A 115,343-nucleotide genomic window follows, 5' to 3' on the forward strand; every position below is an offset into this window, starting at 1 on the left:
CCGTCAAAGTTAGTAGTAGTCAAATTGCCAAATTCGCTGGCTGCAAACTGGAATTTGTCAACCCCAAAGGTAAAGTCGGTAATTTTATCGCGGCCTTCTTTAGTTGTCGCGTAAACAAACAGATCCGCACCGCTGCCGCCGCTTAAGACATCCAAACCGAGGCCGCCGGTGATGGTATCGTTGCCGTCGCCGCCCTTGATGGTATCGTTAAAATTGCTGCCGACAATGTTGTCGTCGCCTCCTAAACCATCGAAATTAACGGCGGCAGGATAAGTGCCGAAATTAACATTGTCAGCGCCGGCAGTACCGACAGGAACATTTAGCGACGGGCCGCTGAAGACAAAGTTACTGACTTGCAAACTAAATGTCAGCGAGAAACTGGTGACAATTTCAAAGCGCGCCCCAACAGAAAATACCAGCACGGAACGGCCGGTAGTGGCATCTGTAAACTGACAGAAAACAGGTGCGTCGGTGTTGCCGCCCAAAGCTGCAAACCGCGCTTGCAAAGTGGCGATGCTGGTAACGCTGATATCCGCACTAAAGTCGAGCAAGTTAGCGCTGCCGATCGAGCCAACAGCAGAATTAGCAGTAATCGCCAGTCTCGTCAAGCTAGAAACGCTGAGATTACCAAAAGCTGCCGTAGAAAGCTCTAAAACATCGTCATTGACATTAAAGTCAGTAATTAAGTCAGCTTCTACAACTGTTTGAATCTCTTGGCGGGAAACCAGATAAATAAAGCGATCCTTTCCAGCACCCCCAGTTAGAGTATTGGTTCCTACGCCGCCGTCAATCTCGTCATCATCATCGCCGCCTTTAATTTTGTCGTTGCCCAAGCCTCCTTTTATTTTGTTTTTGCCTTTACCGACTTCGATATCGTCATCGTCATCGCCACCGTCGATATCGTTATCGCCATCGCCGCCTTTAATTTTGTCCTTGCCCAAGCCTCCTTTTATTTTGTTTTTGCCTTTACCGACTTCGATATCGTCATCGTCATCGCCGCCGTCGATATCGTTATCGCCATCGCCGCCTTTAATTTTGTCCTTGCCTTGGCCGCCGATGATTTTGTCATTGCCGCTACCGCTTGTAATGTCATCGCTGCCGTCGCTGCCTTGGATGTTGTTATTTAGCGTCGCCGAACCGACAATAACTTGAGGCGCTGTATTGCCCGCAAAATTAAAGACATTTTGCTCGACTTTCAAGCTAAAAGTCTGGTTGGCGAGTACATTTTTCCCGTCGCTAACTTCAAAACCAAAACTAGCGGCACCGACAAAACCTATGGCGGCTTGGAAAGTTAACAAACCGAGACTAATGTCTGCTTGAGTGAAGCTTAAACCAACTTGGGTTACGGCTACTCCCTTAAAGAATAGTTGCCCGGTTGTAGCATCAGGCAACTGCGTTACCTTAAAGACTGTGCCGCTAGCATTTGTTTCGCTATCGACAAACTTCAAGAAGTCAGAAGTAATAGTTATTTGGTTGCCGTCGGAACCGACAGTCAAACTCTTATTAGCTTCCGATCGCGGAGGGGCATTAACTACCGGGAGAGTTGGAATTCGAGTTGGAGTTGGAGTTGGAGTTGGAGCTACAGGAGTACCGTTAGCTCCCAAAAAGTCGCTAGCATCGAGAATTGTAGCGCTGACATTTAATAACAGCGCTAGCACAAAGCTATTGCTGCCCCGAATTTCGGTATTGATGCCGACTTGCACAAACGACAAGCTGCTAAAAATCAAGTCGCCAAATAGCAAAAACCTGTCGCTGCCGTCTGTGTAGTCAGTGATGACTGAACTGCCGGGACTGGTGGTGTTACTCATGACAAAAACGTCATTTCCAGCACCGCCGATACAGGTATGGTTGCCAGTACCGCCAACGATCGTATCGTTGCCGTTATTGCCCATCAAGGTGTCGTTGCCATTGCCGCCGCCGACAACGCTGTCGTCGCCGTCGCCACCGTCTGCCATGTCATTGCCGTCGCCAGTCATGAGGGTATCGTTGCCGGCACCGCCCATCAAGGTGTCGTCGCCGGTGCCAGCGACAACGCTGTCGTCGCCGTCGCCGCCATCGCAAGCGTCGTTGCCCGCGCCACCCATTAAGGTGTCGCCGCCGTCGCCGCCCATCACGCTGTCGTCGCCGTCGCCGCCATCGCAAGCGTCATTGCCCGCGCCACCCATCAAGGTGTCGCCGCCGTCGCCGCCCATCACGCTGTCGTCGCCGTCGCCGCCATCGCAAACGTCATTGCCCGCGCCACCCATCAAGGTGTCGCCGCCGTCGCCGCCCATCACGCTGTCGTCGCCGTCGCCACCATCGCAAGCGTCATTGCCCGCGCCACCCATCACGGTGTCGCCGCCGTCGCCGCCCATCACGCTGTCGTCGCCGTCGTCGCCGTCGCAAACGTCGCTGCCGGCACCGCCCATCACGGTGTCGTTATCTTTGCCACCGTTAACGATGTCGTTGCCTTCGCCACCGTTAACGATGTCGTTGCCCCGATCGCCCCTGACGGTATCGTTGCCTTCGCCGCCGTCGCACTTGTCGTCGCCTTTGCCGCCGTACACGCTATCGCTACCTGCGCCGCCGTCAACCTCATCATTTCCGTCGTTGCCGTTTACCCAGTCATCGCCGTCATCGCCAAAACAAGTATCTTGGTCGCTGCCGCCCAAAATAGTATCGTTGTCTTTGCCGCCATATACCTTGTCGTCACCTTGGCCGCCGTCGCAAATGTCGTTACCGCGATCGCCTCTTATTTCATCGTCACCATCGCCGCCGTCGCAATCATCGTCATCTTTACCTCCGTAAAGCCGATCTTTGCCACCGTTTCCTCTCATTCTGTCTCGGCCTTTTTTGCCGAATATCACCTCATCAGCGCTGGTGCCGACAATTAAGTCATCGTCATCGGTACCTTCGAGAGTCTGGCGAACGCTGCCGCTGCCATCTTCTGCGTCATCTGTGCGACCGGCACTTTCTTCGGGCATAGCGTTAAATTCAGCCATTGTGCTGTCATCCTCAGCAGTTGTTTCGGATCTGCCGTTAGACTGATTCGGAACTTGGCTGTTACTGTTGCTAGGGGTGTTTTCGGCGATTGCATCGTCAATTAACTTGGCTAAGTCGCTATCAGAATCGATCGCGCTGGCGCTGCGGAAAGCCGCGAGTCGATCGAGTTCGCTGGCGGAAAGCCCGAACTCTGGTTCTTCGTCATCTAGGGCGATCGGTGCAAACAAATTGGTTTCTGTCAAGTCAGAGATTTGTGTTCGATCGCGATCGGGAAAAAGTGTTCCCGATACATTTCCCAACAACATTTCTTCTTCCATCGTTAATATTCTCTCCAAAAGATTGAGATTCTTAGAATCAGTTTATCAGCAAGGAGGAGACAGCAGAACAACAAATTATAATTTTACATTTTTGTCTGCTCTAGTGGCTGCTTTTCCACCTTTTTGTTATAGATGCTATTTAAACTGCCAGGGGTTATTTTGCTGCTTCTGCGAGTTTTCTCTCCGGCAATCGCGCACAAAAATAACTGAGCCACCACATACACAGCAAGTTTTGTACCGAAGTTCAGCTTGCTTTTGATGTTCTCCGTAATTTCTACAGTAAGCTGCGTATACTTGCGCTTAAGGGTAGATTTTCTACGTATTTTTACCGTGATTTAGCCTAATTTAAACTCGCAGATCGCAACTCCTAGACAACTACCTAAAATTTTTGTACCCCAAATTTTCCCCTGGCTTTTCTGGCGATCGAGCCTGGTGCGCTGAAGTTTTGTAACACTCCCAGCTCTGACAAATCCTTCCCTGACTTAAGGATTTGAATTCTTGATGTAAGTGACTGTACGCTTCTAATTTTAGTTCCTGATGATTAATTACAATTTTAAATAATTCGCCGTCGCAAATATTTGTTTTAATTTTCAGTCCGGCAATTCGATCTCGATCGCCCCGCTGCGATCGAACTAAAAAAAATATTTTTCCTGCAATATAAACAACTTAGCAAAAATCTATCTATCTTAAGACTGATTTGAAAAATCAGCAACCAACAGCAATCAAGGCAGGAGTTGTTTTTAGTGAAATTGACAAGCACAAAGAGGCATTGCGATCGCAAATAATATCGTGTTGGCTCGCTTAAGCACAGTAATATTCGATGTGCTTGCGGACTTAAACTCCGCACTACAAACCATATTGACTAGGCTTCGTTTTATCAACGATCAAAATGATTGTTGTTTGAAATTATGGGAATAATTTTATGAGAGTTGTATTGTTAAAAATTAAGATTTTTTAGCTTGCTCTTTTCTATTTAAATCTAAATACATTAATAGATTTTGATAAAGAAGAATATCATAAAAGTGGTAAAATAGCAACCCTCAATTAGAAATTATCGATAGTCGCTCTATCGATTGCCGATCGCCCCTGAGACATCCCAGAAACAAGTACCGTGTCGCGTACTTCTGTCGGGAAGTCTCCAAATTTTAGAAGAAAGCTCTTACTAGCAGATTCAAAACCACAACTCAATCTCAAATCTTCAAGGGCCCAATCTCAAATCGACGCTGCAGATGAGGGATCGGGGCTTACAGATGAGGTTCCGAGCCGACCAATTCATTAATTGACACAAAATCTAGATTTCAGATGGGGGGATGATGGTAGAGGATAAGCGGTGAGTAGCGATCGGGCGATCGCCTCCCCGAAAAATTTACTCAAATTTATCTTTGATATTTCCCTGAAACCGGTGGGTGAGAGCTGAAGTTATTTTAATAAGAACTAGAGATCCGCTTGGTAAAGTACCTCCAATTTGACTTTACTCAACAATGAGAAACTCAAGTTCCCAAGGAATGTAAAGGGGTCTGCGGTAGAGGTGCAAAATGTTAAAGATAGCAAAATTGGAGAAAATTCCGCTTTCAATTAGCCGCAGGGCAATCAAAACTAATAAACTGTTATTAAAGTACAAGTTTTACACCCTCAAAGTGTTTGAACAAATATATTTGAGTTCTGCGTTCGCCCGATCGGGGGAAGCGCAATCAGAAAGTTTCATTCAAAGAGTAAAAATCAGTTTGTCGGTGGCGATTGCTAGCTGCAAAAACGCAGGCAAAATCAGAATTGAGGCGGGAGGGCGCTAAATCGGTGAACCAGGAATTTAAACTCTCAGTTACCCCAGTTGGGGACGATGAATATCTAGTACGGACAGAAAAGGTTGCACCCGGTGTACCCTTAGCAGAACAACAAGTCCGCTGGCCGATCGACGAATGGCTGGCGCTGTCTGCTCAACTGATGAACGACCCTTTGGTGGGCTTGCTACAGGGAACTGCTACTGGCCGGGGACTGTCACGATCGGAAAAACACTCAGCGCCTTCTTTAGTAACCCTTGGGCAACAATTATATAGCGGGCTGTTTCAAGGAAACTTGCGCGACAGTTGGACTTGCGCTCAAGGCATCGCCCAGCACCGCCGAGATGTGCTGGAACTGCGGCTCGGGCTCAAAGGCAGGGACTTGCCGCGACTACCGTGGGAAGTTCTGCACGCGGGCGATCGCCCTTTGGCAACCGGCACCGATTTGGTGTTTTCTCGCTACCAACCAGGTACAAGTTTATTCAAACAAACCCGGATACTGCCAAGTGGCGGGCCGCTAAAAATTTTAATGGCGATCGCCTCTCCCAGCGATCGAGACAACTTGCAGCTTTCGCGAGAAGTGCTGCAGCTGCAACAAGAACTGCAAAACCGCAGCGCTAACCCCCTCAAAAACGGCTTCCATTCCCCGGAAATTCAACTGACTATTCTCGAACAGCCCGATCGAGAACAGCTTACCCAAGCCCTAGAACAAGGACATTACCAAGTCCTGCACTACGCAGGCCACAGCAACCCCGGTTCCAGAGGTGGCGAACTCTACCTAGTCAGCAGCCGCACCGGCTTAACCGAAACCTTGAGCGGCGACGACTTAGCGGGATTGCTGGTCAACAACGGCATTCAGATGGCTGTGTTCAACTCCTGCCGCGGTGCCTACGGCGGCCCATCAGGCATCACAGACGACAGCCCGGAACGCAACTTAACCGAAGCTTTAGTCAAGCGAGGCATTCCTGCGGTGCTAGCAATGGCAGAAAGCATCCCCGACGAAGTAGCCCTAACTCTGACGCGGCTGTTTTACCGGAATCTCAATCAAGGCTATCCAGTCGATCTCAGCTTGAGTCGGGCCAGGGCGGGACTAATTTCTACCTACGGTTCTCACCAGTTATATTGGGCTTTGCCCATTCTCTACCAGCACCCGGACTTTGACGGCTATCTGACGGGCGCTCCAACCCAAAGTACCGCATCCAGTCTCGGGCTGCAAATAATCACGTCTGGAATGCCGTCGGCGGCCTCGTCTGGCACAGAATGGAAGAGGCCGTCTTCGGTGGTGGCGATCGCCCAAAACCCTCCACAGCCAGCCTATCAAACGGATGAGTCAGACAGTGAGGACGGCGAAGTCTGGGAATATTGTCCTGAGCAACTAAAAGATCGCAGGGATTGGATGAACCCGAGCGATCGACCATCGGCGACTAATTTACCCAACTCTATTTCCGATCCAAATTCTTCGGTTATTTCACCAAACCCTGTCGCTCAAAAGGCTCAGAAAGCGTTAAAAAAACCGGGATTAAAAAAATGTCTGGCGCTGACGCTTTGCTTGTTGCCGATTGCTTTGAGTGCTGGCTTTGCTGGGTTGCGGTACTTGCAGCACCGCAGCGCGAAACCGGAACAGTTACTCCCGGAGATGCGGACTCCTCTGTCGCAAAATTATATTCAACAGATAAATTAAAATCGATTGCCCGATCGCAGGTGAGAACTTGTATCGCTCGATCGGATTGTGAATCGAAACCATACTATTTACCATTGGCGATTTGAGATTGGCGATCGGGATTTATATCATGTCCGGTCAATTTACCGCAATCAGTAAGGTTCGTAGTGCGGACGGTCGTCCCCACTACGAACCGTTTTTGTGATCAACCGGATTTGATATTACGCACTCGCGATAAAGAAACTGGGTTTTTTACCCTTACTGCGGATTGCAGCGAAGAATTTTGTCAAAAAACCCGGTTTCTGGCCCCCGGTGCGTAAGTCCTATTAATAAAGATTGACTTATTAGATCAGGGTTGGGAGTTGCCCTGCTGCTACATTCTTTGGGTGAAAATGGTATCAAAATCTGGTATAAGTCGCGAAATGCTCGATCGAGCATTCGTGGTGCGGCGTGCCGCCAATCAAACCCAGAGCCTTAACAATTAACAACAGAGTCACCGTCTGGAGCGAAAATGGTATGAACCTGCGGTGGCTTTTAAATTGTATATTTGCCTGACATCGCAAAAAATTCTCTCCCATCAGACCCTCAATCACCACACACAATTTAAATACCCAACAGCTTATTTCCTTCTTGGTGGCTGCGCGATGTTTCTGCCGCGCCGGTGGAGTCTGGTTTTAGGTGACGCTCCTACACCAACCGCAAGCGGTATGTTGTAGGCATCTGAGTTCGGTCAAGGATATCAATATCTTCCTTCATCGTTTCGCTCTACGGCGTTTTATAGTGAGGAACACGTCCCGCCCCACTTGTCACATCAAAGCTGTTTTATCTAGATATAGATTGTTATTCTGCGATCGAAGATATGAGTATTTTACCACAATTATTACAATGAGTGCTCGTCTCGTCGCCATCTTTAAGAATGCTGGTTGGCTGGGCCCAACATCGCGGAGGGAGGATAGCTCCTCACAAAAGCGCGGCTCTCATCCCACTCGCCCAAAGATTATGGGCTGGGGATTCCCGCCTGTCTAGCTAAAACCCGTTCAACGAACAGGTGAAATTTGCTTGAATTTTTACCGGATTGCGATCGTCGGACTGTTTTCTGTGCGAGTTATATGCCGAACACCTTAATAGAAGATTGGGACTCGGTATTTGGGGTTTTGAGGGGATTGGCCGCCCGAAAAACAGGGTTTATAAGTAGCTAGCTGGTAGGGGGATCGAAAATATGTGCGACCTCGCCTTGTTGAGGTAAAAGTTAACCCCGCGCAGGTAAATGCTTTGGGCAGATTTGCAGCGATCGCGCTCTAGGTATTTCCATTCATGTCTGTCTTGTTTTTTACTTTGACTGCAGACAGGAGCTGGATTGGTGAACGCAGGGAACAGACTTTACTTTAAAAAAGTAAAGCATTTAATTTGCGACAATAATTCCTGCTGCGATCGCTCCAAGGGTTCAGACAACCATTTTAGTCGCCAGCAGCAAATAAATCGCCCTTCGAGCATCGACGAGTTGTACCCCCAGTTTTGAGGGTGCAGAAATTTATCCAGAATCCGATCTTTTTAATTCTTAGTATTGACAGTGAAACAAAGTTAATCTAATGTGTTGTAATTGATATAAGTAAACTCCAATAACCGAGGTAAGGTCAATGGCAGAAACAGCGACAGCACCCTTAACAGGAAAAGGTCTGCTTCAAAAAATCAAAGGCAGCGATTTGCCTCGCAGAGAACTTGCAAAGCTTTGCGGCTACTTCACCGTCAGCAAGAGTGGAGAAACACGGATTAACCTGGCTGAGTTTTACGATGCAGTATTAGCTGCTAAGGGCATTGAGCTAGAGAAATCTAAAGCAGACGGACGCGGACGAGAAGCGAGTTATCGCGCTAGCGTTCACAAGAATGGCTCGATCGTGATCGGGGCAAATTACACCCAAGAAATGGGATTAAAGCCAGGAGACGAGTTTGAAATTAAACTCGGATACAAGCACATTCGCTTGATTCAGATCGATGCGGACAGACCAGAGGTGGAATTGGCAGATGATGAGGAGGATACAGAAGAATAAAGGCGATCGCCATGCAGTCAGCCTAGGTTAAGGCTACTGGATTTGCATTCGTTACACGAGTATTTGCGCGCCACCATGCGATTTAACTGATGAGCTGTCTTGACTATTTCTATTTTCTCTTGTCTCGCAAAGACTACAGTGCCTCTGAACTTCGCAAAAAGGGGCAAGAGAAAGGTTTTGGCAATGAGGAAATATTGGAGGCGATCGCGCAAATTCAAGACCGGGGCTATCAGTCTGACACTCGCTTGGTGGCAAACTCGATCGCAAGTGCTGCGGGCAAATACGGGAAATCCGCCATCAAGCGCAAGTGCCTGCAAAAAGGAATTACTAGCGATTTATTCGAGCAAGTCTGGGAAGAAGAATTTGCCGAAAATCAGGATTCAGAAGCTCAAAAAATGGCAGAATTAAAAGCCAAAGTCATGCGGAAATACAAGATCGACGCGATCGATCAAGTAGATCCAAAAACTAAGGGCAAAGTCTTGAACTACCTGCAATACAGGGGCTTTAATGCCTTTGAACTTTTGCGACAGTGGCAAACAGAAGAAGATGATGAGTAAATTGTAGGATTTGGTAAGTCAATTCGCCCCCGAGATAGGCAAGCACAACTGCATTGCTGCCCCGGGGGAGAAATGGTAATTTATAAGTAAGTTTTTTTAAGTTTATGCCATATGGCGCCTGCTCAATTAACCGCAGGCGTTAACGGTTCGCGCCCGAAAGTCTGCAGCCTTCAATCAGACTCGCATTCGGCACTACGAACCTGGTTTTTTATGATAATCGACGGGACAGGATGTCAATCCTCAGACTTGCTGGAAGAAGATTCGTACATCTGCCGGTGTCTGGCTAAAAGCAGGAGATATTTCTCATTGGTTTTGGCCAGCATCCATTTGTCTTTAAAAATGGTGGCGGATTCTGCTTTCACCGGATCTGCATCTAGGGGTAAAATATCTTGGCGAGCAGCGGTTTGCTCTGCAACAGACTCCATTTTTTGAGGGTTCTGCTTGTATTTTCGACCGCTTTTGTGGTTGGCGTAGCGGCGCGATCGAGTATACCCCATTTGCAAGAACTTGCGCGCCATATCCGCTCCCACAAAATCTTCGCCATCGAGATACTCTAAAAATAACGAGTAAATTTTGCTGCTGGACTCCCTGGCAATTTCAGGAGTCTTAAATCTCCAGAAAGGCAGAATTTCTCCTTTGTAGGGTTCCACCAACAGCACTCCTTGTTCTCCTTTCCCCACGCAATAAAGTTCTGGGTGCTGTCGAAAGTCGATGTTCTTAAAATCCGCATGGTAGTCGAACTGCTTCATGGGGCGTTTTTTGTCGTATCTGAAATTATAGAAGCCCGTGGTTTACCTTCGTCTGGTTTGGTATAAACCCAGGCCCAAGCAATCAAAACGGCTTGAAAAGGCAGCCTGAACCAATACACTAATGGGTTGTCGGGAATCCCTTCTATGGGTATGCTGTTGACGGCTTGATTGATATTAGCTGGAAATACGGCAATAAACAAGGCAATTAACCCCCACGCCGCCGCTCTGCTGACTGGCGGAACTAACAGCCCAATCCCGCCCAAAATCTCGAAAAAACCGCTGATATAAACCAATGCTTCCGGGTAAGGAAGCTGGGGCGGCATGATTCTGATAAAGGGTGCGGGTACTGCAAAGTGCAGCACGCCTACGGTACTGATAGCTACTGCGAGGATGACTCGCCAAATTTCTTTTTGAGCTTTCATGGGAAATCGGTAATTAATAATTGTTAAGTTACGGCGAAAATGCTTGCAAAAATTCGCTGTTTGCGATCGATGACAAGAAGGCTCAGGTACAAAAATTCCAGCCCTCCGGGTTTTTCTAGTCTTGCCGGCGGCTGTAACAATCTTTGGTAGAAAAACTTGGTTTCTCGATAAGTCAGAGAAGTTTTCCCAGCCCGAAACTTGAGGAAGCGGGGCCGAATTGAAGGTTCGCAGGTGATGGCCGAAAACAGATAGCGCGGGTTTTGATAACAAGATTTTAGTCTGTAGTTCCCGAATGCTGCCTCTGTCTTGGGGTAGTAATACCCTGTGCGATCGATTACGATAACAAACCAGGTTCGCGCGTGCGTCATATCGTTTCCGGTTGCATCGGAATAATAAAATCGAGTCAGCAGTCAACAGTCAACAGTCAACAGTCAACAGTCAACAGTCATGAGGAGTGCAACCGGAATTGATATCATTCCCAATTCCCCAATCTAAAATCTAAAATCTAAAATCGTCTGATGGGCGATCGCACCTAAATACGAGTCATTTGTCAAGGAGTTTTATAATTATTTAATATTTGAGCTGTGAGAATTATTTGTAGAGGGAATTATGAAACGCACCGCAATGAAAATGAGCGTCTAAATACTGTGTTCTATCAACTTCTGGTGAGATGTTAGGATGGATCTAATTATCGAGTTTGCTAAAAAGTCGATCGCCCTAGCAACCGCGCAAATCCTTCTACTTGAATTAAAGATTGTTACGCTTGTCGGCAGGAACTTTTTCGCCACCACATGATTCACAAATATTGAGCCTCCCAGCGCTGTGTCATTTTTATTTACACGCAAGCAATCACCGACGACCATGAACACCTTAACCAACAACTCTAAATTTCGCCTAAACCCGATGCTACGGCAATCGCTGTTCTCCGTCATCATATCTGCAGGAGCTTTGGCTACCGGATGGGCCCCTGGCTTGTACGGACAATCCCCAAACCTCGTTTTCGGAGCTGCAGCCCAAGCTCAAGCCATTAGCAACACCGAAATTACTAACTACGCTCGCGCTGTCTTGTCAATAGAACCCAGACGGGTGCAAGCTTATCAGGAAATTAAAGGAATGGCTGGAGGCTCGGTACCCAGAGTAGTGTGCAACGAAACTCAGGAAATTAACAGGCTGTCGGGAGGCGTTCGCGGCGTGGCTGTGAATTACTGCGACCAAGCTAAAAAAATTATTGAAAGCAATAACTTGACAGTTAGACGCTTCAACGAGCTCACTTTGCTGCAGCAAAGGAATCCAGAAGTCAAACAGCAAATTCAAGCCGAGCTGCTGCGGCTGCAACAAGCGGGAAATCAATAAACATCGAGTGTTTGAGTCTTTCTTCCTCTCCCGTTCTGTTGTTAGAGTTACTGGGCGTTATGCGAAAATAGTTAAGAAAGGGATCTCGCCTGTAATAAAGTGCTTGACAAAACGAGCAAAACATGGTATGCAAGGACGGGAGCGGTTCAGAGAGATGACAATTTTGTAACTCGCTGTCAGTCGTTATTAAAGATAAAAAAGATATTCCTCAAAAACTAGATGTGAAGCGAGTTAAGTTGAGGAATAAAATAAAAAAATGCTAACTTTTACCAAACATTTGCCTGCAAATCCCGATGCTGCTGTCAGCTTTACTTTAGCAATGACAGCCGACGATCGCACTCGCAGCCGCCACCAATTCGAGACAGAAGGTGGGGAAAAACTGCACCTGAGTTTACCCAGAGGTACGGTATTGCGCGATCGAGATTTATTGCAGTCGGAAGACGGTAGCTGTTTGGTACAGGTAAGTGCAAAACCCGAACCGGTAATCACAGCGCGGGCCTCGACTAAGCTGCTACTGCTGCGGGCGGCTTATCATTTAGGAAACCGTCACGTAGCTTTAGAAGTTACCGATAATTATTTAAGGCTTTCTCCCGACTCTGTTTTGCAGGGAATGCTCGAAAAAATGGGTTTGGAAGTTATAGAAGAAATTGTACCGTTTCAGCCGGAAACGGGCGCTTACGGCCACAGCCATTAGGTATTGGGAATGGGGAATGGGGAATTGGGAATGGGGAATGGGGAATGGGGAATGGGGAATGGGGAATGGGGAATGGGGCATTGCAAACAACAAATAACAAACAACAAATAACAAACAACAAATAATAAATAACAAATAACAAATAACAACAGTCAACCGTCAACAGTCAACAGTCAACAGTCAACATTCAACATTCAGTAGGGGCGGTGCCCCCGTGCCCGCCCTCTTAACAGTCAACAGTCAACAGTCAACAGTCAACAGTCAACAGTCAACAGTCAACAGTGAACAGTCAACTTTTATGTTTGTTGCAGCTAGCTTTTGCGCCTGTGGGAGCTTATAGTTATTCTGAGGGAATCGAAAGTCTGGTAGAAACCGGTGCGATCGACAGCGAGATTAGTTTGAGGAATTGGTTGGAAAATTCGCTGCAATTTGGGGCGGTGCGAGTAGAAGCTGCTGTGGCGATACGGGCTTTGAGGGCGGCAAAAATTGGGGATTTGAGGGCTTTGAGTTACTGGAATGCTTGGGCGACTGCTGCTAAGGAAAGTGAAGAGTTGCGCTTGCAAAGTTGGCAGATGGGACGGACTTTGACGCGGTTGTTGCTGGATTTGCGTGAAGCGAAGCTATCCCGCAGGGAATCGCCCGTTGTTTCTGATTTAACAACTATTGTCAAAGATTTGGTGGAAGTTGGGGGAAATCCGTGCAATTTTGCGATCGGCTTTGGGATAGCGGCGGCTTGTTGGCAGATTGAAGAGGAAGCGGCCGTGTTAGGATATTTGTACAGTTGGGCTGCAAATTTGGCGAGTGCGGGCGTGAAACTGATTCCTTTGGGTCAAACTGCAGGCCAGCAGTTGCTGTTAGATTTGCATTCTCAAATTAACTCTACGGCGCGAGAAGTTTTACAATTAGAAGATGATAATCTTGCTAGTTGCAGTTGGGGATTAGGCCTAGCTAGCATGGCGCACGAAACTCAGTACACTCGGTTGTTTAGAAGTTGAAAATCAGACAATCCAAAATCTAATTAGTAAGGTGCGTCAGAACCCCAAAGCCTCGATAATCGTTCCATAACTCCGTCTGACGCACCCTACAACTACAACTCGGTTATTTCGCAGTTAAAAATCAGACAATCTAAAATCTAAAATTTAAAATCGCTATGAGTGCTTTTCGTGTAGGAATTGCTGGTCCGGTTGGTTCGGGAAAAACTGCTTTGCTTGATGCTTTGTGTAAGGCGCTGCGACAGCAGTACCAGATTGCTGTGGTTACTAATGATATCTATACTCAGGAAGATGCACAGTTTTTGGTTCGGAGTCAAGCTTTGGAGAGCGATCGCATTTTGGGCGTAGAAACCGGCGGCTGTCCCCATACAGCCATCCGCGAAGATGCTTCGATCAACTTGGTAGCTATAGAAGAGTTAGAACACAAATTCATTGATTTAGATTTAGTCTTTGTCGAAAGTGGCGGCGACAATTTGGCGGCAACTTTTAGCCCGGAGTTAGTAGATTTGACAATTTATGTAATCGATGTCGCTGCGGGTGATAAAATTCCGCGCAAGGGCGGGCCGGGAATTACTAAATCGGATTTATTAGTGATTAATAAGATAGACCTGGCGCCTTTTGTGGGTGCAGATTTGGGCGTGATGGAACGAGATGCTAAAAAGATGCGCGGAGAGAAACCTTTTGTTTTTACTAACTTGAAGACGAAGGATGGCTTAGCGTCGGTGGTTGATTTTGTGAAGCTGAATGTCGCCTAGGGCGATCGCATCTAGTATCATGGAAATAAGCCGTTTAATGATAACTACGTAAGTTATGCTGAGTTGTGATGATGCAGCCAAATACTTTTTGGCTCAGGTAAGTGAAGATGCTGGCGATCTGATATCTAATCTCAAACTTCAGAAATTGCTTTACTATGCTCAAGGCTTTCATTTAGCTTTGTACGACGAAGCGCTATTTCCTGAAGCGATAGAAGCATGGACTCACGGGCCGGTTGTTCCTGATTTATACCGTCACTATAAAAAGTATGGTGCTGGTGCAATTCCATGTCCTGAAGATATAGACTTTTCGATTTATGACGAAAAAACTAAGAGCCTGCTTGATGAAGTTTACTCCGTGTTTGGGCAGTTTGCTGCATGGAAGTTACGCAACATGACCCAAGAAGAATATCCCTGGAAACTTGCCGCTCAAAATAGCGGTACAATTACTCATCAATCGCTTCACGAATACTTCAAGACTCAACTCAATTGTGAAGAAGCAGTTTAAGGCAAATCAACGCCAAGAAAAAGGGAAAAGGATTTCACCTAGAGAAATTGTTGATTTACCGCCAGAGCAGGATTCACCTCTATTTTCTTTGCGATACATGAATAAAGATTACTCTCTTTCTTAGTGTACAAAAGATGAAAAGGCAGCTTTTGCAGATACTCTCTACAAGTTAAGTCAGCTTACCTGGAGCCAGATTAATGCTTCTGGCCGTCACGGCTCTGGCTATGAGAAGATTGCTAAAAGTTCCATTAGAGTGGCTATTCCTAACCATCTTAAGGATGATGCAAATTTTATTGCTTTTCGGTTTTGCGGGATGGCTCCGATGGTTGGTTATCGAGATGGGGCTGTGCTTTATATTATTTGGCTGGATAGAGATTTTACGCTTTATCCTCATTAAAATATATCTCGTTAAATTAGTAGCGATGTCAAATTTGCGCTACCGACTCAACAATTCCCTGACCAAATTTGCCAAACGTTCCGTACTGTCTGTCACCGCTAAGTGAGCAGCAGCTTGAGACATTTTGGCCAAATATTCGGAATCTTTTAACAGATACAGCACTTTGCTTTGCAATACTTCTGCTGTGAGTTCGCTTTGACGGAATACTGCGGCGGCTCCTGATGCTGCAAATACTTCGGCATTAAATCTTTGGTGGTCGTCAGCGGCGTAAGGAAAAGGAATTAAAATAGAAGGTACTCCGGTAACAGCTAATTCTGTCAGAGCACTAGCGCCCGATCGACTAATTGCTATATTTGCTCGCTGCAATAAACTCGCCACATTGTCGTAAAATGGCATTGACAAATATTGCTCGTGCTTCAAACTCTCAGCATCCGGGTCATTATTTCCGGTGAGGTGAATTACCCAAGCACCAGCCTCAAACCAAGCCGGAGCACACTCGCGCACTAACTGATTTACTGCGACAGCACCTTGAGAGCCGCCCATGACTAAAATTACAGGTACGCTGTCAGGAATTGGTAACTTGAGAGGTTGAGGGGCGAGGAATTGCGATCGAACCGGCGTACCAGCAACCACGGTTTTCGCGCGGGGTAAATGCTTGGCTGCTGCTGCAAATCCGATCGCCACAGCACTGCAAAAAGGACTAAACCACCGCGTCACCTTTCCAGGAATTGCATTAGATTCGTGGAGAATCACCGGCAAACCCAAAGAGCGAGCTGCCAAAATTGCAGGTGCTGCGATGTAACCGCCGGTAGTAAACAGTCCCTGAAAATTTCCTTCTTTGAGCAACTTTCGCACCTTAAGGATCGAGCCGAGCAGTCCGCCCAAAATACGCGCTGTACCGAGTCCAAATCGCTGCTGAAAGCCTTCGACGGCGATCGTGTGGAGGGGATAAAGCGATGAAACTAACTGCGTTTCCATGCGGTCTGGGACTCCCAGCCATTCGATGTGACAGTCGGCCAACTCGGCGGCGGTGGCGATCGCTGGAAATAAATGTCCTCCGGTACCGCTAGCTGCAACCAACAACCGCAGGGGGGCTTTTGTCAAGGTATTTGTCTCTTTTACAAGTTCCACAGGTCGATCGATTTTAGATTAGAGGTTTTAGATTATTATGCTTATTATTCCGGCAGTTTCAGCCAATTTTCAATCAGCCATCTAAAATTAGATTGTGCCGTGTCCCTCCTTCCGTTGTCAGTTTTCGTTGCAGGCGAACAATTGCCCGCGCCGCGACCCCTGACAAATAACCAAAGTATCATCTAATGCGTAATTTGTTGAATTTAGTGCCAAGTGTATCTCAGTATTTTTGCAGCCGTCGGGACGAAAAAGCCGATCCTCTTCGTTGGCGTAGCCCCCGTAGGGGCGGGCTGCGCCAACGCCCGATCGTTTTTGGCTTTAACTGCGGGCTGTCGATCGCTCAAATGTTGTTATGTTTAACAGCGGTAAGTGCTGGCGTGCTGCATCCGACTGCTGTAGCGGCGATCGCGCCGATGGGGGCTACTCCCAGGGCGATCGTCCAAACCCCAGCCAATGCGCCCGCCCCCCTCACCAAACTGCTAACAGAAATTGACGCAGCAGCCAATCGGCGCGATGTCAAAGCAGTCATGGCATTTTACAGCGCAAATTTCACCGATTCTGACGGCTTAAACAGCCGCATCATGGAAAAAGCCCTCACCCAACTCTGGGATCGATATCCGAGTTTAAATTACCGCACCGATCTCAAATCTTGGAAAACCGAAGGTAACGCCATTATCGCCGAAACCGTAACTACAATTACCGGCACTCAGAAAAAAGATGGAATCGACTTAAATCTCAAAGCTACCATCCGTTCTCAGCAGCGCTTTGAAGGTGAAAAAATAGTTAAGCAAGAGATTTTAGCAGAACAAACTGAGCTGACTTCTGGTAAAAATCCTCCCACAATTCAAGTAAGTTTTCCCGAACAAGTGAAAGTCGGGGAAGAGTACCATTTTGACGCCATTGTTCGAGAACCAATCGGCGACGATATTTTAATAGGAACTGTTTTGGATGAACCGATTAGCGAAAAAACATTGTTTAATCCGTCAGAAATAGACTTAGAGTTGCTGAATTCTGGGGGTATTTTTAAAGTAGGTAAAGCCCCGGCCACGCCAGAGAATCGCTGGATATCAGCAGTTTTGATGCGACAAGGCGGAATTGCAACGGTTAGCGTGCGCTTGCGGGTTGTCAAGTAATAAAAATAGGTGTTATGGGAATTGTTGAGTGTTGAGGGTTGACTGTTGACTGTTGGCTGTTGACAGTTAGCAGTTGACAGTTAGCAGTTGGCTGTGAATATTAATGTTATTAGTTATTAGTAGCCCCAAGCGAGTAACTAAGCTGTCACGCATTTAAATTGTATGTTCAGGGCGGGCGGGACACCCCACAAGATTTAGATGTTTTTTGACATTAAATTTAACTGCCACAACAGCTTAATAACAAATAACCAATAACCAATAAGAAATAACAAATAACAAATAACCAATAACCAATAACCAATAACAACTAACCAACTACCAAAAAATGATTTCTATCCAAAATCAAATTATTTTCATTACGGGTGCGAGTAGCGGTATCGGAGCGGCTTGTGCCCAGATATTTGCCAAAGGTGGAGCGAAACTAATTTTAGCAGCCCGCCGCGTTGAAAAGCTCGATCGACTGGCAAAGGAACTTGTAGAGGCAAAATTGGTCGCATCGGCGAACGAGATTTACCTGCTAGAATTGGATGTGCGCGATCGCCCGCAAGTCGAATCGGCGATCGCTGCGCTTCCCGATGCGTGGAAAAACATCGATATTCTGATTAACAATGCCGGATTGAGCCGCGGTTTAGACAAACTACACGAAGGCAACTTTCAAGATTGGGAAGAAATGATTGATACCAATGTGAAAGGCTTGCTTTACATGACTCGCTACATCGTACCGGGAATGGTCAGCCGAGGCCGCGGCCACGTAGTGAATATCGGCTCAATAGCAGGCCGCCAAGCTTACCCGAAAGGTAGTGTTTATTGCGCTTCCAAAGCAGCGGTGAGAGCGATTTCTGAGGGGTTGAAACAAGACCTTTTGGGAACAGCGGTGCGGGTGACGGAAATAGAACCGGGTTTGGTGGAAACAGAATTTAGCAATGTCCGGTTTCACGGCGATTCAGACAAGGCGAAGAATGTCTATCAAGGACTTACACCTTTGACAGCGGATGATGTAGCCGATGTAGTATATTTTTGCGCCACGCGATCGCCCCACGTCAATATTAGCGAAGTCTTGCTAGTTCCGACAGACCAAGCTACCGCAACTCTGGTTCATCGAAAAGAGTTTTGAGTTTTCAGCGGTAAGTTTCCGGATGGCGATGGAATTCTCAGGAAGCTTAATTGGTAGATGCACCCTGATTAATTAACTCCCGACCAATTTTGGCCGGGTTTTTTTTTGAGCGATCGCACATCCAGCCATAAATTCCCGCAAATTTTCCGAAACTGTCCCGAAAGAGGTGGGGTGCTACCGGAGACTCAATTAGTAGATGCACCCTGATTAATTAACTCCCGACCAATTTTGGCCGGGTTTTTTTTGTCGATCGCACATCCAGCCATAAATTCCCGCAAATTTCCCAAACTATCCTGAATTTGGTGCGGTGGTATCGGAGATTAAATTAGTAGATGCACCCTGATTAATTAACTCCCGACCAATTTTGGCCGGGTTTTTTTTGTTTTAAGGCTGATGCTGAACAAATTTGAGGTGAGTTTCCGGATTGTGGTGGAATTCTCAGGAAGCTTAGTTGGTAGATGCACCCTGATTAATTAACTCCCGACCAATTTTGGCCGGGTTTTTTTTTGTCGATCGCACCGCCAAAAATTATCGCAAATTCTGCCAAACTTTCCTGAATGAGGTGCTGTCTGGCCGGACATTAAATTAGTAGATGCACCCTGATTAATAAACCCCAGCCAATGAAGGCCGGGGTTTTTTTTGATCGAAAGCTGGATTAGTCGATCGACCTACAAGACTTCAAAGGACTGCACCTCAAGCACCGGGCCGATCATCGCAAAAGTCATTATATCCTTGCGGACTGTACCTTTGACACTGACTTTCAAACCATCTTTTTTCAAGTCAGAAGGAGCATCCTTAAGTTCATAAGTTTCTCCATTTTCGCCAACCAAAGCCCAGGTACCAGGGCCTAATCCTTGGCGTTCAATTTTGCCTTTGACTGTAATACTCATGCTGACTGCGCCTCTGTTTTAAGTGCTAAATGTGCCAATCCAAAACACAACAAAGCATTGACAATCAAGAATGTTTGTGCTACTAAACCAGTTCCCAATCCCCAAACTGCAGGAGAGATTACAGCATTCACTGCTAAACAGCTAGCAAAGCCGATCGAAGTGGCGATCGCAATCCACTTCCACTGTTGATGTCCCAACAGCAAAACAATCAAAATCCCCGGAATCAAAACACTAGCAAATAAGGGATTCAGCATATTGCTGCCGTTAATTGCACCGCCGAGTTCGGGAATAGAACTGCCCATGATTCTCATCGGCCACTGCGGTAAGTCAAATACAAACAAGTTGCGGAGGAAAAAGAACCCAGAACTTCCAGCCATCAAGCCGCCGGAAAAGCCCCAAGTCCACTGGAACGGAAAATAATTCCGCATAATGAAAGCCAGCAGGTAAGAACCGAGTACCATTGCAATTTTCGGCAACAGGGCGACTGCACCGCCGTCGATCCAGAAGCGGGGGCTGAGATAGCCGTTGTCGCGCAGCCAGCGGAAGAAGTCGCGGAAGTTGATTTGTCCGCGCTGGGCTAGCTGAACTGCTGCGCCTGCGTCTAGGTGTCCCGAACCAAAATGGTTTAAGGGATCTTCTGTGACATTTCGCGAGGACTGCAAGAGTATGCTGCGAATTTGGTCTGGTTCTGTGACACCGGAGGCTTTGATCAGCGCTGCAACGCCGGCAACGTGGGGCGCAGCCATGCTAGTGCCTTGGTAGCCTTCAAAGATTTCGGCACCGGTTTCTGGGTCGATCGTACTTTGGAGAATTTTGCCTAGTTCAGAACCGCCGGGGGCTGAAATGTCAACACCCGCGCCGAAATTGGAATAATCGGCTTTTTCTTCGTTGGGGCCGAGGGCGGAAACGCCGATGACGTGGGGATAGCGGGCGGGATAGGATGCCGAACTGTCGCCGGAGTTGCCGGCGGCGGCGATGATGACAACCCCTTTAGAGTAGGCGTAGTCGATCGCTTCTTCCATTAATTGACTTTCGCCGCCGCCGCCTAAACTCATGTTGATGACATCTGCGCCGTTGTCAGCAGCAAATTTAATTGCTTCGGCAATGTCGGAAACTGTACCGCCGCCGCTGCCGCTTAATACTTTCAGCGGCATTAAAGCTGCTTCGTAAGCGATGCCTGCAACGCCGTAGTTGTTGTTAGTTGATTGGGCGACAGTACCTGCGACGTGAGTGCCGTGGCCGTTGTCATCGTAGGCTTCGGCGCGATCGTTTACAAAGTCGTAGCCCGGTACAAATTTGGTTTCTTTTAAGTCGGCGACGGGAGTGATGCCGGTATCAATTACCGCTACTGTTGTGCCGCTGCCTTTTGTTTCGTTCCAAGCCGATTCTACGTTGATGCTGCGGAGATTCCACTGCTTGACATACATGGGGTCGTTGGGAATCTCGTAAGCGCTGTAAATGTAGTTCGGTTCAATGTATTCGGTATCTTTAGCCAACTTTGATTTTCTCAGGGCGTTTAGCAAAGTGCGATCGCCCTTGACAACATACACATTATCCTGTTTAGAAAACTCACTGTTGAGTTGCGGTGCGATTTGGTACAACTGGGCGAGTTCTTCTACTCGTTTTGCAACAAGAGGATTACCGATATCTTCGCGGAAATCCAGCACAATCGAGTCGTAGGTGCCTTGAGTAGCAAGTCCTGGGAAATTAGAAATTGCCCAGCCAAGCCCGATTAAAAATAAGCACAGAAAGAAAAATTTTTTCATTGCCGATCGTCCGTTGAGGGAAGGCTTGTTCACCACAATAACCGAATTTTCATCGCGATCGCCAGTTTTCTTAGTTGTGGCTGCGGTCAAACTCGCGGGCGGGCTTTTGGTATGTGGTGGCGGTGGCTACCCGCGCGATCGCAAATGGGTGTAATTTCTAGTTTAAATTGCCAAGCAAGTTTGAGTAGTTCAATAAATTGTATCATTAAAGCAGATGGCAAAGAAAACCGGGAGTATTTTTCACAAGGATATTGCATGGAAAGAGGTTTAATGTGGTTGCCGCTGCTAGCAATTTTTATTGGGCTGGCTTGGGCTGGATGGAACGAGTATCAAAAGTTAGAAGCCTATCGCGTCTGGGCGGAACAATTCGCCAAGGCCAAGTACGATATTTATGCTGTACTCGGTCAGCAAGAAGACTGTTTGACTTGGGGGAAACCTACTCGCAGCGGGCCTGTGAATTTGCAAACTTTTTCTTTAAAAAATGTGCAGTCGCTCAGGTTGTTAGTTAACGGCGCTGTGGTAGATTTAGAGTCGCCACCAAATTCGGGAAGTGCGATCGCCCTAGAATTTTTGTTGAAAGATGCTGCGGCGGTGCAGGTTCCTTTTACAGAAGTTTCTCTAGCGACTAAATGGGCAAAGTATTTGCAGGGAGAATTGCAGCGATTCCTCTAAAAAAATCCTATTAGCACAAATTACGAATCACATAAATTCCGTGGTTATAGCACAATTAAAATGGTTGATCGTGAGGACTTGAGTCCGCAAACAATCAGAGGAATAAATTCTTAATTACTAACTTTAAAATGGTTCGTAGTGAGGAATGTATTCGGGAGCATCTCAGTTGGGCATTTGAGCGTGCGAGCGTCCCCGAAGAGCGAGTATAATAGACGAGTCGCGAGTATAATAAGCGAGCGGGGAGTATAATAAGTGAGGGTGGACGCTCGCACTACCATAAAAAAATGCTTTTTGCAAAACTAAAATACTCCCATATATTCTGCAATAAAATAGAAAACCTAATTCCCAACTGGCAACCTAAAAATGATTTGTAATGAGGAATGTCTGCGGCAATAAATTAGAGGAATAAATTCCTCGCTGCCAACGCGATAACAGTTATTTTACCAGACTAGAGATAGTTTTTTCATTCCTATTCCCCTTCCCCTTCTCCTCCGAATGCAAGTACAAGAATTTTTGCTGCGCTATCAAGAAGGAGAGCGCAACTTTGCTCACATTGACCTCAGCGGTGCTAGTTTAAGCGGTGTCAACCTGCGAGAAATAAACCTCACAGGTGCTAACTTGACCGGTGCTAATTTGAGCTGGTCTTTTTTGAGCAATGCTAAGTTAATTGGAGCTTGTTTGCGCCGCGCAGATATCCGCAATGCAGTGATGTCCGGGGCAAATTTGAGCGGGGCAAATTTGAGCGGGGCAAATGTTGCGAAAGCGGATTTGCGCCTTGCTTGTTTGGAAGGTGCAGAACTCAATTGGACGGTGCTTTCTGAGGCGGATTTGGGCGGTGCTAATCTTCAAAAAGTTAAATCTGACCAAATTAATTTGGAGAAAGCTAAACTCGACGGCGCGCACTTGATGGGGGCGAAGTTGATGGAGGCGAATCTCAACCGCGCCAGTCTTGTTGGTGCTAATTTAACGGATGCTAATTTGCGGGAAGCGCATTTGGTGGAAGCAAATTTGCGATCGGCAATTTTGAGCGGTGTAAATTTGATTGAAGCTGATTTAAATGGTGCTCAAATGCGATCGGCAAATCTGGCGGGCGCTGACTTGCACCGAGCTGTGCTGGCGGGGGCGGATTTGACGGAGGCTGTACTCGATAATGCTGATTTGAGTCGAGCTAATTTGGCTGGTGCTTATTTGTTGAAAGCGAGTTTTAAGAAGGCGCTTTTGCTGCGAGCTAACTTGCAAGGAGTGTATTTGTTGCGGGCGGATTTGAGCGAGGCTAATTTGCGCGGTGCTGATTTGCGGAAAGCTGATTTGAGTGGCGCTTATTTGATGGATGCGATGTTAGGTGAGGCGGATTTAAGAGAAGCTTGTTTGATTGAATGTCGTTTGATTCGGACGAGTTTGGAGGGGGCGCAGCTTACGGGTTGCTGCATTCAAAATTGGCAGGTTCAAGATGTGGATCTGTCAAAAGTTGACTGCGGGTATGTTTTTACTCAGTTTGATTATACTGCGAAAGTTGCGGCAAATCGCTTTCCGGCGGCTCGCGATTTTGAGTCTGGGGAATTGGGGCGGCAGAATCAAGAGGAAAGTTCTATTGTGGAGGTCTATTTTGCTGATTTTCCTAATTGGGAGGCTTTGGTGTTTACGGTGCGTCGGGTGGAGTTGGAGAGTTGGCAACTTCAGTTGAATGTTCAATTTTTTGAGTCTACGGGAGAACAAAATTTACTGCGGCTGAGCGCTAACCGTTTGGTGAATGGCAAGATTTTGGGCGATCGCATTTTGGCGCTTTATCCAGATATGTTGGAAAAGGTTTTAGCCAAGCGGGCAGAAATTTGGGGTTTGCTAGATTTGGCTGTTGCTAGTAACAGTGTGGAGCCGCAGGAGCCAAGTCGAAATGAAGTGTTGGTCAGAAAACAGGAAATCTACCAGCGAATGGTGCGTCAAATTTCGTTTATTTTGATGTCTCAAACACCGGATAAATTCTCTGAAAGTGTGCAGCGGCTGTTGGATTATTTGAAGCAGCAAGGTATTCCAACTATTCAGATTCAGAGGAAAGTTATCAGTCAGGCGATCGTGCAGCGGGCCAAGCAAGACCCTGGTTTTCGGGAACAGTTGATTTTGTGGGAGAAAACGGCGCCCGCGAACGTTCGCGGCTCGATGATGGGGGAAGCGGTGCGGGGTGCGATCGCCCTTTTGATCGATGATTAACAGTTAATCGTTAATACTTGAAGCCGGAGAGCGGCTAAAGCCGGCACTTGCTCTTCTGTGTCGGAAACTGCAAGCCTCGTGCAGCGGGCCAAGCAATACCAAGCTTTTCGGGAACAGTTGCTCAGGTGGGAGAAAACGGCTTCGGAGTGCGATCGTTGTTCGGTAATGGGGGAAGCGGTGCGGTTTGCGATCGGGCTTTTGTGGCAATGAATAGATATAGAAGTGAAAAGCCAGTCCAGGGAGGGCTGGATGCCTGTCCCCCAAAAAACGAACTATATCAAATTTTTTATAATCATCAATTCGACAATCAAAAGCATACAAGAAGAGAACATCATTTCATTACATTTCTGCAAATATTCAGTGTAACTAATGGTATTTAATGCTCCCGTCCCTCCTGAACGATACTGAATAATGTTTGAGTTTATTTGCAGTTTCATCGCACCATGATGCGAGGCATTTCTTAGCGTACTATCTAAACACTGAACGACAGGAGCAAAGCTGTGTCTATCTTTAAAAGGGTTAGCTCTATTAGCCTTATTTATAGTCATATATTTCTTCATATCCATCTCTTCAAAAATATCAAAATTACGACCACTTAATATGTTATTTATACCTGCCAAAATGAAAAGACTTGAAGTTATGTGTTCGTAGATATTTCCATAAAACATCTTTAGGTTTCTAAATTTATTGGATGACAGTGATATATCCTCTGGAATTTTCTGTTTCTGCTTTGCATACAGATAGAGCTGAAGTAGGTCGTCATAATTTTTCAAGTAATCATTAAAACTTTCTAAATGGCGCTCTAGGCAATCTTCTACGTGTTTCTCCAAATAGTATGAGCGAAGATTGTAATATTGTAAGGAATTTTTGCTTTTGGCTTCCTTAATTTCATTCAATATAGTTTTCATTTCTTCGCTCCGCTCTTCACCAATAAACAAAGCACTAAACATTAGAATTGATTCGTGCAAAGGATAAGATTTATCAAATAAATCCTCGGCAAGTTTATCTAAGTATTCAAGTGCAAGATTCTCTTTGCCTCTGTTGTGAAGAGACCAAGCTTTAATCAAAAATTCCAGCTTCTCTCTTAAATTTCTAAAGCCTCCTACCAATGAAAAAATATCTAGTATTTGCTTTTCTGAGAAGTAATGTTTTGTTTTTTCAATTCTTTCAAAAGCACCCAATCGCTCAGCTTGATGAATCGAAGAAAAGTAATATTTATTATGCAAAAATTTTTCGGCAACTAGGAAATTGGGGTCTAAATTTATAACGGTTCCTTCAGTTTGACAAACTTCACAGTTGCTAACTGTAGAAAACTTAGTTTTTGGAGCCTTGAAGCCGGCAAATTATCAAACCTACGCCAGTCATCAAAATCAATGTCCAAGCGAACAGACATATCCTCACCACAATTTACGCAAGGGAAGGTATGCTCTTGATAACGATCAGTTCCCAGTGAGATGCGTAGAGTATGGTTTGTTTTGCAGGTTCCGCAACTAACTGTCCAACGCTGAATAACCATAATTTTCGGAAAGGTCTAAAGGATTATTTCTGTTTACCAGTCTTGGCTGCAGAGTCGGCGGCTCGCTAAAGCCCGCACTTGCTCGTCGGCGTCGGAAACTGCAAGCGATCGCACCAGAGGCAAAGTTTCCGCATTTTCGGGATAATGTTCGATAATTGCTTCGAGTGCTGTAAATCTGGGATTGTAAGCAAAAGAACCTGTTCTATCGTAGGAGTCAGTCAGAGCTCTCTGGCGCAAAAACTCAAACATTCCCGGCTCGTCTTTCCATCCCCGCATTAACTCTACCAGAGCGATCGCCCGCACCTGAGAATCTTCATCCTGCGCTGCCCGAATTTTCAGCCACTCAAAAGTTTGAGGCTCATTTGTCCGCCCGCGAGCTAACTTTTGCAAAGCGAGTTGCCTAACCGCCGGACTCTCATCGCCCTCTGCTTTAGCCTCCAGCATCCTCCAAGTTTCAGCACCCGAAGGCCAGTTGCGAGCGAGTTCCTGCACCGCCACTTCCCGCACCTCCTCCTCCCCAGAATCAAGCTGAATTTTCAACCAAAGCAATGTTTCCGGCTCTTCTGGCCATCCCCGCGCTATTTCTCGCACCAGCACGCTCAGCAGGTGAGCATCCCCCTCCGACTCCGCCAGTTTTTTGAGAAAAGGCAAAGTCTCGTCCCGGTGTCCCCAGCCTCTTGCTATCTGTTCCACCGCAGTTTCTCGGACGTTGAGGTGTCTGTCTGACTCGGCGAGATTTTTCAACCACTCAAAGACTTCGAGACTGGCTGACGGTAAGGTGGCTGCAGCTGCTACTACTACTTGGCGCACAGTCCAATAATCCTCTGAGGCCGCTATTTTTTGCAGCAGGGGCAATGTATCCGGGCTGTCGGGCCAACCTGCGGCAATCTGTTGCAGGGCTATTTCGCGTAGTTCGGCGTCGCGATCGCCCGCAGCTATATTTTGCAAAAAAGGCAGAGTTGCGGGGTTAGACGGCCAGCCAGAGGCAATTCCTTGGACTGCTGCCTGCCGGACGGTGGAACTCTGGTCGGACTCGGCGAGACTTTTGAGCAGCGGATAAATCTCTGGTTGGGCCCGCCAGCGCGAAGCTAATTCTTCGATCGCTGCTGTCCGCACTTGTTCGCTGCTGTCGGATACGGCTAGGGTTTTCAGCAGCAGGCCAACTTCTGCCACGGCCTGCCAGCCCGCTGCCAACTCCCGCACAGCTAATGTTCGCAGGGTAGAAGTTCCTGTCTCGGTCAAGTTTTTGAGCAGGGAGAAAGTACCTAAAACGCTGTGCCAACCTCTGGCTATTTCTTGCCACGCTGCGACTCGCACTCGCAAATTTTCGTCGGATTCGGCGGCGGTTCTCAGCTGCAGTAAGGTATCTGTTCGATCGCGCCAACGACGGGCCAACAGTTCCAGCGCGCAGGTGCGGACGGTCGGACTGCGATCGAACTTAGCCAGGGCGGCCACCAGTTGCAAGGTATCCTTTTTATCGGGCCAACCCGCGACCATTTCTGCGATCGCAGCCGATCGCACTGCCCAACTTGTATCGAATTTAGCGAGTTTTTTGAGCATCAGGTAAATTTCTGGCTCGTCAGACCAACTGCGGGCTATGGCTTTGACTGCTGTGGCCCGGACTTCGCCGCTGTCGCTGGAGTGTGCGAGTATTTTCAGCCAGGGCAGGGTTTCCGGGTCGTTTTTCCAAGTTTGGGCGATCGTGGCGATCGATCGATCGCGAATTTGATAAGTTTCCTGCAATTCTTGAGCGCTTTGATAAAGAATCAGGAAAGCCGTCCCGTATTGTGATAGCTTTTTTAAAGCATTTAACAGTTTTTTTTCGGTGTTTTTATTGATGCCATTTTTGACTTTTAACAGGCAGCCCGCTGCTAAAAACAAATTAATAAATTTTTCCGGTTGACCGTTTTGATCTGTCAAATATTCTATCAGTTCGCTTGCTGTTTCTCTATCTAATTTAGCTGCAATTTCTGTGAAGACTTCCTGCAAAGATTCATCCCGCCAGTGCTGCTCAAAAACTTGTGTTTTGAGTTGAGTCCAAGTCAGTTGACCAGTTTTGAGTTGTGTGTCGATTAACTCTGCAACTGTCTGGGGATTATTTTCGCAAACAAGTTTTTTTAACAACATACCAATATCTTGTCCCCTAGAGTTTGTTTGCATTGAAAAAAGACTCGGCGGTTGACATCAGGTTTATACAGGCTTGCACCCGAAAAGAGCGGCTTGAAGAAAGGGCAATTAAAATTACCTTATTTTCTTTACACCGCAAAGGTGTTCGCCCTCGATGGCCCAAGCAAACGCAAGTTTGACGCTGGCGGGGTTTCAACCTTTTTCTGCTCCGTATTGTAGTATGCAGCCGATCGACTCTATTTTATACCACAATTATTTACCAGCGTCGCGCCTCAATGCAAAAGCCGCCAGCACCCACAGAAATATTGGGTTTTGGCGGAGGGTTATCGAACAATTCAGGCGGTAATTGCTCAAAGCATTAACTTGATAACCGTTTCCGACTCGCAACATCCCCACTTGTTTTGCAGCAACCAAAGCACAAACACCTGTATTAAGGGCGATCGTTGGATGCGATCGCACACCTACCCAAAACCATCGATATCTTACTGGGACGCACTCTACAATTTTTTAAATTTTAATGATTATTTAAGCTCCCATGCTGGAATACTGCTTCAAACCCTGCCGCCACAGCCAGCGATTCCACACAAAAAACACCATACTCCAACCCAACATTACCAGTAAACCGCGGCCTACATCTACGGGCAATCCTATCAATATTGAAGCGGGAAAATGAATCAAATAAGGAAACGGTGTCCACAAAACTACTTCCCGCACGGCTGGGGGAAAAACTTCTAGCGGCGCGACAAGTCCCGATAAAAAAAGGTACATTAAAAACCAGAATTCTTCGATCGCACTTGCCCTCTCGATCCAAAAAGCAAACAGCGCAAAGGTATACTGAATCAAGAACCGCAAACAAAAAGCGAAAACGAGAACCAACAAAAACAACAAAAATCTGCCCAAACTCGGCAGCCAAAAAGACTGCGGGTAAAGTGCAAAAAATAGCAGCACTAATCCTAATACAAACGGTAGCCTCGCAAACCTTTCGGAAACGTGAGATGCGAAGTGATGCCATACGGGATCGAGAGGCTGCAACAATCTATTAGATAACTTACCTTCCACGACTTCTTTTTCAAACTCCCAAATCACCCAAACCACATTAGTTTGTCTGACTATGAAAGCTGCTAAAAAGTAACGGGCAAAGTCGATCTGCTTCAGCCCAAATTCACCAGTTTCGGCCGCTTGCATCCACACGCCCATCAAGATAAACGGCAAAGCTCCCGACAGCGCCCACAAAAACAATTCCTCCCGGTATTCGAGCATATAAGCGTAGTAGGTGACGAGCAAAGTTTTAGCAATTTTAATGTTTTTTTTCATATTCATTGTCACTGAAAGAATACTGAATTTAACTCAAGGAAAGAAGAAATAGGTAGAGATTCTTAATGTGCGCTACCAGGCAGATTCTGGTAACGAGACACGAGCAGCGTAAAAAGGCTGGTAATAATAAATCACGATCCCAATAAATCCCCTTTCTTAAAAGAGAATTTCATGCTTTTTTAGCCCCTTAACAAAGAAAATGTTTGACGGTTGTTGGCTCCCTTTGTCAAGGGAGATAGGAGTAATATCTACACTTTACCCGTGCGAAAAACTCGACCGATTACTTCTTCAATTGGCGGATCGGTAACACTCAAATCGATAACTTCTAATTCTGCTAAAATCTTCGACACGCTTACCGTCAGTTCCTCCCTTTTTACCAAAAACCGCACGGAATTACCTTCAATTGATTCTACCTCGCCGTAACCAAAAGCGCTATCTTTTGCCAAGGGTTCGGCTAATTTTACTTGAACTTCCCGATAAGGTGCAAACCTGTCGAGCAATCCGTCCAAACTACCATCATAAACTAATTGCCCTTCATGGATTAACAAAACGCGCTTGCACAAAGCAGTAATATCAGCCATGTAGTGACTTGTCAAAAGTACCGTTGCTTGATAGCGCTCGTTATATTCCCGGAGAAATTGCCTGACGCTAAACTGTGCGTTGATATCCAAACCTAAAGTCGGTTCATCTAAAAATAATACCTCCGGCTGGTGCAGCAAGGCAGCCATGAATTCTGCTTTCATGCGTTCGCCCAAAGATAGCTTTCGCACTGCTTGATTTAACTTGCCTTCTAGTGACAGCATTTCTGTCAATTCTCCGACTCGTCGCCGATAATCTGCATCGGGAATTCCATAGACAGCGGCGTTGATTCGCAGAGAATCGAGCACTGGTAAATCCCAAATTAACTGTTGTTTCTGCCCCATCACTAAGGTAATTTTTTGCAGAAAATCTGCTTGGCGGCGGAACGGAGTGCGATCGCACACTGTCACTGTACCATCAGAGGGATAAATCAAACCAGTCAGCATTTTCAGCGTCGTAGTTTTGCCCGCACCGTTAGCGCCGAGAAACCCCACCACTTCTCCAGGTTCAATACTGAAAGAAACGCTGTCAACTGCTTTGATGTTGCGGTAAGTGCGGTTAAAAAAGTGCTGGACTGTTCCCTTAAGTCCCGGTTGTTTAATCGCTACTGGATAAACTTTGCTTAAGTCTTCTACAAAAATAATTGGCATCGGCTTTAATTTTAACTTTTATTTTAATCTGCGATTTTGCGATCGACTGTGCCAAGATGGAAATAATTATCAGATATCCATTAATCGCAAAAAATTTACAACTATGGTACTCACTCCCGATCGTTCACGCATCTCTCGTTTGGTAGGAGACAATTCTCCTGAAAATATTACACTTGTACCGGGACAACTTGCTAGTTTTTCTGGGGGAGTTTGGATGCTGGGCGGCAATGATACTGTAACAGGTTCATTAGATGCAGAACGGATTTTCGGCAACGATGGTAAGGACAGTCTGTCAGGCGGGCCCGGCAATGATTCTATTTACGGCGGCAAAGGTGATGACGATATTTTGGGAAAAAGTGGCAACGATGTTTTGACAGGGGATAGAAATAGCGATTTTATTGATGGCGGTGTGGGAAATGATTTGCTGCGCGGCGGTCAAGGTGTTGATTTGTTAGTTGGCGGTGATGGTAACGATACTTTAATCGGCGATAGAGATGTGGATATTTACAAAGGAGGTGCGGGGAGAGATGTTTTTGTTTTTCGAGTCGATCAAGCGGGAATGGGAGTAGGGGGAATAGAAGTTCCTGATGCAGTAATTGTGGACTTTGATAAGTCGAATGATTCCATCGGACTTAGTGTGGATTTTAGCACTACTCTTGTCTTCTTGGAACAGACAAGTTATAGCTTGGACGATCCGAGACTGCTGCTGCTAAATCCTGGAACTATAACGGGGGGAACGAATTTGTTAGCCAAGGGCGGTATCTCGCAGGAAAGTCTCGATCCAGACAGCAACGGGCGCGTGGAAGCTACTAATATTAGATTTGGTTCTAATCAGGCTTTGTTGGGTACTGTGTTGAATGTAACGCCTGCTGATTTAACCGGCCGTTTGATTAATGCTAGTTCTCTGCTGTAATTTGTAGATCTGGGGTGCGAATTACGCACCTTACTAAGGATCTAACTTACTGTCAAAACTGCGCGATAGCGCACTTTATTGTCGCGGACTTTCTGGATTGCTTCATTTGCTTGTGCGATCGCAAAAACTTCGACAATCGGCTCAATCCCAAACTTCTCTGAAACTGACAGCATTTCATAAATCATAGCACGACCGCCGATCGGAGAAGCCGTAATTCGGCGGCGCTTCGCCAGCAGCGCAAATAACGGAATACTCAAAGGTGCGTCGGGAACTCCCACAAAAGCAAGGGCACCGTCAGAATCGAGAAAATCAATGTAGGGAACCCAATCTAAAGCAGCAGGAACAGTGCTCAACAAAATATCTAATTTACTGCTAGGCGGTTGAGGAACTTCGCCTTTTTCTACTACAATAGCTTCGTCCGCCCCCATTTTATGGGCAAATTCTGCCTTATCTTGGGAAGTAGTAAAAACTGTAACGCGGTTGCCTAATTTTTTAGCAAATTGCACGGCTAGGTGTCCCAAACCGCCGATACCGAGAATGCCGATTTCTTGCCCCGAACTCATCCCCGCGTTTCGCAAACCGGCGTAAACAGTAGTTCCGCCACACAGCAACGGCCCGGCTACTTTGGAATCGATGCCTTTGGGAATAGGAAAAGCAAAGCGGGAATCTACCATTAAATAATCGGCTAAACCGCCGGGCCCTGTAACAATTAATCCCTGGTTTTCATCGCAGAGATTTTCGTTACCGCGCAAGCAGTCACGACAATGCAAGCAAGACGACCTTTGCCAGCCGACACCAACGCGATCGCCTACTTTTAAATGAGTCACTTGCGATCCTATTTCTGCCACTTCTCCGATAACTTCGTGACCGGGAACCAGGGGATATTTTGATTGACCCCAATCGTTATCAATCATGTGCAAATCCGAGTGACAGATGCCACAAATTAACACTTTTATGAGACATTCGTGCACCTTGGGCGCTGCGACATCAAATTTGTATTCTTCAAGCAACCCGCCTGCTTTTTTTGCTGCTAATGCTGTGATTTGCATGGTAATATTTTCTGGTTTCTTTGTCATTATAATAGTATTTGGGGCTGGTTGAACCCTCTATTTTTTTAGAAACTTAAATTTAATAACTCAAAGTATCTGCCACACTCCTCTATCCCGAAGCCGAGGGGTAAACAGAGGCTTTTTTTCGCCCCTGAAGCGCGATCGGGATCTGACTGGTGACAAGCACTTAGGATCGAAAACTTAATAACTTAAACACCTCCTACAGTCCTCTATCCTGTAAGTTGCCAGATAAAAGGAGGCATATCCTCACCTATCTGCATTACTAAGCAGAGCCTGGTAAGGAGCAACAGTTAACAGTTAACAGTTAGCAGTCAACAGTCATTTGCTACTAATAACTAATAACTAATAACCAATGACTAATTACCCATGAATAATTGCATCAAACCGGGGAATAATCGATGGGCTTCCGATGCAAAGAAAGCTGGGCCGACAGTAACTTCTGCACGCTGATTCTTCACAGCATCCCAGATTGCTTTAGCAATATCTTCCGGCTGAGAAGCCCAGTTAGATTTCAACATTTCGGTCATTTGTTGGCGGCGCAATTCGACTGCTGGTTCGTCTCGATCGCGAAATTGAGCTCTTTCCAAAAAATCGCTGTTGATCAAACCCGGATGTACGGCGCAAACGTGAATGCCTCGGGGTGCTAATTCCAATCGCAAAGTTTCTGTTAAACCGGTTACTGCATATTTGCTGGTGCAATAAGCGGTCATTTGAGGCAAGGGCATTTTGCCGCCTATGGAGCCAATATTGACGATTGTACCCGTTTTGCGATCGAGAAAATGTGGTAAAAGTTCTTGAATTGTGTTAACGCAGCCCCAAAAATTGGTATTCATTAATTGCTGCCAATCTTCGGAGGTGGTTTGCTCGATCGCCCCCGCGAGACAAATCCCGGCATTATTCACCAAAACATCAATGTTTCCGCAAGTATCTAGGGCTTTTTGGACGATCGCCCGCACTTGTTGAATGTCGCCCACATCCCCCGCAATAGGGAAAGCGGAAGTGCCTTCACGCTGCACCTGAGCTGCTGCCGCTGCCAATCTCTCTGGCTCGCGAGCCACCATCACCACATCGTAACCTTTACTGGCAAATAACAGTGCCGTTGCTTTGCCGCTTCCTTGAGAAGCGCCTGTAATCAAAACTGTAGGAGCCATAGATAGTTATACTTTGTAAGTGGGGGTTTTGTTTGCTGCTGTATGGAAACTATAACAGATTTAAGGTTATTTTAGGCCCGCTCTACATTGATAGTTGTTTTTGAGTGTGGTAATTTTTAAGGATTGGCGATCGGGCTTTTTGAAGGAACCGCGAAGACGCTAAGAACGCGAAGGCTAGAACTCGAAGGCAGAAAGAATAAGAGTGGACAAGATAAGATAAAGTATTCTGATTTTGTACGAAATTTCCATGGCTACAGCCTAGGTCAGGTTTATGATGCACTCACTTCTAACCTGGTTTGTTTACAGTTCAATTTTATAGCTGTAAACTGATGGGTGTTCCAGAAACTATATTTCAGGCGTACTGCACCTACATGGAATATGCTGTAATCCTTTCAAAAACATATTGAATTATATCAGAGTAATTTTGACTTGGTGAGGATTCTTTCCAATTCCCTGCAATTCGATGTTGGGGGTTTTGACTTTCCTCTTCTTTTCTGGCTAACTGGATCAGCATTTGAGCTAAACGCAACTTCTCCCTGTATCCAAGCTGCTGACACAAGCCAGCGATCTCATCATAGTTTATGACCAATTTTGGTTTGTTAGCTTAATCAAGATCGGTAATATTTTACCATATCTAACCAGTTGCTTTTGCTTCGGGTAGATAGATTAAATTCAACTCGCAAATAAAACCTCCTGGGAGCATCTCAGTTGTGCATTTATAGTGTTGTCCCCGATCGCGAGTACAATACGGGATCGGGGACGATCGCAGGCTCAAGAAAAGAACCCAGCGCCGTTTCCCTACGGCAATCGCGTACAATTCAACCAACAATTAAGACAAAGCCGAGCAATTTTTGGGTTTTATTAATTCAATTTCCCACAGCAGCCGGCTGCTGACGATTTCGCACTTCCAGATAAATCAACAAAGCATTAACATCAGCCGGATTAACCCCGCCAATTCTCGCAGCTTGGCCAATAGTCAGCGGCCTAATTTTAGTCAATTTTTCCCGCGACTCCTTCGAGAGAGTTGTAATTGCCATATAATCCAAGTCTCCAGGCAATTGGCGGCGTTCGTGTTTGGCAATGTCATCAATTTGATTTTGCTGTCTTTGCAAATAACCGGAATATTTGAGGTCAATTTCTACACCATTTTTCTCGGCTAATTGTAGACTGGAATCACCTAAATTGTAACGTTCCAAATCGACATAATGAAAACCGGGACGGCGCAGCAAATCAGCGAGAGTAATTGAACCTTTAATCGCTTGTTGAGTATCGACCAAAATTTTCTTCCCAAGCTCTTCGTGTTCTTTGACGCGAGTCGAGTACAAACGGGCTTTTTCCGCGATAATATTAGCTTTTTTGCGCTCAAATAACTCCCAACGGCGATCGCAAATTAAACCAATTTCTCGTCCCAGCGGAGTCAAGCGTTGATCTGCATTGTCCGATCGCAATAATAACCGATATTCCGATCGCGAAGTCAGCATCCGGTAAGGTTCCCGCAAATCCTTCGTACACAAATCATCAATCAAAGTCCCGATATAACTTTGCTCGCGAGGAAACACAATCATCTCCTGATTTTTCGCAAATCTAGCCGCATTAATCCCCGCCACAATCCCCTGTGCCGCCGCCTCCTCATAGCCAGTCGTACCGTTCACCTGACCCGCGCAAAACAGTCCTTCAATCTTCTTCGTCATCAGCGTTGGAAAGCACTGAGTAGCCGGCAAATAATCGTACTCCACAGCATAAGCAGGGCGCATCATCTCGCACTTTTCCAAACCAGGAAGAGTCCGCAGCATTTGCAATTGCAAACTTTCCGGTAAACCCGTCGAAAATCCTTGGATATAAAGTTCAGGAATATCCCTACCTTCCGGTTCAATAAAAATCTGGTGGCTTTCCTTATCTGCAAACCGGACAATCTTATCTTCAATACTCGGACAGTAGCGCGGCCCCTTCGCATCAACCCAGCCGCCGTAAACCGGAGAAAGGTGCAAATTGTCTCTAATTAACTGGTGAGTTTCTGGCGTAGTTCGAGTTAGGTAACAAGGCATTTGTTCCCGTTCCACCCAAACTTCAGGATCGAAACTAAACCAACGAACTTCTGCATCTCCCGGCTGCGGTTCCATGTTGGTGTAATCGAGAGTCCGCTTGTCAACTCTTGCCGGAGTTCCAGTTTTCAATCGTCCAGTTTCAAAGCCCAAACGGTTGAGAGTTTCTGTCAAACCGACGGCGGCAAATTCTCCGGCACGTCCGGCCGGCATCGACTTATTGCCCACCCAAATTGTGCCGCCTAAAAAAGTTCCAGTGGTGAGAATTACGGCTTTGCATTCAAAGGCAACGCCGAAGTATGTTTCAACACCGATAATTTCTTCATTTTTGCCTAAAACTAAGTCTGTAACCATCGCTTCGCGGACGGTCAAGTTCTCTTGATTTTCGACAATATTGTTCATCACGGCGGCGTATTCCCGCTTGTCTGTCTGTGCTCTGAGAGCCCAAACTGCGGGGCCTCTCGAAGCGTTGAGGACGCGCTTTTGTAGATAAGTGCGATCGGCCATTTTACCGATTTCGCCGCCCAAGGCATCCACTTCGTTAGTAAGTTGAGTTTTCGCGGGCCCGCCGACAGCCGGATTGCATGGTTGCCACGCAATTTTATCGAGATTGAGGGTGAGTAAAAGCGTGCGACAGCCGAGGCGAGATGTGGCGAGGGCGGCTTCGCAGCCGGAGTGTCCGCCACCAACTACGATGATGTCGAAACTATCTTGGAATTGTACTGTGGTTTGTGCGGTCATTCGATTTTAGATTTTAGATTTTAGATTTTAAATTGAAGGATTAATTCCGTCTTGAGTCTGGGAAGTAATTAATCCAGGAGCTTGTTTAGTGGATACCATTATATAGTATAATTCAAAATATGTCGTCAAATACAGAGATCGCCAGCAGTTATACCAGCCATTTAAAGGAAATAGCGAAAATGGTAAATCAACTATTTTACGGTGACAATCTTGATGTCTTACGCAGACACATCAAAGACGAATCAGTAGATTTGTGCTACATTGACCCGCCTTTTAACTCAAAACGCAACTACAACCAAATTTACAACAACATTGGCAAGGAAGACCAAGCCCAAGCACAAGCTTTTATTGACACTTGGACTTGGGACGATTATGCAAATCAGGGTTTAGCTGAAATCTTCGAAAATTACCAAGGTAAATTTACATTACAAAGTATTGATTTAATAGCGGGTTTAACAAAAGTCTTAAGCAAAGGCAGTTTATTAGCATATTTGGTTCACATGACTTTGCGAGTAGCTGAAATTCATCGAGTCTTAAAACTTACTGGTAGCTTTTATCTACATTGCTATTCTACAGTTAGTCACTATTTAAAATTAGTATTAGATGCAATTTTTTGTCCCCAGGGCGGAGATTTTATCAATGAAATTGTCTGGAAGCGGACAAATGCTCACAGCGATACTAAACAAGACCGCAAAGCCTACGGAAATATTAGTGATGTGATTTTATACTATAGTAAAAGTAAAAATTATAAATTTAATACTCAATTTCTAGCCTACACTCAAGACTATGTAACAAGCTTTTATAAACATACTGATGCTGATGGGCGACGGTATCAACTTGACAACCTGACTGGTCCTGGCGGTGAAGCAAAAGGCAATCCTTACTATGAAGTTATGGGCGTTAAGCGTTACTGGCGTTACAGTCAGGAAAAGATGAATCAGTTAATTGCTGAAGGGCGAGTAATTCAGACTAAACCGGGAACAGTACCACGATACAAACGCTATCTGGATGAAATGTCAGGTACGCCATTGCAGAATATTTGGGATGATATCAAACCCATTCAGTCACAGTCAGCAGAAAGACTTGGCTATCCCACACAAAAGCCTTTAGCTATTTTAGAGAGAATTATTCAAGTTAGCAGCGATGAAGGTGATGTAGTTTTAGATGCTTATTGCGGTTGCGGTACTACCGTCTGCGCCTCTCAACGCCTCAACCGCCAATGGATCGGAATTGACATTACTTATCAAAGTATTAGTTTGATTCTCAAACGCCTTGAGGATTCTTTTGGGAAAGGTGTACTTGAACAACTTAAGTTAAATGGCATTCCTAAAGACATGGAAGCAGCAGTTGCCCTTGCTAACAAAAAAGACGATCGCACTCGCAAAGAATTTGAAAAATGGGCTGTGCTTACCTATACTAATAATAGGGCAACTATTAACGCCAAGAAAGGTGCAGATAAGGGAATAGATGGCATTGCTTACTTTCAAGGTGACAAAGATGAACCAGAAAAGATTATCGTGCAAGTCAAGTCAGGGAAAATGCAATCAGGAGACATCCGCGATTTGCAAGGAACAATTACCCTCGAACAAGCGGCGCTGGGCATTTTTATTAGTTTGAAAGAGCCAACTAAGGACATGATTAAAACTGCCAAATCAGCCGGAATATATCAAAGCAAATATATGAATCAAAGTTCCGATAAAATACAGATTGTTACTATTAAGGAAATGTTAGAACAGAAAAAAAGGCTCGATGTTCGCCTGAGTTTTGAAGTAGTGAAGTCAGCCGAAAAACAAATGGAAGTTAAATCGAAACAGTTAGAACTAGACATTTAGAAAATAGTGATAGAGGAGTTACGGACTGTGCTGCTGCAAAGGTTTGAGATTATTCGTTTCACTCAAAATGACAGAATTATGTCTAAATGCGTCCTGGACTACTATTCTCTTCTCTGCTCTTCCTTCGCGTCCTTAGCGTCTTCGCGGTTAAATAATTCCGTATTGTGGCAATTTTGCGCTATGTTAGACAAAAAAACTTAACAACCGTACACAGCAAATGAAATATTTTTTCTTATCCGACGGCTGGAAAGTCGGGCGCGTCTGGGGGGTTGGTGGCGAGTGGACAGCCGCCGCCTGGAGACGACAGCCGGATATCCAACAGCTCAACCTCTGTCTTTCGGATCGAAATGAAAAAATGTGGCTCTACCGTGTAGAAGACGCTGTACTCATGGTAGAAGTCCAGCCCGGAACCCCCCTAGATCCGGCAGATCCAGGAAAAAATATTGGCAACGTCACCCTTACCAGACTCATCGATGCCGAGCAAGTTCTCGAACGCCTCGGGGCGATCGCCGCCCGCTGCTCGATCGATAGCCCACAGTTAATGTAATGTCGAACATATTGCAATCGGTTCTAACACTCGATACACTTCTTTAAATAACTTTCATTTTTATACCTCCTCCTGTGAAGGTAGAAAGGATTCGGCAAAAGGCAGAATTTAAACCCCGGACATCACCGCTCGGGATGGAAAATCTGAATTTTCCGTCAAAATGACATCATCACTTACACCTTGGAGAACCGCAGTCAATGGGACTACCCTGGTATCGCGTACACACAGTCGTCTTAAATGACCCAGGCCGATTGATTTCTGTACACTTAATGCACACTGCCCTCGTGGCAGGTTGGGCCGGCTCGATGGCCCTTTACGAACTAGCAATTTTCGATCCCTCAGACCACATTCTGAACCCGATGTGGCGTCAAGGGATGTTCGTGCTGCCCTTCATGACTCGCTTGGGAGTCACCGGTTCTTGGAACGGTTGGAGCGTCACGGGCCAAGGTAACGTCGATCCTGGCTTCTGGTCTTTTGAAGGCGTTGCGATCGCTCACATCATCCTCTCGGGTTTACTGTTCTTAGCAGCAGTCTGGCACTGGGTATTCTGGGACTTGGAGCTCTTCAGAGACTCCCGCACCGGCGAACCCGCCCTCGACTTGCCAAAAATGTTTGGCATTCACCTGTTCCTCTCCGGCTTGCTCTGCTTCGGCTTCGGCGCATTTCACCTTTCGGGACTTTTCGGCCCGGGAATGTGGGTGTCCGACCCCTACGGCCTGACCGGTCACGTCCAGGCAGTGGCGCCTTCTTGGGGCCCTGAAGGCTTCGATCCGTTCAATCCGGGCGGCATCGTGGCTCACCACATTGCAGCGGGCGTAGTCGGCGTAATTGCCGGTTTGTTCCACTTGAGCGTGCGGCCGCCGGAACGTCTTTACAAAGCCCTGCGGATGGGGAATATCGAAACTGTACTTTCTAGCAGTATCGCTGCTGTGTTCTTCGCCGCCTTTGTGGTTGCGGGTACGATGTGGTACGGTTCTGCTGCTACTCCGATCGAACTTTTTGGCCCTACTCGCTATCAGTGGGACAGCAACTATTTCCAACAAGAAATCGATCGCAGAGCCCAAGCTAGCTTAGCCTCCGGCCAAAGCTTCCAACAAGCTTACGAGCAAATTCCCGAAAAATTGGCTTTCTACGACTACGTGGGCAACTCTCCGGCTAAAGGCGGTTTGTTCCGCGCTGGCCCGATGGTCAACGGTGACGGTATCGCCAAAACCTGGCTCGGCCATGCAGTATTTACTGACAGTGAAGGTCGGGTATTGTCGGTGCGCCGCCTACCGAACTTCTTTGAAACTTTCCCAGTCGTTTTGACGGACAAAGATGGAGTCGTTCGCGCTGACATCCCCTTCCGCCGTGCTGAATCAAAATACAGCTTTGAACAAACGGGAGTTACTGTCAGCTTTTACGGTGGCGAATTTGACGGTCAAACCTTTAATAATCCTCTAGATGTGAAAAGGTTTGCTCTCGCCTCCCAAAAGGGTGAACTCTTTGAATTCGATCGCGAAACCTTGAAGTCTGACGGTGTTTACCGCACTTCGACTCGCGGTTGGTTCACTTTCGGACACGCTTGCTTTGCTTTGCTGTTCTTCTTCGGCCATATCTGGCACGGTTCTCGGACAATCTTCCGTGACGTGTTTGCTGGAGTTGAGGCTGACCTCGAAGAACAAGTCGAGTGGGGCTTGTTCCAAAAACTGGGCGACGTGACCACAAGAAGAGAAGAATCTATCTAGTTTTCGCCAGCCCCACGGGCAGGCCGGAAACTTCCCCGGTACAAAAAACCCGGTTTCTTGAAGAAACCGGGTTTTTTTAGTTAAAAATAAAACCAGCAATTAAGATAAAATAAGACTGCAAGGGAAGATAGGGAAAATTTAACATGGAAAGCGTTGCTTACATTTTGATTCTGGCTTTAGCTTTAGGTGTACTATTTTTTGCGATCGCCTTTCGGGAACCACCCCGGATTGGCAAATAATTAGCCCTACGGCGGAGGTCAAGGGGTATCAACAACGGTCTAAAAACCTTTGTATCTCTCGTTTATAGCCCAGGATCGATCCCCTGGCATACTAAGCGGGAATCGGCTCTAGTCATCAAACAGTAGACTGATACTAGGTTTTAGCTCTAGTTGACACATAAACTCACTGCCGGAGTGCCGAGTCATTTTTCTAGTCCAGTCATTCATCTAACCGCGCGGTCAGATGAATGGCAATTTGCTGGCAACGCCTGTTAAAATCAGCAATCATGCGCTGTTCCTCCTGCCAACATACAAATAGTCGCGTTCTCGAATCGCGTTCAGCCGAATCAGGTCAAAGCATCCGTCGGCGGCGCGAGTGTTTGAGATGCCAGCACCGCTTTACAACTTACGAACGCATAGAATTTGTGCCGATTACAGTGATCAAGCGGGACGGCAAGCGCGAATCTTTTGACAGGTCAAAATTAGTCAGGGGACTGGTTCGGGCCTGCGAAAAAACTGGTTTGTCCTCCGGGCAGCTAGAAACTCTGGCAGAAGAAATTGAAGCGCAACTCCAAGGTCGATCGATCCGAGAACTCGCCAGCTCAGAAATTGGGGAACTGGTATTGTTGCACCTGCGACCCCTGAGCGAAGTCGCTTACGTGCGCTTTGCCTCAGTATATCGGCAGTTTCGAGGTATCAGAGATTTTGTAGATACCCTAAATCACCTTCAAAATCCGCTCAACGAAGCTCTAGAGCCAGAAAATCAGCCTGATTGTGACGCAGATTCCCTCGATGGCGATCGAGTCGATCGAGAAAGCCCCGCATCCTGCGCTACTGGCAGCTAAACTCCCTTAAATTAATTTATAAAGCAGTATGCAGGTAAGTTATAATGATTTACTTGACTCTGAATGTTACGATTAAACGTTTTAACGTAGAGTTTGCACCAATAGCAGTGGCAAGCCCGGATGCAAAGTTGCACCAGGCAAAAGTTAGCAAAAACTGACTTTAGTAAAAGATTTTGCAAGAAGTTAACCGCTTTTTCACCAAAATCTCTCATATTTGCCGGCACAAACGAAAAACATGAAGGAGAGAAATCCTAGGAAACTATTCGCATGGTCAATCTCAAAACCACAGTCAAAGACATCGGCTTTACTCACGAAGATTTTGCAGCCCTACTCGATAAATATGACTATCACTTTAGCCCGGGCGATGTAGTAGCCGGTACAGTTTTTAGTATAGAACCCAGGGGCGCTCTGATTGATATCGGTGCTAAAACAGCAGCGTACATTCCCATTCAGGAAATGTCGATCAATCGAGTGGAAAGCCCTGAAGAGGTATTGCAATCAAACGAAACCAGAGAATTTTTCATCCTCACCGATGAAAATGAAGACGGACAATTAACCCTGTCCATCCGGCGCATCGAGTATATGCGGGCCTGGGAAAGAGTACGACAACTGCAAGCAGAAGATGCCACGGTGCGATCGCAAGTATTTGCCACCAACCGCGGCGGCGCACTCGTCAGAATTGAAGGGTTGCGAGGCTTTATTCCCGGTTCTCACATCAGTACCCGCAAACCGAAGGAAGAATTAGTCGCCGAAGAATTACCATTAAAATTCTTAGAGGTAGACGAAGACCGCAACCGCCTAGTGTTGAGCCACCGTCGCGCCTTAGTTGAGCGCAAGATGAACCGCCTCGAAGTTGGGGAAGTGGTCATCGGTACAGTACGCGGTATCAAGCCTTACGGTGCCTTTATCGACATCGGCGGCGTCAGCGGCTTGCTGCACATCTCGGAAATTTCGCACGATCACATCGATACGCCTCATAGCGTCTTCAATGTCAACGACGAAGTGAAAGTGATGATCATTGACTTGGATGCCGAGAGGGGCCGGATTTCTCTCTCCACCAAGCAGTTGGAACCGGAACCGGGCGCGATGGTCAAAAATCGCGAATTGGTTTATGAAAAAGCTGAGGAAATGGCAGCTAAGTTCCGCGAAAAAATGCTCGCTCAAAAGCAAGCTAAAGCAGGCATAGACATTCCAGCAGACTCAACAGATGCCTTGGATCTCTCCGACGAAATACTCGAAGACGTACCCTCAGCAATGGAAGAGGACGTGCCGGAGGTAGCAGCCGAAGCAGCACCCGAAGCAGTAGAGGAAGCAGCACCCGAAGCAGCAGCCGAAGCAGCACCCGAAGCAGCAGCCGAAGCAGCACCCGAAGCAGTAGAGGAAGCAGCAGCCGAAGCCGCACCCGAAGCAGTAGAGGAAGCAGCAGCCGAAGCCACACCCGAAGCAGTAGAGGAAGAAATCCCTGCTGCGACTGTCGAATAACATCGCAGTCACCGTTACAAAAAGAGGGATTATCCCTCTTTTTTTTGCTTCAACCTCGCAATTACCAGATACATCTTGTCCAGTCGATTGACAACAGAATTATGTAGCGCCATCGAGAACCCGCGACCTCGCGGGACACTTCCCCGACAGCACTCTCGACAATTCAAATATATAGGGCTTGCTGAAAAAGTCCACAAATCGAATCTAAGTGTCAAACAGCTTGAAAAATGGGAGATTCGGAGATCGGTTCCCAAATTTACTCCACAATTTTCCACCGAAATCCAAGGATTTTGAGCCGACAAACGTCATAACGAGAGCACTTTTTTGTGTTTAAAAATCTTGCAACCCTTGGCAGTCATAACTTCTAGTTCTATTCAGCAAGCCCTATATAATTCCGATGCAGCCGGAAACGATACGACGCTCTAAACCAACATCGCCATCGATTCGCATTAGAGATTAACCATCTCCTGCAGGTATGCGGACAGTAAAAATTGACCCTTTTCCCTCCTCGCTTTCCACCAAAATCTCGCCGCCCATCATCTGACAGTAATGGCGGCTAATTGTGAGTCCCAATCCAGTGCCGCCGTACTTGCGCGTCGCCGAACAATCAGCTTGCACGAAGGCTTCAAACAATTTGTACTGCTGTTCCTCAGACATTCCAATGCCGGTATCTTGAACTCGGAAACAAATCCAATCCGATGCTTCAGCACTAGCAATTGGACAAGCAATCGAGCCTGTAGCAATTGAATTTTCAACACCCGACAGCTTAGCTGCCTTAGATTTTCCGGTTCCCTCAATGCGGCTGACGCTGATTTTTACCAGACCGTTTTTAGTAAACTTAGCAGCATTGCTCAGCAGATGCAGCAGCACTTTCCGCAGTTTCGCAAAATCTGCGTGCATTGTGCCGACAGTTTGAGGATTGCACTCTATTTCTAAAACATTGCCATTCTTTTTTACAGACAATTTAGTCGCAATCTCCACATTATCAACCAGGGATGCAATGTCAAATTCTTCGATTTCGAGTTTCACCTCCCCCCCTTGAATTTTAGACAAATCGAGGATATCGTTAACCAAACATAGCAAGTGCGTACCAGCATTTTGAATCTTGTGTAAGTCTGGAACAAAATCCTCTCCTTCAAGCTCTGCCGCCTCTTCTAAAAGTAGTTGGCTGTAGCCGATAATCGCGTTTAAAGGCGTCCGCAACTCGTGGCTCATATTTGCTAAAAACTGGCTTTTGGCAGTGCTAGCAACTAAAGCCTCTTCCTTGGCTTGTTCCAATTCTTTTGTATGTTCCGAAACTCGCTCGATTAGGTGATTGAGAGACACAGCTAATGAGCCTATTTCGTCTTGCCCGGTGACTGGTACTCGCAAATCAAAATTTGACTCTGTGGCTACTTGTTCGGCCACCTGAGTGAGGCTGACGACTGGTTTGGCGATCGCCCGACTGGTGCGGTAAGCCACCATTCCCGCCACTGCTACCGACAGCAGCATACTCATCATAATTATGCCCTTTTCGATGCCTTGAGCGTCCTCCATAACTGCACCGCTTTGCCGCTCTTGCCGCTGGGCAATATCGAGGATTTTGCTAACTTCCTGAAAGCGAGCTTCGAGTTTTTTTGCACCTTCTCCACTTTCTGTAGCCAACAATTTTCTGGCTGACTCTATCTCGCGAGGCGACAGTTGCGATTGCTGGATTTGCTGCAAAGTTAAAGAAAGAGTATCGGCATAGGATTCTAAATTTTTCGTGCAATCTTGTAGTAAAGTTTTGATAACTTCCGGCTTTGCCGCCAGCCATGCGGGTTCGCTATCGGCAAATGTTTCTATGTCCAGCCGCAGGTTTTTTGCTTTGACAATACTGTTAAAAAACTGCTGTTTTTGGAGATCGAGTTTGGCGGAATTATCTACAAAAGAATCTAGCTGCGCTCCCTGCAATTGTGCCGCCAAGCCTGCATCTTTAAAATTGCCGAGCAATTGCGCTTGTACGTGAGCGTCATGGAACTGTGTTAATCCTTTTCCTTGGTAGTAGTCGGCAATCACCAATCCGCTCATGGAGCCAAGAAAGCCGATTCCTATTGCTAGTAAATACCCGACACCAATTTTTTGATGGATGGGCAACCCCCCAATTTTAGCTGGCAATATTTTATTGAGTTTCAAGGATAATCTATCGACCAAATCCTGAATGCACGAGTTTTGATTGGCGGTTTTTACAGAAGCCAGTTGTTCGGAAAAAAAGAGTGGCATCGGCTTACCTGCATTGCTATTTTTGGGGTTAAGTTTTTGCGTTGCTACAGGTTTTACCTGCTGATTTAATGCTTCTAACTCTGGATTTGACTCGCCGTTGCCAAACCAAGCCGCCATCGAAAATTTTTCTTTGTTTTCTGTTTTTTTGAGCAAGTTAATTCTTGACATATGCAACCGCTGTATTGTGTTAAAATCTACCACGCTCTTAAGTTTTCCAAACGGAAAAGCTTGTGGGTTTTCCAGCAGACATCTGTGAAAAAGTATCTTTCACTCTTGTCGAGTCAAAAGATCAACTTAAATTCGGTTGATGTCTAATAGATAATTAGGCTGTTGATGGCTGTTCCAAATTACTTGTTCGACTTGTAAAAGTCTGCGACAGGCAAAAAATGAAATATTTATCCCGGCAGTGAATTATCGCCGCAAGAAATATTACAGGCAGAAAATTCTGTCTGATGAGTTTTGCTTGTGAATTGTCCAAAGCTGAAATTGTCTGTTGACAATGCACCCGATTCCTCAGCTTTGGAGCTTTGCTGTCAGCAATGCGACGATTGCTTGACGGTTTTTGTTGAGCACGAACATCCGACGACTTCGTACTACAGACTGTCACAAATGCGGCTGCCGATCGAACTTTTGCACCCTGGGGCGATGGCTTATACCCCGCTAGGCTAGGACTTTTGGCACTGCGGCCCCGCTTTTGAGCAGTCTGAGGCAAAGTCATGCAAGTCAAGTATAGCTTTTTGGGTACCGCTTCCGCTGTCGGGGGAGACACAAAGCCTTAGTATTGCTAAGTTAGAGCAATTTACAGTATTTTCCAAGCCACCAAATCACTCTCCCAGCGATGATGGATTTATTGGCGCGAGATTAGGGAGCATCTGGTGTTTTGTATTTATAGAACCCAAACTCGTGGTGAAAATAAATTGAGCAACAGCGAATCAATTTTGTGGTAGTGCGCTATGATTTTTTTATCTGTATTCGGCAATCTTGATAAATGTATAAAGCCTACAAGTACAGAATTTATCCCACAGGTGGGCAAGAAGTCTTGCTTGCCAAGTCTTTTGGCTGCGCGAGATGGTTCTGGAACTAGGCTTTAAATCTATGTCAAGAAACTTACAAGAATACTGGGAAAGGACTGTAAGCGGGCATACATACAAGGCTTACTCCCTAACCTCAAAAAAGAGTACGAATGGTTAAAAGAGCCTTATTCTCAATGTTTGCAGGTGGTCGCCCTCAATTTATCTACTGCCTATTAAAATTTCTTTGACAAGAGGGCGATGCCGCCCAAATTCAAAGCTAAGCACGGCAGGCAGTCGATTAGTTATCCTCAAAATGTTAAATTTGACGGTGACTATATCCATCTACCTAAGATTGGTTTAGTTTTCTGTCGGCGACATCGTAACTTTGAGGGAAATATTAAGACTGTTACCGTGTCTCGCAACCCGGACGGTAAACATTTTGTTTCTGTTTTGATCTCGGATGGGAAAGCTAAGCCTGAATTAGTGCCAGTTCACAAAGCTATTGGTATTGATGTCGGATTAACTCATTTTGCGATCGCCAGTGATGGTTCTAAGTTTGGCAATCCCAAACATTTTGTCAAGCGTCAACGAAACTTGAAATGCAAGCAGTAAAAGCTTTCTTGCAAAAATAAAGTTAGTCAAAACCGTAAAAAGGCAAAACTGGCAGTGGCAAAAGTCCACTCCAAAATTGCCCGGTGCCGCGAAGATTTTCTGCACAAGCTATCCCGCAAGATAGTTGACGAAAACCAAGTTATTGCAGTGGAAAATCTCAATATTAAGGGCATGGTAAAGAATCATAATTTAGCCAAAGCTATTAGTGATGTTGGTTGGGGTATGTTCTGTACGATGCTCAAGTACAAGTCCGAGAGTGAAGGAAAGCAGTATATCGAAATCGATAAGATGGTTTCCTAGCTCTAAGACTTGCCATATATGCCTAAATCGAGTTGATAATCTCACTCTTGATATTAGAGCATGGAGTTGTCAGCATTGTGGTCATCACCACGATCGCGATGTCAACGCCGCCATCAACATTAGGAATGAAGCCTTGCGGATTTTGGCGTTAGGAACTAGCGCTTCTGCCTGCAGAGGGGAGGTAAGTGGACAAGAGTAAAACTTCGGTTTTGTTGGACGCCCCGCCCCGTTGAATCAGGAAGCTGGCGCTGTACCACTTAAGTGGTCAGCGTCTGGTAGTTCACGTCGTATACTCGGCATTAATCTTCACGTAATCGTAACTCAAGTCGCATCCCCAAGCCTTGGCAAAACCGCCGCCATTCCCGACACCAACCTGAATTAAAACCGTGTCTCCCTTCAAATATTCTCCCGAAGCGGCCGCTTTCATATAATTACTCGCAGCAGATTTATCGAACTCTTTGGGTTGGCCGTTTTCCATCATCAAAAAATCTCCCAATTGAATCCGCAAATTTTCCTGTTCAAAAGGAACACCAGCGCGCCCCGCAGCCGCCGCAATCCTGCCCCAATTGGGATCGCGTCCGAAAATAGCAGCTTTCACTAAAGAAGAACCGACTATTGTTTTAGCAATTTTACTGGCAGAAACTTCGTCGGCGGCACCGCTAACTTGCACTTCTACCAAACAAGTTGCACCTTCGCCGTCGCGGGCGATCGCCTTTGCTAAATACACGCAAACTTCTGTCAGCATCGCCTCTAATTTTTCAGCCTCCGGGCCCATTTCAGTAATCGCCGGGGTGCGAGATTGACCGTTGGCCAAAGCAATTAGCGAATCGTTGGTACTGGTATCGCCGTCAACTGTAATTTGATTGAAACTTCTGTCAGCGGCCCGACTCAGCATTTCTTGCCACAAATGCGAGGATACTGCTGCATCACAGGTTACAAATGCTAGCATTGTTGCCATATTCGGGTGAATCATTCCCGAACCTTTGCAAATGCCGCCGACGCGCACGGTGCGATCGCCAAACACGGTTTCTAGGGCGATCGTTTTCGGCACTAAATCAGTCGTACAAATAGCCTTCGCCGCCGCATCGGAACCAGTTTCCGATGCCTCAGCAACTAATCGCGGAATTCCCGCCCTCAGCGGTTCCATTTTAATCCGCTGTCCTATTACTCCTGTGGAGGCCAAAAGAATCGATTCTGGAGGAATATTTAACGCTTCTCCCAACAATTTGGCACTTTCTAGGGCATCTGCCAAACCTTGTTCGCCAGTAGCCGCATTAGCTTGTCCCGCATTGCACAAAATTGCTTTGGCGCTGGGTTTAGTTTGCAAACGCTGGCGACAGTAGTCCACGCAAGCGGCCCGGACGGTGGATGTAGTGAAGACTCCTGCGGCGATCGCGTCTACTTCTGACAAAATTAAGCTTAAATCCGGCAAGCCTGAAGGCTTCAAACCCGCTGTAATTCCCGATGCTCGATATCCTCTGGGTGCTGTAACTCCGCCGTCAATTACTTTCCACTCCGACATGATGACCTCCCTAGTAGCCTTCAATCTTCTGAAGAGGGATTATATCATTTTAGATTTTAGATTTTAGATTTTAGATTTTAGATTGCCCGCGACTGATGATTTGGTAAGGGTTGCTCGTTTTCCGGTTTTTCGGCGTGGAAATGCCGTTAAGCGAGGCTGTGCTTTACTTTTTGTATTTAACTAGCCAAAAAAAAACTAATCGCGACTTCCTTTCTAGAGATCGAACTCAAGAAGAAGTCGCGACGGTTTTGTAACTGTCATTATTAATTTTTAGCTAAAAACAACAAACTCGATTCAACTGTCTCGCTGTTAAAAAACGAGTTATTTGCGATCGATACTCGCTGGAGAACCAGCATCTAAACCAACTTCAGCAGCCACACGGCTCAGCATGGATTCCTGACGGTTTTTGACGACGTGTTGGTGGCGCATCATCAGGCTGCGGGCTTGTTCTTGAGTTGACATAACTGGTTTCTCCAAAAAATTATCGGTAATAACTTCGTAGACAATTAGGGAATTTGAGCTTGCCTTAGCTCATGGTGGCGTTGCTGCGATCGTAACTGGATCGAAGGCTTGGCTGCGCTTTGCCTTGAATGTGGCCCCAGTAGTTGGTATCTTCCATTCCGACTTCGCTAGCGGTGCGGTTGAGCATGGATTGCTGCCGGTTCTTCACCATGTGGTGGTGGCGCATCATCAGAGAGCGGGCTTGATTTTCGGTAGACATATGCGGTTCCTCCGTATTTTTTTATTTAATGTTGAATTATTTTTTTAGTCTTATTTATAACTATAACAGATAATTCTGTATCTAATGCTACCGAATGAAAAATGTCACAAAATTTTACAATCGCTCGGTAGATCGAGAGTGCAGAAAGTGCGATGGGGCTTTGGGTAATTGATTCAGCCTGCAATTTCAAGCAGCGATCGTTCCTTGAGGTTGTGAATAAAGGCTGGACGGGCGATCGCAAATATTGACCGACAACCAAACTCTAGAATATTGCTAGATCAGTTTGCTTGTAGGTCAGCGACAGGTGAGTGACACTGTAGGAAGTCTGGTAAAAAGTTATTTCGGTAAACTGGCTTGCTAGATAGTTCCTAGAAAACTAGCCAGTGATGGCCGAAAGCATTGATAATTCGTAATCTTACTGAAAATTTGGCACTGAGAACAGAAAATGGCTTTGATTTTGACATTTTTGGGCAAAGGCGGCACTGGCCGCAGCACGATCGCGATCGCAACAGCTAAAAAATACGCAGCTCAAGGCAAGCGAGTTCTGCTGCTCGGCCAAGATCCTGGCCCTGCATTGGGTATTTTGCTAGGAGTTCCCCTGACTCCGAACCCCCAGGAAATCGCCCCCAACCTCAAAGCAGTTCAGGTGCAAAGCGCGCCGCTGCTAGAACGCAGGTGGGACGAAGTTAAAAAACTGGAAGCTCAATATGTCCGCACCCCGTTTTTTAAACAGATTTACGGTCAAGAATTGGGAGTTTTACCGGGAATGGACAGCGCCCTAGCGTTGAACGAACTTCGGGAATACGAGGACAGCAAACAATACGATGTAATTGTATATGACGGCAGCGGCGGCATGGATACGCTGCGGATGCTGGGAATGCCAGAAATTTTGAGCTGGTACATCCGTCGCTTCCGCCAAGCTTTGGTAGATTCGGATTTGGGAAAAGCTTTGTCGCCTTTTATTCAACCGGTTGTCAGTACCGTGTTGACTGTGGATTTGTCGGGAGACAATGCTTTTCAATCTACCAAGCAAGTCGATAATCTGTTGGATAAGGGTAAGGAAGCGCTGGCAGATCCGAACCGCACGGCGGCTTTTTTGGTGACGACTGGGGATGCAAGTGCGATCGCCACGGCCCGCTATCTTTGGGGAAGTTCTCAACAAATTGGTTTGACTGTGGGCGGTGTAATTGTCAATCAATCAGCGGTTACAGAAACAGTTGCGGCAGATTTCGATCCTTTGACAGCGGTTTCGGTTCCGGCACACAGCGACAATAATTGGCAGCCACTAATTGATGCTTTGCCAGATTTTTCTGAGGCGGCAAAAGCTCCTAAACCGATTAACATAAACATTGCACAGCGTCAAGTTAGTTTGTTTTTGCCTGGGTTTGACAAGAAAGAAATTAAATTGATTCAATCGGGGCCGGAAGTTACGATCGAAGCGGGCGATCAGCGGCGCAATATTTTGCTACCTCCGGCGCTGACTGGGAAGTCTGTTACGGGTGCTAAATTCCAAAACGGTTACTTGATGGTTTCTTTTTAAGAGTTAAATTCCATGTTCGCCGTGAGGAATTTAGTCCTTGTTAACTAATGGGAATAGGACTGAATTTCCCAGTATAAATACAGGTTCGTAGTGAAGATTTTAGTTTTTCTCGCTCCATTATAAAGAGATGACTGAAGCCCACACTACTAACCTATTTTTTTTCTGAAAATTTTAGTTTTTCTCGCTCCACAAAGAGAGGACTGAAGTCCCCACTACGAACCGTTTCCATTGCCGCCAGTTGTTAGCAAAACCCGCTTAGCTAAAGGTTCCGGCACTTCTTGCAATCGATCGAACTCCCAATTAAAAAATCCGACTCCCATTGTCTGCGATCGCAATTCTACGATCAAATTCTGCATTTCGGCGATCGGCAAATAAGCCGAAACAGCATCCCATCCCTTCCAGTCTTTTTTACCTTCGTAGCCGAGAATTTGGCCGCGGTGTCCGCTGACCAACTGCAACACCTTTGATGTACACTCGTTCGGAGCGCAAATTTCAACTTTGGCGATCGGCTCCAGCAATGCCGGTTCGCACTTCGCCATTCCTTCCTGCATCGCCAACCGCGCCGCTTGCTTAAAAGCTTGTTCGGAACTGTCAACCGAATGGTAAGAACCGTTCGTCAGCGTCACCGATACATCTACCACCGGGAAACCCAGCGGGCCCCGATCCAAATACTCGCGCACTCCCACTTCCACGCCGGGAATGTACTGTTTGGGTACGACTCCGCCAACTATTTTGTCGCTGAAATTGAAGCCTTCTCCGCGAGGCTGCGGTGCGATGTCGAGATACACGTCGCCGAATTGTCCGTGCCCGCCGCTTTGGTGTTTGTAGCGCCCGTGGATGGAAGATGCCGATTTGCGGATAGTTTCTTTGTACGGCACTTGCGGTAAGTGAGTTACCATCGGCAAGTTATACTTGCGGCGCAACCTGTCTAAGGCTACTTTCAGGTGGATTTCGCCTTGACCCCAAAGTATAATTTCGTGAGTGTCGCCGTGCTGTTCCCAGACTAAAGATGGGTCTTCTTCGAGCAATTTAGCTAAAGCGGAGCTCAGCTTAACTTCATCGTTGCGCTTTTCCGGGACGATCGCCAGCGCGTAGACAGGCGAGACGATTTCGGCTTTTGGCAATAATTCGTCTGAACCCAGCACATCGCCTGTTCTCAAGCCTTCCAGCCTCGCCACAGCGACAATTTCTCCGGCGCTGGCGGACTGCAAACTTTGCGTTTGTTGACCGGTCAATCGGTACAAACCGTTAACTCGAATCCCGTTCAAAACTGCTCCGTCTGCCAGCGTCCCCCGCCACATTCTCACTAACGATAGTTTGCCTCCCTGCGGCGTGTAATAGGTTTTGAGGATTTGAGCCAGAACTTGGTTTTCACTTAGTATAATGCCGCGGCGATCGGCTGTAGTTTCTGGTGTCGGCGCTTCTCTGAGTAACGCTTCCAGCAGAGGGCGCACCCCGAAATCTTGTTCGGCGATGCCGATAAATACGGGCACAATTAAATCAGCGCCTAATTCCATCTTCAAATCGCGGGTAATTTCTTCAGCGTCGGGATTGATTTCTTCGAGCAATTCTTCGAGTAAACGATCGTCAAAATTTGCCAATTCTTCCAGCATTTCCTGTCGCGCTGCGCTTTCTTGTGATTTGAGGTGTTCGGGAAGCGGGACTGGATCTGCGGGTGCGCCGGAGTGATAGTGGTAAGCTTGTTCGGTTACTAAGTCGATGAAACCGATGATTTGTTCGTTTTTGCCGATCGGGTATTGGTGAGGTACAATTGGTCTGCTGGAAACGGATTTGAGCGCGTTGACTACCTCGGTGAAGTTGCTGCCGCAAGTAGTTTCGTCGGTGCAAGCGCGATCGATCTTGTTGATAAAAACTAGGTGGGGAATTTCCCAATCGTCGAGGAATTTGAACAGCGGGGCGAGGGTTAAATTGCGATCGGCAACCGGTTCGCAAACAATCACCGCTGCATCGACACCGATCAGTGCATTGTAAGTTTCTTGGGCAAATTCTATCGAGCCCGGACAGTCAAGAAATGTGAAGCGAACGCCTTCGTATTCGGCGGTAGCGCTGTTGACTTCTACGCTCATTTTGCGATCGCGAGCTTCCGGCGAACTGTCACCTACCGTATTACCATCTTTAGCATTACCTTTGCGAGTAATTGTTCCTGTCACCGACAGCAAACTTTCTAGCAGTGCTGTTTTCCCGCTTAAATAAGGGCCGACAATTGCAACGTTTCGCGCGGCTCCGAGAACTTTTTCGTTCATAATTACCTCCTACACAAAGTGAAGGGGAAGGAGAAGGTGATGATTCAGGAAAAAAACTTTTGTTTGCCTGTTTCTCAGAACTCTTCCCTTGTGAATGTGAAAACTTTTATTTGCGAGCGTTCTTAGTTTAAACTTAAATTGCTACACTAATTCATTAATTGCTGTGAAGTATTAAGTATTTTTGTAAATCACTTTGAGTCGCGGGTAGCCAGAAACCGGGTTTTTTTCAAAATACCTCGGTATCACCAACAGATTCCGAAAAAAAATCGGTTTTTTTGAGTCTTAATGCGTGCTAATTCGTATACACAATGGCGGAAGGTGGGTAGATCAAATATCAAATTGTGTGTCGGTTTCATACAGCACTTCTCACAAAAATGAAGTATTGATCGATAGATTCCTCAATCCCTCAATCCCTCAATTCCCCAATTCCCAATCTCAAACTTGTACACTCGCGAAGCCGAAGTACAAGTTTGAGATTTGAGATTTACTTGCAGGATTTAATCTGCAAGCTGGCAGTTTAATCTAAAATTTTGGAATCGACCATCAGTCGTGTCGGCGGCGGCAGTTTTTTTGCCTGGGTCAAAGATTTATTGAGAATCCGACAAGACTTAAGTTTTTAGGACTTACCCAAACTGATATTAGTTTCCAAAAGTAATTAAACTGTAGATAAAGCTCCCAACCTCGCTCTCACCAGTTCTTCCCCAGCTCAAATTTAAAATCTAAAGTCTAAAATCCTATGACTTTGCTATAGTAGTGTCACTTTACCTAATTTCCAACCCTGCTTCAACACTGCAGAGCAGACCGACACACCTTAGACGGCGACCCAGAGGCGATGATTCTTGGCCTCTACCTGAAAAGTCAGTCGTCTGTCGCCGATGTCGTGCAGGATTCGCCCCCATCAAAGGAGAAATAATCATTGTCACGTCGCTACCTGTTCACCTCTGAATCTGTTACCGAAGGCCATCCCGATAAAATCTGCGATCAAATTTCAGATACAATCCTAGATGCCTTACTGACCGAAGACCCTAAAAGCCGCGTCGCTGCCGAAGTTGTCGTCAACACGGGCTTGATGCTGCTCACGGGCGAAATTACCACCAAAGCTCACGTAAATTACATAGAGTTGGCGCGGAAAAAAATAGCCGATATTGGCTACATCCACGCTGACAACGGATTTTCGGCCAATAGCTGCTCGGTGTTGGTGGCTCTAGACTCTCAGTCTCCCGATATTGCCCAAGGTGTCAATACGGCTCAGGAAAGCCGGGAAGAAGCTAGCGAAGAGGAATTGGATGCTATCGGCGCGGGCGACCAAGGTTTGATGTTTGGTTTTGCTTGCAACGAAACGCCGGAATTGATGCCTCTGCCGATCAGCTTAGCGCACCGGATCTGCCGTCAATTGGCCGCAGTCCGCAAAACAGGTCAGTTATCTTATCTGCGTCCCGATGGCAAAAGCCAAGTTACGGTAATTTACGAAGACGGAAAACCTGTTGGTATCGATACGATCTTAATTTCTACGCAGCACACTGAGGCGATCGGCGATATCACAGAAACAGCCGCGGTTCAAGCCAAGATTAAAGAAGACCTTTGGACTGCTGTCGTCCAACCAGTGTTTGCCGATATTAGCGTCAAGCCGGATTCAGAAACTCGCTTCCTTGTCAACCCTACCGGCAAATTTGTAGTCGGCGGGCCTCAAGGAGATTCGGGTTTGACGGGCCGCAAAATTATTGTGGATACCTACGGCGGCTATTCTCGTCACGGCGGCGGTGCTTTTTCTGGAAAAGACCCCACGAAGGTAGACCGCAGCGCAGCTTATGCTTGTCGCTACGTTGCTAAAAATATCGTGGCGGCTGGTTTGGCCGAAAAGTGTGAAGTGCAGTTGAGTTATGCGATCGGCGTGGCGCGGCCTGTCAGCATGATGATCGAAACTTTTGGGACGGGGAAAGTTGATGACGATCGGCTTTTGGAAGTTGTGAAGCAGCATTTTGAACTGCGTCCTGCAGGCATAATTCACGCATTTAACTTGCAGAATTTGCCGGCAGAAAGAGGCGGCCGTTTCTATCAAGATGTGGCGGCTTACGGTCACTTCGGGCGCACTGATTTAGAGTTGCCTTGGGAGCAAACTGACAAGGCCGAGCTTTTGAAAGAAGCTTTGAGCCAGAAGTTGTCTGGGGTAGCTGCATAGCACAATTTCAGGGCTGGCCAGTAAAATTTCAGGGGCGGGCACGCTAGCCCGCCCCACAATAAATTTTATTGTTTGTGTAACAGGCTTCTAGCCCGTGGCTAACAGCCCACAAGAAATTTTATTAATTGTCGAACAGGCTTCTAGCCCGTTGCTAATATTGACACCTAATGTGAGTTATAAAAAATCGTGCAAAATCTTGTAAATCCCTAGATTAAATGCCATTTTTAGAGCGATTCCAGTCAGCAATTCACAGTTTCAAATCTTTATTTAAACAGCAGTTTGCAGTTCCAGTTGACGCAAAAAATCAAATAACGGTTCCCGGAACATTTACGCCCCATCACACGGGAATTCGCGGCGTTTGGATCCCCAGCACCGACTGCAAAGTTCTCACCTCAAAACAGCGGATTGCTGAAGCAATGGACTTTCTGGCAGATACGGGATTTAATACAGTTTTTCCTGTTGTTTGGAACCGGGGTTTTACTGCTTATCCTTCTCAAATTATGCGCGAACAATTTGGGATAGAAATAGATGCGCGCTATCAAGGGCGCGACCCTCTGGCAGAATTAATTGTTGAGGCTAACAGAGTTGGTTTAAAAGTTATTCCTTGGTTTGAATACGGATTTGTGAGTTCTTACAATCTCAACGGCGGTCATTTGCTGGCGAAAAAACCTGAGTGGGCGGCTCGCGATTACAGCGGCAATTTACTTCAGAAAAATAAGTTTGAATGGATGAATTCTCTTGATGGGGAAGTTCAAGATTTTTTGCTGGGGTTGATGCTGGAAGTTGCTAGGAATTATCCGGTAAAGGGGGTTCAAGGAGACGATCGCATTGCGCTTCCTTCCGAAGGCGGTTATGACGAAAAAACGGTTAAACGCTACCTGCAAGAGTGCGGGAGAGAAGTACCACAGAATCCGAAAGAGCAACATTGGCTGCAATGGCGCGCCGATATTATTACTGAGTTTGTGGCTCGCTTGCACCGAGAATTGAAGGCTATTAGTCCTGATTTGTTGCTGTCGCTTTCGCCTAGTCCCTATGAATGGGGACTGGTGGAATATTTGCAAGATTCTCAAACTTGGGTTGACAAAAAGTTGGTTGATATGCTTCATCCCCAGTTTTACCGCCGGGATTTTAAGGCTTACAAACAATTGGTCGATCGACTCGTTGACCAACAGCTTAGCGGCGAACAACTGCACTGCGTATCCCCCGGTATTTTGTTAGCGAATCGAGGTAGTAAGTATAGCATGAATCCTGAGCTCTTGTTGCAAGTAATTGCTTACAACCGCGCCCGCGGTATTCAAGGAGAAGTGCTGTTTTTTTACGAAGGTTTGCGAGATAACGGTAACGCTTTGGCTGAGGTTTTGAAAAATGGGCCCTACGGGTGAGAGACTGTCCGGGAATTGGGCTGTTTCCGGTTCGCTGCGTTCAACGGAGCCGATCGCTCTTTGAACCTAAGTTGCTCTAAAATTATATAGCGCAGTTCGCCTAGTCAAGAGCGCGGCGATGCCAAGTAGCAAACACTACTAACTTTCTTGCCGATCGCCAAAACAAATTAGATAATTAATTATTGAGGAATTGCCAAAAATAGTCGAATCCGACATATTTTAAAAGTGGTACAAGTTTTATGAGAATTTGAGTTTTGTAGGTGCAGCTAATTTTTTTTATGAGTCAGCCCAAAAACAGGTACAAGTCGCTGATGCGAGAGTGAGTGTCTAACCGAAAAATTTTCACCCGAGTTTAAGCTTCCCGATTAATCTGTGGAGCAATTCTAAAATCTAAAATCTAAAATGGACGCTTCGGTGAGTTTAAAAGAGCAATCTCAAGCGATCGCCAAAATATGAGGATAAATCAGTGAACTCAGCAGCAACCCTCATCCAACAGCTACCAGAGCTCAGCGATGCTCAATTTAAACAAAAATATTTGAAAGAAAGACAAGGGATGCACGCCTTGGCGACAATATTGCCAAAAGTAGAACAGGAAAGTATGGCTTTGCGCACGATCAAATTAGCTTTAAAAGTAAACTTAAAACTAGGCTCGAAACTAGCAGGTACTCTCAAACCAGAATTTCAAAAAACAGCTATAAAATTAATCGAAAAAATCCCAACTTCGCCACTGCTGAAAATTCAACTGCTAGCACTAACTGGTTCTGATTGGGCAATTCCGATCCTAGTCCAAGCATTGAACCACAAACAAAGTGTCGTGCGCCTTCACAGCATTCGGGCGATCGGCAAAATTGGCTCGGAAGCCGCAGTAATTGAATTAGCCCGATCGCTCGAATCCGAAGATTCCCAAGTGCAAGCTTGGGCCGCTTGGGCCCTAGGAGAAATTGACTCGAAACCAGCAGTCGCAGCACTGCTAGAAGCCCTCAACCACAAAACCTCAGCAGTGCGCGCCAAGGCTGCTTGGGCCTTGGGCCAAATGAAGCCGAAAACAGCCGTCAGAGCACTGCTTGCTGCCCTCAAACACCAAGACCCCGAAGTGCGCTGGCGGGCTGCGGTCAACTGCGGGAAAATTGGGGGTTCTGAGGCGCTTCCCGGGCTGCTTGCCGCCCTCCGAGACACAAATCAAATAGTGCGCGCCCGGGCTGCGGCATCTTTGGGGAAAATCGGCGACCCCGACGCAGTACCCCACTTAGTAGAATTGCTGCACGATCCCGACTACTACGCCGTTTCTTTGAGGGCTGCCGAGGCCTTGGGACAAATCGGCACGGAAACGGCTTTGGCGGGGCTGCTTGCCGCCCTCAACCATAAAGACTCAGACGTGCGCGGCAGTGCAGTTTCTGCCTTGGGGGAAATCAGCAGCGAGGTGGCTGCGGTGGCAGTAATGCGATCGCTCTCGGATCGAGATATTTTCGTGCGCGGCAGGGCGGCGGTGGCCCTGGGGAACATCAATACAGGCGGCGATGCTAACTTGCAAAAAATGGTGGCTACGGGACTGGCGATCGCGCGAGGCGACAGCGAATCCTATGTTCGGTGGAGAGTTGCTGCTGCTTTGGGGCAAATTGCGACAGAGGAGTCCGTCGCAGGTTTGGTGCATCTGCTGGGGGACGAAACCCCTGGAGTCCGTCAAAAAGCTGTTAAATCCTTGGGTCAAATTGGATCTGGTGCTGCAATTTTGGCTCTGGAATCAGCTTTAAACCGCGAAGTTGCTGACGTTCGCGCCCTGGCGGCCCAATACTTGCCGGATGTTAGCGCTGAGGTAAACACAGTTGATTCTGAATTTTCAACTTCTGCAGATTTATTGGGTGAAAAACTGCCGAAAATTTTGATAGTTTCGGAAGGAGAAGCCACTGAATACATTATCGATCGCCCTGCGGGACGGCAACTCAAATACTTAATCTCGATCGGCACTCCGGGCCTACCCGAACCCAAAAGTTTTCACAAAATCCCGAACCGACTGCGGCGATCGTTAAACGACCTCGAAACCCCAATTGACGACCCCGATCTGGTTTTAGCTACACTCGATGACGTCCTCCAAATTATTGACTTTGCCCTCAAAATGTCGGCGAACCCCGGCAATTTGCTCGTCTGCTGTCAAAGTGGCATCAGCCTTTCAACAGCAACAGCTTTGACTGTTTGTGCTGCGCTGTTGGGCCGGGGTAAAGAAGCAGAAGCTTGGGCCTTGGTGCTCGCGGCCAGACCCCAAGCGCGGCCGAATCGCTGGATGGTGGAATTGGCCGATGAAGCTTTGGGTAGAGACGGTAAGTTACGGGATTTTCAATGGGAAATTTGAGGTTTTAGATTCGGGGATGATATCAATTTCCGTTGCACTCATAGATGTTATTTGTTATTTGTTATTTGTTATTTGTTATTTGTTAACTGTTAATTTACTATTCCGATGAAGAGAAAATTTGATATGATATCAAGTTTGATCGATTAATAACACAAATGGACGGTTCGTATTGCGGACATGATATGACTGATTTTCTGAGGGTTTCAACCACGAGCAAGCGAACTGCATTCTTGTTTTAAACCTTATTTTAGGTTCAATTTGAATGGCGGAATGTAGGTTGAATTCACAATGTTTTCAACCCGCTCCCGTAGTCGGCTGCAAGCTTGTGTCGCCGCTAATTCCCTTCGCCCGAAATCTCAATCGCCGGGAATTTCAAGAACTATTTTACCTGTTACAGAGCCTGTTTCTAACAGTTTGTGAGCAGCACCAGCTTGTGCTAGCGGGAAAGTTTTGCTGACATGAATTTTGAGCAAATTACGATCGCACAAACCAGCGCACTGCTGCAAAATATGAGCCTGCTGTTCCTGTTCTTCCCCCAAACCTTGCAGCATCGGAGTTAACATTAATTCCAGACTAATTCGCAGATTTCGCATCCTCGCTGTTTTCAAATTCCCCAAAGCCGGATCTGGTTCCAAAATTGTTACCAAATCGCCATAAATCTTCACAGCCGGAACAGTTTGGTAAAAAGTTTCTCCCCCGACTGTATCGAAAGCCAAGTCAACTCCTTGTCCTTGAGTCCAAGTCAAAACATCATCGACAACATCGGTATTTTTGTATAAAATAACTAAATCTGCACCCAAAGATTTACAAAATTCGGCTTTGGCTTCGGAACTCACAGTAGTGCAAACCTCAGCACCTTGCAACGAAGCCAACTGTATCGCGACGTGGCCGACACCGCCGGCACCAGCTTGGATCAATACTTTTTGGCCAGCTTGCAACCGCCCGCGATCGTACAGCGATTCCCATGCTGTAATTAAAACTAACGGTGCCGCCGCCGCCTCAACAAAACTTAAAGCAGCAGGCTTGATGGCGAGGAAACGTTCGTCTACAACGGCAAACTCAGCATAGGTACCCATCAACCCGCCCAAACCGCCGTTGCAGAAAAAAACCTCGTCTCCCACTTGGAAACTTTGCACCGCAGCACCGACAGCTTCTACGATTCCAGCACCGTCACACCCCAAAAGGTGAGGAGTTTTTTCTGGATAAAAAGTGCCGCGCGATCGCAACTTAGTATCTATCGGATTGACTCCCGCCGCCCGCAAACGCACTAAAACTTCACTTTCTGTTTGTATAGTAGGGGCGGGGATATCTTGCAGTCTCAGTACGGACGCACTTCCGGGCGTTTCAAAAACGATCGCTTTCATCAGGGTTATTAACTTGCATTGTCGCCTTCACTGCTATCCTACCTTGTCCGCGCTACCCATTGGTGACAATACTTAGTTATTTTTAATAAATAGATTGGCTTCAGATAACTACTATAATTGTCGAGCGGTATTAATCAATGTTCGATCGAGATTTATTTTTTTACTTTGAGATTCTTGTATACCTTCTAGGATTATCAGCGACTTTAGCTTTTGCTGGAGCGATTTATCTCAAATTGCAGCGAAGGCCTCCCAATCTGCCGCCCGCAAAGCAACCACAGCCGCCCCAATTAAACGGCGATTTATTTGCAAAATTGAAAATTAAGAAAAACTTTTGGCTTTTCCCCAACTCAAATCTGTTCCCCGTCGCTGACAGATTCTTGCGTAAAATTTTAGGTATTGTCCGCGCTCTATTATTCCCCCAGCAACAGCGCCCAACAGTAAACTCTTCACCTGTTGTGGGGTCTTGCACCAGCAAAGCCACAAGTTTGAGCGTGGAGGGAGAGATGACCCAAAATTCCTCTCGCCCCCAGGCCAGCAACCAAGCCGCTGTCAGCGATTCCCCGGAATTAGATCGAGACTTGCTCGGCCACATCCTAGCAGGTACTGATGCGCCGGGAGGAGCCGAATTCTTTGATACTTTAGTTCGCCACTTGGCCCGTGCACTCGGAGTTCGCTGCGCCGTGGCGGCCAAGTCGATTAAGTCGATCGAACGCAGCGATGCAATTCCCGATCGATTGGAAGTGCTCAGTTTTTGGAGCGACGGACAGCTACAGCCAAATTTTGAGTGCGATACCGCCAACACTCCCGAAACCCTAGTGTTCGAGCAGGCAATGTACTCCTGTCCAGACGGTCTAGTGGAAGCCTTCCCACAAGACCGCAGAGCGGTGGTTACAGGTTCGCGCAGTTTTGTCGGAGCCCTGCTCAAAAACTCTTACGGCGAACCTTTAGGGATTATTTGTATTTTCGACGATCAACCTTTGCTAGAAGCAGAACTCACTAAATTTCAACTAATTCTCAGCATATTTGCCGGACGCGCCGCCGCTGAATTAGAGCGGCAGCGCCTAGAAGCAGCACTCTGCACCGTAGAAGCGAAATACTGCGCCCTTGTAGAACAAATGCCGGCTGTCACCTACATTTCTACCCTCAACCGCAGCGCTGCCAAACTTTACATCAGCCCACAAATCGAGACTTTTCTGGGTTATTCTGTAGCTGAATGGAGGGCAGACCCAGATTTGTGGCTGAAACTCGTTCACCCAGAAGACCGTGATCGCGTGTTAGTTGAAAACGCCACACAAAAATTTAGCGAGGGAGAAGATATCTTTGGCGACGCCCCGCTGGTTTCAGAATACCGCGCGATCGCCCGCAACGGTCGAGTCGTCTGGTTCCGCGATCGAGCGATCGCAGTTCGCGATGAAGCAAGCAAATCAGTCATCATTCAAGGCGCGATGTTTGACATCACCGAGACTAAAGTAGCAGCCAGCGCCCTGCTAGAAAGCGAATACCGCTATTACACCTTGGCAAAAATCCTGCCAGTCGGGATTTTCCGCGCTGACGCGGCTGGAGATTGTTTTTACGTCAACGAGCGATTTTTGGAGATGGCGGGACTGACAGTCTCACAAGCACTCGGCGAAGGTTGGACTCAAAGTTTGCACCCCGAAGACCGCCAGAGCGTTTTGAGCCAATGGTATGGCGCTGTTAAAAACAAGTTGCCTTGTAAATTAGAGTACCGCTTTTGCAACGGCGACCGCACAACCTGGATATTTTGGCAAGCAGTCCCGGAAATTGCCAACAGCGGGGAAGTTCTCGGCTATCTCGGGACGCTGACGGATATCAGCGATCGCAAACAAGCGGAAGAAGCGCTGCAACAAGCCGAGGAAAAATACCGCAGCATCTTTGAAAACGCGATCGAGGGAATTTTTCAGACAACGCCCGACGGGCGCTACCTCAGCGCTAACCCTGCTTTGGCGAGAATTTACGGCTACGAGTCAGCCCCGGAACTGATCGCAAACATACACAATATTGATCGCCAACTCTACCTCGATCCCAACCGCCGCGTCGAATTTTTGCGCGCGATCGAAAAACACGGTTGTGTGTCAGAGTTCGAGTCCCAAGTTTACCGCGCTGACGGCACTACCATCTGGGTTTCCGAGAACGGCCGGGCGGTTCGCGACGCTGGTGGCAATTTGCTTTACTACGAAGGCACTGTCGAAGATATCACCCTCCGCAAAATAGCAGAAGAGAAGTTAGTACACGATGCTTTGCACGATACGCTAACGGGTTTGCCCAACCGAGCTTTATTTATGGATCGCTTAAGACACGCGATCGAGCTTTCAAAACGCCGTCCCGAGGTTTTGTTTGCGGTGCTGTTTATCGATCTCGACCGCTTTAAGGTTGTCAACGACAGTTTGGGGCATTTAGTGGGCGATCGCTTGCTAGTCGCGATCGCGCAGCGCCTGGAAACCTGTTTGCGCCTTGGAGATACCGTTGCCCGTCTCGGCGGCGACGAATTCGCTATTTTGTTAGAAAATATCAACAATACAGAATATGCAATCCAAATTGCCGAACGAGTGCAAGCGGAACTAGCAGAGCCTTTTTACCTCAACGAATATCAAGTTTTTAGCAGTGCTAGCATTGGCATTGTTTCTTCTGGTTTACCTCCGCAGCCAAGGCAAAGCAGCGAACTATCGGACTCTGGAAATGTCGAAAATATCGATCGGGCAACTGCTTTGTCTTGCTTGTCTTCCGACTCTCTCGTTGCCAATGTCCCGTTCCAAATGTTGTACGATCGACCCGAAGAATTGCTGCGAGATGCAGATGCAGCTATGTATCACGCTAAGGGATTGGGGAAAGCTCGCCACGAAGTTTTTGACTTAAGTATGCACACTCGCGCCGTCGCTCTTTTGCAACTAGAAAACGATTTGCGGCGAGCTCTCGACTCCCATGAATTTCGGCTTTACTACCAGCCCATCGTCTGTCTAACCAGCGGTAAAATCAGCGGTTTTGAAGCGCTGCTGCGGTGGTATCACCCTTCGCGAGGTTTAGTATCTCCCGGCGAATTTATTTTAGTCGCAGAAGAAACCAGATTGATTGTACCGATTGGTTGGTGGATGATGCGATCGGCTTGCCGTCAGATCCACCAGTGGCATCAAAGATTTCCCATAAATCCGCCCTTGACTGTCAGCGTCAACCTTTCTAACGAACAATTCAAACAGCCGGATTTAATCGATCGCATCAGCGAAATTTTACAAGAAACTCAACTAGACCCCCGCAGCTTAAAATTAGAAATTACTGAAGGCGTAATCATGGACAATGCCGAATCAGCAGCCGCTACCCTCGCACAATTGAAAAATTTAGAAGTTCAATTATATATTGATGATTTCGGCACAGGCTATTCTTCTTTGAGCCGCCTGCACACTTTTCCAACTGACGCTTTAAAGATCGATCGAGCTTTTGTCAGCCGCATGACTGAAGACGAAGGCAATGAAGCTATTGTACAGACTATTTTAATTTTAGCCACTCATTTACGCATGGATGTAATTGCTGAAGGAATTGAAACCATCGAACAGCTTAATTTGCTCAGATCGCTGAAATGCGAATACGGACAGGGATACTTTTTCTCAAAGCCGGTAGACACCATTGCAGCCACGCTTTTAATAGAAAGTCAACCAGTCTGGTAATTGGGAAGAAAAAATCAGGAATAAGGGAGGATCTGTGTTTGGGATTATAGACTTCGGTGTTGCATCTGCCCGATATCTGCGGTTTCTGGATCGATCGCCTGCATCTGGGTTTTGTAAAAAGCATTTTTTGTTTGAGTGGTGGGGCGATCGCCATACAAATGTTCGCGCACAGGTTGTTAATTTGGGCGATCGCTCTCAAAACCCGTGCAAAACGCCCGATCGAGCCAATCTGCAACCCATCGCCTCCCCACCCGTACAGGAAAAATGCTCTAGCCCTGCTGGACAATTTTTGATTTTAGCTCTTAAAGTTGAGTGTTACCTTAACTGAGAAACATCTAAAGTTGAAAATCCTATGAGCAAATTTGTGTTTGTGACCGGCGGCGTGGTTTCCAGTATCGGGAAGGGAATTGTCGCTTCTTCCCTCGGCCGCTTATTGAAGTCCCGAAACTACTCGGTCTCGATTTTGAAGCTAGACCCCTATATTAACGTTGACCCCGGCACTCTCAGCCCGTTCCAGCACGGAGAAGTCTTTGTCACCGAAGACGGTGCGGAAACCGACCTGGATTTGGGGCATTACGAGCGTTTTACCGATACTTCCATGTCTCGCCTCAACAGCGTCACCACGGGTTCGATTTATCAAGCTGTGATTAATAAGGAACGCCGCGGCGAGTATCAGGGGAGCACGGTGCAGGTGATTCCCCACATCACTAACGAGATTAAAGAGCGCATTCACCGAGTCGCAAAAAATACTAACCCCGATGTGGTGATTACGGAAATCGGCGGCACGGTGGGAGATATTGAGTCTTTGCCGTTTTTGGAGGCAATTCGCCAGTTTCGCAAGGATGTCGGGCGGCAAAATGTCTTGTATATGCACGTAACGCTGATACCTTGGATTCCTTCGGCTGGGGAGATGAAAACTAAACCGACTCAGCACTCGGTTAAGGAGTTGCGGTCGATCGGCATTCAACCAGATATTCTAGTCTGTAGGTGCGATCGGCCTTTACCTTTGGGCCTCAAACAAAAATTGTCGGAATTCTGCAACGTACCCGAAGAATGCGTCATCACGGCTCAAGATGCCAAAAGTATCTACGAAGTGCCTCTAATGATGGAAGAAGAAGGTTTGGCAGAACAAACCATCAATTTGCTGCAACTCGAACAGCGGCAACCCGATTTGACTCAGTGGCAAACCTTAGTCAAGCGGCTTTACAGTCCCAGCCACAAGATTGATATTGCTTTGGTTGGCAAATACGTGCGGTTGAACGATGCTTATCTTTCGGTGGTTGAAGCTTTGCGGCACGCGGCAATTGCGATCGGCTGCGACGTAAATTTGCACTGGATTAACTCAGAAGATTTAGAATCGGGAAATCTCGATAATTATCTCAAAGATATCAACGGCATTGTTGTACCCGGAGGTTTTGGGATTCGGGGAGTCGATGGCAAAATAGCGGCGATCGAATATGCTAAACAGCACAAAATACCTTTTTTGGGATTGTGTTTGGGGATGCAGTGTGCTGTGATTGAATGGGCGCGCAACACCGCCCAACTGAAGGATGCCAACAGTGCTGAATTTGACCCAACTACGGCAAATCCGGTAATTAATTTATTGCCAGAACAGCAAGATGTAGTCGATTTGGGCGGTACAATGCGACTGGGTTTGTATCCGTGTCGCGTCAACCCAGACACCCTCGCTTTCAAACTTTATCAAAAAGAAGTGATTTACGAGCGGCACCGCCACCGATACGAATTCAACAACTCCTACCGCAATCTGTTCTTAGAATCAGGTTATGTGCTATCGGGAACCTCTCCCGACGGCCGATTGGTAGAAATGATCGAATTACCCAACCATCCCTTTTTCATCGCCTGTCAATTTCACCCTGAATTCCAATCTAGACCTAGCGCCCCCCACCCCTTGTTTCAGGGGTTTATCCAGGCGGCTAGCACCCAGGGAAATCAGGATGTTTTAGAAACTGAGCCTCGGGACTTGGTAGCGGGGAAAGTTGCCGGAAGTTAATCTCCTATCCTGTGCGATCGATTAGTTTTGATATATTAAATGTCTGTAGGGACGGGTGAGTGCAGACAAATATTCACATAGGACGCATAATCGATCGCACTCTCACCCGTCCAACCCAACAATAGAATTTAAGAGGGGTCTCATCTACCGGACATGATATCGGGCAGCATTCTCAACGACAAAAAACCTCACCTCTGTCCTAACATAGGGTTTGGGGGGCTAGTACCCCAAGGTATAAGGGAAAACGTAAAAGGTAAAAAGCAAAAATACTGATATTTCTACTGAATTTTTTAGCTGTGATTTCAATAGTGATACCAATCTCAAAACACAATACAACTACAGGTAAGATGCCAATCCCCACAATCATCAGTCATTCTCAATCTAAAATCGATCGACTGAGCGTTAGCCGAAGTCTAAAATCTAAAATCTAAAATGGTATGAATTGTCAAACTATCCTAAAATACCAGGAAACGCAGGTTTGAGGAGGGTTGTGTGGCTTACTGGAGCAAGTTTATTTATGAAAAAAATACATACATAATTGATCTTGACACTATTAGTGCTTTTTCGAGCGAACTGGATAACAAGCGCATCACATTTTGGCTGCCTAATAGCAGTCAGCCGATTATCCTGCATCCCCAAGGCAATCATGAGGCTTACAAGCAAGTTCTCGATTACCTCAAAAAAACCATCGATCGCAATTCTAGAGGTTCGTGGATAAAAATTCATTTTGACCGCAAGGAATTTGCGATCGATTTAAGTCGAATTAGCTCTTTTGTTTGCGAACAAAACGGTCGGCTAATCAGCTTTTTTCTGCCTGACAGCGCGACTAATATTATCCTCATGCGCGAAGGCAACTCAGACGATTATCAAAAAATTCAGGAATACATCAAAAATACGACGGGGCAGTCTCTGCCATGAAGAAGTCATTGGTCATTGGTTGTTAGTTGGCAGTTGTTAGTTGTTAGTTGGCAGTTGTTAATTTTTAGTTGTTAGTTGTTAGTTGTTAGTTGTTAGTTTTTAGTTTTTATATCAATACGGTTTACTTAAGACGATCTCCCTGGCACACCCCTTAAAAAGGGGAGTAGGGGTGGGACAAGAATGCTCTCAAAGTCCCCCTTCTTAAGGGGGACTTAGGGGGATCTCCGGGGCATAAATATGTTAAGTGAACCGTATTAGTTTTTATATCGTTTCCGCTTGCATTGGAATGATTTAACCGGCGCTAGAACACAGAGTACAGAGAGTCCGAGAATATATATCTGAATCATTCCGATGCTACCGGATTTGATATTAGTTGGTAGCGGCGGTGGATGGTGCGGGCCCGCCCTCTTAGTTGGCAGTTGTTAGTTGTTATATCAAATCCTGTCTTCAGCGGAATAGTAAATTTACTATTAACTGTTAACAAATAACAAATAACAGTTAACTGTTAACATCATGTATGAGTACAACCAAAATTGATATTAGTCATCAGTTATTAGTCATTAAAGCTAGCTGCCAAGCTAATTTTGCGGCGCCTGCCATACCTGCTTGATTGCCCAATTGGGCAAGCAATAACTGCAAATCTTCGCGAGAACTAGGTAGCACCCGCCGCTCAATTTCGGCTCTAACCGCAGGCAAGAAGAACTCTGCACCCGCACTAATTCCACCGCCGATAATAATAGCTTCCGGTGTTAAAACATAAATCAGACTTGCTAAACCGATACCGAGATAGCGCCCGTAATTTTGCCAATATTCTAAAGCTTTGGCATCTCCCGACTTAGCTAAATTTGCTAATTCTAGGGGTTCCAAACCAGTGTCGCGGCGAATTGCTTGCACGGAAACGTATTGTTCTAAAGAACCGCGATTGCCGCTGTTGCACTCCGGGCCTTCGGGATTGATGGCAATTAATCCTAACTCTCCTGCCGCGCCTAGATGACCTGTAAATAGTTTGCCATCTAAGATAACTGCACCGCCGACTCCTGTTCCTAATGTTAGCAATATGAGGTTTTTAAAGTGCTTTCCTGCACCTAACCAAGCTTCTCCCAATCCGGCACAGTTCGCGTCATTTGCTAATATTGTTGGCAGTCTGGTTTTGGCTTCCAACAAGTCAGCTAGGGGGACGTTATGCCAATTTTTGAGGTTAATTGCGACTCTGGCTATTCTGCCGGCGGCGTCTGCTGGGCCTGGTGTGCCGATACCGATCGCACTTACAGCATTTTCGGCAGGATTCAGTTGTAAAATAGCATCGGTGATGGCAGCTAAGACAGCCTCTGGAGTTGCGGGTTGAGGAGTCGGAACTGTTAAAGATTGGTGACAAACACCATCTTCGCTAAATCTGCCGAGTTTAATTGCGGTGCCGCCTAAGTCGATGCCGATTACTTGTGTCATTACAATTTCAGTTTGTAGTGAGGAATTCAGTTTTGTTTAGTCCTATTTGAGTGCGTGAAAATTACCGACGGAAGCGGCGCTTAATTGCTAAGAATATCATGCCGATCGCCCAACTCGACCAAAATGCTAGATATAGGCAAGTTCGGCCATTCAATTCATCCGGGCACATCTGACGCGCCGCTGCGATTCCCATCCCCAGAAAAACCTAAACCATTCCCAACAAACACCGCCTCAATCACATTCCCATATCCAACATCATCCTCAACCACCGGTAGCGGAAATCGCGTCAAAATCTCCCGCCCAATATCCCCCGCCACCTGCGACAATTCCCCGCTACCCATTCTACCAAACAAACCCAGCCTGCGCGCCAATTCCTGCAGCGAAGCCACCACATCCGCAGGGGCGGTGGATGATGCGTGCGTCTCCTCCTCAAACAATCGAGTTCCAAACCGTCGCAACCAACCAGCCAATTCACTATCTTTAAGCCGTTTTGCGATTAAAAATCCCGCGACATCCCCTCGACTCCAGCCAGCATTTACCCCTTCCAGAATTTCCATAAATTTCGATTCGTATTCCGCGTCTGTGAGGGTGGGGCGGATGGGGGTATTTTGGGGTTTTGGTGGGGGTGCGGAGCCCAATAGGCGCTGAATTAGTTGTTTGAGGAATTGCCAAATTTTGTTTAGCATTTGTGGTATGGGGATGGGTGGGATATTTGCTATTTTAGTCTGGTTTCAATCGAGAGCCTCTGGGGCTGAATTGTTGTTTGAAACTAAGATTGATTATAATTAATTCGCCGGACATTTTATAATATATTCCTGAAGACAGATGCAGCGATCGCTCTTGTGTAACAACTGACCCATCCTTCAGCCTAAAGAAACATCGCCTTTAGCTTGCTAATTTGTTAAGATTTATACACAGATCAGGGACAGCGGGACAGGTGCAAATTTATCAGAATTGTCAGGGAAGAACCAAGCAGACGAAGAAATTATCTGAGACAATGCTTAAAAATTTCTTGCCCTGACGCTCAAAGGCAAGCAGCTCGTGAATATCGAATTATTAACAGAAAAAGTAGAACAACTTAAACAACGTTCCAATTCTAGCAAAGGAACGATCGACCAAATCGAAAACTGGTTAATCGGTTCCCACATTTTGCAGAGATTGCGGATTAATCCTTACTACGTAGCCGGCGATACTGTCAAGAATGTTAAAAGAATTACTTCCGAATTTCTGCACGGAGTAAAAGCCGGCACTTTTGACCTGCACTGGGACATTCACTGCCCGCACTGCAACATGATAGCAGACGAATTCAAGGATTTGGCAGACGCATCGGAAATGTCTTTTTGCCCAATGTGCGATCGCGAGTTTAACATTGATTTGCTCGATCGCATCGAAGTTACTTTTTCCCTCAACAAAGAAATCGAAGACCCGAAACTGCGCCCCATCTGTGCTCCCCCTCCGGTACTTCATAACAAACTGCAACTGGTAACACCTTTATGCTGCACCGCATCCGAGATAATTATCTTAGAAAGCGGTCAATATCGGTACTGCTGTCCCCTCACCTTAGCTAAAGGGATTTTAAAAGTTGAAGGCGAAGCAACCGAAGAAATACAAGAAATTAAAATCAAGCAGTTAACGGGGCCAGATTTTGACAAACAAAAGCTGACTGTGCGTCCGGGAAAAGTTAAAATCGAACTAACTAATACCGAGCACAATTTGTCCGGGCTGATTTTGCATCCCGATGAATTGCCCGAAGAATTGACATTAGAACAACTGCCCCTGCGACTGTCAGGAATGCAACTGCTTCACCACCCAGATTACAAGCGTTTGTTCGGCGAAGCAGCGATATCGGAAAGAGAGCGAGTCAAGATTCGCGCGATTACTATTATGTTTACCGATATTACTGGTTCTACCAGAATGTACGAAACCCTTGGAGATACTAAAGCATACAATATCGTGCGCGATCATTTTGAAATTTTATTTGAGTCGGTAGAGCAATTTGGCGGCAAAGTCATTAAAACCATCGGCGATGCCCTTATGGCTTCTTTTATCAGCAACGAAGAAGCAATTATGGCGGCTGCTGCTGCTGTGGCCAGTTTCAGAAAGTACAACTCTACTCGCCCGCCTGCAGAGTGGATTCGTGTTAGCGTGGGCATTCACCGAGGGACGGCTTTGCTGGTAAATCTCAATAATGCGATCGACTATTTTGGATCTACAGTCAACAAAGCGGCTCGCATTCAAAATCTTTCTAAAAGTGACGAAGTTTCGTTTTCCGAAGAAGTTTATCACGACCAAGCATTTTTGACAGCCTTAAAAGCTATAGGTGTGTCGGAAATTCACAAACGTGTTGAAGATTTAAAGGGAATACAAGGCCCACAAATCGCTTATACGGCGAGGATTAATACGGAATCTGTTATCGCTTTGGCTGCTGAACTAATCGCTGAAAAAAACTAATTCATGAAGGGACGAATATATTGGTTTGCCGGCTCTTTTTGGGAACCACTTAGCAATGAAAATTTAATAACTTAAGCGATTATATCGTTTCCGGTAGCATCGGAATGATTTAACCGGTGCTAGGGCGCAGAGAACACAGAGGAAGACAAGAGAGAGATGAATACAGAACTATGAAGCGCGGATTTGATCTGACTCGATTTTATAATTCCGATGCTACCGGATTTGATATTACTCGTTACCAGGAACAGCCTGGTAACGATTAGTATGCCATGTTTGGCCAATCCCTCCGCTTCGCTCCGCCCAATGCCCTGTTTGGCCAATGCCCTGTTTGGCCAATGCCCGATAGTACCTCATCTTTCTGAGAAAGGCTATAGAACAATACGGTTCACTTAACATATTTATGCCCCGGAGATCCCCCTCGCATCCCCATTAGGTCGGGGGACTTTGAGAGCATTCTTGTCCCACCCCCTACTCCCCTTCTTAAGGGGGGTTAGGCAGGGTGGTTTTATTGTGGGGAGAAGAAATCTGAAACGACAGAAAGCACCGCTCAAAGCTCGCGTCTGGGACGCAAGTGTTATATTAATAAAGGTACGTAGTTGGGCTTTAGCCCTCTTTATATATACGTCTAAAGAGGGCTAAAGCCCAATTACGTACCTATTTCTAGGATGACAATAAAACCACCCTGCTTCTTAAGGGGTGTGCCAGGGAGATCGTCTTAAGTAAACCGTATTGGGCTATACATTAGATCAAAAGTATTTAACATCGTCCTACTAAATTAGCAACAATTAATGCTAGTTCAACGGGTTTCACAGGCTTAGTAATATGCCTTTGAAAACCTGCCTCGATCGCCTTTTTGCGTTCGGGCTTGCTCGCATAGGCAGTCAGCGCAATGGCTGGGATTTGTCCTCCGGCTGCCTCAGCAAGAGCTCGCACTTCTCGAATCAAGAAATACCCATCTTCCTCCGGCATGGCGATATCGGAGATCAGCACGTCGTATCTGCCGGGATTTTCAGTCAAAGCAGCGATCGCACTTCTGGCAGATGCAACCGTCACAACCTCCGCCCCGTAGCTTTCGAGCACAAATTCCAATAACTCGCGCGTATCGATGCGATCGTCTACAGCTAAAATGTGCAAGCCTGCGAGAGAAGGGACGGTATCGCTAGATGCGTCGCCTGAATTTGCAGCCAATACAGTTGGTGGGAAATCGATCGCCCCTGTCAACACTTCAGCCGAGTCTGGCAAAGGCAATCTCACAGTTATTGTAGTTCCTTTTCCCTCCCCCGGACTTTCGGCGAGCACGATTCCCCCGTGCAATTGCACCAGATTGTAGACGATCGACAAACCCAATCCCAGCCCTTGATTCGTCTTAATGCTGCTAGAATCTCCTTGGCGGAAGCGATCGAAAATATGCGGTAACAACTCCGGCGCAATGCCTTTTCCCGTGTCAGTAACTCGAAGTTGAGCGCGAAGCTCGATCGGCTCCAAGGAAACTTCCACTCGTCCCTCCGGTGGAGTAAACTTAATCGCATTAGACAGGATATTCCACACAACTTGCTGCAAGCGATCGGCATCGCCTAAAACAGTTATAGAAGTCAACTCCGAAACAATTTCAATGTTTTTGGTATCCGCTGATAGTTGAACCCCGTCGAGCGCAGCTTGCACCACTAACTGCAGATCCATCGGACTGGTATCGAGAACGAGCTTGTTGCCAGTAATCCGCGAAATATCCAGGATATCTTCGATTAACTGAGCTTGCGCCAGCGCGCTCCGCTCGATCACCTCTAGAGCGCGATCCGCGACGGCTTCCTTCAGCTTCCCGCTACGCAGCAGTTTCGCCCACCCCAGGATCGGAGTCAGGGGATTGCGGAGTTCGTGGGAGAGATTCGCCAGAAATTCGTCTTTAGTGCGGTTAGCAATTTCTGCTTCTTGGCGGGCAAACTGTTCCTGTTCCAATAACTGCGATCGCTCCGTCTCAAACTGCTTGCGAGCAGTGATATCCTCCAAAGACAGCAAAATCATTAAAGCTTGGTCTTCTCGTTCAAGTTTGCAAGCATTCAGCAGCATAGTTTTGGAGCCGATATTCTCAAAGAAATGAGTCAACTCAAAGTTTTGAAGCTGAACATCGCTCACCAGAATATCTTCCAGAATCCATCGCAATTGCGGGATGTTCCACTGCCCGTTTCCTAGCTCAAACAGCGAAGATTGCGCTGTTTCTGAGGATAAAACCTGAAACGTTTCATAGAACGATCGATTTGCTTTGTGCACTCGGAAATCAGCATCTAGCGTGACTAAAGGCGTTTGCACAGTTTCCACAATAGCTTCAGCGTAGTTGCGCGCCTCCTCCAAAGTTCTGGCACTGCGTTTTAGAGCATCAATATCGATCAAAACCATCACCACGCCCTCAATCTGGTTTTCCGTGGTGCGGTAAGGGCGAATGCGGAGGTTGTACCAATATCCCGACAAAGTTTTAACTTCTCGTTCTTGCGTCTGGAGAGTATCAATTACCTCCAAAATCATCTGTTCCAAGTCAGGAACATCAAGAGTCGATCGGATGTCGCTAAAGGGTCGTCCAATATCTGTGATAATCAGATTAAAAAGTTTCTGCGCCGTGGGCGTAAATCGTCGAATTTCTAAATTGTTTGCCAGCATTAAAACTGGGATATTGATACTAGCAAGCAAGTTTGTCAAATCGTTATTGACCAGGCTTTGTTCGAGATTTCGGCTGCGAAGTTCCTCGTTAGTGGTGGTGAGTTCCTCGTTAGTAGCTTGAATCTCTTCTTTAGCAGTTTCTAGTTCCTCGTTGATGCTTTGCAGTTCCTCATTGCTGGAGAGGACTTCTTCGTTGGCAACTTTGAGGTCTTGGTTGAGATTTTCCTGCTCTTGGATTAGCGATTGCAGGTGCGATCGCGCCGCAAGTTTTTCTTGGTTAGCGGCGGCAAGCGCCTGCCTCAGCCGCTCATTTTCCGGATCGGAATCACCTCGATCGCTATTTTGGGCGGTGACGGTGGAAAAGTCGCTCGCCGGGGCTAAAACTTCTTCAAACAGCACCAAAAAATAGCGTGCTGCGGTGGTGCGCGACTGGAACGGCACCACCTGAAGATTCACCGCAGACGATCGCCCGCCCCATTCAACCAATACCCTTTCTTTCCTAACAGTCGCGTTCTGCGTTTGTGCCTGAGAAATTGCGGTGCGAAGATCCACAAGCAAGCCTCCCCTTGCCATTGTCAGCAAGTTTAAGTCCGGCGTTCCGGCTACCACTCTAAAGTAAGGATCGATATCTCCCCGCACTTGCAGGATTTTCATCTGCTCGTTAACAAGCACGCTGGCTGGGGCGTAGCGATTCAAAATCAGTTGGTCAGTTTCGCGTTCTAAGTCAAAATTATCGATCGAATTTTCTTCATTCATTCTCTGTTCTAGAGCAGCTTTAACGACGGGATAGGAACTCGGCGCGAACGAAAATGTGGGACGAGTTGCCGTCAAGTTTTTGGCATAAATTTTAGACTTTTTATCGACAGAAGTAAACAAATATGAAAATTTCCCCGTACTTTCAGAACTGCCTAACAACAGAAAGCCTGCTGCGTTGAGACTGTAATGAAAAATCGGCATCACTTTTTTTTGCAGCGACTCTCCCAAATAGATCAGCACATTGCGGCAGCTAACTAAATCGAGATTGGAAAAAGGCGGGTCGCTGCTTAAGTCTTGTCGCGCAAATACACACAGTTCGCGGACTGCTTTGCAGATTCTATAACTACCTCCTTCTTCGGCGCGAATAAAGAAGCGAGTACGGCGTTCTGGTGAAACGTCTACCATCTGGTTTTCTGAGTAGGTGGCAGACCTCGCTTTGCCGATCGCCGTCTCGCTGATATCTGTAGCAAAAATCTGAATCGGCATAACTCGATCGCCCAAAAACTCTAACAAACAAATGGCGATCGAATAAACTTCTTCACCAGTAGAACATCCCGCCACCCAAATCCGAATCGGAGCTTCTGGAGATTTATTTTGGGTAATGGCGGGGAAAACCAGCTCTTTTAAATTTTCAAAGGCTTCGGGATCGCGGAAGAAACTGGTAACGTGAATCAAGATTTCTTCATACAAAGCTGTGACTTCAGCCGCATTTTGTCGCAGGTATTCGGCATAATCATCGAGGTTTTCGAGCTTGTACAATACCATCCGCCGCTGGATGCGCCTCGCGATCGTTGTGGGTTTGTAGTGGCTAAAATCAACGCCTGCGGTTGATTTTAGCAGGGCAAAAATAGTTGCCAGGGCATCTCCCGGTTCGGGCGATTCTTCAACTTTTGCTAGGGAAATTGTGGAAGTTAGAAGGCCGCTGCCGCTATAGTTTGCCAGTTCCTCGGCAATTTTTTCCGGCGGCAGAACAAAATCGACATTCCCTGTAGCGACAGCGGTATTCGGCATACTATCGAATTTTGCCGTGTCTTGACATTGAGCAAAAGTCATGCCTCCGGCTGCTTTGATTGCCTTGAGCCCTAGGGAACCGTCTCCGTCTCCCCCGGATAATACTACGGCGATCGCCTTGTGGCCGCGATCGGTCGCCAATGAGGTAAAAAACGCATCTCCCGGCATATATTTGCCATAAATCTTCTCGCGCGGGGATAGTTGCAGCACGCCTTTACACAGCACCATCTTGGTGTTGGGCGGAATAATGTAGACTTGATTCGGCTCTACAGCCATGCCGTCTTTTACCTCACTAACAGGCATTTTCGTCTGTCTGGCGAGAATCTCGGTTAGCAGACTTTTGTGATCCGGGGCTAAATGCTGAATCAGCACAAACGCCATACCCGTATCTACCGGCAAATGGCTGAGTAACCCCGTGAATGCTTCGAGCCCTCCTGCTGAGGCGGCAATCCCGACAATGGGAAAGGGGGCTTCAGTTTCGGCTAATTGTTGGCTGTCGAGGGCGGCTGGGGCGATCGATTCTGCTGGTTTAATTTCAGGGGAAGATTCATTAGAAGTCATGATGTGAATTCCGGGACTTCAGCTAATCAGTAGCATACATATTTTGTAAGCCGACCACTGAGTAATTTGTACTATTTTTATTTTAACTTAAATGGTCGGCATTCTCCCGTTTTTTTAAGGTATTAGTAAATAGTTATAACTATTAGACACCTCCAAAACTTCTGATTTGCGATATTATTAGGCTTTGGGCTTTCTTTTTCCTAATTCTTGGAAATGTCTGTGACCGATGAGCGCGAGCCGATCGCTCTATCTGATATTGTGCGAGACGATAGCGCCATAGTTAGTTAAGGGCGATCGTCCTAGTCCCCGGTGATACCGGGAGAAACCCGGTTTCTAGGAGTTTTTAGTTAGGTGACGATAAATATAGATAGAAACCCGGTTTCTGAAATTTACGTAAGGGAAATAAACCCGGTTTCTGAGATTTACGCGGGGGAGAGAAACCCAGTTTCTACGACTTTTTGTTAGGTGACGATAAATATAGATATAAACCCGGTTTCTGAGATTTACGCAAGGGAGAGAAATCCGGTTTCTACGACTTTTTGTTGGGTGATAATAAATATAGATATAAACCCGGTTTCTGAGATTTACACGGGGGAGAGAAAACCGGTTTCTACGACTTTTTTGTTGGGTAATAATAAATATAGATAGATAGATAGAAACCCGGTTTCTGAGATTTATGCAGAATAAATATTTCGCTCTCGATCGCACAATTAATTCCCACAATTTACCGCAACCGACGACAATTTATGTCATAGTTGTAAGGAAAAAGTTATTAAATTAAAATATCCCTACCTTCCCAAGTAAGCGATAAAAGCTTAAAATAGGGTCTTCTGAACAGAAAGTAGGGGGTATGCGAGCCGGTTCTCAGCCCGAACGATGGGACAACCAAATAGGCCCTCGGGAGGATAGTATTTAAGCGATTTCGTGCTTAATTTATGAATATGGCAGCCGCCGACGAGAGTATAAAAAAAAACACGATTTTTCAAGTATTTGACCCCAATTCCTACCATCGCTCTAACACCGTACCTAATCCCTAATACCAATTTTTTATGATGCCCCGTAGAATCTGATCCCCCCTAACCAAGAGGGCGGGCACGCACCATCCACCGCCCCTACTAAGGGGAGTAGGGGGTGGGACAAGATTCTTCTCAAAGTCAACCCCTACTCCCCTTCTTAAGGGGGATTTAGGGGGATCGGGATATATGCAACTTCATATTAAATTGGTATAAGACGGTTTGACAATTTTAGCAACTCAAGCTGCTATAAATTAACCTCGATTACATTTTTTCAAGCTGAGCAGATTAACTAGCTGTTAATCTGCGGTACTTAAGTCAATAGTATGAACTTATTTAACGAAAATACATGGGGATCGATCGCCCCCGGTGCGATCGACTTAGAACTCGAAGCTAAAACCGATGCCCCTTTTCCGATCGTCGGGATTGCGGCCTCTGCGGGAGGGTTGGAAGCATTCATTCAGTTGCTGATCAACTTACCCGCAGATACCGGCATGGCATTTGTGCTGATCCAGCACCTAGCGCCGGATCGCCAAAGTTTGCTGGGCGAAATTCTCGGCAGAACCACGCAAATGCCCGTGGGCGAGGTGGAAGACGGCATCGCCGCAGAACCAAACCATGTCTACATCATTCCGCCGAATACCAAGCTGCTGCTGCACGAAGGAAGGCTGAGACTGATGCCGAGGGAAAAGATTTTTGGCAAATATATGCCGGGAGATGCGTTTTTCGAGTCCTTAGCAGTCGATCGCGGCCACAAGGCGATCGCTGTAGTTTTATCGGGGGCCGATGGAGACGGCGCTCATGGGCTCAACTCCATCAAAGCAGCCGGAGGCGTGACTTTTGCTCAATGCGAAGCAACCGCAAAATTTGACGGTATGCCCAGTACCGCTGTCGCTACAGGAAATGTCGATTTTATTCTGCCGCCTGAAGCAATTGCGCGGGAATTGGCAAATCTCAGTCGCCACGCCTTTCTGGCCCTGTCGCTTCCCGTGGTTAACGCTGAGGAATTGCCCCAACCCGGATCGCCCCTGGCGACGATTTTTGCCCTGCTCCAATCCAGTACAGGCGTTGACTTCACCCACTACAAACCGGCCACCCTGAACCGGCGAATGCAGCGGCGGATGCTGCTGTACAAGCTGGAACGAGTGGAAGATTACGCTCAATATTTGCTGAATCATCCGGCGGAAGTCAGAGCTTTGTATGAAGAAATCCTGATCCACGTCACGAGTTTTTTCCGCGACTTAGAAGTTTTTCAACGCTTAAAAGAACAAGTTTTCCCCACAATTACTAAAAATAAATCCACAGAGACTCCGGTGCGGATTTGGGTGGCTGGATGTTCGACTGGTGAAGAAGTTTATTCGATCGCCATTTGCTTGTTAGAGTATTTGGGCGATCTGGATCTTTCGCTGCCGATCCAAATTTTTGCCACAGATATCAGCGAAGGGGCGATCGGCAAAGCGAGGTCTGGTTTCTACTCAGAAAACCAGATGTTAGGCGTTTCACCAGAGAGACGCACTCGCTTCTTTGTCCCCCTAGAAACAGGCGGATATCGCATCAACAAAGAAGTCCGCGAATTGTGCGTGTTCGCCCGACAAAACTTAGGCATCGACCCGCCTTTTTCTAATCTCGATTTGATTAGCTGCCGCAATGTACTGATTTATTTAGCAGAACCTTTACAAAAACGAGTTTTATCGATTTTTCATTACAGTCTCAACCCAACAGGCTTCTTGATGCTCGGCACTTCCGAAAGTACAGGGAAATCTTCGGACTTATTTAATTTAGCCGACGGCCAGTCGAAAATTTATGCCAAAAAGTTAACGGCGACTCGTCCCCGACTGTCCTTTGCGACAAGTTTCTCTCCCCTCAACCAAATAGAAAATTCCCAGCCAATGAATCCAAATTTTGTCAACAGCTTTGACTTGGGACGCGAAACAGACCAATTGATTTTAAATCGCTGTGCTTTTGTGGGGGCGGTGGTCAACGACCAGATGGACATTGTGCAACTGCGGGGAGATACCAATCGCTATTTGAAATTAACACCCGGAACGCCGAGTTTAAATTTGTTTGCAATGGCGGTTTCTGGATTGTCTCTGGAACTTCGCACGGCTATTTATCAAGCGCAAACTCAGAACGTGACGGTGACAAAAGAACGGGTGAGGCTGCAAGAGGGCGAATTCACGAATTTTGTTAATTTTGAGGTGATTCCGTTCCAACCTGCGATCGCGGAAGTGCGCTATTTTTTGTTAGTGTTTGAAGAAGCTTTACCCCCAGCGCTCGATCTGACTGACGTAACTTTTGACAGCCTAGAACCAAACGATTTGGAGCGGGAAATAGTGCGGCTCAGACAGGAACTGGGCACCGCCAACCAAGACAAAACTGTGGCTCAATTGCACCTGCAAGCGGTGATAGAGGAGCAAGAAAATCTCAATCAAGACTTGAGAGTTGCTAACGAAGAAATTATTTCGAGCAATGAAGAACTGCAAAGCATCAACGAAGAACTAGAAACTGCCAAGGAAGAAATTCAAGCGACTAATGAAGAACTGATTACCACTGTTGAGGAACTTCGCACTCGAAATCTAGATTTGCAGCAGGTTAATAACGATGTAACTAATTTGCTTGCAAGTATCAGTATTCCAATTTTAATGCTGGCAAACGATTTGCGGATTCGCAGCTTTACGCCGATGGCGCAGCGGCTGTTCAATCTAATTTCTACGGATGTCGGACGCCCGTTTAGCGACATCCGAGCCAATCTGGAAATTCCCAATTTAGAAGCGATGATTTGGGAGGTACTGGATACTCTCAATACCAAAGAACAAGAAGTGCAAACTGCATCGGGATATTGGTACGCACTCCGCATTCGTCCTTACCGCACAGCGGAAAACCAGATTGAGGGTGTGGTGATGGTTTTGATCGATATTGACGCTCTCAAACGCAGTGCTGCAACCTTAGAAACAGCCCGCAACTATGCAGAAACAATTGTGGAAAGTGTGCCAACTCCTTTAATCGTGCTGGATGCTGATTTCCGAGTGAATACCGCTAATCGATCGTTCTACGAAACGTTTAAAGTTTCATCTTCAGAAACCGCCCAAACTTGTTTGTTTGAACTTGCTGACGGGCAGTGGAATATCTCGCAACTGCGAGGTATGTTGCAAGATATTCTGCTTAATAATGTGGAAGTTAAAAATTTTGAGGTGGAGCAGGTTTTTGAGCGGCTAGGGCCGAAAACTGTGCTGCTAAATGCTTGTAAAGTTGAGCCAGAAGAGAGGGTTTCGATGATTCTGCTGTCGGTGGAGGATATCACGGAGCGCAAGCAGTTTGAGACAGAGCGATCGCAGTTATTGGAGCAGGAAAAGTGGGCCCGCCAACAAGCAGAAATTGCTAACAGAGCTAAGGATGAATTTCTGGCGAATCTCTCCCACGAGCTCCGCAATCCCCTGACTCCGATTCTAGCGTGGGCGCAAATACTCCGCACCGGAAACTTGAAAGAAGCCGCCGCCGATCGCGCCCTAGATGTGATCGAGCGCAGCGCTATGACGCAAGCTCAGTTAATCGAAGATATTATCGATATTTCGCGGATTACCAACGGTAAGCTTCAACTCAATATTAGTTCGATCGATCTGGCTTCTGTGGTGCAAGCTGCGATCGATGGGCTGCAATTATCAGCGGAGGCCAAAAACCTTGAAATTGTTTCGCAGTTGACTTCTGTAACTGTCTTGGGCGATGCCGATCGCTTGCAACAAGTTGTGTGGAATATCTTGTCTAATGCGATTAAGTTTACTCCACCGGGGGGACGAGTGGAAGTTGCTTTACAGGCGATCGGCGATCGCGCTCAAATTCAAGTCACCGACACGGGAAAAGGGATGGCGCCGGAGTTGTTGCCGCATATTTTCGATCGCTTCCGCCAAGGAGATTCTAGCACGACTAAGAAAAATCAAGGTCTGGGATTGGGTTTGTCGATCGTCTACCATCTCGTCGAATTGCACGGGGGAAGGGTGCAAGCCGACAGTCTGGGGGAGGGAAAAGGAACTACAATAACTGTGAGATTGCCCTTGCGAGGCTCGCCTGAAGATATTGCACGGCTAAACGCTTTAGAGTCGGCTGCACTGTCAGAGCCTTTGAACACTTTAGGCGATTGTGTCCCTTCTTTAGAAAATTTGCAGGTTTTAGTTGTCGATGATGAAGCTGATACCCGCGAGCTCTTAAAATTCGTGCTCGAAAGCTACGGCGCGGAGGTATTGACGGCGGAATCTGTCAAAGTAGCGATGGCTGCTTTGACGGAAAATCCCGGCAGATATGACGTGCTGATTTCGGATTTGGGAATGCCCGAAGAAAACGGATATTCTTTAATTCGGCAAGTGCGAGCTCTGGCTGCAGCAGCCGGAGGACAAATCCCCGCCGCGGCGCTGACTGCGTATGCGAGCGAGCAAGAGCGCGAAAGGGCGATCGCAGCGGGTTTTCAAACACATATTGCTAAGCCGGTGAAGCCTGTTCAAATAGCATTAATAGTGGCAAATTTAGCAGGAAGATTTTAAACAATGTGGAATTTTTACCGATCATATTTTAAATAAAAAAATTAGCGGTTTCAACTCTTGTCCCCCCCTTAAGAAGGGGGGTTAGGGGGGATCTCCGGATCGAGAAAAGGAGAATTACGACCAAATACGGTTTACTTAATATATTTATGCCCCGGAAATCCCCCTCGCATCCCCCTTAAGAAGGGGAGTAGGGGTTGACTTTAAGAGCATTCTTGTTCCCCCTTTCTTAAGGGGGTTAGGGGCGATCTCCGGCTCGACAGGAGGAGAATTATGACCAAATTAAACGCCTCCAATTTCCACCTACCTTACAACCAAAAACTTATCCCAATCGCCTAGTAACTTCGGAAAAATCCAACTCCAGCCGAAAAAAAACTTTGGCAAAATTGTCTAAGAAATTTCTCTTTTCGAGTTTTGAGGCAGCGACCGATAGACAATTTTATTGTGGATTTTTATTGTGCTGCTTTAAGATTGGTAATTGAGGTAGATGGGGAAAGTCATTTTACGGAACAGGGGAAACAACATGATGCAGAAAGAACAGGGATTTTAGAGGGGTATGGACTCAAAGTTGTCAGGTTGACGAATGTTGATGTGTTGCAGTATTGTGAAGGAGTTTGTCAGGAGTTGTTGGCGGAGTGCGATCGTAATAGTTAGGGCCTAGATCCCCCCTAACCCCCCTTAAGAAGGGGGGGACAAGAGTATCATTGCGCTCAAAACAGTTGCCAAAAAGAGCACAAGATGAGACAATACAAAAAAATATAAAAATTTCGGAGTTATGATTCTTGGTAAGTATTAAATGTCGGGACATTACCTTCTCAAATATTCAAGCCATAATCTTTGACAAAGACGGCACTCTAGAGGATTCTCAGGAGTTTTTGAGACTTTTGGGGCTTAAGCGATCGCGCCTCGCAGATGCTCAAATTCCCGGCGTTGGAGAGCCTTTACAAATGGCTTTCGGCATCGAAAGCGGCAGCATTGACCCCACGGGTTTGCTAGCAGTGGGCAGTCGCAGAGAAAATGAGATTGTGGCGGCGGGATACATTGCGGAAACTGGCAGGGGATGGTTGGAATCTTTAACTATTGCGGGCCGCGCTTTTAATGAAGCGGACGAAATGTTTAAAAATGCGTCATCTTCTCCTATGTTTGTCGGCAGTTTGGAAGTGCTGAAATATCTTTCCGAAGCTGGTTTAAAGCTGGGAATTTTGTCTGCTGCTACGACGGCGGCGGTGCAGAAATTTGTGAAAACTCATGAATTAAGCGATTGGATTCAGTTAGAAATGGGTGTGGATTCGACGGAACTTAATAAACCCAATCCGAGATTGTTTTTGCAAGCTTGCGAACAACTGGGAGTAAATCCTGCAGCGACTTTGATGGTGGGAGATTCAACGGGTGATATTCAGATGGGTCAGAATGCGGGGGCGGCTGGCTGTATCGGGATTTGTTGGGGAAATGCCGAGGTTAGTCATTTGGAAAAGGCTGATGTGGCGATCGCATCTTTGGATGAAATCATAATTGTAGCAGAGTAGGGAAACGGCATTGCCGTCTCCTCCAAATCAGGCCGATGGTAGGGAAACGGCATTGCCGTTTCCCTACAAACAACGCAAACCGAGAATTACGATATCCCTTTCAACGCCATCAAGTTCGGTGACTTGCGGCAGATATCCCCACTGCTGAAAGCCAAATTTCTCGAACAATCTTAAACTCGGCTGATTGTGGGCAAAAATCAGGCCTATCAGGTTTTTAAGTTGCAATTCGGGACTCCGCAGGATTGCCGATTGCAATAATTTTTGTCCAATTCCGCAGCGTTGGCGATCGGGCGAGACGTAGAGGCTAACTTCTGCTGTATGCTGATAGGCGGCGCGTCCGTAGAAAAGCTGAAAACTCAGCCACCCCACAATATTTTGTTCTGATTCCATTACCCAAATCGGCCAGGTATTGGGAGAATGTTCTCTGTACCACGCGAGGCGACTTTCTACTGAAACTGGTTCTAAATCTGCTGTGGACATTCTGCCCGGTATTGCTGCGTTATATATTTGAACAATTGCTGCTAAATCGCTTTCTACTGCGGATCTGATTTTCATGGTTTGGTTGACTGTTAGGTGTTAGCTGTTAGTTGTTAGTTGTTAGTTGTTAGTTGTTAGTTGTTAGTTGTTAGTTGTTATAGCAATCCTAAATCATTTGTTAATTTCTTACTCCCTCCCCGAACTCGCGGAGAGGGTTGGGGTGGGGTAAAAATATTTACGACTCCTGCAAGGATTGCTATAGGTGTTAGTTGTTAGTTGTTAGTTGTTAGTTGTTAGTTGTTAGGCGTTAGCTGTTAGCTGTTGGCTGTTAGTTGTTAGGCGTTAATTGTTAGTTGTTAGCTGTTAACCAATAACCAATAACCAATAACCAATAACCAATAACCAATAACCAATAACCAATAACCAATAACTAATAACTAATAACAAACAACTAATAACAGTCAACTGCTGTACAGTTCCATAATATCGCTAACTGCCATCCGCGAATTTGCTCCTAAATTCAGCGGTGATGTGTGTCCTCGCTGCAAGTGTTCTGCTGCGGCACAGCCGATCATTGCTGCGTTGTCTGTACAATATTTTAATGGGGGAAACAATACTCGCAATTTGTGTTTGGTTGCTGCTGTTTGTAAGTGTTTTCGCAGTCCGCTGTTTGCTGCAACTCCGCCGCCTACTACAATAGTGCTGAGCCCGAAATCTAGCGCGCAGCCGATCGCTCTTTTTGTTAAACTCTTAGCTACTGTTTCCTGAAAACTCGCCGCAATATCATTAATTGTAGAGTCAGCTAAAATGCCTTCGCCACCGGTATTAATATCTTGTTTTTTAAGTTTCTGCACTAATTGCAAAACTGCTGTTTTCAACCCGCTAAAGCTACTATCGTAGGGATGGTAGCCGCCTCCCGGCATCGAAATTCTGCCTTCTGGTAGGGGGTATGCTTGGGGATTGCCAAGGGCTGCTAATTTGTCAATTACCGGCCCGCCTGGATATCCTAGCTGCAAGAGTCGGGCGACTTTATCAAAAGCTTCACCGGCTGCATCGTCGCGTGTTTGTCCTACTGTTTCGTAAACGCCGCAATCTTTGACGTAAATCAAGCTGGTGTGTCCCCCGGAAACTAACAAGCACAAAAATGGTGGCTGCAAGTCGGGTTCGGTAAGGTAAGAAGCGTAGATGTGTCCTTCGAGGTGGTGGACACCTAAAAAAGGTTTTTGGTGGACTATTGCTAAGGTTTTGGCTGCTGTGAGCCCGACTAACAATGCACCTACTAAACCGGGTGCACAAGTGGCTGCAATGCCGTCAATTTCTGACCAACTCAGGTTGGCTTCACTCAAACACTGGGCAATTACCTGATTTAGCATTTCTAGGTGACTGCGCGAAGCTACTTCGGGTACTACTCCACCATACTGCTGGTGGATTTTAATTTGTGATGCTACAACATTGCTGCAAACTTGACGATTCTTAACAATTGCTGCTGCTGTTTCGTCACAACTTGTTTCGATCGCGAAAATGGTTGCCATTAACTGGTAATTTTATTTGATAGGTTAGCTATTGCTAGCTTAACTAATTCGGCGCAACTCCCCCGCTATACTTGTACTCAGGTTATAGCTCCTAGGAGCATCTGCCTGTCCTGTGGACAGATGCGGGCGATCGAGAAGTGATGCAAGCTGTGAAATATCCTTGCGGTATTGCTAGCTCTCACGCTGACTGATAAAATGCGAATCCCTGATTGTATTAGGTTTTCCCGCATCAATGATGGAGATTTTACACTCTCAGCAAGTGCGGTAATCTAGATTCGCGATCGGCAAGTTGAAATGCTTGTAAAAAAACTTATTGTTTTGTAACAAAGGGAAACAATTTCATGCGACGATTGTTTGCTGCAATTTTAGTGGTTAGTCTGTGGTTCAGTTTTGCTCCAGTTGCTTCGGCTTACAATTTAGTGCCGTGCAAAGACTCTCCCGCATTCCAAGAACTTGCTAAAAATGCGCGTTCTACAAATGGCGACCCAGCATCTGCGAAAGCGCGATTCGAGCGTTATTCTGCCGAGATGTGCGGCCCGGAAGGATACCCGCACTTAATCGTAGACGGCAATTTGAGTTTCGCTGGCGACTTTTTGATTCCCAGCGTCCTGTTCTTGTATATTGCTGGTTGGATTGGTTGGGTGGGCCGCGCTTACCTGCAAGCAGCCAAAAAATCATCAACTCCCGAGGAAAAAGAGATTATTATCGACGTTCCTTTGGCAATTAGCTGTATGCTGAGCGGTGTTTTGTGGCCTCTGGCGGCTGTCAAAGAAATCACCACCGGTGAAATGTTTGCTAAGGACGATGAAATTACTGTTTCCCCCCGCTAAAATTGGGAAATGGATCGGCGCTAATAGCTAGTAGTTAACCAATTGCACTGCAAATTAGCGCAATTAGCGGTAGACCGACAATTACCACCTGTCTCAAATTTTCAGGAGCAGAATTCATGCAATATTTTGTCAAGTTTCTTTCGACAGCACCAGTATTGGCAATCCTCTGGATCTCAATTCAAGCTGCGGGTTTGATTGAATTTAACCGCTTTTTCCCAGACTTGCTTTTCCATCCGCTACCGTAAGATTTGAGCGAAATTAGATCGCCAAACCTAGGGGAAAATAGTTGAGAGTTTTGAGTGTTGAGTTTTGAATTAAATGTGAATTGAAATTTCAAACATCAAAACTCTCAAAGCCGGTTGGTTAAAGGCCACCCGCGCGGGGAAAATCTCCGGCTTGGTAAAAAGTATTTTTTGTTTGAGTGCGAGGTGTTGCGGCAACGGTTAGACTCGCTGGCGGGGAAAACTCCAGATTGCAACACCTCGCACTACAAAAGCACTCCAAAGAGAGGCTTCCCCCGCGCCAGTGGGAAAAAGCCAAAATTTTCAACTATCTAGTTACCACATTAGTTTCTCAAGTTTCTGATAACTAATGACTAATGACTGATGACAGATGACTATTGACTAATGACTATTGACTATTGACTAATATTGTGAATCGATGAAGTCTTATCTCGCCGCAGCAATTCAAATGACTAGCTTGCCTGACCTGGAAAAAAATTTGGTTCAGGCAGAGGAATTAATCGACCTAGCAGTACGTCGGGGTGCGGAATTAATTTCCTTACCAGAAAACTTCTCCTTTATGGGAGAAGAAGAGGATAAAATTGCTCAAGCAGAGGCGATCGGACTCCAAAGCGAAAAATTCCTCAAAACTATGGCCCTGCGCTTCCAGGTAACGATTCTGGGTGGCGGGTTTCCGGTGCCGACCGAGAGCGGGAAGGTATACAATACTTGTTTGCTGGTAGACCCAAACGGCAAGGAGTTGGCAAGGTACAAAAAAGTACATTTATTTGATGTGAATGTACCAGATGGCATTACTTACAGGGAATCAAACACGGTGAAAGCTGGTGAAGATTGGCCGCAGGTTTATGTGTCGCCGGAGTTGGGGACGCTGGGACTTTCTGTGTGCTATGACGTGCGGTTCCCGGAAATGTACAGGTATTTGTCGCACAAGGGTGCTGATGTTTTGTTCGTGCCGGCAGCTTTTACGGCTTACACGGGTAAGGATCACTGGAAGGTTTTGCTGCAAGCTAGGGCGATCGAAAATACTTGTTACGCGATCGCCCCGGCACAGACTGGACGCCACTACGGCCGCCGTCAAACTCACGGTCACGCGATGATTGTAGACCCTTGGGGTGTGGTTTTGGCGGACGCGGGAGAAGAACCGGGTGTGGCGATTGCAGAGATTAATCCCGATCGGCTAGAACAAGTCCGCCGCCAAATGCCATCGCTGCAACACCGGGTTTTTCTGTAAATTTCTTGCCTAAATCTTTGATGCGATCCGGTGAACAGCAGATGTAAAGCAGATCGACACAGATGATTTCAACAAGAGCGAGTTAATGAATGCAACAAATCTTGTGAGTTAGGGTTTCTTGGTACTTGCCAATTTTGTCACCAATTGGTGTCAAAATTTCAGTCTGTACCAGGCACCAAACCTCAATAATTTTTATTCGACCGATGAATTGTGTACGTTCGTACACAAAAAAACTTAGTTATTGTAGAGTGCGATTCTGGCCGATGGTGACGGCGACAGACTAAGAAATTTTTCCCTCGATCGCACTCTAAAGTCGTGTTAGCTACAAACAAACGCTAACCGATGCTGGCGGCACACCCTACAAACTCAACCGGTGCGCCACCACAGCATCCTACCGCGCACTTTCTGCAACAGATATTCAGACTAATTTAATAGTTTTAGGAGAAATGAAACACACTCTTTCGGTTTTAGTTGAAGATGAAGCGGGTGTCCTCACTCGAATTGCTGGTTTGTTTGCCCGTCGGGGTTTTAATATTGAAAGTCTGGCCGTCGGCCCGGCGGAGCAAGTGGGAGTGTCTCGGATTACGATGGTTGTACCGGGAGACGATCAGGTGATCGAACAGTTGACCAAACAACTGTACAAGTTGATTAATGTGCTCAAAGTTCAGGATATAACGGAAATTCCCTGTGTGGAACGGGAGTTGATGTTGCTGAAAGTTAATGCCGCTAGCGGGACGCGATCGGAGATCATTGAGTTAGCTCAGATTTTTAGAGCGCGAGTGGTGGATATTGGTGATGATACGCTGACTTTGGAAGTTGTCGGAGATCCGGGTAAAATGGTGGCGATCGTCCAAGTTCTGAATAAATTTGGGATTAAGGAAATTGCTCGGACTGGAAAAATTGCCCTGACGCGGGAGTCGGGGGTAAATACGGAGTTTCTCAAGTCTTTGGAAGCGAAAGTTTAAGCAGTCAAGCCTGAAGATACGAGATGTAACGGATCTAATATCAAATCCGGTAGCATCGGAATTATATAGTGCTGTCCCCCCCGAGCGAAGTCGATGTTCGGGGGGGACAGCATTATCAATAATTTACATATAAAATCCATTTGATATCTATTCTGCGTAAATCTCAGAAACCGGGTTGATCTCTATATTTCTCGTCACCCAACCCAAAAACTCAAAGATGTCAAATGGGTTCTATATAGCCTTTCTCCAAAAAGTGAGAAGTCAGTCGATTTTAGATTGAGGGATTTTAGATTTTAGATTTTAGATTGGGCGAGGGAGGGATTGAGGAATCGATCTGTCAATACCTCATCTTGATGAGAACTGCTTTATGTAAATGCAAAACACAGATTCCCTCACTGTTTCCAGAAAGGTAACTCAGGAACGTTTCGCCAATGCTAAGGTCATGGTAGACAGAGCACCTCAAGTCTGATGATAAATACGCTATGAAGTTTGTCTGCGTTCTGTCCCCTCAACAATTGCTTTCTGCTGGTATCGCATTGTTTGCTGCGATCCTCTTCGAGGGCTTCGCTAACGAGTGCGGCGTGTGGCTAGCTCCAAACGCGGCTCAAGCCAACGCTAGGGAGCACAATTACTCACCTCTGTCGCCGAAAATCGTCGCTAGTAACGATGTTGGTTGCAAGGTGGAAGCCCGATCGCCCGAAACTCGCTGTCATGTCGGCGGTTTGTTCGTCAAAACTCAAAATACTGCCAGAGAACAAGTATTTCCTCTCAAAAAAACTGAAGTTAAAGCCAAAATTGCCGGCAATATCTCCCGCGTCGAAGTTGTTCAGAAGTTTGAAAATCCTTTTCCCGAATCTTTAGAAGCTGTTTATGTCTTTCCTTTACCCGACGAAGCGGCGGTGGATGACATGGAAATTAAAATCGGCGATCGCATTATTAAAGGTGATATCAAACGGCGCGATGAAGCTTTGGAAATTTACCAAAAAGCTCGCCAAGAAGGCCGGACTGCGGGTTTGTTGGAACAAGAACGCGATAATATTTTTACTCAGTCTCTGGCTAATATCAAACCGGGAGAAAAAATTGAAGTTACGATTCGCTACACCGAAAGTCTCAAGTTTGTCGGTGGCGATTACGAATTTGTGTTTCCCACGGTGGTTGGGCCGCGCTACGTTTCGCGAAATACGACCGATCCCGATCGCATTAACCCGCCTGTTTTGACTCCCGGAACGCGATCGGGTCACGATATCGCTGTGGAGGTAGAAATAGATGCCGGAGTGGCGATCGGCGATGTCCGCTCTACTTCCCATCAAATTACCACTGACCGCAGCGCCAATATTGTTCGCGTCAAATTAGCTGACTCTGACACAATTCCCAATAAAGATTTAATTCTGCGCTATCGAGTAGCAGGCGAAAATACTCGCGCCACAGTCCTGACTCAATCCGACCAGCGGGGCGGTCATTTTGCTACTTATTTGATTCCCGCCTTAAACTACAAAACCAATGAAATTGTACCGAAAGATGTCGTATTTTTGATGGATACTTCCGGTTCCCAGCAGGGCGAACCGCTGGCAAAATCTAAGGAGTTGATGCGTCGCTTCATTCAAGGGCTAAATCCCAAGGATACTTTTACTATTATTGATTTTGCCAACACTGCGAAAGCACTTTCAACAACTCCTTTAGCGAATACAGAAGCTAATCGACAAATGGCAATTAAGTATATCGATGCTTTGCAGGCTAACGGCGGCACAGAACTGCTCAACGGCATTCAAACTGTGATGAAGTTTCCAGCGACAAAAACAGGAACTCTGCGGAGTATTGTACTGATTACTGACGGTTATATTGGTAATGAAAATGAAGTTCTCGCCCAGGTGCAGCAGAGTCTGAAACCGGGAAATCGACTTTATAGTTTTGGTGTGGGCAGTTCGGTGAATCGGTTTTTGCTCAACCGTTTGGCAGAAGTGGGAAGAGGTACTTCTCAAGTAGTTCGTCAAGATGAACCGTCAGCACCGGCTGCTGAAAAGTTTTTTCGCCAAATTAATAATCCGGTATTGACTAATATTCAAGTTAGTTGGGAAGGAATGGGGGAAAAACCAGAGATTTATCCGATCGCCCCGCCAGACTTATTTACCAGTCAACCGCTGGTTTTGTTTGGCAAAAAGAGCGATCGGGCTAACGGCAAACTTCGCATCCGCGGCACTCAAGCCGGCGGCAAAGTTTACGAGCAGATTTTACCTGTGAATTTTGCTCCCGAATCGGGGCGACAGCGGGAGTCAACTTCAGTCGCAGCAAGTGTTACAGATTTTGGTAATCCGGCGGTGGCTCAACTTTGGGGGCGATCGCGCATTAAAGGTTTAATGAATCAAATGTTTGGCGGCGAGACTAAATCTCTGGTGGAAGCTGTGACTAATACTGCTCTGACTTATCACTTGCTATCGGAATACACGGCTTTGGTGGCGGTGAGCGAAGAAGTGCGAGTCGATCCAGATGGATCGCGCCGTCGCGTGCAAGTGCCTGTAGAATTGCCGCAGGGTGTCAGCTATGAAGGTATTTTTGATGCCCAGAAGGACGAGCAAACTAGGGGCAGGGTTCGCAGTATGACCCCGACTCGGAGCCCGCTACCGGTGAGTCCAGCTCCTGGTGTCGCGCGGCTAGCCCCTTACGCCGAACCAGCACCGCCGCCGCCGCCCGCGCCGAAGCCTTTGACTTCTCGCTTGCAAGTAGTCAGTGCCCAAGGCTTGGATGCCGCGAGTCGCGCTGCTTTGACTCAATACTTGCAATCTGTTAATCTCCCGGCGGGAGTTAGCGGTGAGACGGTGTGGGAGTTTTCGGTACAAAACGGCCGCGTACAGAAAGTGGCGATAGACTCTGGAAGCTCTACCCTGAAAGCAACAGACGCTCTAGAGACTCTCAAGAAAGCCTTGATTTCCTGGCAACCGCCGGCAGGGTTCCAGGGTACGGTGCGCCTGAATTTGCGGATTAATCCCGATCGTTAAGGAATGACTATCTATGTCAAGGAACATTAACTTTTAAGTCAAAAGTACCGAAATGGCGATCGCTACTGTGAGAACAATATAAAATCTTTATTAAGAGATTGTGTTTGAACAGAAACTGGTGTTATGGGAAGTTATAAAGTTTGAGGCAAACGCTAAAACAGTCTAATTTCTGACACAGTTCCATTTCTGAAACAACCTCCTAATTAAGATTTCTCGATCGCCCCCCCCATCAGAGAAGGTATCACGCCCTATGGAAGTTAGCGAACTGCTCAACAATTACGAAAAAGGAGAAAGAGACTTTGCTGGAGCCGATTTGCGCGGTGCGAACCTCAGCGGAGCCATCTTAATCGGAGTCAACCTTTCGGGCGCTAATCTTTCCGGGGCGAACCTCAGCAGAGCATTTCTCACCAAAGCAACGCTCAAAGGCGCACAAATGCACAGAACAAATCTGAGTTTTGCCAAAATGGGCGAAACCAAACTCTCCGGCGCAGATTTGACAAAAGCTAATTTGAGCGGAGCTTTTTTGGTAAAAGCAAAATTGCCTAGAGCTAAATTAAGCGGCGCAAATTTAAGCGGCGCAAACCTGCGGAGTGCTGTATTGTGGAATGCCAATTTGTGCAGCGCCGACTTGCAATTAGTTAACTTCCTGGGCGCGAATCTGACGGGAGCTAATTTTAAATGGGCAAACCTTTACGGTGCAAAGCTCAACAGTGCAAAACTTTTTGGAGCTCAACTAACCGGAGTCAGTCTGCGGCGAGCGCAGTTGACAGGAGTGAATCTCTGCGGAGCAGATTTGAGCGGCGTTAATGTCAGCGAAGCTAAACTGATGGGAGCTAATTTGGAAGGCTCGAATTTGGCGGGAGCAAATTTCAGTGCGGCTCAGTTGCGAGGCGTTAAATTGGCTGGTGCAAACTTAACTGGGGCTAAGTTTAAGGGAAGTTGTTTGATCGGAGCAAATCTGAATTGGACAAAGCTGTGTCAAACTGATTTGATGGCAGCAGATTTGAGCGAGGCGACTTTAATCGGAGCTAATTTAGACAGTGCTTTGTTGGCGGGAGCTATTTTACCGGAATCTACTAGGCGCTACTTTTCCTTAGCTGGGGCTTGCAGAATTAATTCTTGGGAAGTTGCGGCAATTTAAAATAATTAGTTAGTAGTTATTGGTTATTGGTTATTGGGAATTGGGAATTGGGAATTGGGAATTGGGAATTGGGAATTGGGAATTGGGAATTGGGAATTGGGAATGTCTAAGGATCGAAAACTTAATAAATTAAACACCTCCTACAGTCCTCTCTCCCGTAAGTTGCCAGATAAAAGGAGGCTCTTCCTCGCCCCAGAAGCATTACCAGGCTCTTCCTGGTAACTAGCGATCGCTTAAGTTATTAAATTTTCATTCCTAAGCTATTGCGGTATTTAAATTAATTGTATGTTAAAAAAAGGATCGAACAATGAGTCAGGTGTCCCGCTAGCCCTGAATATACAATGTTTATTTGCGCGACAGCTTACCGTTTTCCTGCTAGAAAATGCGATCGGGCTTTTCTATTCAAATTAATTATTTAATCTCAAAACTTAAATCGTTATGACAGTTAATTTTGGAGTGGTACTGGTAACAGCAGGCTCGGAAGCCGAGGCCGAGAATATCGCTAAATCTCTCGTCGAAAACAAGCTGGCTGCTTGTGTGAGTTTGTCGCCGATTCGCTCTGTTTATACTTGGTAAGGCGAGATTCATTCCGAGGCGGAGTGGCAGTTGGTGATTAAAACTGATTTGGCTAAATTTGAGGCTTTAAAAACAAAAATACAGGAACTCCATTCCTATGAAGTTCCCGAAATTATTGCTATTCCGATTGTCGCTGGCAGCGAGACTTATCTCCATTGGCTGCGACAATCTTTAAGTTTGGAGTCAGGACTTTAGTCCTAAATTATCCCAAAAATAGGGAATCAAGTCCCTACTACAAACGGTCTCAAACTTACAGATTTTGACTGGTAGGGCCGATGACACCGACTTTGTGACGAAAACTTAGTTCGCCGCCGAACCAGCCTGTAACGCCCAGCAAGGAAGCAACGACGACCGACAAGGCTAAACCTGTAAAGACGATCGGCTCAGCCGGATTTCCCTGTCGCAACAGCAGGTTAATCAGCGAAAGTACGAGAGCCACCACATTGCCGCCCATGTGCAACCAACCGGCACTGCGATCGCGCACTCTTTTAATTCTCGTAAAATCTAAAAAGCCCGTGATTCCAGCCAAAATCCCCGCACCAAAACCGCAACCGATCAGCCAAACCGAAGCCCTCGCCCAAAACGGATCGCTTGTCAGCCAATAACCGATATCCGTGCCGGCGGCTCCGACTAAAAAGGCTACCGGAAACACGATCAGCACTGGGTGGAGGGGATGGCCCGCAACTGAAACTGTACTGGTAATCCCGGCATCGCGATACTCTGCGTCATCACTTTCGAGAATGGGCGGAATATTGGGATAAGGTGTACTATTTGTTTGATTTGTTTCCATGATTTTTACAGATAACTTTTGTACGACAAACCCGTTTTTATGGGATTGAAGTTAATCCATAATCCGATCGCCATTTTCGTCAACGCGGATCTGCCGAACTACATCAGAAATTTCCTCGGCGTCTTTGACGTGGTGCAAGGCTTTCTTTTCCCCGTCTGGTTCTTCTACGATTACATAAGTTGGAACTGTAACTGTGTCTCCCGTGATGTCTGGCACATGATCTACCGCCAGTTGCTGGGCTTTTTCTTCGATGGTTTGCGGTTTGTCGGAAATGCGATCGCCCGGATTGGCAGTGCGTTCCATATCTTTGCCCGGTTTGTCGATACTCATAAAACCTCTGTAGTATTTCTAAATTTTTTGTTGACTCTAATTCTTAATATTGAACGAAAAATGTGCCTGCGTTAACATCTCCCAAGGGGTGTAAATTGCAGTTATGCCGATCGCGCGCAGCATCTTCCTCTAGGTAGAGACTTTTGAGCTGGTTCCAAAACTTCCTAAGCTAAAATCAAAGTATTATATTAATTCCGGTTGCATCGGAATGATGTTAACTGTTAACTGTTAACAGTCAACAATCAATTTACTATTCCGATGAATAGAGGATTTGATATTATTTGTTCTTTCCCTTTAAATTACTAATGAAAAGTTACGATTGGATTGTTGTCGGCGGCGGAATCACGGGCGGAGCAGTGAGTTACGAACTCACAAAAAAAGGTTTTACGGTGCTACTTTTGGAACGAGATACTGCGATGCAAAATGCTACTCGTTTTAGTTACGGCGGCTTGGCTTATTGGTCGGGTACGACTGATTTAACTCGCCAATTATGTCAGGAAGGTATCGAACGCCACCGCAATTTATCGACTGAATTAGATGCTGATACGGAGTTTCGCGAGTTGGATTTGTTGCTGACAATTGATGCGGGAAGCGATGCCGAACAAGTGGCGGCTAATTACGCCCATTTTGCAATTCCTCCGCAGCTTTTGAGCGCTGCAGAAGCTGGTGAGTTGGAACCTTTGCTGAATAAAAGTGCGATCGCCGGAGCTCTGACTGTCAGTCACGGTCACATTTCCCCCACAGCCACAAATCAAGCTTATTGTCAAGGGTTTTTGCGGTTGGGAGGAACTATAGAATTTGCAGAAGTAATTGGGTTGATTGCAGAAGGAAATCGGATTTCGGGAGTTAAGACGGTAGGCGAAAATTATGCTTGCGAAAATGCGGTGATTTGTGCGGGAGGTTGGAGTCGAAGTTTGCTGAAGGCGGCAGGTATTTCTGCGGGAGTTTATTTTACTCGCGCTGAGATTTTGGAGACTCCACCTGTGGATTTGCAACTCAGGACTTTCGTGATGCCCGCGCTATTAAAACGTTTTGAATTGGAAGCTGAATCGAGTAAAATTGAGGTAGATTTTCTTTGGGATGAACCGGGTAAAGAGTTGCATCCGCCGATTTTAGATGCTGGTGCAATTCGGTTTAATGATGGCAGTTTGCGGATCGGGCAATTGTCTCGCACTTTGAGCGATTTGAATGCTAAAGTCGATCGCCAAACTAGCGAAAAAGCAATTCGTGCCGGTATCGGCAAGGTTTTGCCAGATGTGGCAAATTTACCTGCAACTTGGCACGATTGTATTGTAGCCTTTAGCGCCGATAATTTGCCTGTAGTGGGGCCGATTGGCGATCGCCCTGGATTGCAGGTTTTTTCGGGTTTGAGCAATCCTTTGGCTATTGTGCCCGCTTTAGCTGAGCGATTTGCAAATTGGGCGGCGGGAGAAAAAGATTGGGCGATGGCTTACGCCCCGCTACGCTACGAGCTTTTGTCTCCAGATAGATTTGCTAAAAAATGACTAATCTTAACTGTTAGTGGGTAGGGCCGGTTGATGTATATTAATTAGTTGGAATTATAGATATACCGGTTCTCAGAACAATGAGGTACTATCCGGCATAGGGCATAGGCCAAACCGGGCATAGGCCAAACCGGGCATAGGCCAAACCGGGCATAGGCCAAACCGGGCATAGGCCAAACCGGGCATAGGGCATACCTCACCACGCGATCGAACCGCTATAGTTGGTTAACCCGCCCCCTTTCAGCTAATGACTAATGACTAATAACCAATAACCAATAACCAATAACCAATAACCAATAACCAATAACCAATAACCACTAACCACTAACCACTAACTAATAACTAATGACCAAGAAAAGGAAGCGCGACAATAAATGTAGTACCTTTATCAATAGCACTTTCCACACTTATTGTACCGCCGTGCAGGTCAACTATGTGTTTGACAATGCAGAGTCCCAAACCCGATCCTTTAATCTTACCTACATTAGCACCACGTTCAAACTGCTGAAATAGTTTTCCTTCATATTCCGCTGTCATCCCTATTCCTTCATCTCGAACGCAAAATATTATTTGCTGGTTTTCGCAGCTTAATTCTAAACTAACATTGCCGCCATTAGGAGAATATTTAATAGCATTTGATAGCAAATTAGTCAGGAGGTGGTGCAGCAATTTTACATCAAGATTGGCGTACAGCGGCTTGGTTTGGGCGCGAAAATTTAGGATGTGTTTATCGGTGACGATAGGTTGCAATTCTTCTAAAATAGAGCAGCAGAAATCTGTCACATTTAAACTATCTAAATTCAAGGAAAGTTTGCCGGCTTCTGCTTTACTGAGCATTAAAATATCCTCCAGCAATCCACTCATATTACTGACCGCTTTTTTGATGCGAGCGACATTTTTATTGGGAGTTTCTGGAGTTTTACACAATTCGCTATCTTCCAGCATTTCGGCCGATAGTTGTATCGTAGTTAAAGGAGTGTTTAAATCGTGGTATGCCATTGAAATAAATCGCGATCTATTGTTGCTTTTCACGGCGGCTAATGCAATAAGTGTTTGCATTTTAACTGCTTCTTGATGTTTGCTCAGCGCTATCTTGATCGTAGCGTGCAGTTCTCTTTCTTTAAACGGTTTGAGGAGGTAGCCGTAAGAACCACTATTTTCGGCTCGCTGCAAAGTTTCGTCATCTGCATAGGCAGTTGTATAGATAATTGGGATATCTAATTTTTGATTAATTCTTGTTGCTGTTTCTATGCCGTCAATCTCGCCTTTTATGACTATATCCATTAAAATTAAATCGGGTTTTATTTCGCCTGCACGCTGGATGGCATCGGCTCCTGAAGAAACGATACCAGCGATTGCATATCCCAATTTTTCTAATTTTACAGATAAATTTTTAGCGATTAATAGTTCGTCTTCGACAATTAAAATATTAATTTCTTGAGTTGGAGACATCATAACTTTAAAACCTTTGAGAGTAGTTGAGTTCGTTAAATATTAGGTGAAATTCGGTGCCGATTTTTCTTGAGAGTTCGATGGTTCCTTCTAACTGTTCGGTTAAGGTGCAGACAACTTGAAAGCCCATCGAGTTAGTTTTCCGAAAATCTAAGTTTTGAGGAAAGCCAATGCCATTGTCCTTGACCAAGAGGTGGATTTGCCGATCGCCCGTTTGATAGCATTCTACACTAACTGTACCGCTAGCACCATCAGGAAAAGCGTGTTTCAGGATATTTGAAACCAATTCATTGGCAATTAAGCCGCAAGGAGTAGCAGTCTCTAGATTGAGGGAAATTGGTTCAGCTATTACCTGCAACAGAATGCGGTTGTCACTAATATTGTAAGAGTGAAACAAGTTAGTTACCAAATCTTCGAGATATTCGCCAAAATTAATTTGCGCCAGGTTAGTCGATCTGTACAGTTTCTCGTGAATCAGAGCCATAGAGTACAGGCGGTTCTGACTTTCTTCAAACATTTGGGCTAATTGGGGATCGGAAACTGTGTTAGATTGCAATTCTAACAAACTGGCAACGACGCAGAGGTTGTTTTTGACGCGGTGGTGAATTTCTTTGAGCAAAATCTCTTTCTCTTTGAGGGAGTTTTTCAAATTTACTTCCGCTTGGAAGCGCTCGCTCAGTTCAGCTTGCAGTTGCTGGTAGAGTAGAGATTGGTGAATGGCGATCGCCAATTGATTAACCAACTGCTGAAATAAATTGATTTCCGATTCTTGCCAATCCCTGGGCCCATCGCACTGATGTGCAATCAGCAATCCCCAAAGCTGGCCCTGCTGAATAATCGGCACTACCAACTTTGCCCTCACTTCAATTTGTTTCATAAACTCCATTATACAAGGGGTAATAGAGGCATCATTTATATCGGAAATCGCACGAATTCGCCCTTGCAAATAAAGCTGATAGCTTTCGGCAGGAAAAACCTCTTCGCCAAAAAAATTCCCTACCAGCGGGCTGCATCCTTCTGCCACGGATTCAGCAACGACCAAACCGCCACTTTTAGGTAAAATTTGATAAACCAAAACTCGATCGGCTAACAATATTTGCTGGAGTTCGGCAACCGTGGTGTTGAGAATTTCCTCTAATTGCAAAGACTGGCGGACGCGACGGGCGATCGCCTCCACCAGCCGTTCTTGCTCAAACTGCTGCCCCCTGGCGATTTCAGCGTATTTAGAATTGCTGATATCGGCAATGTAACCAATAATTTCGATCGGTTTTCCTCTGCTATCTACCAATAGTTTTAGTTCCGTCCGCAGCCAGCGGTAAAATCCGTCTCTGTGCCGAAAGCGGTACTCAAAAATAGAATTTTTACCATCGGATAAATTAGAAAATTTTTCTATAAATTCCGGTCTATCTTCAGGGTGAATGCGATGCGACCAAAAGTGAGAATCTGTTAACAGTTTTTGAGAGTCGTAGCCAACTATCGCCCTCACGTTGTCGCTAATATAAGTAGTACGAAAATTCCCTCTCGGCTCGACAGTAAAAATTACCGCCGGATTGAAGGCTAGCAAAAATTGTAGCCGTTCTTTTAACTGTTGCAATTCCATTTCTGCTCGCTTGCGATCGCTGATATCTTCGATCGCCGCCATGCTGTAGAGAGGAAGACCCTCGCCGTCGCGGATCAGCGTCACCGTCAAGTTAGCCCACATCAGTTGACCATTCTTCTTAATCAAGCGTTTTTCCATCCCGAAGCGAGAAATATTGCCCTCGATTAACTGCTTGATTTGCTCTAAATCTGCTTCTAAATCTTCTGGGTAAGTGATATCAGCTAAACTCATTGTCACCAACTCCGCATCGGTGTAACCCAACATCTGCCGGTGAGCTGCATTCACTTCGCTCAAGCGGTAGTCGCGCACGGTTGCCAAACAGATCGCAATTGGAGCATCATCAAACAAATTGCGAAACTTTTCCTCACTTTTTTGGAGTGCAGCTTCTGCATTTTTGCGAGCGGTAATGTCTCGCGCTACCCACATCACTCGATCGACCCCCAGCGGCGAAATACGGCCATCAAACCAGATTAACTTGCCCTCAATTTCCATGCTGTATTCAACTCTATGGATTTTCCCAGATGCCAAGGTTTGGTGAATGTAGTTGAGGGCAAAATGAGCTTCCGCTTCCGGGAAGATTTCCGCGATGGTTTTGCCCAGCACTTCAGAAGCTGGTTTGTACAGCAGTTGGGGAGGCGTAGGGGCGACTTTGAGATAGCGGCCGCTTGCGTCGAAAACCAGCACGACATCCGTCATGGCATTAAACAGCGCCAGCAGTTCGGCTTCGGAGTTTTGCAGTTTTTCTGCGGTCAATTTACCTGCTAATACGGCTTGTTTGTAGCATTTAGTGCGTTGCTGGACTCGCTGTTCTAACTCTGCGTTGAGTTTTTGCAAAGCGGTTTCTGCAAGCCAGCGATCGCTCACATCTCGACCCACAGCTTGATACTCGACGATTTGTCCTGTCTCGTCAAAGATTGCGCGATCGATCCACTGCTGAGTGCGAATTTCTCCGTTCGGCAAAATTACCCGGTGTTCGCAAGTAAAAACAGGCTTTTCGGGAGACACTAAATTATATTGCTCTACAATAGATTCTCGGTCTTCTTCTAAAATTAATGGCAGAAAGCTATTACCCAGTAAGTCTTCTGGTTTCATGCCAAAATAGCGGTAATAAGCTTGATTGACAAATGTGATTGTGCCGTCGGGGAGGTAGCGGCAAATCAGTTCGGTTTGGTCTTCCACAATCGCCCTGTAGCGGGCTTCGCTGTGGCGCAGGGCTGTTTCGGCATTTTGGCAATCGCTGACTTCCTTGGAGATTTCTGCATTGTTTTCTAAGAGTTCAGACTGTTTTTGCTGAAGTTTGACAACTTTTTGCTGCAACTTTTTAACTCGCCTGTAAATTTCTGGGCGTATCCTTTTTTCGCTGACTAAACCTACGGGCTGACCCCGTTCGTCCACAATTGGCAAGCAATCGATCGAGTGTTGACAAAACAGCTTAAATGCGGTAAAAACATTTGTAAATTCAGATTCTTTTAAGACAATTAAATTTCGCGTCATTGCGTCGGCGACTTGCATTGTTTGCCAGCCAGATTCGGAGGCGACTAAGTTCAGTACATCTCGGGGGCTTAGCAGTCCGATTAGCTGATTTTCATCGACAACTAAGACGCAACTAATCGATGCTTTTACCGTTTCGTGCGAGTCTGGCGGTGAATTTGGCAGCCCACAAGGGTTTGTCGCCCGACGCATCAGGGCGATCGCCTCTGGGAGCAAAGTTGAGGGCGCAACCGTCACTGGCGGGCGATCGACAAATTCTAAGGGCGATCGTAAATTTGTCAACAAATTCGTAAATTCCATCAGTCTAGACCTACAAAGTATTGTTAACTAACTTTAGCAACACTTTTAGTCATCAGCCAAATGACTCCTGACTCATGATATCAAATCCTCTCTTCATCGCAATAGTAAATTCACTGTTGACTGTTAACTGTTGACTGTTAACTGTTGACTGTTGACTGTTAACATCATTCCGATGCAACCGGAAACAATATGACTAATAACTACTGACTAATAACTACTGACTACTGACCACTGACTACTGACTACTTGTTTTTTTTTCTAACTAGCAGATAAGTTTTCATACCCCCTTTTCCTTTAACTTGAATAATTCCCCGTTCCTGAAATAAATATTGGTGTTCCAATAACTTATAAGTAGTTTCGCTGACTTGAATCCGCCAAGATATACCGTGAGACTCCATTCGGGAAGCAATATTTACCGTGTCGCCCCACAAATCATAAATAAACTTTTTGATGCCAATAACTCCGGCCACAACCGGGCCGCTGTGGATACCGATGCGGATGCTAAAAAATTTGTGATTCTTCTGATGAAACCGAGCCATTTCTGTTTGCATATCTAGAGCCAGTTTGGCGATCGCCTCAGCGTGATCTGCCCTGGGATTCGGCAGCCCTCCCACAACCATGTATGCGTCGCCAATTGTCTTGATTTTTTCTAAGCCGTGCTGTTCGCACAACAAATCGAATCTTGAAAAAACTTTATTGAGGAGTTCCACGAGAGCGATCGGATTCATCGTGCTAGACAAAGCGGTAAACCCCACAATATCTGCAAACAAAACCGTCACTTCAGGAAAATATTCAGCAATAGTAGTTTCATTTTGTTTGAGGCGTTCTGCTATTGCCTTCGGCAAAATATTTAACAGCAACTTTTCTGATTTTGCTTGTTCTTCCCGCAAGGCATCTTCAGCTTGCTTGCGTTCCGTAATATCGTGGTAACTCCAGACTCTGCCGATAATCTTGTCTCCCAGCCGCTGCGGTTCCGAATAGCGTTCAAAAAATCGGCCATCTTGAAATTCCAACAAATCGAAACTTTCGGCTTCTGGCTGATCGTAAAGCGATTCTATTCTGTCTTGGAATCCTTGGGGATCTTTGAGTTGGTTCAGCACAAAAGCGATCGTTGTAGCATCGTCTCGCAGCGCCATCACTTCATTAGGTATCCCCCACATTTCCACAAATTCTCGATTGAAACTGACTATTTTTCCGTTCCTGTCAATAGCTAAAATACCGTCAGCAGTAGAATCAAACGTTGCTTGCAGCAAAGACACCGATTGTGCCAGGGCATCTTCTGCCACTTTTCGAGCAGTAATATCTCGCAAAATAGCGCGAATCGCCACTAACGAACCTTCCGAAAATTTACAGCTTATGCTGCCTTCTAACAAAATTTGTTTTGAATCCTTCGTAATAAATATTACTTCGATAGAATCGGGATAAAATTTATCTTCATTAAAGTTATTTTTACTGATAGCTTGATATAATATATCCAGAGACTCAGGGGAACTGTTGGGATGAATAATATCAAAAACACTCATTTTAGCAATTTCTGCTTCGCTGTAGCCCAGAGTTTCCCGCCAAGCCCGATTTACATACAAAAAATGACCGTCATCTCCAATACTTTGAATTAAATCAGTAGCATTTTCAAATAAATCTCGCAGTTGTTCTTCGCTTTCCTGCAAGGCTATTTCAGCTTGTTTACGCTTAATAAATTGACCGAGTTGACTGCCGATTGTCCCCATTATTTGGAGCAATTCTTCATCAAAACTCCGCACTTCACAACTAAAAAAAGTCATCACTCCCAACACAGACTTTTCCGAAGTTTCCTGCTCGTAATCGCCCAAAATAGGGAAGGCAAAAGCTCCGTGCAGTCCTTCTGCAACAGCGATTTCTCGGCGCAGAAAAATGTCACTTTTTGTGACATCGGCAATCCACTCAGGGGAACCGCTAGCCCAAACGAGACCGGGCAATCCTTCGCCCAACTCACAGGTCATTTGTTCGCCAAATTCGGCAAATTTAGGGATAGAAACCGATCGTTTTCTCCAACTGACCACGCAGCGCAGCAAATTGGGGTCGGAAACCGCAGTTATTCTCTTACTTCCTGACAGCAGTTTTTCGCCAGCTTCCGGCATCCAAAGTTCGGCGGTATCCCATCCCAAACTATCACAAATTACGGGAAGAATTGCTGTTAGAGCTTTTTTGATTGTTTCGGATGTAGACAGGATACGAGTGGTGACGTACTGAGCTAGTTTTCGCTTGCGGGCTCGCTCTCTATCTGTAACGTCGCGGCCGATGTACACGAAATCTTGGAGGGCGGCTCTTGTTTGAGAAATTCCTTGAATTTCACTCGGAATTGGCGTACAGGAAAAAGCAACTGTGAACTTTTCTCCGGTTTTTGCCGTGCAAACTACTTCGACATTGCTTGGAGAGGATTGAGGCTGCTGTTGGCTGACTGCTTGCAAAGATTCACCATCAGCAGCAAGAGCGTTTATTTGCTGTCCTACTAATTCTGATTCGCTGTAACCGAATAAATCTTGAGTCGCTTGATTGATTTTTTTGATTTTTCCCGATGCAGTTGTCACCAACAAAACTTCAGCAATTGAAGTAATAATTTTTTCAACATAATTATTAGTAGCGGCTAAGGTACTCAATAAAATATTCATTTCATTGGTAGCTTGGACTAGAGTTTGTTCTAAACCCATCCTGTCGGTTACGTCTTCAAAAAATATAATTAATCTCTGATAATTATCGTCATTGCTGAATTCGACGATATACATATCAAAATAAAGCCGCGAGCCATTTTCTAGTACCCGAGTTATCGCTTTAAATTCAAAGTTTGGCAACCGCCCTTCAAAAATATCGATTAAAATTTCTTCAGTTCCCACTAATTCAGGAAAAGGAAGCCGCACATCGTTGCCGGCCGTTACTTCTTCGGGAAAGTCGGCGAAGCGCTGCACTTGGAAAGATGTCTCTTGGATTAAAAAGTCTTTATCGAGTGCTAGGTACTCCAGGTGGTGGGGAACCAACAGTTTTTTTAACAGGGTGTTCATGTTGGATTCTTAGTAGTGAATACGCCCTCTGTTCCTGATAGTTATCAATCAGTAAATTTTAGATTTATATCCTGTCCTATCGACTATCATAACAAAAACAGTTCGATCGCGCGTGCGTCCTCGTGTCCGTTCTTCTGCTGCGGACTAAAGTCCGCACTACGAACCAATTTTACTGCGGTTTATCATCAAACACGATATTACTCCATAGATGATCTGCAAGCAAGTACCCGTTTTTGAGCGGGGTAATTCCCAAATCGCAAATCGCAAATTGTATTATTTTTGTTGGTAAAATGGAATTGTGACTATAAAGGTAGTGCCTAACCCTGTCTCGCTGGAAAATTCGATTTGACCTCCGTGCAAGTCTACACACTGCTTGACTATAGATAAACCCAGTCCTGTACCGGGGATTTTTCCGACATTTTGGGCCCGGTAATAGGATTCAAATAGTTGTTCTTGGTCTTCTATCGGAATGCCAATGCCTGCGTCTTGAATTTTAAATATAGCTTTTTCATGATAACAATTTAATTGAAAATAAATATTGCTTTCGGTAGGTGAATATTTTACTGCATTAGAAATCAAGTTTGTCAAGATGTGCCGCAGCAATTTTGGATCGAGTTCGGGATCTGGTTGTGTTTTCTCCGAATCGCGATCGGATTTTTTCGCAGGCGGAGTTGATTGTCGGCAAATAAAGTTAATTTTACGATCTTTTCCCTCACTAATTTTAATTGATTCTACTAATTCGCTGCAAAATTTTTGCAAGTCAACTGGTGCGGGATTGAATTGGAGTTTTCCGGCTTCGGCGCTGCTGAGCAACCGCACATCATCTAATAGGTGAGCCATGTGTTTAGATGCTGATTTAACGTGTCCGAGATATTCTTGTTTTTCTGCGTGGGTGATTGAGTCGCCGTATTCTTTGAGGATTTGAGTAGCAAATAATACTGTATTTAAAGGATTGCCGAATTCGTGAGCAAGCATTGAAAAAAAACGAGATTTTATTTGTCTGAGTTCTTGCTCTTTTACCAAAGAACTACGAATTTCTATATCTTGTTGTTTGCGTTCTGTGATGTCTCTGCCGATATAGATGAAATCGTAAAGTCCTTGTAATTCTGTCTGAATTGCCGAACAGGAAAATTCTACCCAAATTTCTTCTCCTGTTTTGGTAGTACAGACTACTTCCAGTTCTCGGAGTAGCTCTTTTTGAGACAAAATATAGCGATGGCGAGCTTGGTAAAGCAAGGTTTCTTCGACTACTATTTTGGAGAGTGGATGGTCGATTAATTCTGCTTCGCTATACCCAAATAACCCTTGTGCCGATTGATTGACTGTTTTGATAATTCCTAAGGTTGTTGTCACTAACAAAGCATCGCCCATCGATCTAATAACTTTGTCTATATAATCTTTAGAAGCTGCTAGGGCGCTCAACAACAGATTAGCTTCATTCGCTCTCTGAATTAATGATTGCTTCATCACCATTTTTTCTGTGGCATCTTCAATCAAAATGAGCAAATTATTTGCCACACCTTGTTCGTTTTCATGTTCTACTGCCAACATATCGAAGTATAAAGGGTGGTTGTTGTCGGCAAACCGAGCGATACCTTTGATTTCAAAACTCGGCCGCCGTCCCATTGCGATGGAAATCAGGATATTTTCAATACCAATCAATTCGGGAAAACTGATGCGAGCATCTGTACCGGGGAGCGCGTCGCCGGGAGTATCGGCATAATGCTGTGCTTCGGCGGAGGTTTCCTGAATGATGAAGTTGTGATTTACTACCAGATACTCTGTTTGTCGCGGGCCTAAGAGTTTCTTAAAAAGGGAGTTCATGTTTGTTCTACCATTGTGTAAGCTAGTTTGTGGAAAATTTCGTCAACGTCTTGGCCTGTTTTGGCAGATGTGGTGTAAACTGCTATTACTTTGTCTTTAGCGATCGCATGGCAGATTTCCACTAGCATTGCCAATTTTTCTTCGTCTATCAAGTCTACTTTGTTCAAGGCGATGATAATTAACCCTTTGGGATTGACTGAAGAAAAAAGCTTAATGTGTTCGGGGATTCGCTCAACTGTTTCGGTTCGGCTGACATCGGCAACGATTAAAACACCGCTAGCTCCTTGCAAGTAAGTCGGTGCAATTCCTTTGAATTTTGTATGCCCTTCTAAGTCCCAAATCAGCAACTTGGCTGTGACGTTTGCCTGCTGTTTTATATTTTCTAATGTAATAATTTTGCTGGAAATTTTGACTCCTACAGTGGAGAGGTACTCGTCGCTGAATTGCCGATCGACAAAACGGCGGATTAAGCTGGTTTTACCCACGCCAAAATCGCCGATCATGCACATTTTTTTAGATATAGTAACTGACATAATTATTTGCCGTTTGCGGTCTTAGTTATTGGTTCAAATATCACGCATCTGCTCAAAAGTAGCGGTTGATTGGGTTCTACGCCGTCGGGTGAATTGGGGCTGGCGATCGTTTGAAGGCGCTTGGGGTCTGCACCTTGCCGCATCAAAGCATCTCGCACTGCTGCAGCACGCCGGAGCGACAGCCGTTGATTTGTGGCAACTTCGCCAGTTCCATCGCTGTGCCCAATTATCTTAATATGTTTTTGAGGATATCGATCCATGAATTTTTTGACACTGGCGATGATTTCTGCGGATGTTGAGTCTAATTTCGCCGTTCCTGGGTCAAAGTAGATGCGGCTTGAGATCTGGAGCGGATCTAGTTTAATCGTGCTGACGACGGACTGAACGCCGGGAATTTGTTTGAGGGACTGAGCAATTTTTTGTGAGTCTGCAGCGTCGGTGATTGTGCCCTCTACTGTCACTTTGCGATCGCCATAGCGACTAGAAATAGAAACGCCCTCCCTCTGGTTCAAAACAGCAGTAATTCGCTGCACTTCTCCCGCTGTCAAAACAGGGTCGGGAGGTACATCTACAGCGATTATTTGATTGTCTAATTTCAGATTTGGTACAGTTGATGCAGCTATTTTTTCGGCTTTTGCCCGCAATTCTGGATTTGGCAATTTTCCGGTTAATTTGAGAGTGTTTCCCTCAACGTCGGCGTTTAAGCGGTAAACTGCTAATTCTGGGGTCGATGCTAAAGCTAAAGCGACATTTGCTACCACGGGGCGGTCGATGCTGCGGCGATACTGATACATTCCCCAAGGTACTAAGATTAAGCTGAGGGCGAGTAAACTGATCCCGGCTAGGGCGATCGGGGGTTTTGTGGATTTTTCCTTGTCCAGCGGGTCGAATAAAGTTTTGATAAACGGGTGCAGCGACTCCGGTATAGTATCGGGGTCGCCGTTAAATTCGTGAATTAATTGAGCGTAACTAAGAATGAGATTGCTAAGTGTTTTCCGCAGTTTGTTGATGAACGATTCAGGCGGTTCTCCTTTAATTACGACTGCCATGTAGCAGTATCCCGCTACTTCTAGCAGAATTTTTGAGTCGCCGTATTCAATTTGATTGAGTTCGGAAACTTCACCAGGCTGAACGATACACTCGTTAACAAAGCTGCGAATAGCTGTGAGCATTCCTGCTACCATTTCTGATTCTAACTGATAACTTTCGGAGTGTTGAACTTCGGAAATTATTAAGCCTGATGCTTTGTGAATTAAGAATACTGCTTGGATGGTAAAGGGTACTGATTCTTTGAGGATCAATTCGGCTTCGGAGACTCCTTGTACTTTGGAGCGAATTTTGCGCTTCACTCCTTCCACGCTCATGGCATTTGACACTTTTTCATTGATTGTCTTGATAGCTTCTGTCATGTATCTGGCAATAGTATTGCCTATGACTGGATAGAGGGCATCCACCATTGCGTCTCGTTCGAGTTGTATTTGGGCTGTAATCGCTTTGCCCATTTCCGGGGCGAGGGCTTGGGCGATCGACTCTTGGTCAAGGCGAATTTGCTCTTTAATTGCCATGCCGATTTCTGGGGCGATCGCCTTAGCAATTTCTTGTGGCGAATTTTTTATTTGTTGAGCAAGGGCATCTGGGAGCAATTCAGCGATCGCCGAACTCATTGCTGGCCTGTTTTCTACCGTTTTTGCCCTAATGACTTCATCAATAATTGGCACGATCGCGTTAACAACTTCTTCTCGGGAATCGGTAATTTTGCGGCTAAGAATTTCTGCGATCCAAGGCAGCATCAGCGCGATCAGTTCTTGGGGATCGTGGATTTGGTGTTCGAGTTTTCCTAATTTATCGTTGATTGTTACCATCAGGTGACGCACACCGGGCAAGTCGTTTTGTTCGAGGAGATTTTTGACTTGCTCGATATCCGAGATTTGCGAGCCAAAAATCAGACTTTGCAGCCTTTCCATCGCGTTGTCGGCTTCATTTAAGTCTTGTTTAATTTCGCCTAATATTTCTGCTCGCTGCGATATCGGTGTCGGCTGTTCTGGCAACTCTGCCATCAATGGCAGCGAAGCAACCACCGCATCTAGATACATTTTTTCTGACGGCTGTGAAGGTGCGGAAACTGCGGCATTTGGATTAGTTGCTGCGGGTGATTCTAGAGTTTGGCGATCGGACAAATCCTCTAAAGCCGTGTCTAAATCCTGGGATTTTTCCGCCTGTACGTACTGAGGATAATCTGAAATTGTCAAGTCAGGCGATTCTCTCTCAAACTCCGAAACATCTGCGGAAATATCTATAGTTTTAGCGGAGGAATAGTTTCTTTCTAGTTCAGAACTGTTGAGTTTTTGAGTAGGGAAAAGCTTGCTTTTCGACTCGCCTACAACGGCCGGAAAATTTGTAGATTTGGGTTCGCCAGAGGCAGTTTTGTGCTGGACGCTCGCTGCAATTTCCTCTTGCTCTCGCTCAGAAATACCTAACAAATCCATCAACCCGCCGAGGGCTCCAGCTTGAGCTTTTTTGGTGTTGCTGTGACTTTCGGAATCGGGATTTTGCGGCGCTGCAATTTCCTCTTGCTCTTGCCGAGAAATACCTGACAAATCCATCAACCCGCCGGGAGCTGCGGCTCGATGGTTTTTGCTGTTGCTGTCAGCTTCGGATTGGGGAGATTGAGTGTTTGAGGGGGCAGTTGTGGTAATTTCCTCTGCTTCTGCTGAGGAAATAGGTAACAAATCCATCAACCCGTCGAGGGTCCCAGCTCGATGGTTTTCGCTGTTGCTGTCACTTTTGCAATCGGAATTTTGCTGGTTTGAATCAGCAATAATTTTGAGATCGAGTAACAGATTCAGGAATGGTTCTAGCTGGGTTGCTGCGCTGGCAGCAGACTCGTCAGGTTGAGAAACAAAACCCTCTAGCTGATTTTCACCTACTGGATTTTCTTTCGGTAAAGCCATGCGTGATTATCCGTGGTGGTGGCGCTCCGGCAACAAGAATTCGTTATTTAATTTATTATCAGTAACGCCTTTAAGTTCGGGGACAAATTCTGTTCCTTTGAGCCTCATGCCTAGTTCAAACAGAATTTCTGCCATGTCATCTCTGGAAACTTTAACGTCTCTGAGCATGGAAAAGCGGCGGTCGAGTTCTTCAAAAACCTGTGTTTTAAGAGTGCGGGTTTCTTCGGAGAGTCGCTCTCTGGTTTGGGAGAGTTCGTCGCGAATCGAACTGGTTTGATTGTCTATCGCTTCGTCGAGGGATTCTACGCTGCTGGAGAATTTGCGGTTAACGCGATCGATTTGCTGGCGGAGGTCGGCGTTTTCTTCTTGCGTGTTTGAGGTGAGCGATTTAACTTTCTTTTCTAACGAATCAATTGCCACCTTCATTTCTGCAGATAGAACTGTTTTTATCTGTTCGATGCGAGCTTGGTTATCTTGCTGCATCATTGACAGCTCAGAATCTATTTTATCGAAGCGATTGTCGTATTCTCTAAGCTGCGCCCCGAAAATTATATCTCGAATCTGGTCTATATTTCCCAGCCGTTCGCGCATTTCTTCTTTAGTGATTTCTGCCATGTTTGTACCTCGAATCTCCCGATATTGTGAGTTTTAGAACTGTGTGGAATTTTTTGTTAATTTGCCTGTCGAGCATTTTAAGTAGGCTCTAAAGACGCGCCTGCAGCTTTTTCTGTGGTGATTTATTACAACAGTTGGCTGCACTACTTTTTTTGACTTGACAGAACTCTATTGCTTGAAACTCTCACCCCTGTGTCGGGGAGGGGATTTTTTAGAGTTTTGACTCCTTTATATCCTGAGATTCAAATTCTTAGGGTGGGTTTTGTAACCTAAAATGGCGGTTTGCTATTCTTGCTTTGCAGCAAGCTCCTCAAGCTTAGAGTTTCCTGCTATACAGGGGATAGGTTTTAATGTCTTGTCTTGACTTTTCCATGATATCGCATCTTTGAGCGCGCCTAATGCTAGGGCATCTAGGTCACGGCAAAAAAAGGGGCGGACGCGCACCAGTGCAACTATCTATAATATCCTGTCTGGTCGATTCACAACGATAAAATTGGTTTCTAGTGCAGAATAAAGTCCGCACTACGAACCGTTTTTGTTACGATCGCAGACAGGACGTGATATCATATATGGCTCGAAAGATCCAACTCGGCGGTTAAAATCAGGACTGCACCAACTTTCCTCCGCATCCGCAGACTGAAGAATAAACATCGAACTTTCTCCCCGTCTTCCTCTCAAAAAGCGTAGGGCCCGATCGACAGCGATCAGACCCAATAATATGAGAGCTTTGTTTTTTCTAACAAACGAGATGTGTTTCCGGTAAAGAACGATTACTTACTAGGGTTGACAATTTGTGCAACTTTACTTTTAATCCGCAAGCACAATAAGTCTGACTCGACTGCGGTTTGGCTTAACTGCGCGATCGCTAGTTTTGCCACTATTCCAAGTTGTGTTCGGTTAATTTCGGCTGCGCTGGGGAATGTAGACCGGAGACACCATGCCTATATCCTTGAACTTTGCTTCTAAATATAGCGACCTCCTGTTTCTTTCTGTCCCGGTGTCTATTATTAAGTTAGCACGAGCTTTCGGAGTAGTAAAGCACTATTTGCAAAACTTGATAGGTCTTTACATTACTACGTATAATGATATTAATATCCACATAGATGTAAGTTAGGACTCACGCACTCCGAACAAAGAAACCGGGTTTTTTCACCGAGATTGAGGATTTTAAGCAAATACGCTTGGGTTAACACTGTTGATTCCCCGGAGATCCCCCTAAATCCCCCTTAAAAAGGGGAGTAGGGGTTGACTTTGAGAGCTTTCTTGTTCCCCCCTTCTTAAGGGGGGTTAGGGGGGATCGGGCTTAACTTAACCGTATTGGATTTTAAGCAAGTATTCTATTTAAAAAACCGGGTTTCTGGACATCCGTGCGTAAGTCCTATAAATTCTATTGTTGCTACATCTTCACATACTTAAGTGCTTTTCTCATGTCTATTTCTCCTAAATGTCTCAGTGGTAGCGAAATCCGCCAAACATTCCTCGACTTTTATGCCCAGCGGGGACATAAAATCTTGCCCAGCGCTTCTTTGGTGCCGGAAGATCCGACAGTGTTGCTGACGATCGCCGGAATGCTACAATTCAAGCCAATATTTCTCGGTCAGCGCGCCGCCACTTCGCCGCGCGCCACAACTTCGCAAAAGTGCATCCGCACCAACGACATCGAAAACGTAGGCCGCACCGCCCGCCACCACACGTTTTTTGAGATGTTGGGTAACTTCAGTTTCGGGGATTATTTCAAGAAACAGGCGATCGCCTGGGCTTGGGAACTTTCCACGGAAGTTTTCGGTTTACCAGCATCCAATTTAGTTGTGAGTGTTTTCCGAGAAGATGACGAAGCCTTTGCGATTTGGCGCGATGAAATTGGCATTCCGGGCGATCGAATTCAACGCATGGGAGAAGCAGACAATTTCTGGCAATCTGGCCCCACAGGCCCCTGCGGCCCTTGTTCCGAGATTTACTACGATTTTCATCCAGAAAAAGGCGACAATATCGATCTCGAAGATGATAGCAGGTTTATCGAATTTTATAACCTGGTTTTCATGCAGTACAATAAAGATGCAGAGGGCAACTTAACACCGCTGCAAAATCAAAATATTGATACTGGGATGGGATTGGAACGGATGGCGCAAATCCTCCAGAAAGTCCCTAACAATTACGAAACAGATTTGATTTTTCCGATCGTTCAATCGGCGGCGGAAATTGCCGGGATTGATTACCACAATAGCGATGAAAAAGTCAAGGTTTCGCTGAAAGTAATTGGCGATCACATTCGGGCTGTGGTGCACATGATTGCGGACGAAATTCGCGCGTCGAATGTGGGTCGGGGTTACATTTTGCGGCGGTTGATTCGCCGGGTGGTGCGCCACGGGCGGCTGATTGGAATTCAGGGCGAATTTACGGTGCGGGTGGCTGAAAGTGCGATCGCCCTTTCGGAAGCAGCGTATCCCAACGTGCGATCGCGCGAAGCTCAAATTAAGGCAGAATTAGCCAGGGAAGAGGCGCAGTTTCTCAAGACTTTAGAACGCGGAGAGAAGCTGCTGGAAGAAATTGTCGATCGCACAAAACAGCAAGCCAACCAACAAATCAGCGGTCAAGATGCTTTCACCCTTTACGATACCTACGGTTTCCCCTTAGAACTGACACAAGAAATTGCTGAAGAACAGGGAATTACGGTTGACTTGGACGGCTTTGAAGTCGCGATGAAGGAACAGCAAACTCGCGCCAAAGAAGCTCATCAAACAATTGATTTGACAGTGCAAGGTTCCTTGGATAAATTGGCTGAAACTATCCAGAAAACAGAATTTGTCGGTTATGCTGAATTATCTAGTTTAGCTGAAGTGGAAGTTATCTTAGTTGACGGTCAACCTGTGAAATCTGCAGAGGCGGGAACCGAGGTACAAATTGTGTTGAACCAAACGCCGTTTTATGCTGAATCCGGCGGACAAATTGGCGATCGAGGTTATTTGCAAAGCGGAGAGAATGGTCAGAGTTTGTTGGTGAGAATTGATGATGTGAAGAAGGAATCGGATTTCTTCGTGCATTTCGGCTTGGTGGAACGGGGAACCTTGAAACTAAGCGAAAAAATTACTGCAAAAATTGACAATAGCAGCCGCCGCCGAATTCAGGCCAACCACACAGCAACTCACTTATTACAATCAGCTTTGCGGCAAATTGTAGACAGTTCGATTTCCCAAGCTGGTTCCCTGGTATCGTCGGAAAGATTGCGGTTTGACTTCAATTCTCCCCGCGCTGTCACCGCAGAAGAGTTGCAAAAAATTGAGGATTTAATTAATAGTTGGATTGCTGAAGCCCACGCTGCAGAAGTTGCAGAAATGCCGATCGCCCTTGCGAGGGAAAAAGGCGCTACTGCGATGTTTGGCGAGAAGTACGGCGACGTGGTGCGGGTAATCGATTTTCCCGGCGTTTCGATGGAATTGTGCGGGGGGACTCACGTCAACAATACCGCAGAAATCGGGCTGTTTAAGATTGTTTCGGAGGCTGGGGTTGCGGCTGGTACTCGCCGGATTGAGGCGGTTTCGGGCCAAGCTGTTTTGGATTATTTGAATGTGCGAGACAAGGTTGTGCGCGATTTGGGCGATCGATTTAAGGCGAAGCCGGAAGAGTTACCCAACCGGATTACTAATTTGCAAAACGAGTTGAAGGATACTCAGAAACAGTTGGCTGCTGTAAAGTCGGAATTGGCGATCGCGAAATCTGACCAGTTACTAAATGCGGCTGAGGATCTCGGTGAATTCAAAATCATTGTAGCTCAATTGGGTGATGTGGATACAGAAGCGCTGAAAACTGCGGCGGAAAGATTGCAGCAAAAATTAGGAAATGCTGCGGTAGTTTTGGCCTCAATTCCTGAACCGGATAAGGTAAGTTTAGTAGCAGCTTTTAGTCCAGAAGTCAATAAAAAAGGATTGCAAGCTGGCAAGTTTATCGGGGGAATTGCTCAACTTTGTGGCGGAAAAGGAGGCGGGCGGCCTAATTTGGCGCAAGCTGGCGGACGTGATGTTAGTAAGTTGCCGGAAGCGTTAAAAAGTGCTCGCAATTTGTTGATTGAAGGGTTGGGTTAGTTGACTGTTGACTGTTGACTGTTGGCTGTTGACTGTTTCCTGCTGGCTGTTGACTGCTGGCTGTTGACTGTTGACTGTTGACTGTTGGCTGTTGGCTGTTGGCTGTTAAGAAGAAGGGCGGGCCCGCACCATCCACCGCCCCTACTGACTAATGATATCAAATCCGGTTGCATCGGAATGATTCAGATATATATTCTCGGACTCTGTGTACTCTGTGTTCTAGCGCCGGTTAAATCATTCCGATGCAACCGGAAACGATATGACTAATGACTAATAACCAATAACTAATAACCAATAACCAATAACCAATAACTAATAACTATTACTTTTCGCCCAAAATAGCATAAACCACAGTCTCTTCTTGTTTGCCCCGTAATTGAATCGATCCTACTTTTTGGCCTTCGTAGCGATCGCACACGTAATCAAAAGTCTTCCCCGTCACCAACAAATTAAAAGGACTGTCAGAAACAATTTGCTTATTCATCGCCTCCAATCTAGCGGCAACATTGACAGCATCGCCGATCACAGAATAATTCAAACGCCGGGAACCGCCAACGCTACCAGCAATTAACTGTCCGGTATGCAAACCTATGCCAAACTTAATTAAAGGTTTGCGTTCAATTCTCAGCTTCTGGTTAATTTCGTTCAGTTTTTCGTGCATGGCGATGCAAGCCGCAACTGCATTCAAAGCATCTTGTTGAATTGCGGGATATTCTGTTTGGCAAAAAGGCACTCCAAAAACTGCCATAATTGCATCGCCGATGTATTTATCGACAACGCCGCCGTGATCCATAATACAGTCAGTCATCGCTTCTAAATAATTGTTCAGCCAGGTGAGTAAATCCCGCGCGGGCATTTTTTCAGAAATCGAAGTAAAACTGCGAATATCCATAAACAGCACAGTTGCTGTAAGTTCTTGAGGTTCGAGTTCTCCTTGTTCAAATATCTCCGCTTTGCGCTTCCAAATAAGCTGAGCAGTTTCGGGGGCGACGTGCTTTTCAAACAACCTCATTAACTGCTGTTTTTCGTATTGTTCCCGCAGTTGCAAAGCAGTGCTTGATAATATTAAAGTGCCGATGGGTGCGGCAATGGGAATCCACCAAAAATAGTAGCTAAATAATACAGCAGCGGCGGCAATCCAAACGACAGGTAAACCGAGGGTGATCGCAATTCTCTCTTTAACACCTCGGTTGCACAGAACCAAAGCCGTCAGCGGCCCAATTCCCAACAATAAAAAAAATTCTAACAGTACCGGTAGCCGCTGCAGCAAGCGTCGATCGAGTAAATTGTCAATCAACGCCGCATATAAATAAACCCCAGCCGTAGTTTTGTTGAGAGGGGTAGATATCTGATCGACACCGGTAGCGACGACACCAACTAAGACTAATTTATTCGCGAAAGCATTTTCAGGAATTCTACCTTTTACAACATCAACAAAAGCGTAGGTTGGTAGATTTTTTGTTTTCCCTGGCCAGTTAATCCAGACTTTTTGGTCTTGCATATTTTCTGGCTGCGGCAGCAATACAGGATTTTGCGGGTTAGCAGCATTATACCTCTGAACCATTGCTAAACCGAAATTAGGAATAGATCCCAGAAACATTGTTGAATCGCGGCTAATGCCGTCGCTGTTGGCCTCGTGCATTATGTGTCCGACACCTGCGGCTACTGCTTTTAAAGATGCTACTGGTTCTTCTTTGGTGGTTCTCGGGAGTACAACTTTGCCATTGGCGGCGATCGCCTCCGCTAAAATATCATCTTTCGGACTCGGATCGAGAAAAAGAATGTCGAAGCCAATTGCTGTGGGGGGAGATTTTTTCAGCGCCTGCAGCAATTCGGCGTAGCGATTGCGCGGCCAAGGAAATTTACCGTATTCCTGCAAGCTTTGGGGTTCGATCGCAATTACGGCAATTCTCGAATCCCACCCTGGATTTGGCAAAATTCCCG

The 115,343-nt window shown here is 46.2% G+C and carries 80 protein-coding genes and 4 pseudogenes (1 of these 84 only partly in view); 45 read left to right on the forward strand and 39 right to left on the reverse strand.

What is annotated here, in order from left to right:
- Positions 1–3,299 (reverse strand): cadherin-like domain-containing protein (locus tag QT998_RS10070; RefSeq protein ID WP_333114499.1); only part of this gene is annotated, 3,299 nt, incomplete at its 3' end.
- Between the two features lie 1,535 nt (positions 3,300–4,834).
- Between QT998_RS10070 and QT998_RS10075 the strand changes: the two genes are divergently transcribed.
- Together QT998_RS10075 and QT998_RS10080 are read left to right on the forward strand one after the other, a co-directional pair.
- Positions 4,835–5,089, forward strand: a complete 255-nt coding sequence (locus QT998_RS10075; RefSeq protein ID WP_194008558.1) for a hypothetical protein — start codon at positions 4,835–4,837, stop codon at positions 5,087–5,089.
- Between the two features lie 4 nt (positions 5,090–5,093).
- Positions 5,094–6,758 (forward strand): CHAT domain-containing protein, encoded by a 1,665-nt coding sequence (locus QT998_RS10080; protein ID WP_333114427.1) that lies wholly within the window; start codon positions 5,094–5,096, stop codon positions 6,756–6,758.
- Between the two features lie 377 nt (positions 6,759–7,135).
- Here QT998_RS10080 and QT998_RS10085 read toward each other — a convergent pair whose 3' ends face one another.
- Positions 7,136–7,315, reverse strand: coding sequence for a hypothetical protein (locus QT998_RS10085; protein ID WP_333114429.1), 180 nt, complete (start codon positions 7,313–7,315; stop codon positions 7,136–7,138).
- 1,059 nt (positions 7,316–8,374) lie between these two features.
- Here QT998_RS10085 and QT998_RS10090 point away from each other — a divergent pair.
- The gene (locus tag QT998_RS10090) at positions 8,375–8,785 is read left to right on the forward strand and encodes an AbrB family transcriptional regulator (RefSeq protein WP_194008561.1); all 411 of its coding nucleotides are present in this window, start codon (positions 8,375–8,377) and stop codon (positions 8,783–8,785) included.
- An 89-nt stretch (positions 8,786–8,874) separates the two neighbouring features.
- A complete protein-coding gene (locus QT998_RS10095; protein ID WP_333087002.1) occupies positions 8,875–9,342 on the forward strand; it encodes a regulatory protein RecX in 468 nt (155 codons plus the stop codon).
- Positions 9,343–9,575: 233 nt separating this feature from the next.
- Here QT998_RS10095 and QT998_RS10100 read toward each other — a convergent pair whose 3' ends face one another.
- Genes QT998_RS10100 through QT998_RS10110 form a run of 3 tightly spaced genes read right to left on the reverse strand, consistent with a single transcriptional unit; the run spans position 9,576 to position 10,881 of the window.
- Entirely contained in the window at positions 9,576–10,091 is a 516-nt protein-coding gene (locus QT998_RS10100; RefSeq protein ID WP_194070006.1) for a DUF4385 domain-containing protein, read from the reverse strand.
- Positions 10,088–10,513 carry a DoxX family protein gene (locus QT998_RS10105; RefSeq protein ID WP_333114435.1) on the reverse strand — a complete coding sequence of 142 codons (426 nt, stop codon included), beginning with the start codon at positions 10,511–10,513 and terminating at the stop codon, positions 10,088–10,090. Before QT998_RS10105 ends, QT998_RS10100 begins: the two co-directional genes overlap by 4 nt.
- A gap of 23 nt (positions 10,514–10,536) precedes the next feature.
- Complete coding sequence (locus QT998_RS10110) at positions 10,537–10,881, reverse strand: hypothetical protein (protein WP_194070004.1); 345 nt, start codon at positions 10,879–10,881, stop codon at positions 10,537–10,539.
- Positions 10,882–11,374: 493 nt separating this feature from the next.
- Between QT998_RS10110 and QT998_RS10115 the strand changes: the two genes are divergently transcribed.
- The 6 genes from QT998_RS10115 (at position 11,375) to QT998_RS10140 (ending at position 15,209) form a co-directional block, all read left to right on the forward strand.
- Positions 11,375–11,866 carry a DUF4168 domain-containing protein gene (locus QT998_RS10115; RefSeq protein WP_333086997.1) on the forward strand — a complete coding sequence of 164 codons (492 nt, stop codon included), beginning with the start codon at positions 11,375–11,377 and terminating at the stop codon, positions 11,864–11,866.
- A gap of 256 nt (positions 11,867–12,122) precedes the next feature.
- Positions 12,123–12,560, forward strand: a complete 438-nt coding sequence (gene ureE / locus QT998_RS10120; RefSeq protein ID WP_194070002.1) for an urease accessory protein UreE — start codon at positions 12,123–12,125, stop codon at positions 12,558–12,560.
- A 281-nt stretch (positions 12,561–12,841) separates the two neighbouring features.
- Positions 12,842–13,555, forward strand: coding sequence for an urease accessory protein UreF (locus tag QT998_RS10125; RefSeq protein WP_333114439.1), 714 nt, complete (start codon positions 12,842–12,844; stop codon positions 13,553–13,555).
- A 155-nt stretch (positions 13,556–13,710) separates the two neighbouring features.
- Entirely contained in the window at positions 13,711–14,307 is a 597-nt protein-coding gene (gene ureG, locus QT998_RS10130) for an urease accessory protein UreG (RefSeq protein ID WP_333114442.1), read from the forward strand.
- A gap of 55 nt (positions 14,308–14,362) precedes the next feature.
- Positions 14,363–14,812: a Panacea domain-containing protein gene (locus QT998_RS10135; RefSeq protein ID WP_333086992.1), complete on the forward strand. Its 450-nt coding sequence runs from the start codon at positions 14,363–14,365 to the stop codon at positions 14,810–14,812.
- A 253-nt stretch (positions 14,813–15,065) separates the two neighbouring features.
- Positions 15,066–15,209, forward strand: coding sequence for a hypothetical protein (locus tag QT998_RS10140; RefSeq protein ID WP_333114444.1), 144 nt, complete (start codon positions 15,066–15,068; stop codon positions 15,207–15,209).
- 39 nt (positions 15,210–15,248) lie between these two features.
- Here the strand turns inward: QT998_RS10140 and murG are convergent, their stop codons facing one another.
- A complete protein-coding gene (gene murG / locus QT998_RS10145) occupies positions 15,249–16,340 on the reverse strand; it encodes an undecaprenyldiphospho-muramoylpentapeptide beta-N-acetylglucosaminyltransferase (RefSeq protein ID WP_442921511.1) in 1,092 nt (363 codons plus the stop codon).
- Between the two features lie 185 nt (positions 16,341–16,525).
- On the opposite strand from murG, the gene QT998_RS10150 reads away from it, so the two are divergent.
- Both QT998_RS10150 and QT998_RS10155 read left to right on the forward strand, forming a co-directional pair.
- On the forward strand, positions 16,526–17,473 hold the full coding sequence (locus tag QT998_RS10150) for a nuclear transport factor 2 family protein (RefSeq protein ID WP_333086987.1): 948 nt from the start codon (positions 16,526–16,528) through the stop codon (positions 17,471–17,473).
- Positions 17,474–17,798: 325 nt separating this feature from the next.
- Positions 17,799–18,587, forward strand: coding sequence for an SDR family oxidoreductase (locus QT998_RS10155; RefSeq protein ID WP_333114446.1), 789 nt, complete (start codon positions 17,799–17,801; stop codon positions 18,585–18,587).
- Positions 18,588–19,255: 668 nt separating this feature from the next.
- On the opposite strand, the gene QT998_RS10160 is transcribed toward QT998_RS10155, so the two are convergent.
- Together QT998_RS10160 and QT998_RS10165 are read right to left on the reverse strand one after the other, a co-directional pair.
- On the reverse strand, positions 19,256–19,477 hold the full coding sequence (locus tag QT998_RS10160; RefSeq protein ID WP_194008573.1) for a hypothetical protein: 222 nt from the start codon (positions 19,475–19,477) through the stop codon (positions 19,256–19,258).
- Positions 19,474–21,243, reverse strand: coding sequence for a S8 family peptidase (locus QT998_RS10165; RefSeq protein ID WP_333087479.1), 1,770 nt, complete (start codon positions 21,241–21,243; stop codon positions 19,474–19,476). Before QT998_RS10165 ends, QT998_RS10160 begins: the two co-directional genes overlap by 4 nt.
- 255 nt (positions 21,244–21,498) lie before the next feature.
- On the opposite strand from QT998_RS10165, the gene QT998_RS10170 reads away from it, so the two are divergent.
- The 3 genes from QT998_RS10170 (at position 21,499) to QT998_RS10180 (ending at position 24,330) form a co-directional block, all read left to right on the forward strand.
- Positions 21,499–21,915, forward strand: coding sequence for a hypothetical protein (locus tag QT998_RS10170; RefSeq protein WP_333087478.1), 417 nt, complete (start codon positions 21,499–21,501; stop codon positions 21,913–21,915).
- Between the two features lie 495 nt (positions 21,916–22,410).
- Positions 22,411–24,120 carry a pentapeptide repeat-containing protein gene (locus QT998_RS10175; RefSeq protein WP_333114448.1) on the forward strand — a complete coding sequence of 570 codons (1,710 nt, stop codon included), beginning with the start codon at positions 22,411–22,413 and terminating at the stop codon, positions 24,118–24,120.
- Positions 24,121–24,177: 57 nt separating this feature from the next.
- Positions 24,178–24,330: a hypothetical protein gene (locus QT998_RS10180; protein ID WP_333114450.1), complete on the forward strand. Its 153-nt coding sequence runs from the start codon at positions 24,178–24,180 to the stop codon at positions 24,328–24,330.
- Between the two features lie 62 nt (positions 24,331–24,392).
- On the opposite strand, the gene QT998_RS10185 is transcribed toward QT998_RS10180, so the two are convergent.
- The 5 genes from QT998_RS10185 to QT998_RS10205 form a co-directional block, all read right to left on the reverse strand.
- Positions 24,393–25,346: a hypothetical protein gene (locus QT998_RS10185; protein WP_333086982.1), complete on the reverse strand. Its 954-nt coding sequence runs from the start codon at positions 25,344–25,346 to the stop codon at positions 24,393–24,395.
- A gap of 323 nt (positions 25,347–25,669) precedes the next feature.
- Entirely contained in the window at positions 25,670–27,796 is a 2,127-nt protein-coding gene (locus tag QT998_RS10190; RefSeq protein ID WP_333114452.1) for a HEAT repeat domain-containing protein, read from the reverse strand.
- Between the two features lie 219 nt (positions 27,797–28,015).
- Positions 28,016–28,222: a hypothetical protein gene (locus QT998_RS10195; protein ID WP_333114455.1), complete on the reverse strand. Its 207-nt coding sequence runs from the start codon at positions 28,220–28,222 to the stop codon at positions 28,016–28,018.
- 66 nt (positions 28,223–28,288) lie between these two features.
- Positions 28,289–29,077, reverse strand: coding sequence for an ABC transporter permease (locus QT998_RS10200; protein WP_333114457.1), 789 nt, complete (start codon positions 29,075–29,077; stop codon positions 28,289–28,291).
- Positions 29,078–29,325: 248 nt separating this feature from the next.
- A complete protein-coding gene (locus tag QT998_RS10205) occupies positions 29,326–30,306 on the reverse strand; it encodes an ABC transporter ATP-binding protein (protein WP_333114460.1) in 981 nt (326 codons plus the stop codon).
- Positions 30,307–30,409: 103 nt separating this feature from the next.
- Between QT998_RS10205 and QT998_RS10210 the strand changes: the two genes are divergently transcribed.
- Positions 30,410–31,219 (forward strand): calcium-binding protein, encoded by an 810-nt coding sequence (locus QT998_RS10210; RefSeq protein ID WP_333086972.1) that lies wholly within the window; start codon positions 30,410–30,412, stop codon positions 31,217–31,219.
- Between the two features lie 41 nt (positions 31,220–31,260).
- On the opposite strand, the gene QT998_RS10215 is transcribed toward QT998_RS10210, so the two are convergent.
- From QT998_RS10215 to mnmG, 3 genes are all read right to left on the reverse strand, one after another.
- Entirely contained in the window at positions 31,261–32,295 is a 1,035-nt protein-coding gene (locus QT998_RS10215) for an NAD(P)-dependent alcohol dehydrogenase (RefSeq protein WP_333086971.1), read from the reverse strand.
- A 350-nt stretch (positions 32,296–32,645) separates the two neighbouring features.
- Positions 32,646–33,440, reverse strand: a complete 795-nt coding sequence (locus tag QT998_RS10220) for an SDR family NAD(P)-dependent oxidoreductase (protein WP_333086970.1) — start codon at positions 33,438–33,440, stop codon at positions 32,646–32,648.
- Between the two features lie 866 nt (positions 33,441–34,306).
- Positions 34,307–36,223: a tRNA uridine-5-carboxymethylaminomethyl(34) synthesis enzyme MnmG gene (mnmG, locus tag QT998_RS10225; RefSeq protein WP_333086967.1), complete on the reverse strand. Its 1,917-nt coding sequence runs from the start codon at positions 36,221–36,223 to the stop codon at positions 34,307–34,309.
- Between the two features lie 179 nt (positions 36,224–36,402).
- Between mnmG and QT998_RS10230 the strand changes: the two genes are divergently transcribed.
- From QT998_RS10230 to QT998_RS10255, 6 genes are all read left to right on the forward strand, one after another.
- Complete coding sequence (locus QT998_RS10230; RefSeq protein WP_333114462.1) at positions 36,403–38,055, forward strand: DNA methyltransferase; 1,653 nt, start codon at positions 36,403–36,405, stop codon at positions 38,053–38,055.
- Positions 38,056–38,272: 217 nt separating this feature from the next.
- The gene (locus tag QT998_RS10235) at positions 38,273–38,602 is read left to right on the forward strand and encodes a hypothetical protein (RefSeq protein WP_333086962.1); all 330 of its coding nucleotides are present in this window, start codon (positions 38,273–38,275) and stop codon (positions 38,600–38,602) included.
- Between the two features lie 197 nt (positions 38,603–38,799).
- Positions 38,800–40,329, forward strand: a complete 1,530-nt coding sequence (psbB, locus tag QT998_RS10240; protein ID WP_333086960.1) for a photosystem II chlorophyll-binding protein CP47 — start codon at positions 38,800–38,802, stop codon at positions 40,327–40,329.
- A 143-nt stretch (positions 40,330–40,472) separates the two neighbouring features.
- Entirely contained in the window at positions 40,473–40,568 is a 96-nt protein-coding gene (locus tag QT998_RS10245; protein WP_083622085.1) for a photosystem II reaction center protein T, read from the forward strand.
- 266 nt (positions 40,569–40,834) lie between these two features.
- Positions 40,835–41,392, forward strand: a complete 558-nt coding sequence (nrdR, locus tag QT998_RS10250; RefSeq protein ID WP_333087476.1) for a transcriptional regulator NrdR — start codon at positions 40,835–40,837, stop codon at positions 41,390–41,392.
- A gap of 267 nt (positions 41,393–41,659) precedes the next feature.
- A complete protein-coding gene (locus QT998_RS10255) occupies positions 41,660–42,874 on the forward strand; it encodes a 30S ribosomal protein S1 (protein ID WP_333086958.1) in 1,215 nt (404 codons plus the stop codon).
- 456 nt (positions 42,875–43,330) lie between these two features.
- On the opposite strand, the gene QT998_RS10260 is transcribed toward QT998_RS10255, so the two are convergent.
- Complete coding sequence (locus tag QT998_RS10260) at positions 43,331–45,316, reverse strand: HAMP domain-containing sensor histidine kinase (protein ID WP_333114464.1); 1,986 nt, start codon at positions 45,314–45,316, stop codon at positions 43,331–43,333.
- Between the two features lie 285 nt (positions 45,317–45,601).
- On the opposite strand from QT998_RS10260, the gene QT998_RS10265 reads away from it, so the two are divergent.
- Positions 45,602–45,784: a hypothetical protein gene (locus QT998_RS10265; protein ID WP_333114466.1), complete on the forward strand. Its 183-nt coding sequence runs from the start codon at positions 45,602–45,604 to the stop codon at positions 45,782–45,784.
- Between the two features lie 319 nt (positions 45,785–46,103).
- A pseudogene (locus QT998_RS10270) lies at positions 46,104–47,273 on the forward strand (RNA-guided endonuclease InsQ/TnpB family protein).
- A 47-nt stretch (positions 47,274–47,320) separates the two neighbouring features.
- On the opposite strand, the gene argJ reads toward QT998_RS10270, so the two are convergent.
- The 3 genes from argJ to QT998_RS10285 form a co-directional block, all read right to left on the reverse strand.
- Entirely contained in the window at positions 47,321–48,562 is a 1,242-nt protein-coding gene (gene argJ, locus QT998_RS10275; protein WP_333114468.1) for a bifunctional ornithine acetyltransferase/N-acetylglutamate synthase, read from the reverse strand.
- 321 nt (positions 48,563–48,883) lie between these two features.
- The gene (locus QT998_RS10280; protein WP_194009217.1) at positions 48,884–49,024 is read right to left on the reverse strand and encodes a hypothetical protein; all 141 of its coding nucleotides are present in this window, start codon (positions 49,022–49,024) and stop codon (positions 48,884–48,886) included.
- 64 nt (positions 49,025–49,088) lie between these two features.
- Entirely contained in the window at positions 49,089–49,283 is a 195-nt protein-coding gene (locus QT998_RS10285) for a hypothetical protein (protein ID WP_194009216.1), read from the reverse strand.
- A 445-nt stretch (positions 49,284–49,728) separates the two neighbouring features.
- Between QT998_RS10285 and QT998_RS10290 the strand changes: the two genes are divergently transcribed.
- Positions 49,729–50,823 (forward strand): Get3/ArsA fold putative tail anchor-mediating ATPase NosAFP, encoded by a 1,095-nt coding sequence (locus QT998_RS10290; protein WP_333086947.1) that lies wholly within the window; start codon positions 49,729–49,731, stop codon positions 50,821–50,823.
- Positions 50,824–51,035: 212 nt separating this feature from the next.
- On the opposite strand, the gene QT998_RS10295 is transcribed toward QT998_RS10290, so the two are convergent.
- Positions 51,036–53,087 (reverse strand): elongation factor G, encoded by a 2,052-nt coding sequence (locus QT998_RS10295; protein ID WP_333114471.1) that lies wholly within the window; start codon positions 53,085–53,087, stop codon positions 51,036–51,038.
- 916 nt (positions 53,088–54,003) lie between these two features.
- On the opposite strand from QT998_RS10295, the gene metK reads away from it, so the two are divergent.
- From metK to QT998_RS10310, 3 genes are all read left to right on the forward strand, one after another.
- Positions 54,004–55,266, forward strand: coding sequence for a methionine adenosyltransferase (gene metK / locus QT998_RS10300; RefSeq protein WP_333086944.1), 1,263 nt, complete (start codon positions 54,004–54,006; stop codon positions 55,264–55,266).
- Between the two features lie 215 nt (positions 55,267–55,481).
- On the forward strand, positions 55,482–56,648 hold the full coding sequence (locus QT998_RS10305) for a glycoside hydrolase family 10 protein (RefSeq protein ID WP_333086943.1): 1,167 nt from the start codon (positions 55,482–55,484) through the stop codon (positions 56,646–56,648).
- 466 nt (positions 56,649–57,114) lie between these two features.
- Positions 57,115–58,995, forward strand: coding sequence for a HEAT repeat domain-containing protein (locus QT998_RS10310; RefSeq protein ID WP_333086941.1), 1,881 nt, complete (start codon positions 57,115–57,117; stop codon positions 58,993–58,995).
- A gap of 356 nt (positions 58,996–59,351) precedes the next feature.
- Here the strand turns inward: QT998_RS10310 and QT998_RS10315 are convergent, their stop codons facing one another.
- Positions 59,352–60,359, reverse strand: a complete 1,008-nt coding sequence (locus tag QT998_RS10315; RefSeq protein WP_333086940.1) for a zinc-dependent alcohol dehydrogenase family protein — start codon at positions 60,357–60,359, stop codon at positions 59,352–59,354.
- Between the two features lie 137 nt (positions 60,360–60,496).
- On the opposite strand from QT998_RS10315, the gene QT998_RS10320 reads away from it, so the two are divergent.
- The 4 genes from QT998_RS10320 to QT998_RS10335 all read left to right on the forward strand — a co-directional run bounded on the left by QT998_RS10320 (position 60,497) and on the right by QT998_RS10335 (position 66,965).
- Complete coding sequence (locus QT998_RS10320) at positions 60,497–64,036, forward strand: sensor domain-containing protein (protein ID WP_333086939.1); 3,540 nt, start codon at positions 60,497–60,499, stop codon at positions 64,034–64,036.
- A 56-nt stretch (positions 64,037–64,092) separates the two neighbouring features.
- Positions 64,093–64,329 carry a hypothetical protein gene (locus QT998_RS10325; protein ID WP_333133075.1) on the forward strand — a complete coding sequence of 79 codons (237 nt, stop codon included), beginning with the start codon at positions 64,093–64,095 and terminating at the stop codon, positions 64,327–64,329.
- Positions 64,330–64,388: 59 nt separating this feature from the next.
- The gene (locus tag QT998_RS10330; RefSeq protein WP_333086938.1) at positions 64,389–66,047 is read left to right on the forward strand and encodes a CTP synthase; all 1,659 of its coding nucleotides are present in this window, start codon (positions 64,389–64,391) and stop codon (positions 66,045–66,047) included.
- Positions 66,048–66,539: 492 nt separating this feature from the next.
- Positions 66,540–66,965 carry a hypothetical protein gene (locus QT998_RS10335; protein ID WP_194009205.1) on the forward strand — a complete coding sequence of 142 codons (426 nt, stop codon included), beginning with the start codon at positions 66,540–66,542 and terminating at the stop codon, positions 66,963–66,965.
- 546 nt (positions 66,966–67,511) lie between these two features.
- Here the strand turns inward: QT998_RS10335 and QT998_RS10340 are convergent.
- Together QT998_RS10340 and QT998_RS10345 are read right to left on the reverse strand one after the other, a co-directional pair.
- Positions 67,512–68,411 (reverse strand): ROK family protein, encoded by a 900-nt coding sequence (locus QT998_RS10340; RefSeq protein WP_333086936.1) that lies wholly within the window; start codon positions 68,409–68,411, stop codon positions 67,512–67,514.
- Between the two features lie 155 nt (positions 68,412–68,566).
- The gene (locus tag QT998_RS10345; RefSeq protein ID WP_333086935.1) at positions 68,567–69,097 is read right to left on the reverse strand and encodes a hypothetical protein; all 531 of its coding nucleotides are present in this window, start codon (positions 69,095–69,097) and stop codon (positions 68,567–68,569) included.
- A gap of 355 nt (positions 69,098–69,452) precedes the next feature.
- On the opposite strand from QT998_RS10345, the gene QT998_RS10350 reads away from it, so the two are divergent.
- A complete protein-coding gene (locus tag QT998_RS10350; RefSeq protein ID WP_333086934.1) occupies positions 69,453–70,862 on the forward strand; it encodes an adenylate/guanylate cyclase domain-containing protein in 1,410 nt (469 codons plus the stop codon).
- A 756-nt stretch (positions 70,863–71,618) separates the two neighbouring features.
- Here the strand turns inward: QT998_RS10350 and QT998_RS10355 are convergent.
- Positions 71,619–75,839 carry a chemotaxis protein CheB gene (locus tag QT998_RS10355; protein ID WP_333114474.1) on the reverse strand — a complete coding sequence of 1,407 codons (4,221 nt, stop codon included), beginning with the start codon at positions 75,837–75,839 and terminating at the stop codon, positions 71,619–71,621.
- Positions 75,840–77,178: 1,339 nt separating this feature from the next.
- Between QT998_RS10355 and QT998_RS10360 the strand changes: the two genes are divergently transcribed.
- From QT998_RS10360 to QT998_RS10370, 3 genes and pseudogenes are all read left to right on the forward strand, one after another.
- Positions 77,179–81,384: a CheR family methyltransferase gene (locus tag QT998_RS10360; protein WP_333114476.1), complete on the forward strand. Its 4,206-nt coding sequence runs from the start codon at positions 77,179–77,181 to the stop codon at positions 81,382–81,384.
- A gap of 351 nt (positions 81,385–81,735) precedes the next feature.
- Positions 81,736–82,035, forward strand: a pseudogene (locus QT998_RS10365) (endonuclease domain-containing protein); the annotation flags it as partial.
- A 128-nt stretch (positions 82,036–82,163) separates the two neighbouring features.
- A complete protein-coding gene (locus tag QT998_RS10370) occupies positions 82,164–82,907 on the forward strand; it encodes an HAD family hydrolase (protein WP_333114477.1) in 744 nt (247 codons plus the stop codon).
- 63 nt (positions 82,908–82,970) lie between these two features.
- Here QT998_RS10370 and QT998_RS10375 read toward each other — a convergent pair whose 3' ends face one another.
- The 3 genes and pseudogenes from QT998_RS10375 to tsaD all read right to left on the reverse strand — a co-directional run bounded on the left by QT998_RS10375 (position 82,971) and on the right by tsaD (position 84,916).
- The gene (locus QT998_RS10375; RefSeq protein ID WP_333114479.1) at positions 82,971–83,462 is read right to left on the reverse strand and encodes a GNAT family N-acetyltransferase; all 492 of its coding nucleotides are present in this window, start codon (positions 83,460–83,462) and stop codon (positions 82,971–82,973) included.
- A 288-nt stretch (positions 83,463–83,750) separates the two neighbouring features.
- Positions 83,751–83,831 (reverse strand): annotated as a pseudogene (locus tag QT998_RS27450) (D-galactonate transporter); the annotation flags it as partial.
- 14 nt (positions 83,832–83,845) lie between these two features.
- Positions 83,846–84,916, reverse strand: coding sequence for a tRNA (adenosine(37)-N6)-threonylcarbamoyltransferase complex transferase subunit TsaD (gene tsaD, locus QT998_RS10380; protein ID WP_194065800.1), 1,071 nt, complete (start codon positions 84,914–84,916; stop codon positions 83,846–83,848).
- Between the two features lie 341 nt (positions 84,917–85,257).
- Between tsaD and QT998_RS10385 the strand changes: the two genes are divergently transcribed.
- The 7 genes and pseudogenes from QT998_RS10385 to cutA all read left to right on the forward strand — a co-directional run bounded on the left by QT998_RS10385 (position 85,258) and on the right by cutA (position 93,089).
- Positions 85,258–85,746 (forward strand): Photosystem I reaction center subunit III, encoded by a 489-nt coding sequence (locus QT998_RS10385; protein ID WP_194012451.1) that lies wholly within the window; start codon positions 85,258–85,260, stop codon positions 85,744–85,746.
- A gap of 116 nt (positions 85,747–85,862) precedes the next feature.
- Positions 85,863–85,991: a photosystem I reaction center subunit IX gene (psaJ, locus tag QT998_RS10390; protein ID WP_193971956.1), complete on the forward strand. Its 129-nt coding sequence runs from the start codon at positions 85,863–85,865 to the stop codon at positions 85,989–85,991.
- A 415-nt stretch (positions 85,992–86,406) separates the two neighbouring features.
- Positions 86,407–87,219, forward strand: a complete 813-nt coding sequence (locus QT998_RS10395; protein WP_333086925.1) for a carbon-nitrogen hydrolase family protein — start codon at positions 86,407–86,409, stop codon at positions 87,217–87,219.
- A gap of 446 nt (positions 87,220–87,665) precedes the next feature.
- A complete protein-coding gene (gene ilvN, locus QT998_RS10400; RefSeq protein WP_333086924.1) occupies positions 87,666–88,184 on the forward strand; it encodes an acetolactate synthase small subunit in 519 nt (172 codons plus the stop codon).
- A gap of 482 nt (positions 88,185–88,666) precedes the next feature.
- Positions 88,667–91,177, forward strand: coding sequence for a VIT domain-containing protein (locus QT998_RS10405; RefSeq protein WP_333114483.1), 2,511 nt, complete (start codon positions 88,667–88,669; stop codon positions 91,175–91,177).
- A 250-nt stretch (positions 91,178–91,427) separates the two neighbouring features.
- A complete protein-coding gene (locus tag QT998_RS10410) occupies positions 91,428–92,318 on the forward strand; it encodes a pentapeptide repeat-containing protein (RefSeq protein WP_194065796.1) in 891 nt (296 codons plus the stop codon).
- 438 nt (positions 92,319–92,756) lie between these two features.
- Positions 92,757–93,089 (forward strand): annotated as a pseudogene (gene cutA, locus QT998_RS10415) (divalent-cation tolerance protein CutA).
- Between the two features lie 55 nt (positions 93,090–93,144).
- Here the strand turns inward: cutA and QT998_RS10420 are convergent.
- Together QT998_RS10420 and QT998_RS10425 are read right to left on the reverse strand one after the other, a co-directional pair.
- Positions 93,145–93,684: a DUF2231 domain-containing protein gene (locus QT998_RS10420; protein WP_333086920.1), complete on the reverse strand. Its 540-nt coding sequence runs from the start codon at positions 93,682–93,684 to the stop codon at positions 93,145–93,147.
- Between the two features lie 51 nt (positions 93,685–93,735).
- On the reverse strand, positions 93,736–94,014 hold the full coding sequence (locus QT998_RS10425; protein ID WP_333086919.1) for a hypothetical protein: 279 nt from the start codon (positions 94,012–94,014) through the stop codon (positions 93,736–93,738).
- A gap of 305 nt (positions 94,015–94,319) precedes the next feature.
- Between QT998_RS10425 and QT998_RS10430 the strand changes: the two genes are divergently transcribed.
- Complete coding sequence (locus QT998_RS10430; protein WP_333114485.1) at positions 94,320–95,519, forward strand: NAD(P)/FAD-dependent oxidoreductase; 1,200 nt, start codon at positions 94,320–94,322, stop codon at positions 95,517–95,519.
- 342 nt (positions 95,520–95,861) lie between these two features.
- On the opposite strand, the gene QT998_RS10435 is transcribed toward QT998_RS10430, so the two are convergent.
- The 7 genes from QT998_RS10435 to QT998_RS10465 all read right to left on the reverse strand — a co-directional run bounded on the left by QT998_RS10435 (position 95,862) and on the right by QT998_RS10465 (position 109,320).
- On the reverse strand, positions 95,862–96,974 hold the full coding sequence (locus QT998_RS10435) for a hybrid sensor histidine kinase/response regulator (RefSeq protein ID WP_333086917.1): 1,113 nt from the start codon (positions 96,972–96,974) through the stop codon (positions 95,862–95,864).
- 4 nt (positions 96,975–96,978) lie between these two features.
- Complete coding sequence (locus QT998_RS10440) at positions 96,979–100,362, reverse strand: PAS domain S-box protein (protein WP_333114488.1); 3,384 nt, start codon at positions 100,360–100,362, stop codon at positions 96,979–96,981.
- A 242-nt stretch (positions 100,363–100,604) separates the two neighbouring features.
- Complete coding sequence (locus QT998_RS10445) at positions 100,605–103,397, reverse strand: adenylate/guanylate cyclase domain-containing protein (RefSeq protein WP_333086914.1); 2,793 nt, start codon at positions 103,395–103,397, stop codon at positions 100,605–100,607.
- A gap of 273 nt (positions 103,398–103,670) precedes the next feature.
- Positions 103,671–105,221, reverse strand: a complete 1,551-nt coding sequence (locus QT998_RS10450; protein ID WP_333114491.1) for a PAS domain-containing sensor histidine kinase — start codon at positions 105,219–105,221, stop codon at positions 103,671–103,673.
- The gene (locus QT998_RS10455; protein ID WP_194010105.1) at positions 105,218–105,754 is read right to left on the reverse strand and encodes a Rab family GTPase; all 537 of its coding nucleotides are present in this window, start codon (positions 105,752–105,754) and stop codon (positions 105,218–105,220) included. Before QT998_RS10455 ends, QT998_RS10450 begins: the two co-directional genes overlap by 4 nt.
- Before the next feature lie 2 nt (positions 105,755–105,756).
- Positions 105,757–108,705 (reverse strand): OmpA family protein, encoded by a 2,949-nt coding sequence (locus QT998_RS10460; protein WP_333114495.1) that lies wholly within the window; start codon positions 108,703–108,705, stop codon positions 105,757–105,759.
- Between the two features lie 6 nt (positions 108,706–108,711).
- A complete protein-coding gene (locus QT998_RS10465; RefSeq protein WP_333086907.1) occupies positions 108,712–109,320 on the reverse strand; it encodes a hypothetical protein in 609 nt (202 codons plus the stop codon).
- 1,427 nt (positions 109,321–110,747) lie between these two features.
- Between QT998_RS10465 and alaS the strand changes: the two genes are divergently transcribed.
- Complete coding sequence (gene alaS, locus QT998_RS10470) at positions 110,748–113,399, forward strand: alanine--tRNA ligase (protein WP_333114497.1); 2,652 nt, start codon at positions 110,748–110,750, stop codon at positions 113,397–113,399.
- Here the strand turns inward: alaS and QT998_RS10475 are convergent.
- A complete protein-coding gene (locus tag QT998_RS10475; protein ID WP_333086904.1) occupies positions 113,396–113,572 on the reverse strand; it encodes a hypothetical protein in 177 nt (58 codons plus the stop codon). The genes alaS and QT998_RS10475 overlap by 4 nt on opposite strands.
- 149 nt (positions 113,573–113,721) lie before the next feature.
- Positions 113,722–115,343 carry the 3' portion of a CHASE2 domain-containing protein gene (locus tag QT998_RS10480; protein ID WP_333086903.1) on the reverse strand. It continues 187 nt past the right edge of the window, so the window shows 1,622 of its 1,809 coding nt (coding positions 188–1,809); the start codon falls outside the window, past its right edge; the stop codon is at positions 113,722–113,724.

The organism is Microcoleus sp. S1D4 (assembly GCF_036700765.1).
GTDB lineage: Bacteria > Cyanobacteriota > Cyanobacteriia > Cyanobacteriales > Microcoleaceae > Microcoleus.

Bases quoted from the DNA above. Each gene is read 5' to 3' on its own strand.
- QT998_RS10430 (WP_333114485.1), top strand. From the start codon at position 94,320: ATGAAAAGTTACGATTGGATTGTTGTCGGCGGCGGAATCACGGGCGGA.
- QT998_RS10095 (WP_333087002.1), top strand. From the start codon at position 8,875: ATGAGCTGTCTTGACTATTTCTATTTTCTCTTGTCTCGCAAAGACTAC.
- psbB (WP_333086960.1), top strand. From the start codon at position 38,800: ATGGGACTACCCTGGTATCGCGTACACACAGTCGTCTTAAATGACCCA.
- QT998_RS10330 (WP_333086938.1), top strand. From the start codon at position 64,389: ATGAGCAAATTTGTGTTTGTGACCGGCGGCGTGGTTTCCAGTATCGGG.
- QT998_RS10425 (WP_333086919.1), bottom strand. From the start codon at position 94,014: ATGAGTATCGACAAACCGGGCAAAGATATGGAACGCACTGCCAATCCG.
- QT998_RS10305 (WP_333086943.1), top strand. From the start codon at position 55,482: ATGCCATTTTTAGAGCGATTCCAGTCAGCAATTCACAGTTTCAAATCT.
- QT998_RS10445 (WP_333086914.1), bottom strand. From the start codon at position 103,397: ATGAACACCCTGTTAAAAAAACTGTTGGTTCCCCACCACCTGGAGTAC.
- QT998_RS10220 (WP_333086970.1), bottom strand. From the start codon at position 33,440: ATGGCTCCTACAGTTTTGATTACAGGCGCTTCTCAAGGAAGCGGCAAA.
- QT998_RS10110 (WP_194070004.1), bottom strand. From the start codon at position 10,881: ATGACGCACGCGCGAACCTGGTTTGTTATCGTAATCGATCGCACAGGG.
- QT998_RS10155 (WP_333114446.1), top strand. From the start codon at position 17,799: ATGATTTCTATCCAAAATCAAATTATTTTCATTACGGGTGCGAGTAGC.
- QT998_RS10245 (WP_083622085.1), top strand. From the start codon at position 40,473: ATGGAAAGCGTTGCTTACATTTTGATTCTGGCTTTAGCTTTAGGTGTA.
- argJ (WP_333114468.1), bottom strand. From the start codon at position 48,562: ATGTCGGAGTGGAAAGTAATTGACGGCGGAGTTACAGCACCCAGAGGA.
- QT998_RS10190 (WP_333114452.1), bottom strand. From the start codon at position 27,796: ATGCAAACAAACTCTAGGGGACAAGATATTGGTATGTTGTTAAAAAAA.
- QT998_RS10315 (WP_333086940.1), bottom strand. From the start codon at position 60,359: ATGAAAGCGATCGTTTTTGAAACGCCCGGAAGTGCGTCCGTACTGAGA.
- QT998_RS10410 (WP_194065796.1), top strand. From the start codon at position 91,428: ATGGAAGTTAGCGAACTGCTCAACAATTACGAAAAAGGAGAAAGAGAC.
- QT998_RS10460 (WP_333114495.1), bottom strand. From the start codon at position 108,705: ATGGCTTTACCGAAAGAAAATCCAGTAGGTGAAAATCAGCTAGAGGGT.
- QT998_RS10285 (WP_194009216.1), bottom strand. From the start codon at position 49,283: ATGTCTACCGAAAATCAAGCCCGCTCTCTGATGATGCGCCACCACCAC.
- tsaD (WP_194065800.1), bottom strand. From the start codon at position 84,916: ATGGCAACCATTTTCGCGATCGAAACAAGTTGTGACGAAACAGCAGCA.
- mnmG (WP_333086967.1), bottom strand. From the start codon at position 36,223: ATGACCGCACAAACCACAGTACAATTCCAAGATAGTTTCGACATCATC.
- QT998_RS10150 (WP_333086987.1), top strand. From the start codon at position 16,526: ATGCGTAATTTGTTGAATTTAGTGCCAAGTGTATCTCAGTATTTTTGC.
- ureG (WP_333114442.1), top strand. From the start codon at position 13,711: ATGAGTGCTTTTCGTGTAGGAATTGCTGGTCCGGTTGGTTCGGGAAAA.
- psaJ (WP_193971956.1), top strand. From the start codon at position 85,863: ATGCAATATTTTGTCAAGTTTCTTTCGACAGCACCAGTATTGGCAATC.
- QT998_RS10345 (WP_333086935.1), bottom strand. From the start codon at position 69,097: ATGCTAAACAAAATTTGGCAATTCCTCAAACAACTAATTCAGCGCCTA.
- QT998_RS10090 (WP_194008561.1), top strand. From the start codon at position 8,375: ATGGCAGAAACAGCGACAGCACCCTTAACAGGAAAAGGTCTGCTTCAA.
- nrdR (WP_333087476.1), top strand. From the start codon at position 40,835: ATGCGCTGTTCCTCCTGCCAACATACAAATAGTCGCGTTCTCGAATCG.
- QT998_RS10210 (WP_333086972.1), top strand. From the start codon at position 30,410: ATGGTACTCACTCCCGATCGTTCACGCATCTCTCGTTTGGTAGGAGAC.
- QT998_RS10105 (WP_333114435.1), bottom strand. From the start codon at position 10,513: ATGAAAGCTCAAAAAGAAATTTGGCGAGTCATCCTCGCAGTAGCTATC.
- QT998_RS10440 (WP_333114488.1), bottom strand. From the start codon at position 100,362: ATGGAATTTACGAATTTGTTGACAAATTTACGATCGCCCTTAGAATTT.
- QT998_RS10375 (WP_333114479.1), bottom strand. From the start codon at position 83,462: ATGAAAATCAGATCCGCAGTAGAAAGCGATTTAGCAGCAATTGTTCAA.
- QT998_RS10295 (WP_333114471.1), bottom strand. From the start codon at position 53,087: ATGAACGAAAAAGTTCTCGGAGCCGCGCGAAACGTTGCAATTGTCGGC.
- QT998_RS10450 (WP_333114491.1), bottom strand. From the start codon at position 105,221: ATGAACTCCCTTTTTAAGAAACTCTTAGGCCCGCGACAAACAGAGTAT.
- QT998_RS10290 (WP_333086947.1), top strand. From the start codon at position 49,729: ATGGCTTTGATTTTGACATTTTTGGGCAAAGGCGGCACTGGCCGCAGC.
- QT998_RS10075 (WP_194008558.1), top strand. From the start codon at position 4,835: ATGTTAAAGATAGCAAAATTGGAGAAAATTCCGCTTTCAATTAGCCGC.
- QT998_RS10165 (WP_333087479.1), bottom strand. From the start codon at position 21,243: ATGAAAAAATTTTTCTTTCTGTGCTTATTTTTAATCGGGCTTGGCTGG.
- QT998_RS10475 (WP_333086904.1), bottom strand. From the start codon at position 113,572: ATGCAACCGGATTTGATATCATTAGTCAGTAGGGGCGGTGGATGGTGC.
- QT998_RS10420 (WP_333086920.1), bottom strand. From the start codon at position 93,684: ATGGAAACAAATCAAACAAATAGTACACCTTATCCCAATATTCCGCCC.
- QT998_RS10320 (WP_333086939.1), top strand. From the start codon at position 60,497: ATGTTCGATCGAGATTTATTTTTTTACTTTGAGATTCTTGTATACCTT.
- QT998_RS10340 (WP_333086936.1), bottom strand. From the start codon at position 68,411: ATGACACAAGTAATCGGCATCGACTTAGGCGGCACCGCAATTAAACTC.
- QT998_RS10435 (WP_333086917.1), bottom strand. From the start codon at position 96,974: ATGATGTCTCCAACTCAAGAAATTAATATTTTAATTGTCGAAGACGAA.
- QT998_RS10170 (WP_333087478.1), top strand. From the start codon at position 21,499: ATGGAAAGAGGTTTAATGTGGTTGCCGCTGCTAGCAATTTTTATTGGG.
- QT998_RS10200 (WP_333114457.1), bottom strand. From the start codon at position 29,077: ATGAAAAAAAACATTAAAATTGCTAAAACTTTGCTCGTCACCTACTAC.
- QT998_RS10355 (WP_333114474.1), bottom strand. From the start codon at position 75,839: ATGACTTCTAATGAATCTTCCCCTGAAATTAAACCAGCAGAATCGATC.
- ureE (WP_194070002.1), top strand. From the start codon at position 12,123: ATGCTAACTTTTACCAAACATTTGCCTGCAAATCCCGATGCTGCTGTC.
- QT998_RS10385 (WP_194012451.1), top strand. From the start codon at position 85,258: ATGCGACGATTGTTTGCTGCAATTTTAGTGGTTAGTCTGTGGTTCAGT.
- QT998_RS10115 (WP_333086997.1), top strand. From the start codon at position 11,375: ATGAACACCTTAACCAACAACTCTAAATTTCGCCTAAACCCGATGCTA.
- QT998_RS10230 (WP_333114462.1), top strand. From the start codon at position 36,403: ATGGTAAATCAACTATTTTACGGTGACAATCTTGATGTCTTACGCAGA.
- QT998_RS10235 (WP_333086962.1), top strand. From the start codon at position 38,273: ATGAAATATTTTTTCTTATCCGACGGCTGGAAAGTCGGGCGCGTCTGG.
- QT998_RS10455 (WP_194010105.1), bottom strand. From the start codon at position 105,754: ATGTCAGTTACTATATCTAAAAAAATGTGCATGATCGGCGATTTTGGC.
- QT998_RS10215 (WP_333086971.1), bottom strand. From the start codon at position 32,295: ATGACAAAGAAACCAGAAAATATTACCATGCAAATCACAGCATTAGCA.
- QT998_RS10175 (WP_333114448.1), top strand. From the start codon at position 22,411: ATGCAAGTACAAGAATTTTTGCTGCGCTATCAAGAAGGAGAGCGCAAC.
- QT998_RS10205 (WP_333114460.1), bottom strand. From the start codon at position 30,306: ATGCCAATTATTTTTGTAGAAGACTTAAGCAAAGTTTATCCAGTAGCG.
- QT998_RS10100 (WP_194070006.1), bottom strand. From the start codon at position 10,091: ATGAAGCAGTTCGACTACCATGCGGATTTTAAGAACATCGACTTTCGA.
- QT998_RS10255 (WP_333086958.1), top strand. From the start codon at position 41,660: ATGGTCAATCTCAAAACCACAGTCAAAGACATCGGCTTTACTCACGAA.
- alaS (WP_333114497.1), top strand. From the start codon at position 110,748: ATGTCTATTTCTCCTAAATGTCTCAGTGGTAGCGAAATCCGCCAAACA.
- QT998_RS10360 (WP_333114476.1), top strand. From the start codon at position 77,179: ATGAACTTATTTAACGAAAATACATGGGGATCGATCGCCCCCGGTGCG.
- QT998_RS10085 (WP_333114429.1), bottom strand. From the start codon at position 7,315: ATGGGAGAGAATTTTTTGCGATGTCAGGCAAATATACAATTTAAAAGC.
- QT998_RS10465 (WP_333086907.1), bottom strand. From the start codon at position 109,320: ATGGCAGAAATCACTAAAGAAGAAATGCGCGAACGGCTGGGAAATATA.
- QT998_RS10160 (WP_194008573.1), bottom strand. From the start codon at position 19,477: ATGAGTATTACAGTCAAAGGCAAAATTGAACGCCAAGGATTAGGCCCT.
- QT998_RS10395 (WP_333086925.1), top strand. From the start codon at position 86,407: ATGAAGTCTTATCTCGCCGCAGCAATTCAAATGACTAGCTTGCCTGAC.
- QT998_RS10135 (WP_333086992.1), top strand. From the start codon at position 14,363: ATGCTGAGTTGTGATGATGCAGCCAAATACTTTTTGGCTCAGGTAAGT.
- QT998_RS10280 (WP_194009217.1), bottom strand. From the start codon at position 49,024: ATGTCAACTCAAGAACAAGCCCGCAGCCTGATGATGCGCCACCAACAC.
- ilvN (WP_333086924.1), top strand. From the start codon at position 87,666: ATGAAACACACTCTTTCGGTTTTAGTTGAAGATGAAGCGGGTGTCCTC.
- QT998_RS10405 (WP_333114483.1), top strand. From the start codon at position 88,667: ATGAAGTTTGTCTGCGTTCTGTCCCCTCAACAATTGCTTTCTGCTGGT.